Below are 115,343 nucleotides of genomic sequence, written 5' to 3' on the forward strand. Positions count from 1 at the left end.
GCCCCTGCAATGCAGGGGCCGGTAAGGTCGCACGCAAGCATATGCTTGCCGGGGTCGGGGGGAACTGTGTGCGACCTTGTTCTTGTGTCCTTGGCGCGCCTTTTCAATAACCTTTAATGCGCGGCATCAACGCTTGGCTCAGCCCGGGGCGACTTGGCAAGTGGCAGCAAAAGGAAGGCAATCAGGAAGGCAGTCGCCATCGCCAGATAGACGTCATTAAATGAAATGATCGACGCCTCGCGGGTGACGATATTAACGATGGATTTCATCGCCGCGGCATGCGGATCGGCAAGACCCATCTGGCTAAACCGGGCCGTAAGGGTTGCAAGATACTCCTTGAACGCCGTACTGGCCGGGTTGATGTGATCTGACAGGATCGAGAAGTGATAATCGATCCGCTTATCAAGCAGCGTATTGATCGCCCCCATACCAATCGCCCCGCCAAGGTTCCGCATCAGGTTATAAAGCCCGCTGGCGTTTTTGATCTTTTCGGGTGGCAAGGTGCCCAGTGCCAGGTTGGTCACCGGCAACATGCAAAACATCAATGCCGCCCCACGCACGACCTGCGGCCAGATCAGCTCGTTAAACGAAACCTCGCTGGTGTTAAAACCGTGCATGGCAAGGCCGGTGGCAAACAACGCAAGCCCAATGCCCAGCACCACACGCGGCGGATATTTCGCCGTCATTTTCCCGGCAATCGGGGCAGACAGGAACTGACTGATCCCGGTCACCGCCATGACCACGCCGATTTCAAGGCTGTCATAGCCGCGCACCCGACCCAGCATCAGCGGCATCAGATAAACACTGCCATAAAGCCCGACACCCAGCGTAAAGCTGAACACGCAGCCCATGGTGAAGTTGCGATCGGCAAAGGATTTCAGATCCACAATCGGCTTGTCATAGGTAAACATCCGCCAGAAGAAATAAATCCCGGCAAGGGCGCATGTGATGGTGCCATAAATGATCGCAGTTTCATCAAACCAGTCATCCTTGGGCCCTTCATCAAGGACATATTCAAGGCTGCCCAGAAACACCGCCATCGACAAAAGACCGCGCAGATCAAATCCCTTAAGCAGGCCGATATCCCCGCGATCCACCCGCAAGGTCATGGCAACAACGGCGGCAATCATCAGTCCGGGAATAACGTTGATCAGAAACAGCCAGTGCCAGGACAGTGACTGGGTCAGAAACCCGCCAAGGGTTGGGCCGATGGTTGGCGCCATGGTGGCAATCAACCCGGTCATCACCGAGGCGGCATTGCGTTTATCAGGCGGGAAAATGATATAGGTCGTGGCAAACACGGTCGGGATCATCGCCCCGCCCAAAAAGCCCTGCATGGCGCGAAACCAGATCATGCTTTCAATCGACCAGGCAAAGGCGGACGCCACCGACATCACGGTAAAGCCAATTGCAGAAATCACGAACAGCCAACGCGTTGACATCAGGCGCGAAAGGAACCCCGAAAGCGGGATCATCACAACCTCGGCAATCAGATAACTGGTCTGAACCCAGCCGATCTCATCGGGGCTTGCCGATAATCCCGCCTGAATGTTTTCAAGCGAACTTGCAACAATCTGAATATCAAGGATCGCCAGAAACATGCCGACAACCATCGCCACCCAGCCAACAAACTGGGCGGTTTCCATCGGGCGCGTTTCGGATTGCGGCGCTGTTGTCGGGCTGACGGCTGCCATCAGTTAAGCTCCGAAAGTTCCGCCGTCGGGACGATCCCTTGCGCAAGACCAACACCGGCGACTTCTTCTTCGCCACTGGCATTGCGGGTATCCACATTGACCACCACCGACAGCCCCGGTCGCAATGCCTTGGCCCATTTGCTGTCATCAAGTTCGATCCGAACCGGTACACGCTGGGTAATTTTGGTGAAGTTTCCGGTGGCATTTTCCGGGGGCAGCAGACTGAATTGCGCACCGGTTGCCGGGGCAAAACTTGCAATATGGCCAACAATCTCGGCATCCGGGAAGGCATCAACTTCAACCGCAACCTTCTGCCCCGGTGCCATGTGGCTGATCTGGGTTTCCTTGAAATTGGCCACGATATAGTTACCCGGCAAAGGCACCAGCACCAAAAGCTGTTCACCCGGCTGGACCAATGCACCGGTCTGAACCGACCGATTGCCAACCACGCCATCAAACGGCGCAAAAATCCTGGTATCATCAAGCGCCTGTTGCGCCAGATCACGTGCGGCTTCGGCCTGTTTCACAGCCCGCTCAGCCTCGATCTTCTGGGCGCGCAAAACACCAAGACGGCCTTTTTCGACGGCCAATGTGGCGTTGGCCGCCGCAACCTCAGCCTTTGCGGTTTGGCGATCGGCCTTGGCGTAATCAAATTTCTGGCGGCTGGCTGCACCCTTTTTGACCAGATCGTCATAACGCTTGAAATCATCGCTGGTGCGTTCCAGTTCGACCCGCGCGATATCAACATTAGCCGCGGCCTGATTGATTGCGGCTTCCTGAAGGGTAATCTGTTGTTCCATGGTGCCGACGGCCGAGCGGCGTGCTTCAAGGGCCGCTTCGGCCTTGGCCAGTTCAAGGCGGAAGTCCTCATCGCGGATGGTCAGAAGCAAATCACCTTTGCGCACCGGCTGGTTTTCGGCCACCCGCAAATCGCCAACATAGCCTGACACCTTGGGCGATACGGCAACTTCGTCAGCCTGAAGATACGCGTTGTCGGTACTTTCATGGTACTGACCTTCGGTCACCCAATAGAACCCGTAATATCCACCGCCACCGATAATCGCCGCTGCGATCAGGGGCAGAATGATCTTTTTCACACTCATTGCCTGATTTTTCCTTTTGGTATTGATCAGTACCATTTGTCTATTTATGGTACTACTCAGTACCAAACGTCAAGTCCGGAATCGGAATCCCCTGTGCAAGACACCAAGAAGATTGATCCCAGAACCGTAAAACGCCGCGCAGCCATCATCGCAACGGCGCGGGAATTGTTTTGCGAACATGGGCTTGCCGGTACGACGCTCGAAATGATCACGGCCGAGGCCGGGGGATCACGCCGAACGATCTATGAGCTGTTTGGGAATAAGGATGGCGTGTTTGAAGCCGTCATCCGAGATTGCACGGGGCGAATCACATCGGTCATGAGCGACCTTGAAATGTCGGACTTGCCGCTCCGCGCGGCCCTGATCCATTACGGCGAAACGCTGATGACGCTTCTGACCATGCCCGACACCATCCGGTATATGCGCCTGTTTCTGGCCGAGGTGCCCCGCTTCCCGAAACTGGGAAAGGTCTTTTATGAAAGCGGACTGATGACGGGGCGTCGATACATTGCGTCTTACTTCGAACGCCAGATGACGGATGGTAACTTCCCCAAAGGCAATCCGTGGCAAGCTGCCGTGTTCTTTTCCAGCCTGATCAAGGCGGATTACGATATCCGGCAAATGTCCTATATCGATTGGGAACCGCAGGAAAAAGACCTGCGCAGCCATGTGATTGCGGCAGTCGATATGTTTCTGCGTGGCCACGGGCTCGATCCGGAAAAAATGACTTCCTGAGTTACCCGTTCAGGCCCGCAATCCATGCTGCGACTAGCACTGAACATCCCCTTGCCCGTTTGGCCCACCCAGACAAAGCAGGTTACGCAAACAAGGTCAACAGCCGCCAGGCAATCGGTCCCAGCATTGTCAGCACGCCGACCCACATCATCGCAACGCCCCAGTTGCGATCACGGTTGGTAAAGCCGAAACCAAGCAGGCAAAAGCCGACAACGCAGATGATCAGGACAATGATGTTTTCACTTGCCAAGTTCATGACAGTTCCCCTTTGATGGCGCCCCGGAAATCGGAGTCTCCCCCATCCACCGGCAATACGGTCACAATATCGGCTAACGGATCAAACGGTCATTGATCCGGATCAGAAAAATCAACTCTGCGAGGCCGATAGACAGTTTTTTCGAACTTCTCGTCAAATTCGCCTAAACGATCAGGATTATTGATCTTTTTGGCAACAAAAATCGCCAATTCACCTGATCGAAATGCCCGGATTTCCGGGTTTTGCGGCCCTCATCACATTGTTGTATTCCAGCCCTCTTTGATTTTCTGGTGGCTTCCTGTATGTTGCGGGCTCCCGACGCGGCCAGGGCGCTCCCTCGCGCGCCGGAAGACAGAGATTTAACCATCTTGAATGGCAGCCGCGCTGCATGTCGGCCGCGGCCAGCAAGGGAGTATTCTATGAGCAAGATTAAAGTTAAGAATCCAGTCGTCGAACTTGACGGCGATGAGATGACCCGGATCATCTGGGACTTCATCAAAAACAAACTGATCCTGCCGTATCTCGACATTGACCTGAAATATTACGATCTTTCGGTTCAGAAACGTGACGAGACCGACGACCAGATCACCATTGATGCAGCAAATGCCATCAAGGAACACCGCGTTGGTGTTAAATGCGCGACCATCACCCCCGATGAGCAGCGCGTTGAAGAATTCGGCCTGAAAAAGATGTGGAAGTCGCCGAACGGCACCATCCGTAACATCATTGGCGGCACCGTTTTCCGTCAGCCGATCATCTGCTCGAACGTTCCGCGTCTGGTGCCGGGTTGGACCCAGCCGATCGTTATCGGCCGTCACGCATTTGGTGACCAGTACCGTGCGACCGACTTCAAGGTTCCGGGCGCAGGCAAGCTGACCATCAAGTTCCAGCCGGCAGACGGCGGCGAGCCCATCGAACACGAAGTCTTCGACTTCCCGTCTTCGGGCGTTGCGATGTCGATGTACAACCTTGACGATTCCATCAAGGGCTTCGCACGTGCTTGCATGAACTATGGTCTGTCGCTCGGTTGGCCGGTTTACCTGTCGACCAAGAACACCATCATGAAAGCCTATGACGGCCGCTTCAAGGACCTGTTCGAAGAAGTCTTCCAGGAAGAATTCAAAGACAAGTTCGAAGCAGCTGGCATCACCTACGAACACCGCCTGATCGACGACATGGTTGCATGTGCGATGAAATGGAATGGTGGTTTCGTTTGGGCTTGTAAGAACTATGACGGCGACGTTCAGTCCGACACCGTTGCACAGGGCTTTGGCTCGCTCGGCCTGATGACCTCTGTTCTGATGACCCCGGATGGGCAGACCGTCGAAGCAGAAGCAGCCCACGGCACCGTGACCCGTCACTACCGTCAGCACCAGCAGGGCAAAGAAACCTCGACCAACCCGATTGCGTCGATCTTTGCTTGGTCCCAGGGCCTTAAGTATCGTGGTGAATTCGACGATACCCCGGAAGTCGTCAAGTTTGCTGAAACCCTTGAGAAAGTCTGCGTCGATACCGTCGAAGCCGGCTTCATGACCAAGGATCTGGCACTGCTGATCGGCCCGAACCAGAAATGGCTGACCACCAACCAGTTCCTCGACAAACTGGACGAAGGTCTGAAAGCTGCAATGGCCTGATCCATCTGATCAAGCGGCAGTTTGCCAATCAGAAAACCCCTGTCGGGAAACCGGCAGGGGTTTTCTTTTATCAAAACTGAAATCCGGAAAAAAAGAACCCCGCCGGCGGGGGGCCAGGCGGGGCTGCAAGTTGCTACGGCCCAGGCTCAGGCCGCGGCGGTCAAAGCAGGATCAGCTGCTTTGAACTGGGATGTCTTAAGCAGCAGTGTCATCAGTATCGGCGGTGTCACCACTATCTGCTCCGTCACCGGTGTCACCACCCGTGTCACCTGTATCTCCGGCGTCACCTGTCTCACCCGTGGTGTCGCCCGTATCTCCGGCATCACCCGTTTCACCTGTGGTGTCGCCCGTATCTCCAGTGTCACCGGTGTCTCCGGTATCACCTGTGTCGCCAGTATCACCCGTATCCCCGGTGTCACCGCCGGTATCACCGGTATCCGGCTCGCCATCATCTGGCGTATCACTGTCATCACCTGCGCCAGGCCCGGTCAGCTCTTTCCAGCCCTTGGTAATAATGTCGCGTTCGACATCCGGATCGACATCCGGACCGGTCGGCGCGCCAAACACCCGCTGGATCCCCGGCGGCAAAGCCCCAGCAAGCCCAGGTGCATTTGCAATACCCGGCGGCATGCCTTTTTCACCAGTGACACCTTCTCTTGCAGAGGATGCACCACGTCCAACGCCCCCGGCCTGCATACCCAGACCCTTGGCGTTGGAACGCGCGGCTGCACCTTTGCCTTGTGCTTCGGCACCATTACCTTTGCCGCCGCCATTGCCACCACCGGCGTTACCACTGTTCCCCGGGCCGTCCGGGCCGCTGCGGCCATTTCCGCCGCCATTGCCGCCACCGTTACCGCCGCCAGGGCCATCATTTCCGTTACCGCCACCGCCACCGGGGCCGCCATTGCCACCACCGTTGCCGCCGCCGTTACCACCACCGTTGCCGCCGCCGTTGCCATTACCGCCGCCGTTGCCGCCGCCATTACCCTTGCCTTGCGCAAAGGCACTTTTGCCTGCGACGTCAAACTGGGAAAGGTCAAGCGAGAGGGGCGTTACCACCAACGCAAAGGCGCCAAACCCGAGAATGCCCGCTGTCGTAATCCTGCTGCGCAGACTTTTCTTCTTAATGGTCAACATTGTCAGCTCCACTTCCTTAGCAGTGAATTTCGCGTTCATTTGACAGGACAACGCACGGAGTTCGAATTTTCTTCCCGGCTGTCGAAATTATTTTTCACAATATTTTTTTCGGGGCCGAGGGAAGAAACACCAAGGCCCCGTCGTTATATGTTCAACAAGACTGAAAAATTGCGCCTGCGATCATGAATGGGACGTCTGGTTTGGACACTGCTTTAAGACAAGAGCTTGCAGATCTTCTGCCGCGCGCATTGCGGTTTGCGCGATCGCTGACGCGCGATGCTGTCGCGGCAGAGGATCTGGTGCAAACGGCATATGCAAAGGCGGTTGAACGGATCGAACAGTTCGAGCAAGGCACACGGCTTGATAGCTGGCTGTACCGGATCATCCAGACAAGCTGGATTGACGAAAAACGCCGCGATCAGCGCCAAGGAAATGTGGTTTCGTTTGAAGATGCACGTGACAGTGCCGTTCCGGGCATAAATCACGGCGGCACCGACAGGATGTTTTTGCAGGCAGCACTTGCGTCCCTTGCCGAGGAACAGCGGGCCGCCCTGACACTGGTCCTGATCGAAGGATACAGCTATCGCGAAGCCGGCGACATTCTGGGCATCCCAGATGGCACGGTCATGAGCCGCGTCGCCAGAGCCAGAAGAACACTCGCCGCTCTGCATGATGATGACGGCGAGACAAGAGACCAAGACAGCATTTACAGAGGTTCGTCATGAGCAAACAACTTGAAGATCGCGACTACGTTTTGCTGTCTGCCTATATTGATGGCGAACTGGCCCCGACGGAATGTCGCGAGCTGGAAGACAGAATTGCCAAATGCCCGGCCATGACCCGTCAGTTCAACATCATGGCGGGACAATCGGTCGTTTTGCGCAATCAGTCTGAGCGCCTTCTGGCCGATCGGGTTTATCCCCAGCTGTCCCAGGACATCGAAGATATCCTTGATCAGAAAAAGACACCGACAAAACACTTCGTTACCAAAAGCGACGTCGACGCACGCCCGCGCACCGTTGCAAATAACAATACGCCGATCTGGACTGGAATTGGGGCGGCGGCTGCTGTCCTGCTGGCATTTGTTGGCGGCAACTGGTTTAACGAAAACGTCCGTGATGCGGCTGTTGGCACCCTGGCATCAAACGATGCACAAATGTTTTCGTATTCGCCGGTCAACAATCCTTTGCTTGATGAACAAATCAGCATGACGCTGGAAGAAACGCTGAGCGGCGATATTCGCCAGGTCTCGCTGGGGGCAACGGAAAACAGTGGCGGCACCATCAAGATTGAACCGCTCAGAACCTTCCGACAGGGGACGCGTTTCTGCCGGGAATATCATGTCACGTTCCCGGCTGACCGCCTTGAAAGTGGCCCTGACGGGTTCTTTGGCCGGGCTTGCCGCACAGAGGATGGCCAGTGGGAAACAGTTTACCGGCTGATCCCGGGCGTCGATCTGCCGGGCCTTGGCAGCTCTGATGACACACTGCCCAAACAAAAGCTTTAAGTAAATCGACAGCGATGAGGGGCTCCTCGTCGCTGTCGGTGTTTTTTCAACCGCAACAACCAAGCGATAAGAACCAGGACGTTATCGACCTGACAAAATGAATAAGCAGGATCAGAACAATGAATTTGCCGAACTACCAGCGCCCGTTTTTGGCGCTTTCTTGCGTTTTAAGCCTTTCATTGCTCGGAGCGTGCCAAACGCTTGAAAGTTTCGAAGATTCTTTAAACAGCCTCAATGACGGTCTGGGCGAATATGCCGAAAAGACCGAGAATACCGGCCCGACCCTTCCGCCCGCATCCTTGCCTGAATTCGGCCTTGGCGATGCCTTTGTCTATGATGGCGGACGCGCCATTTATGTCGCCGACATCAAGGGGGATCGGATCGTCTGGAATGGTGGCGGTGACTATCTTTTCGAAATGACCCGCGATTTCACCGGCCCGATCCTTGATTGGTCCTACACCGATGAAGAGGATCAGAAACGATCGGGTTCTACGATGCTCAAGGCTGGCTCGGAAAATATCTGGCCGTTGGAATATGGCGACCACGTTCGTATTTCGACCCGGTCATCCAATACCGATCCCGTCACCGGTGAAGTAAACGAATATGACCAATGGCTGACCTGCACGGTACCCGCAACCGAAACGGTCGAGGTGCCCGCAGGCGCGTTTGACACCTACGTTATCGAGTGTTCACGCTATTACAAACAATGGTGGATGCAGACAACCAAATGGTGGTACGCGCCGGAAATCGGCTTTTATGTCAAACGTGACCGTTCATGGAATTCCGGCGAAGATCACAGTGAAGAACTAGTGACATATGGCCCTGCCCCGGCAAAAATTGCAAAATCCGCACAGGACCTTTTGGCAAAAACTGTTCAGCAATCGCTTGAAACCAATAATTCCGGCGATGCGAAAACAGCATCCATCGGTGCGCTTGATATCGCGGTGACCCCGCTCAAGACAGTTCAAACCGATAAAGGTATCTGGTGCAGGACCTATCGTCAGGAACTCACCGCACGCAACCGTACCAGCAGCCAAATCAAATCGGCCTGTCGCACGGATGATGGCTGGGTACTTGAGGATGAGATCACCGACCCTGCCACCTGATATATGATGCGGGCCTAACACGGATGACGTAATCACATTCAAAAACGCCCTGACCATTCATGTGGCTCAGGGCGTTTTGCCAGATCGTCTATATCGTATTTTATCAGGTCTCTGGCGTCAGGACGCGGCCTTGCGAACAAAATTGCCACGCTGGTAATCGTCAAAGGCCTGCATCAGTTCCTGTTTGCTGCTCATGACAAACGGGCCATAGCGCACGACCTGTTCGTGGATCGGACGTGCGGCAATCACCAACATGCGACCACCATCGGCACCGCCTTTAAGGGTCACACCATCACCGTCTTTCAAAATTGCCAGATGATGGGTCGGGACATCTTTGCCGCCAACAACCGCATCGCCGATAAAGACATACACCACCGCCGTGTGCCCTTCGGGCAGCGGGACGGTGATTTCCGCACCGGCATCAAGTTTGGCATCAACAAAGACCGGGTCGGTCGAAATTCCGTTGATCGGGCCGGTTGCGCCATGCATCGATCCGGCCAGAAGGCGCAGCTGCGCACCATCCACCGGGGAGATTTCCGGCAGTTCATCGGGCTCCATATTCTGGTAGCGCGGATCGATCATCTTGTCCTTTGCCGGCAGATTGATCCAAAGCTGGAACCCCTGCAAAAGACCGTTTTCCTGTTCAGGTGTTTCGGAATGCACGATGCCGCTACCCGCCGTCATCCACTGTCCACCGCCCGAACGCAAAATGCCCTCGTTGCCCATGCTGTCTTGATGGCGCATCGCCCCTTCGACCATATAGGTCACGGTTTCAAAGCCGCGATGGGGATGTTCCGGGAAGCCTGCGATATATTCGTCCGGGTTATCGGTCGAAAGTGAATCAAGCATCAGGAACGGGTCAAGCATATCAAGCTGCGGCGTCCCGATAGACCGTCGCAGCGACACGCCCGCACCATCGGATGTATCCATCGCGCGCAAGACACGTTCAACACCGCGTGCATTTTTCACAGACTCAGACATTTCAAAACTCCTCTGCCTGTCGGCATTCTTGCCAGACACCATTTCATACCCCACATGGTCGCACAAAACTGTCGCCAAACAAGACCCAATCAGGCACCTGATTGTTTATCAAATCGCAACAAAAAAGGCAGCGCAGGAACCCTGCACTGCCTTGATCAGATCAGACGACTTGAAAATCAGCCTGCAAGTTTGGCGGCAAGTTCTGCCACGTGCTTGCCCTGGAATTTGGCGATATCAAGTTCGTTCTGGGAGGGTGTACGCGAACCATCGGCACCCGCAAGCGTACCGGCACCGTAAGGCGAACCACCGGTGATTTCGTCCATATTGGTCAGGCCAGCACAGCTGTAAGGCACCCCGACAATCACCATACCCTGATGAAGCAAGGTGGTATGGGTCGAGGTGATGGTGGTTTCATGACCACCATGCTGGGTACCGGTCGAGGTGAAGACAGAACCGATCTTGCCGATCAATTTTCCTTCGGCCCAAAGACCACCGGTCTGGTCAAGGAAGGTGCGCATCTGGCCTGGCATGTTGCCAAAGCGGGTTGGCACACCAAAGATGATCGCGTCATATTCCGGAAGGTCGGAAACCTCGGCAACCGGGGCAGCCTGATCAAGCTTGGCACCTGCGCCCTTTGCGATGTCTTCGGGCATGGTTTCAGGAACACGTTTGACATCAACATGCGTCCCGGAAACACCGCGTGCGCCCTCGGCAACGGCGTTGGCCATGGTTTCGATATGACCATACATCGAATAATAAAGTACCAGTACTTTCGCCACGTCATCCTCCTTGGTTGAATTTCGTCGGCTTGCATAGTGACTTAAGAATGCACCCCTGATAACGGCCAGCTTGGAAACAGTCTGTTCGTTATCGGATGCGAACCCGATCAGGCATCGGGATTAAGCATCTGGATTCCGGGCCAGATACTGCACGACCTGATCAGGGAAATCGGTGAAAATGCCATCAATTCCGGCATCATCAAAAATGGCCTTCAGCGCGATCTGCATATCACCCGCCCATTCCGGCAACTGATCAGCACGCAGGGTATAGGGATGAACCTTCAATTGCGCGCGCTGGGCAGCAATCAGGGTTGGCGTCATGATTGCCGTGCCATTCTCGCTCAAACCTTCAATAACTTGCGGCAACCACGGCCCGATACCCTCCACGACACTGGCCATCTCGGTGATGCCGTCGTCAGATTTCAGATAATCGTAATCGGTTCCCTCTGGCGCGCCCCAGCGGTTTTCACCGATAAGCTGCACCAGCTTGCCCTGATAGTTAAGCTCTTGGCGAATACGCTTGGTTTCAGACCAGTCAAAGCATTGCACAAAGGCATTTGAGTCCGGGTTATTATACCCCCACTTCTCCATCACCGCGATCACGGTTTTGGCGATGTCCTGGCTTTCCGCACGATGAAACGCCGGGTCCTTGATTTCCGGATAGATGCCAACATTACGCCCGGTGGAGTGGTTCAGCCCGCGGATCAGTTTAATCTCTTCTTCAAGGGTCGGGATCTTGAAGATGGCAAACTCAGCCGGAAAGCGGTCGGCATAGACCTGTTTTCCGGTATCGGCCTTGAACCGTTCGGTGACATTAAGTGTTTTAAGTTCGGCAAGGGTGAAATCAATCGCGTAATACCGCCCGTCTTCACGTTTGCGATCCGGGAATTTTTCCGCAACATCGGTGGTGGTATCAATGTGGATATCGTGCAGGACGACCGGAACACCGTCCTTGGACAGAACGACATCCTGTTCGATGAAATCCGCCCCCATGCCATAGGCCAATGCCTTGGCTGGCAGGGTATGTTCGGGCAAATAGCCCGACGCCCCGCGATGGGCGATCACCACCATTTCCTGATCAAGTGCCTGCGCATCGGCCGAATTGATCGCACCTGTCACAGGCATCAGCGTTGCGGCGGCAAGTCCGCCAATCGCCAGTACTGTCGACTTGATCATTTTGCGTATCAGCATCCCGGGTTTCCTTATCCAGTGTCCTTTTGTGATCAAGGACTATAGGCGCGGATTGGCAGCACAAAAACGCGTCACCGCGTCTAGGGTGCAATCTTCATGAAACTGTTACAGCAAAGAACGCGGGCCTAGCGGTTAAGTTCCCCGGTCATGCGATCAAGACCGTCAAGAGTCAGCGGAAACATCCGCCCTTCCATCAGCTTGTGCATGATCTGGATCGATTGATGATGACGCCACCAGTTTTCCGGTTGTGGATTGATCCAGGCGGCATGTTCGAAATGATCGAGCAATCGCTGCATCCACACAACACCGGCCTCGGCATTCCAGTGTTCCACCGCCCCGCCGGCATAGGTGATTTCATAGGGGCTCATGGTCGCATCGCCAACAATCACTAGCTTGTAATCCGCGCCATAGGTATTGATCACATCCCAGGTCGATACCTGTTCGTTCCAGCGCCGCGCGTTATCTTTCCAAAGCCCTTCATAGGGGCAATTGTGGAAGTAGTAATATTCAAGATGCTTGAATTCGGTTTTGACCGCCGAAAACAGTTCTTCACAGACCTTGATGTGATCATCCATTGAGCCGCCAACATCAAACAGCATCAACACCTTGACCGCGTTATGGCGTTCCGGGCGCATTTGAACATCAAGCCAGCCTTGGCGGGCAGTTGATGTAATCGTGCCCGGCAGATCGAGCTCATCCGCCGCCCCGGTCCTTGCCCATTTACGCAAACGTCGCAGGGCGACCTTGATATTACGCGTGCCGATTTCGACACTGTCATCAAGGTTCTTGAATTCGCGCTTGTCCCAAACCTTGACCGCGCGGCGATGGCGGGATTTATCCTGCCCGATCCGCACTCCTTCGGGGTTATAGCCATAAGCGCCAAACGGCGATGTCCCGGCCGTACCGATCCATTTATTGCCACCCTGATGACGGCCCTTTTGTTCTTCCAGACGCTGTTTAAGCGTCTCCATCAGTTTTTCCCAACCGCCAAGGGCTTCGATCTCGGCTTTTTCTTCCTCGGTCAGGAATTTCTCGGCAAGCTTGCGCAGCCACTCTTCGGGAATTTCGGTCTTCTCGACCTCATCCATGCCGTCAGTCAGGTCGATCACGCCTTTGAAATGCTCGGAAAAGACGCGATCGAACTTATCAAGATGGCGTTCATCCTTCACCAGCGCGGACCGCGCCAGATAATAGAAATCCTCCACCGAATATCCGGCCAGTCCCTTTTCCACCGCCTCAAGCAATGTCAAATATTCGCGCAGACTGACCGGCACGCGCGCATCTTTCAGCTTATAGAAAAAGCCGGTGAACATCGGGATTAACGCCCTTCGCGCCGTGCCATGAAGGCAAGCCGCTCAAACAGATGCACGTCCTGCTCGTTCTTAAGCAACGCACCATGCATCGGGGGCACGGCGGTTTTGGCATCCTTGGCACGAAGCGCCTCGGGCGGCAAGTCTTCGGCCATCAAAAGCTTCAACCAATCCAGAAGTTCAGAGGTTGAGGGCTTTTTCTTCAGGCCCGACACATCACGCATGTCGTAAAACAGGTTCAATGCCTCAGCCACCAGACGTTTCTGGATGCCGGGGTAATGCACCTCGATGATTTCAGCCATGGTGTCTGCATCCGGGAAGCGGATGTAGTGGAAGAAACAACGCCGCAAGAACGCGTCCGGCAATTCCTTTTCATTGTTTGAGGTGATGATCACAATCGGGCGGTTGATGGCTTTGACCATCTGCTGGGTCTCGTAAACGAAGAACTCCATCCGGTCGAGTTCCTGAAGCAGGTCATTGGGGAACTCGATATCAGCCTTGTCGATTTCATCAATCAGAAGGACGGGCGCTTCGCCGTCGGCTTCAAACGCTTCCCACAGCTTGCCCTTGACGATGTAATTGCCGATGTCATGGACACGCTCATCGCCCAATTGACTATCACGCAGGCGCGACACCGCATCATATTCATAAAGGCCCTGTTGGGCGCGCGTGGTGGATTTGATCGACCAGGTGATCAGTTTCTTACCAAGCGACTTTGCGATTTCCTCGGCCAGCACCGTCTTGCCGGTGCCCGGTTCGCCTTTGACCAGAAGTGGTCGCTGCAACGTGATCGCGGCATTGACCGCCACCATCAGATCTTCGGTCGCGACGTAATTTTCCGTACCCTGAAACTTCATTTTTGCCCTGCAACACAAGTTGACGTTCGCGTTAACCTAGGGCGTCCAACTGATTTGAGCAAGGGAACAAACACCGCACAGCTTATGTGCCATTGCGCTTGAGTGCCTGCGCAGGACTTTCGCCATACCAGTCGCGATAGGACCGTGAAAAGTTGCTGACATGGTTAAAGCCAACCGCTGCTGCGACCTGCTTGACAGTGAAATCACGCGACGCCAGCAACTCCCGGGCCCGCTCCATCCGCCTGGAGCGGATAAAGTCCGCACAGCTTTTGCCCGTCTCGTGCTTGAACAGGCTGTTAAGGCGGCTTTCCGTCATCCCACCCGCATCTGCCAACTGGGCAACCGAGACCGCGGCCGCCAGATCGCCAGTGATTTTGGCCATCGTGTCTTCGATCACCGTCTTTTCAAGAACGCTTGGTTCCGGCGTCTTTTCGCCATCGTGATGCAGCAGGCAATAGGCATCAATCATCTCGGCAAGAAACAGGGTTGATAAACCTTGAAGCTTGAACTTGCGCCCAACGCCGGTCGCTTGGGCGGAGAACATCGCACTGACGATGCTTCTGATCTTGTTGTTAAGCCCAAGCGCCCCGACTTCAATCACGCTTTGATCATCGGACAGATAGGGATCAAGTGGTGCTGGCAGATCATCGCCAAACTTGGCACGCAGCGCATCAAGCCCGATGGTAACCCCGGCATGGCGGATCACCTGTCCACTAGGCAGAAAATAGCGCGTCCCGGGCCGGTCGACGCGCATCATCAATCCAATCTCGGGCGACATGGTGTGTTTGCTGCCATCCGGGCAATCAAAATCAAGGTCGCCGAGAATATTGACAGATCCGGCAAGCCAGCCCGGCGGCAAAGCGTTTTGAACATCAAATCTGGAATCCTCGCGGACATTCAATTCCGCACGGTGCAAACAGATGCCGTTACCGAAATCGATCCGTTCCAGACGCCCGGTCACACCGGGCAATTCAAACAGTTCACCATCGGCAAGCCTGAGCTCACCGATACCGCCTGCGCTGTCCCGATCCGAAAACATGTCAAACGCGTCATCCGCGCTCTGACCGGTCTCCTGCATACTCTGCCCGTTCCACTATTTTTGCCTGACTGTCGATGCGATCATCCGCCGACGCGATCAACAGCATTTTGCCTTTGATATCATGGAATCAACGGGTTGTCTGTGACAGCGCGCACCTCAAGTCGAACTTCGCATGGCTGTACAAGCGTCTTGTCAGACGAATGATCGGGTGATCCGGGCGTTGTTTTCTGAGCCAGACTGGTAAGCTTCAGGCAGCATCACAAGACATCAGCAATGCCAGCGGGGCATTCTGCCGTGCCACGCTGGCCTTCAGGCCATCGACATCCATCTCTTCGTCTTTGACAAACTCGATGAACATCATGTTGACGTTGTTAAAGACAAGCTCGCCTGTGGCATCGCAGTCTACATCCTTGCGCACGGCACCGCGATCCTGCAAGGCGCGAATCAGATCGCAGACCTGTTTGGACAGACGATGATCAAGCGCTGTATAGCGTTGGGAAAACGGTGTTTCGGGCTGCGCAATCGACAGTGACATCGCCGTGCGCCACATCTCCTTGGACAGATATGTCAGGGAGTGGTCGTAATATTTGCCGATCAGTTCGGACAAGGCCGTGGCGACATCTTCATGTTCGCGCGCGATAATGGCATCCCCCGCTGCCAGCACTTCCTCGACTTCCATCGAGACCGTGGCCATCAGCATATCGCCCTTGTTTTTGAAGTAGTTATAGAACGTCCCGACAGACACACCGGCCATTTCGGCGATGTCTTCAATGCGCGCACTGTCATATCCGACTTTGCGAAACAGCGTCGTCGCCGCCTCGAGAATACGGCGGTTTTTATCGGCTTTCTTTTGGGCGCGCAGTCCTGACATTGTCACTCCGGAAAACTGAACGGGTTCAAAATTAACATTGACTCAAAAAATGAACGCGTTCAATATTTTTTCAACGGCGCTAGATAAGCGCCGAAAAACCCAATTCAAGGGAGGCCTCAACTATGAAATCAGGGAGAGCCTATGTCTCGTCACGTATCCACGGGGAAGACCCGCAACAAGTTTCTGAGTAGCACTGCGACCTTTATTCTGGGCGCCGTTGCCATGGCGCAAACCGCACAAGCAACCGAAGAATTGAATGCTTTGGTCTGGTGCGACCATACCGATCCGGCCTTGATCGAGCCGTTTGAGAAAGAACACGACGTCAAAGTCAATCTCAAGGAATATGAAGGCACCGGTGCCGGTCTTTCGATCATTGAGCAATCCCGTCCGGGCGACTGGGATGTGTTTGTAATTGATGGTGTTGATGTCCATCGCGCGGTCGAAATGGGCGTTCTGGCCGAAATCCCCGCCGATGCCCTGCCGACATCCGATATCTTCCCCGAAGTCGTGATGGCCGAAAACAACGTGGTGGATGGCAAAACCTATGCTGTCACCGAGAAGTTCGGCTACAACACCATTTCGTTCGATAAGACCAAGGTCGATCCCAAGGACATGGAAGACATGTCGGTGATCTGGTCGGACAAATATGCCGGCCGCATCGCGGTTTATGACTATTACCTGCCGGTGATCGGCCTTGTTGGCCTGGGTCTTGGCATTGATACGGCTGATCTTGGTGCGGACGATATGCCCGCGATCAAGGAAAAGCTGTTTGCGATGAAAAAGGTCTCCAAACAGGTTGGCGAAGTTGTTTCTTCCCAGACTGCGCTCGCAACCGGGGAAGTCGATATCCTTGTTGGTGGCGGTGAATGGATCACGGCGGTGCTGTCCGAAGAAAAGCCGAACCTCGATTGGATCATCCCCAAACAGGGTGGTCTTCGCTGGGCCCAGTCGATCGGGGTGATGAAGGATTCTGAAAAGCCTGACCTTGCGCTTAAGTTCGTTCAATACATCATGAGCCCCGAAGGCCAGGCGCGTCTTGCGACCTCGTCTTGTTATTGGGGGATGCCGGCCAACGCCAAGGCGGGCGAAAACCTGACCGACGCCCAGAAAGCAGCCCTTCGTTGGGATGATCAGGACGGATACCTCAAGAACTCGCAGCTTTACCCGATCCCGGATGCCGATCTCGATGCCGAGATGCAGGATGCCTGGGTCGAGATGCTCCAGCAGTAAGCAATCCCTTGTCTACTGCCACCTATCGATGTCCCGCTTTTTGCGGGGCATCGGTGCCAAACTTGCGGTAAGCTGACCCCAACGGCGCCCACCATCCCAAGCGAGTTACAAGCAACCATCCCCCCATCCAAGCGGGCCGGTTTGCTAAAAGGATACCGTTATGGCCACTGCCAGCCTTGAAACACGCGAAAATCGCCGCGCATGGGGCTTTGTAACCCCGGCCCTTCTGTGGACCGTCGCGTTTTTCGTTATTCCCTTTATCGTCATGGCCGCGATCAGCTTGGCGACCCGCAAGGGGCGCGAGATCGTCATGGCGTGGAATTTCGACAATTACATCGAATTCTTTGAAAAGGCCCATTTGCTTAAGGGGCTTTTTGTCTCGCTTGAAATCACCTTCACGGTAACGATCATTTCCGTGATCCTTGCCTATCCGCTGGCCTGGATCATTGCCGAACGCGTGCCGCAAAAATGGCAGCGTATGGCGCTGATCATGGCGATCTTACCCTTCTGGACAAGCTATGTGGTGCGGTCCTATTCCTGGCTTCTGGTGCTGGCGCAAAACGGCGTGATCAATAACACCCTGGTCTATCTGGGGGTGATTTCCGAACCGCTCGAACTGGCCAGCACACGAACCGCCACCGTCATCGGGTTTGTGCATTTCTTTGTCATGCTGTTGACGCTGACGATCTATGCCAATCTGGTGCAGATGCCGCCCAACTATCGCAGAGCTGCCGCCGATCTTGGTGCAAACGGGTTTCAGGTATTCTGGCATGTCGTGTTACCGCTAACATTGCCGGGCATTATGGTCGGTGCGTTCCTGACCTTTGTGCTCTGCATTGGCGATTACATCACCCCGCAGATCCTGGGCGGCAATAACGAACTCGCCCTGCCGCAAGTCATCATGCTGCAACTGGGCCGCCGCGCCGATTTCCCGATGGCCGCCACGCTTTCGATCATTCTGATGGTTGTGGTGACACTGGCCTATATTGCCTGTGCGCGCTGGCTCAAGATGGAGAGAACGTAAAATGATCTCTTCACGCTTTTCCAAACTGCTGTCCTGGTCCTATCTGGCGGCACTTTATGGCTTCATATTTTTGCCTGTGGCCGTGCTCGTCCTGTTTTCATTTCAGGATGGTCGCCTGCCGGTTCCACCGTTTAACGGCGCGACCCTTAAATGGTATGGCGAGGTCTTTTCTGACAGTCGCCTGATGTCGGCTCTGACGAACTCCTTGATGGTTGCCATCGGCTCGGCGACGGTCGCCTGCGTGCTTGGCTTCTGTGCGGCCTATGGGCTGGCGCGATTTGTCCTGCCGGCATCGCGCCTGCAACGCGGCCTTCTGATTGCACCGATGACGGTCAGTTACCTGATCATTGCGTTGGGCTTGCTGACCACCTTTAACTGGCTGGGTGTTTCGCTGTCGCTTTGGACGGTCGGGATCGGGCATGTGGTGATCAATCTGCCGCTGTGCTTTGCGATCATTTATGCCTCGATGGGGGATCATCAGAAAAACATCGAACGGGCTGCCCGCGATCTGGGTGCTGCCGAATGGCAGGTGATGACGCAGGTCTCCGCCCCGATGTTGATGCCATCGATCCTTGCGGCCTTTTTCCTGTCGGTGACGTTTAGCTGGGATGAATTCATCATCGCATTCCTGCTGTCGCGCTTTGACGTCACCCTGCCGGTTGAAATCTGGAGCATGCTGCGTTCGGGCCTGAACCCGAAAACCAACGCGGTCGGAAGCGTTGTCTTCCTTGTATCGGTTGCGCTGCTGCTTATTCTTGAATTGATTGTCTTTAGAAGGACGGCAAAGAAATGACCGCCCCTGTCTCCATTCGCAACGCCACCAAGACCTTTGGCGATTTCACCGCCCTTGACGCTGTCAGCCTTGAAATCGCGGCTGGCGAATTCATTGTCCTTCTGGGCCCGTCGGGCTGCGGCAAGACCACCTTGTTATCGCTTCTGGGCGGCTTCCTGTCGCCAACCAGCGGTACGATTGAAATCGACGGCAAGGATATGGGCGACGTTGCCCCCGCCAAACGTCCGACCACCACGATGTTTCAAGACTACGCCCTGTTCCCGCATATGAGCTTGCGCGACAACGTCGCCTTTGGGCTTAAGATGCGCAAGGTCGGCAAGGCCGAACGCCATGCAAAGGCCGAAGAACTGCTTGATATGGTCGGGCTCAAGACATCGGCGAACAAGAAACCGCATGAACTTTCCGGTGGCCAGCGCCAGCGCGTTGCCCTTGCCCGGGCACTTGCGGTTGAACCCGATGTTCTGTTGCTTGACGAGCCGCTCGGCGCGCTTGACCTCAAGCTTCGTCGTCAGATGCAGGATGAGCTCAAAGCCATTCAGAAGCGGGTTGGCACCACCTTTGTCCACGTCACCCACGATCAGGAAGAAGCGATGGCGATTGCCGATCGGATCGTGGTGATGAATGCCGGCAAAATTGAGGATGTCGGAAGCCCGGAAAGCATTTACATGCAGCCCAAAACGCTGTTCTCGGCAAGCTTCATGGGCGAAGTCAATTTCATCCCCGGCACGCTCGAAAGCGCGACCGAAACAACACTGACCATCAAGACACCGCTTGGCTCTGTCGAACTTCCAGCGTTTGACCACGCGGGCTTTGCCCCCGATACCCAGGTGACACTTGCCATCCGCCCTGAACACTTCCGGGCCAGCACCGGCACCGGACCGCGCGTCACACTTGGCAAGGCCAAGGTCGAAGACGGATCGTTCTTTGGCACCCATCATCGCGCCCACCTAAGCCCGCTTGATTATCCCGGCATGACGGTCACCGCCCATATGCCGCAATCAGCGATCATTGAACCGGGTGCGTGGGTGGAACTGACCCTTGATCCGGCTTCAGTCGTGCTGTTGCCCGGCCATCCGCCCCACCCGATACAAGAGAGTACCGCTTCATGAGTATGGACCGCGCCAAACCCGAAGACTGGTACAGTCTGAAAACCGTTGGCGATGACGTGACCTATATCGGCGAACCGTTCATCGAGGAATTTTACCGCTGCAACATCTGGCATGTCCGCGGGCGCGATGGCGACATGCTGGTTGATAGTGGCATGGGGGTTGTATCTCTGACCGAATGGGTGCCGCTTGTCACCGAACGGTCCGTTCAGGCGGTTGCCAGTCACACCCATTTTGATCATATCGGCTGCCACCACGAATTTGAAAACCGGGTGTGCCATCGCTGCGAGGCCGACCTGCTGGCTGCCCCGACGCGCAAGAACACGCTGGCTGATCCCTATGTCACGGATGAGATTTTCACCAAACTGCCGCCGCCTCCCTATGCCTCGACCACCTATGCGGTCAAGGCAGCACCGGCCACCCGGATTGTCGAAGATGGCGATGTGATTGATCTCGGTGATCGCCATTTCGAGGTCATTCACACACCGGGTCATTCGCCGGGCGGCATTGCCCTTTGGGAAAAAGCGACCGGCATCCTGTTTTCCGGGGACATTGTTTATGATGGACCTTTGATCGAAGACACTTATCATGCAAATGCAACCGACTATGTCCGATCCATGGAACGGCTTTATGATTTGCCGGTCCGGGTCGTGCATGGCGGGCATTTTGCCAGCTATGGCGGCGAACGCCATCGCGACATCATAAAAAGCTGGCTGAGGAAACGAACCTGAAAACCACGCCCCGAACGTCACCCGTGCCGGGCATCAATGCCAGGCAATGACACAACAAAACGATCAGGAAGGCTTCCAATGGATAACGCAGGCAAATTTTACATCAACGGCAAGTGGGTTGATCCGATTTCATCGGAAAAGATGGATGTGATCAATCCGGCCACCGAAGAAGTCATCACCCAAATCACGCTGGCCAGCGAAGAAGATGTCGACCTTGCGGTCGCCGCCGCCAAACGCGCCTTTGAAAGCTATAGCCAGACCACGCTTGAACAGCGCCTTGGCTGGCTTGAAAACCTGCTTGCGATCTATAAGCGCCGCTATGGCGAAGTCGCCGATACCATCACCAAGGAACTCGGCGCGCCGACGACCATGTCGCATGAACAGCAGGCCGCAGCCGGCACTGCCCACCTCGAAGATTTCATCGTCGCGCTGAAAAAACTCAAGACCGAGGAGACCCTTTATAACGGTGAGCATCTCTTACGCGAGCCGATCGGGGTTTGCGGCCTGATCACGCCATGGAACTGGCCGATCAACCAGATCGTGCTCAAAGTGGTACCGGCGTTGGCCGTTGGCTGCACCTGCGTTCTCAAGCCGTCAGAATTCACCCCGCTTAATGCCATGTTGTATGCCGAAATGATCCATGAGGCAGGCTTCCCGGCCGGTGCCTTTAACATGGTTCAGGGCGCAGGCCCGGTTGCCGGTGCGACCCTGTCACGTCATCCTGACATCACCATGATGTCCTTTACCGGATCGACCCGGGCGGGTAAGGCAATCACCAAGGACGCCTCGGAAAACATCAAACGCGTGACCCTCGAACTCGGTGGCAAGTCGCCAAACATCGTGTTTGACGATGTCGATATCGAAGATCGCATCGCCTGGAGCGTGAATGCCGTCTTCAATAACTCCGGCCAGACTTGTGATGCGCCCACCCGCATGCTGGTCCAGCGCTCGATCTATGACGAGGCCGTCAAGGTTGCCAAGCGCGTTGGCGAAGAAGCATCAGTTGGCGATCCGACCAAGGAAGGCAGCCATATTGGTCCGCTTGTCAGTCACATCCAGTTTGACCGGGTTCAGACCCTTATTCAGGCTGGCATCGACGAAGGTGCGACCCTTCTCGTCGGCGGTGCGGGCAAGCCCGATGACACCAATGAGGGCTACTTTGTCAAACCCACCATCTTTGCCGATGTGAACAACACTATGCGCATCGCACGCGAGGAAATCTTTGGCCCGGTGGTCTCGATGATCCCGTTTGACACCGAAGAAGAAGCCATCGCGATCGCCAATGACACACCTTATGGCCTGGCGGCCTACGTCCAGACCCCGGACGCCGAAAAGGCCGACCGCGTTGCCCGCAAGCTGCGCGCCGGCATGGTGTTGCTCAACGGCTCTTCCCCGATGGCGGGCAGCCCGTTTGGCGGCTACAAACAATCGGGCAACGGTCGCGAAGGCGGCCTGTTCGGCCTTGAAGACTTCATGGAAATCAAGATGATCCATAAGCTGTAAGGCACTGGCATCATGATCACACAAAGGCCCCGACACATTCCGGGGCCTTTGCTTTTTGGGGCTCACAACGGCAACAGGTCTGGCGTCATGAATTCGTTATGACATAGGGCTGGTAATGATCGGTTTGGGCATTATAATCCCATCGTTAATCGATAAATTCAGCGGTCCGGTCAACGGATTGCGATTGGATTGGGAGACCTCCTATGAATGCAATGTCCTTTTCTGATATGGGGCTTGCCGCCTTGAAGCAGCGACAGTATGACGCCGCAATCAACATGCTGCGCCAGGCACTTGGCGAAGATATGGATAACCTGGATGCCCGTTTCGGGCTGGCACGTGCGCTTCATGAAAAAGGTTCGGTCATCGAAGCAATCGGTGAGTATCGCACGGTGCTGCAATCTGATGGGGGTCATGAAGACTGCCTGCATCACATTGCACGCGCATTGCTCGAAAACGGTGACGCACGTAGCGCACTCAACCACATTGATATCGTGCTGCGCGCCAAACCGACTGATCCGGAAATGCTGACCTTGCGCGGGCAGGCATTGATCGCACTCGAACGCTATGACGCCGCCCTTTCGGCCCTGCAAACTGCCGCCCACCACAGTCCGGGATCAGAAAGCATCCACCGTCTGATCGCCACATGCCATCGCGCCAACGAGGATTTTGAAAGCGAACGGCGTGCGGTTGAACAGCTGCTTCGGATCAATCCGTCCTCGCTTGCTGCATCAAACGATTTGGGTGTGATCAATCTGCGTGAAGGCCATCTGATCGCGGCCTTTGAGGCGTTTGAACAAATCCTGTCCCAGGATGCCAACCATCCGCAGGCAACGCTTAATCGCGCCATTGCCCTGACCGTTATGGGCGGGATGGATCATGACGCGATCTGGAACCGGGTGATGGAAGTCTGCGACGAGATCGATGACCTTGACGACATCCGGGCGGCCGCCGATCAACTGGCAAAGCTGCCCGACACCGCGCGCAAGGGCACGCCCAAGGCAGAAGCCCTGATCGGCAAAGCAGCCATCGAACAAGTCGATATCTGATAAGTCTGCCCTGCCTTTCTGCGCGCGTTTCCTCATTGCTTGCGCATTTAAAATCCCCTTTGCTGACAGCAAAACAGATCAGGCGGGAACTGCATGCGCTGATCGGCGTTTAATCATATGATGTCCATGCGTTTTCCCCCGATCCGGGTCACGCGACACTCTTTGACCCGAAAGGGGATTTTGCATCATGGTTCAACGCCTGATCCGCGTTTGGGAATTTCTGACCTATAGCCTGTGGGTATCGCCTTTGCTTTTTGCACTGGGCGGTGCGGCCTTTGCGGTTGGCATTATGGCAGCCCCCCAGGATATCCTGCGCGACATGTTTCCCAGCCTGTTGCCCGGGTTCAATGAAATCCAGGCGGTGCGCGGGTTGCTTGAAACCCTGTTGGCCACACTGGTCACCCTGACGACCTTTGCCCTGTCGATCACGATGGTGGTTCTCACCCTTGCCGCCGGGTCACTTGGACCGCGCATGATCCGCAACTTCATGGGCGATAACAAAACCCAGAACGCGCTGGGCACTTTTGTTGGCAGCATCCTGTTTTTGATCACCTCCCTTATGCTGATGGGCGAGAAACCGGATTCTGCCCCGGTGCCGCATCTGGCTGTGACGGTCGGTATTGCGCTGTTTGTCATCAGCGTTTTTGTCCTGATCCTGTTTGTCCACCACCTTGGCCGGTCGATCGTTGCCGACGAGGTCATTCAGCGTGTTGGCAAAAATCTTGAGGAAACCATTCAATCGGCCAGCAACACCCTGACCGATCCGATCAAGGCCGCCGAACGCGCCCAGACAACCCTGCCCGACCCGCAGGACATCCCCCGCGATCAGGCCATTTGCGTCGCGTCTTCGGGATATGTGCAGGGCGTGGATTATGAAAAAATTTGTGAAATCGCCAAACAGACCGATACACGTATTTCACTTGTGATCCGTGCAGGCCAACACGTGCTGATCGGTGATATTGTCGGACGTATCGTCCCTTTGAAGGATGACGTCTCCAAACAGGCACAAGACAATATCGAACAATGCCACGCTGATATTCTTGAGGCGATCATGATCGGATCGCACCGCACGGCCATGCTCGATGTCGAATTTGCCCTGCGCCAACTGGTCGAAGTTGCTCTGCGCGCCCTGTCACCGGGCATCAATGACCCGTTCACGGCCATTGCCGCGATCTATCGTCTGGGGGACGCCCTTCCACATGCCATGCAGTTTCGCTATCCGGTCGGGATCTGGCGCGATGATGACAATGAAGTTCGCCTCCATGCCCTGATGTCCGATTTTGGCGGCATGTTGGGGGCGGCCTATGACCAGATCCGCCAGTCTGCGACCGCAAAGCCGGATGTGTTGTTGCCGATGGCTGAAATCCTTGAAAGCCTGATGCGACTGGCAGAGACCGATCATCAACGCGAAGTGCTGCGCACCCACGCCCGCATGATCGCCAATGCCGCGGAGCGCGACATCCCCGAAGAAAACGACCGTAAAACCGTTGTTCGGGCGGCTACGCGGGTCTTGCATCATCAGAAACCGGTCAAAAATTCTGCGTTCGAAGAAGACGCATAACAAACAAACGCGGCACCAACCGATATCATCAGACAAAAGAAAAGGGCCACGTTCGGGGCCCTTTTAATTCATCATATCTTTCACTTGTCAGCTATCCAAGGCCATCTCTTCAGCCTCTTCCTCAAGAGCATCAACACTCACATCAGTTGAGCCGTCACGATTAGGCTTAATCTTAGGAGGAGACTTTCTCCAAGCGACGAGATTCTGTCCAACCTCTTGATAAAACTCCGGAACAATCTGTTCCAAGATAGCAATGAAATTAGTCTGTTGTGTAAACTTAGCGCCAACTCTTCGCGACAGCAGGATGTGGAACCCGAGAACTTGCATTCCCTCTTTACCTGTTTCGGCAATAGCTGGGTCTTCTCTGAGGTCTTCCAACGGGTAAAGGGTTGCCTCGCTGCTTCCCGGCCACATCAAACGCACATGAATATCTGGCGTACTAACTGTTTTTAACTGTCTCAGCAGCCAGTTAACTCTCGCCTTAGTTGACTTCTTGTCTTCTGGCGCTCTCAGGAACATCTCAACAGAGATAGTTCGTGTCATCAGGTTGGCATAAATCTCCACCGGAGATGCTGCATCAGGAACAATCAATGTTGCGCCAAGTCGCTTCGTTTCTCTGAGATTCGCGAACTCTTCCTTAAGCCTCAAGTTGGGATCATCAAGGTGCTTGCGAGGCAATTTTTCTCTAACCAAAGCCTCAGTTTTTCGGGTCAATATTAAGGACAGATCGCGGGTTTCTTGGTGCCAAGCTTCTAGAACTGCCAATGCAGCCTCTGACTTGGCGGGTATCGCCTCCGAAGCGGAGACCAACTTATTCAACTCTGTCCACTCTGGCGGCATGCGATCGAAGCCTTTGATCCCTGTGCTTTCATGGGTCAAAAACCGCTTAAGTTCATTTAACAGATAGAGCTGATCGGAATCTGCGATCTCATCATTGCTAATCAAAAGATCGGCAGTGGTTAGAATAAACATCCAAGACCAATGGTAGACTGGAATTTTCGAACGGCTTTTCCTAACCGACTGTAATGGATGGTTTTCAGGACGAGACGTGAATTGGTTTGAAATTGTTACGACACAATCGACGCCATGGAGTTTTGCCAAGTTCCGATAGCGGTCCACTTGTTCGTCATTGAGTTCATTGGAACCGACTTTCGTCTCGATAAGAGCACGCCATTCGCGCTTACCTGTACGCACGATTAACAAACCGTCCGGCCTGTCCTTTGAAGCAGCCTTGTCACCAGCAAAAACAATTTCGGTAAAGGCTTCAACAGACGACGTCTTACCGACGCGTAAATTGACAGACTTCAGGAGACTTTGCCCGAACTCGTGAATGCTGGTCAGGCAACTGAGGACGACGGCTGTTGTTCTTCCCTCTTTAGATGTGGTGGCTAAGACAGGAAAAAGACGAGCAGCTTCACCTTGCGACAAATAATCTGGCTTCATTTTTACTCCCCCAAAGATACAACTCAAGGTTATCTCTCGGAGGGCCAACCGTGCAACCCAAAGATATACTTTAGCAAGCTTAAGCACCGCAGGGTTACATAGAAAAAGGGCCCCAAACGGGGCCCTTTAATTCATCAGACTTTTTGGCTGATGATCGCTTAGCCAGCGATGTGTGCCTCGATCGCGGCCAGTGCGGCATCCGCCTGCGCCGGGTCGGAACCGCCGCCCTGTGCCATATCCGGACGGCCACCACCGCCCTTGCCACCGAGCTTTTCAACACCGATGCGCACAAGATCAACTGCGCTGTATTTATCCGTCAGGTCCGCGGTCAGGCCGACAACGATGGATGCCTTGCCACCGTCACCCGACACAAGGGCGACAATGCCTGAACCCATCTGATCGCGGAGCTCGTCGACCATGCCTTTGAGTTCCTTGGCCGGAATGCCGTCAAGCGACCGCAGTGCCATTTTGACACCGTTGACTTCCTTGAACGCATCACCACCGGATGCCGCACCAGAACCGGCCGTTGCCAGCTTTTTGCGCAGGTCGGATACTTCGCGTTCCAGACGACGACGTTCTTCCTGCAGCGCCTTGACGCGGGCCGGGACATCCTCAGGAACGGCTTTAAGGTCTGCAGCAACCGTGGTCAGAAGGTTTTCACGCGCCGACATGTATTTGGCGGCATCGGCACCGGTCAGGGCCTCGATACGGCGGACACCGCTTGAAACAGCTCCCTCGGACACGATCTTGAACATGCCGATATCACCGGTGCGCTTCACGTGCGTACCACCGCAAAGTTCAAGCGAATAGGCATGTTCATTAGCGACCGGCAGGCCCATCGAAACAACGCGGACTTCATCACCGTATTTTTCGCCAAACAGCGCCATCGCACCCAGTTCAATCGCCTCGTCCGGGGTCATCAGACGGGTGGTGACTTCGCTGTTTTCGCGGATCAGGCTGTTGACATCGGCTTCGATCACTGCGGCTTCCTCGGCCGTGACAGCCTTGGGATGCGAGATGTCGAAACGCAGACGATCAGCCGCGACCAGGGATCCCTTCTGGGTTACGTGATCACCAAGGTGCTTGCGCAAAACCGCATGCAAAAGGTGGGTGGCCGAGTGATTGGCACGCAAGCTTGAACGGCGGGTATGATCGACGCGGAATTCCGCAGCGTCGCCGACCTTGACGTCACCTTCGGTCACTTTGCCGAGATGCACATGCAAGCTTCCCAGCTTTTTCTGGGTGTCGGTAATTTCAATGATCGCACCATGTTCGGTTTTGATCACACCGGCATCGCCCTGCTGACCACCGGACTCACCAAAGAAAGTGGTCTGGTTGGCAAGAACGGCAACTTCGTCGCCCTTGGATGCCGATTTGACTTCGGCACCGTCCTTGATCAGTGCGGTAACAACACCCTCGGCGGTTTCGGTTTCATAACCCAGGAATTCGGTCGCGCCATCACGGTCGTTGATGTCAAACCAGACTTCCTCGGTCGCGGCTTCGCCCGAACCGGACCATGCCGCGCGTGCCTTGGCTTTCTGTTCTTCCATGGCGGTGGTGAAGCCAGCTTCATCGATGCCGATTTTGCGTTCTTTGAGCGCATCGGCCGTCAGATCAAGCGGGAAGCCATAGGTGTCATAAAGCTTGAACGCGACGTCACCCGAAAGGGTCGCGCCCGCATCCATGCCATCGGTCGCGTCATCAAGCATCTTGAGACCACGATCAAGCATGGTTTTAAAGCCCTGCTCTTCAAGCTTGAGGGTTTCTTCGATCAATGCCTGCGCACGGACCAGTTCCGGGAAGGCACCGCCCATCTTGCTTACGAGTGCCGGGACCAGCTTATACATCGTCGGATCCTGGGTTCCGACCATGTGCAGGTGGCGCATCGCACGGCGCATGATACGGCGCAGAACGTTGCCGCGACCGGCATTGGACGGCAGAACACCATCGGCAATCAGGAAGCTGGTCGAACGCAGATGGTCGGCAACCACGCGGTGCGACACATTATGCGAACCATCCGGATCGGTGTTGGTGGCATCGGCCGATGCTTCGACCAGCGCACGCATCAAATCGATGTCATAGTTGTCGTGCTTGCCCTGAAGCACAGCGGCAATACGTTCGAGACCCATGCCGGTATCAATCGACGGCTTGGGCAGGTCAACACGATCACCATTTGCCATCTGTTCGTACTGCATGAAGACGAGGTTCCAGATTTCAATGAAACGGTCGCCGTCTTCTTCCGCACTGCCCGGAGGGCCACCCCAGATGTGATCGCCATGGTCAAAGAAGATTTCCGAGCACGGACCACACGGACCGGTATCACCCATCGACCAGAAGTTATCCGAGGTCGGGATACGGATGATGCGGTCATCAGAAAGACCGGCGATCTTTTTCCAAAGGCCATGCGCCTCGTCATCGGTGTGATAGACCGTGACCAGAAGCTTGTCTTTTGGCAGGCCATATTCCTTGGTGATCAGGTTCCAGGCGAATTCAATCGCGTTTTCCTTGAAGTAATCGCCAAACGAAAAGTTGCCGAGCATTTCAAAGAAGGTGTGATGGCGTGCGGTATGACCGACATTTTCAAGGTCGTTATGCTTGCCCCCGGCGCGCACGCATTTCTGCGAGGTCGCGGCACGCGAATAATCGCGGTGTTCCTGGCCGGTAAAAACGTTCTTGAACTGAACCATCCCGGCGTTGGTGAACATCAGGGTAGGGTCATTGCGCGGCACCAGCGGGCTGGACGAAACGACTTCGTGGCCGTTCTTGCGGAAGAACTCCAGAAACGTGGTGCGGATATCGTTGACGGTCTGCATATCTCTCCAACCCGGAAAACGCGGAACAACTGCGCGCGCCATACTGGCGAACGGACTGCCCTATTTAGCGGCTCGGCCCTGCCCTGTCCAGTCAGGCGAAAGGAGTCCGGGGGATTTGCCGCAAGTTTTGCCCAATTCGGCGATTTCGGGCCGCTCAGTCGGGCCAAAGGCAGCCGAATTTCAGCCGGTTTTCAGCAATAATGTGAATCGATCCCGGTTCATTTCCTTAACAAACCCGGCGGCCTCAAAGCCAAGGCCCAGCAACAATTTGCGCGACGCCAAATTTTGCGGATGGGCAAAGGCGGTCAGACACGAAATCGATGTCCTGCCCCGCCCATAGTCAAGCGCCGCAGTCGCCAGTTCCCGACCAATCCCCTGCCCCCAGGCGTTCGGCGCCAGATAATAGCCAAGCTCCGGCCCCCAACCGGGATCAAACGGATCGGTATAAAGCCCGCCCCATCCAATGATGTCGCCAGACTTGCGCAGCCTTACGACCCATGGTGCAAATCCATCGCGGCGCCGGAACCATTCATGGACCAGTACGCGCTTGCGACACGCCGCAAAGCTTTCATCACACTGGGTGAACCGCATGGCGTCACGATCACCAAGGAACGCATAAAGGTCGGGGATATCGGCCAATCTGGCCGCCGAAAGGTCGAGGCGGTCTGTGTGAAGACAGTTTGTCTGAAGATGGGTCGTTCGTGGACTAGTCGTTTGCACTGTCCTGGATCGACTTGCCGAGTTTTTCCATATCGCGACCAAATCCTTCGGCGGTTTCGCAGGCACCAAGGGCAAGACCAAAGCCAATAACCATCAGGACGGCCAGAAGACGTTTTGTCATCGTTTCCATCTTTGCAGGATGCTCCATTCAAGTCCGGATAACAGGCATGTCGCCTGTCTTGTTGTTTATCGCGATATTCTGGCCTCGGGGCATCCGGCTTGCAACCGTTATCGCGCACAAGGGCCGTTTGCCGCACTTAACGCAGAAAAGGACGCCGAAATGGCGTCCTTTCTATAGGCATGTATGCTTCGTGCAGTTTTGCAACTGTCTGGTCATCAGACCGGCGGGCGACGGCCACGCAACGCGTTGACGACAAGCGATACGACAAACAGCACGAGGAAAACAAAGAACAAGATCTTTGCGATCCCGACGAATGTCCCTGCAAGTCCGCCAAAGCCGAGAACGGCGGCGATCAGCGCCAGAACCAAACAGAATATTGCCCAACCTAGCATGGGATTCTCCCACTATTGTTGCTTTAAGATAATGAATAACGATCCGTTACAGATCAGGAAGCGCCGTCCTGGATTGCTTCACCGGCATCTTCGACGTCTTCGCCAAAGCCTTCGGCAGTTTCACAGGCAGCAAGGCCAAGGCCCATACCCGAAATCATCAGAATCGCGAGAAACTTTTTCATCGTATTCGACATGTTCATTCTCCTGATTGATGGTGTCAAAGCTCACAGGAAATCAAACGGCGACAACCCATAATTGTTCCCGGCACTGTTCTTCCCGGTCAAATTTTCCGGCGCGAACAGCATTACAATCCATTGATTCTAAATGATATTTTCTCAATCGTGATCATTTTGGGGCACGTCAAGTGAAGGAGATCACGGCGGGCCTCCTTTACACAATTCCCTGTGAAACCAGACCGATCGATTGCGAACGAAAAAGGGCGGGGTACAGATGTATCCCGCCCTTTGAAATCATGTCACCTGATTGATCAGATCAATCGTCGTTGACCGGTTCGTCTTCGCTCATATTGGTCATGGCTTCGGCGATCAGACCGGCACTCTCGCGAATGCTGTTTTCGATCTCCTTGGTCATTTCCGGGTTCTCGCGCAGGAAGCTTTTGGCGTTCTCGCGGCCCTGACCGATACGGGTCGAGTTATAGGAGAACCAGGAACCGGATTTCTCGACGATGCCGGCCTTGACGCCAAGATCAAGGATTTCACCCATCTTGGAAATGCCTTCGCCATACATGATGTCGAATTCGACCTGCTTGAACGGCGGGGCCATCTTGTTTTTGACGACCTTGACACGCGTCTGGTTACCAACGACTTCGTCGCGGTCCTTGATCTGACCGATACGGCGAATATCAAGGCGGACAGAGGCATAGAATTTAAGCGCGTTACCACCGGTCGTGGTTTCCGGGCTGCCAAACATCACGCCAATCTTCATACGGATCTGGTTAATGAAGATGACCATGCAGTTCGAACGCGAAACGGAGCTTGTGAGTTTACGCAGTGCTTGGCTCATCAGGCGGGCCTGCAGACCAACGTGCGTATCGCCCATCTCACCTTCAAGTTCGGCGCGCGGCACAAGGGCAGCAACCGAATCGACGACCAGAACATCAATTGCGCCAGAACGCACCAGCGTGTCAGCGATTTCAAGGGCCTGTTCACCGGCATCGGGCTGCGAAATCAGGAGTTCGTCGGTATTCACACCCAGCTTGCGGGCATATCCCGGGTCAAGCGCGTGCTCGGCATCGACAAACGCACAGGTCCCGCCAAGCTTCTGGGCTTCGGCAACCGTGTGCAACGCCAGCGTGGTTTTACCCGAACTTTCCGGACCATAGATTTCGACGATACGGCCACGCGGCAGACCGCCAATGCCCAGTCCGATATCAAGACCGAGCGAACCGGTTGAAATGGCTGAGATATCAACGGCGCTTTCCCGCTGACCCAGCTTCATAATCGAACCTTTGCCAAATGCCCGTTCGATCTGCCCAAGGGCGGCTTCGAGTGCCTTCTGCTTATCCATAGTATCCTTATCCACCAAATGCAGCGCGGTCTGAATCATTGCTCGAACTCTCTTATTCCACAGGGCCGGGTTGGATGCAACGCAGGCGGTTCCCCGGACCTATAATGCGGAACGCCACCGCTAGACTGTTTTGCCTGTTGCCGCAGCCTGCCACTACGTTCTTATCGACAAAACAACTGAGAACATAATGCGAACATTCTCACAAAAATTCGGATGTTGCAAGTTTGTTCTCATTGCATCGAGCAGAACTTTCAGAGAACAGACACATCAACCGCCCGCCCGACAATAACGGGGCGTGGGGTCAGCGACGATTTGGCAACGCGATCAGGTGGTGATTTTAAGATGTTCGTGCTTATGGGCATGTCCGTGATGATCATCGCCATGATGATGGCTTTCGACATGCAGTTCGCCCGGCACGGTATAAAGCTGCCCGTGGCGCACGCCCGGCTGAGCCAGCACCTTGTCGGCAAAGGCACGGATTTCCGAAAGCCGCCCGCGCAATGTCACGCTTTCAAGGCAGGTATCATGATCAATATGGAAGTGAACCGTGGAAACCGTCAGATTGTGATGTTCGTGCTGGGTACTCATCAGGCGTGATGCCAGCATGCGTTCCTCGTGATCATAGACATAGTTCAGAACCGCAATCCCGACCCCGTCGGCATTGTCTTCAAGCTTGGTGTTCTGAAGCTTTTCACGGATCAGATCGCGAAATCCCTCTGACCGGTTGGTATAGCCGCGGTGATCAAGAAACGCGTCAAACGCCTCCATCAGATCGTCTTCAATCGATACGGTCACGCGGGTCATTTTGACTACCTCTCACAATCAACGGCTTGACGAGTATGATCTTTTTTGAAAAGTTCACACCCGCACATGGTTCTTCCATAAAAACAATTTCCCAAAGGAACGCAAATGTTTCAACCAAAGTTCGCAGCAAGCATGGTGATTGGTGCCGCAACGCTCCTGATCGGTCTGTCGGCAAACGCCCATGAATTCATCGCAAGCCAATCGCCTGAGATGGCGAAGCCGGGCGAGAATGCGACACTTATCCTTGATTCAACCCATCAGTTTGGCCTTCCGGAAGAAGCAGAAGGCGTCAATGATGTGCGCGCCACACTGATCACCGCTGACGGCACGAACGACATTGCGATTTCCCAAAATGACAACGCGCCCAATCTGATCGGTACGTTTGAAGTGCCCGATACCGCTGCCTGGATTTCCGGCCATCGTCTGGGTGTTGTCTGGTCCCAGACCCCCGATGGCTGGCAGGCTGGCGGCGCCGATGAACATCCCGATGCCATCGCATCGACCCGCTATGAAAAGTTTGCCAAGCTTCTGGTGGGTGGCCAAGGCTCAGCTGATTTTATTACCAAATCACTTGGTGATGCGCTTGAAATCGTGCCGCTCAGTGATCCGCGTGACACCAAGGTTGGCGAGGATGCCGAATTCCAGATCCTTTTGAACGGCCACCCGTTGACGACATCGGTTCTGGCAACCTATGCCGGATTTACTGAAACACCGTCATCCTGGGCCTATGCGACCGAAACGCTGAGCACCGAGGCTGGCAGTGGCATTGCCAAGGTCCGGATTTCGGCGCCCGGTTTGTGGATTGTGCGTGTCGCGGCTGACATGCCTGATGCCGAGGAAGGTGTCGGCAACCACAACATCCGTGCGACGCTATCATTCGCCGTTGATAAATGATCATGGCACGGACCGGTTTTGCATATTTATCGGTTCTGGTGGCCCTGCTGATTGCAGGGCCATTGGCCGTCCCTGCCCCCGCCCATGCCCATGGCGCTGGCTGGCAGGTCGAAGATAGCGCCAATACAAAGACCTATGGTTTCCGATATACCGACGGATCCCCGATGGCCTTTGCCGAGGTGGTTGTCACAACCAAGGACGGCAAGGTCTGGCAAAAGGCGCGCACGGACCGGATCGGTCAGTTTTCGCTTGGGCTTGGCAGCTCATCGCCACAAGATGCGCCAAGTGAACTCCACATCAAGGTGGCCGATGGCATGGGGCATGTTGTGCAATTGACCTATCAGCCAACCGATACCACCACCGCCACAGTCACCGCCCCCCCAGCGGGCGGACAGACAGCTGCTGCGTCGTCGGCAACGGCCATCCAAGGCACGCCCGCGCTGTTTGATTTGCCGATTTGGGCAAGCATCCTGTTTGGCTTCAGCATCCTCGCCAACCTGTTTGGCGGGCTTATGCTTTGGCAGCGTCGCCAGATGGCTCGGAAACAGTCGAACTGATCAGGGCATGAACAGCAAGGTCACCCCGCCAAAGGCAAGGCAGGTTCCGATTACGGCCTGAATGCCGACCGGCTTGCGCAGGATCAGGCCTTCATAAACGATCAGAATAACCGGCGGCAGCGCCATCAGGGTTGAGGCAATCCCGACATTGGCGTTTTGAACCGCCAGCATTGAAAGCCACACACCGATTGCGGGCCCGATAAGCGCGCCGAGCAACAGCCATTTGCCAACATCCGGCGCGATACAGGCCGTAACAGTCCGCCGCACCCGGCCAAGGATGATCGCCAATCCCCACATGGCGATCACGGCGACCAGTGTTCTGATCCAGGTGGCGGAAAGCGCGGAATAGCCATCAATCAGGGCATATTTCGCCGTGATCAGATTTGCGACCTGCCCGACCGCGCCGCCAAAACCAAACAGAATGCCGATGGCGTAATTGCGTCCCTCAAGCCCGATCGGGCGGCCCTTTTTGCCAAGAATGACAATCAAAACCCCGCCCACCCCACAGGCGATCCCGGTGATTTCAATCGGGCGCAGCGTTTCATCAAAAAGGACCCAGGCCAGAACCGCGCCCATGATCGGAACGGTCGACATCAATAACATCGAAAGCCGCGCACCGATCAGAACAAAAGCCTGAAACAGCATGGCATCGCCAATCACCAGGCCCAAAACCGATGAAAGCGACAACCAGCCAAGCTGTTCCCACGTCACGGCATTCGGCCATGGCTGGCCCTGAAGGATCCAATGCAAAATGGTCAGACAAAAGATCGAACAGGCCAGACGCCCGCGATTAACCGTCTGCGCCCCTGCCTTGCCGCCGATATTGGAAAAGATCATGCTGGAACTCGCCCAACAGAGCGCAGCAGTAAAGGCAGCAGCCTCGCCAAAAAGGGAAATCATGGGGCGCGTTTCCGAAAGGGTTTGTCTGTCTGGCTTTAACACCAGTTATGAGTGCAGGCCTTGGTAGCGCATACCCGCCTTCGTCATACAGCGGAGTTTTACGTCATTTGCAATGGCTTTTATTACCTTACAAAGACGCACGCGCCCTTAAGCACGCAAGTTTTCCGTCCGCAAAATTGCAAGCAGACAGATCAGATTATTGTCTTAAGAACACAACGCAGGCGGGACACGTTTGATCTTCATTGATCGTAGGCATTAAGTGTCTGAAAATCAGATTGAGTCAGCACACGGGTGATCTCTGGCAAATATTTTTCGTTCTTCTTCGAAAGCCAAAGATAGGCGTGCCCCTGCCTGACCACCGTTTTCGTCGCAGAAGCCAGTTGCGCTTCATACTGTTTCAGATTGTTGCTTTCGATCAGAAACGCATCAAGACGACGCCTTAGAAACATATCAACGACAATGTCATATGATGGCAAAAATATCCGGTTGATATGCCCGCCAGCAGCCTCCGAGGACCATTTGGTGCCACGACGAAGGCCCAATGTCACGGCACCAAGATCATCAACGGATTTGATCGCAGGGTCAGAGGTTACCAACACCCCCTCACCAGAGATAAGCGGGACCGGAACCATCACTGCCTTGGCGCCAACATAAGGCGCGAACTCCGGCAACCTTGGAAAATCACCATCAATCTCACCACTCAGAAGCAGCGCCTCTGAACGACTTGCAGGCATATATTGCACTGAAAGGCAGGGGTTATGACCGGCAAAGATGTGTTCGAGCTTTTCACCGACTTCTCTGCCGATGGCGTCTTCAAGACCAGCCAGTTGCAAACACGGTTGTGCTCTTACTGAAATTGGCTGCCATATGACTATCATAAGAGCAATCAATACACTGGCAGTACCGAACAACCGCATACAGCGGACTCCAAGCCTGATCTAGATACATTAGAAAAGATTATATAACTTCAACCTATCAGTTCCGCTCACGAGATTCACGATTTTGTTTCGGTTTCCATTTCCGGCTCAAGTGCAGCCCGAAAAAGGTATGTTCCCCGATCGAATTGCGGCAACAGGGCCTCGTATTCCTTGCGCAGCCAGCTATAGGTCGTAAGGGTTTCCAGTTCGATGGTGCGATAGCCTTCCGGCACCCCTTCGGTCTGATTAAGCGAGAAATCGTCAATCAACAGGCCATCCAGCCTCCCAAGACGGAGCATGCGCAACATCATCCCGGCACCCCCGGGTACGGTGACGATATCAGCAAGACCGACCAGTTCCTGTTTGCCGTGGTCGTCGCCCAGCCAGACGCCGATTTCCTTGTTTTTTAGATCATTGAGTGATTTCACGGTGTCGTCAGCCGTGATCAAAAGGCTTTTGGGACGTCCAACAACCACCGCCCCGGAAACAAGCGGCACACCAGCCGATTGTCGAATGGTTTCGCCGCTGGCAAAGACACCATCGATTTCGCCGCGTTTAAGCGAAACAGCGGTGCGTTTGTTTGGCAACCAGACCGGCTGCACACATAACCCGGCCTCTGCCATCGCGGCACGGTACCGCTCGGCAGAGCGAACATGATCGGCCATTTCCGGCAAGGCAATCTTGAGACAGACTTCTTCGTCTGCCTTTGCCGAGGGCAGCAATTCAAATGACAGGAAAAGTGCTGCCAGAAAAATGACAGCGAACATACACGATCGAACGATCGCATTGGGCTTGCGAAGCGCCATAGTATCACCCCCAAGGCAACATCTTCCCGGTGATAGCGGGACGTGTTGCGAGCCTACCTGATCTGCCCGCCGTCATTGTTTGCGGTCGGGTCATTTTCATTGTTCTTTGGTTTCGGCTTTTGCCGTTAGGGAAAACTATAAGTGCAATCCAAAAGCGCGTGCAAGCGCCTGTTTGCCGATCGTTTAAGGCAAACGTATAGGTCGCACTGCAGCATTATGCGCCAGAATTAAAGCCAAGCTGGCGGGGCGCCGGAGGAAATTTTACCGCGCAGTGCAGCACACAACCGCAAAGGCGGGAATGCCTTTGACCCAAAGTTTGATGCGGCTCAGGAGGGGTCCTTGCGCAAGGCCGCTATCTTTTCCCGGAAGCGGACGGTGCCATTGTCAAATTTCGCCATCTGTTCGGCATGTTCGGCCCGAAGGAAGCTATAGACGGCGAGATTGGCAACAGGGATTGCAACAAACCCTTCCGGCGCACCACCCTGGCTGCGCAATGAATAGTCATTGAGCAAAATGCCATCCAGACGCCCTTTCACAAGCATCTCCATCATCAACTCCGGTCCACCGGCGATGGGCACAACGTGGTCATAATGTTCAAGAAGCTTTTCTGACCAGCCTGTTCCCAACCAGACGCCGATCTGTTCAGACGTAAGCTCTGACAGGGTTTTGGGCCCATCCTTTTTAACAACAAACATACCATCGGGTTTCCCCAAAATGACACTGCCGCGGATCACAGGCGTTTCGGTCGTCTTCCCGTATGTTTCAAGCATGGCAAAGACGCCATCAATCTGTTTATGGCGCATTGCCATGAACGTTCGCGCATGGGGCATCAAAACAGGTTCGACACAAAGACCGGCATCATTCATTGCCGCCTGGTAAATGTCGTGTCCGGTATCGCCAATTGTGGCTTCGGGGATGGCAATGCGCAGGCATGGCTGCTTTGCCTTTGCGCCGGGCAGCATGGCAAAGGAAAGATAAAGCGCCGCCAAACAGAACAGTGTCAGGGCACAGTTTCGTAGGAACGTGTGCAATTGAAAGCTCGCCATTTTCAGTCTCCCACGGCACCAACTGTTTGTTGAGTAACCGAATCCCGGGAAGTTCAGCTTGCACCTGGTTGGCAAGTTCTGTCGTTCCAGATTTTTTAATCCGTTGATTGAAAAGATATATTCAAACCCGCTGATTGCCTAGCGGCGAGTTATCAGCCTTAGGGGGTTTCAATTCGGAGGATCCGCCTTATCGCAACAGGATACCGTAATACCAAGTTTTGCCAGAAAGGCGCGCGTGGCGCGGTCAAATTGCGGTTTGATATCGGCAAACTCAGCTTTCAGCCAGCTATGCACATCAAAATGATCAACCTCAACGGCCTTATATCCTTCGGGTACACCGCCTGCAAGACCAAGCGAATAGGCATCAGCCAGCATCGCATCAATGCGCCCTTCGGCCAGCATTTCCTTTAACATCGCTGTACCGCGCGGCACCCTGATCACGTTTGCGTATTGCTCAACAAGCTTGGTGCACCAGGTCGCGCCAAGCGGTACGCCAAGGACCTCTGTGGTGAGATCTGAAATACCATTGACGGGACCGTCGCGCACAACAAGATATCCAGCCAATCGACCAAGCAGCACATCACCGGAAATCAATGGCACGCTAACAAGTTCCGGCAGATCTTCACGCGATGCAAAAACCCCTTCAAGTTGCCCGGAATTCAGTGCTGCCACCGCACGTGTTTGCGGCATGGCTTCGGGATGAACGCACAGGCCAACGTCTGCCATCGCCTTGCGATAGAGCTCGATTTTTTGCTGATCCACGTAGATTTCCGGCATCGCAATACGAATACATTTCTCATCTGCACTGGCAGCGGGCAAAAGCCGGAAAGAAAGCAATAGGGCAATGAAACATATCACTGCAAAAACACAGTTTCGGGCAAACCTGTGGCTTGAATAGCGAGCCATACATACTCCCAAGAGGCGTTGGTCTATTTTCTTTTTTGTTCGCCGACGTTCCGCAATTTCGGAATGCTCTGGAACTTGTTTGTTCTGGCGTTTGCACCGCAACAGACCAAACGATACGTCTTATTGTATGATGTGACCAGCGCCGAATGCGCATATCCTTCATAACATCAATACATCTTGTCCCGAGTGCGACATGCTGCAACCCCCGATGTTTTGGAATTACAAGCATTCCTCGCTTGACCGATGAAAAAATGGCGCGCACCATCTGCGCGCGGCTGGCCCGGAAATCGGGAAAGCAGCGCCACCAAGCCACCAGAATTTTCAACCGTGCCGCCCTGCATCCCCCTTGGATGCACCAAGCCCCATATTCCGGACACCCTCGATGAAACCAGGGGATATCGCCCGCTACCTGTTCCTTGCCATCGTGTGGGGACTGTCATTCCTCGTTGTTGTTAAAATTGTCGAGGCCTTTGGCTGGGTCGGTGCCGTCACCTTCCGCGCCCTGATTGCCGCGGGATCGCTTTACCTTCTTGCCCGGTTGTTTCGCCGCAAACTTGATTTTTCTGCTGGTTGGCGCCCCTTTGCCATTGTCGGTGCCACCACGGTTGCCGGGCAACTGATCGGCCTTTCTTATGCCGCACCGCGGATCGGGACCGCGATGGCCGCCATTTTCGTCGCAGCCATTCCATTGTTTTCCATGATCATCAGTCAACTTTGGGGCCTTGAACGCACCACAAGACAGGGCTTTGCCGGCTTGGTACTTGGCATCAGCGGCATTGTCTTGCTGGTCGGGTTCCCCGCCGTCCCGGTCACGTTCGAATTTGCCCTTGGCTGTGTGGCATCAATCCTTGCCGCCCTGTGTGCGGCCTTTGGCAGCAACTATGCCAGCCGCCATCTGCGCAACAGTGGCAACTGGGAAACCACCATCGGGGCGTTTCTGTTTGGTGGATTGATGACCTTTCCGCTGATCTTTGCCGTGCCATTGGAACGCACACCCGTTGCCATGGACTATCTGTATCTGATCATTGCCGCAGTTTTGATGAGTGTGTGCACCTATATCGCCTATTTCCGACTGGTCGCCTCCATCGGGCCGACGCGGGCAATCAGCGTGGAGTTTCTGGTCACCGTGATTGCCGTCTTTATCGGGGCAACCGTTCTGGGTGAAAAACTTTCCGCCATGCAGTTCATTGGCGGGATCACAATCATCTTGGGCTGTGCGCTGGTTTTGAACCTTGTACCGGCATGGCTGCGTCCGCGTCCGAGCGTCCCTGAAATCCCGTAAGCCACGCGCACCACATCTGCCAAGGAACAAGCACGCCTGTGAGAAGTTAGACTAGATAGTCCTCTCTGATCACGGAAAGCAGCGCATGCCCTTTGACCTTGGCCAGCAGTCGCTCGGCATAATTGTTATGACCTTTGCGGTCTGCACACTGATTATCGGTTTTGCCGGGACCCGACTTGCAGGGATTGCCGTCAAACTGGCCGAGCGTACCGGCATGGGGCAAATCATCGCAGGCGCACTGTTCGTCGGCATGTCGACCAGCCTGCCGGGCAGTGTCCTGTCGGTGACGACCGCATGGCAGGGCCATACTGATCTTGCGATTGGCAATGCGCTTGGCGGGATCGCCGCCCAGACAACCTTTCTGGCAATTGCCGATCTGGTTTATCGTAAGGGCAATCTCGAACATGCCGCGGCCAGCGCAACCGGCCTTGCGCAAACCACCCTTCTTTTAAGCATGCTGTCCGTGCCGCTTCTGGCCTATGCCGGGCCGGAATGGATGATTTTTCACATTCACCCGGCATCGATCCTTTTGTTCATCATCTACGCGTTTGGTCTGAACCTGCTGTCTGAGATCCGTGATGAACCGATGTGGCATCCCAAGAAAACCGACCTGACCGAAGAAGACGCCAAACATGACGAAGCCGACACCCACCCGGAAAGCTCCGTTCGGCTATGGGTTGAATTTCTGGCCTTCGCGCTTCTGACCGCCATTGCCGGCCACGTCATCGGGCAGGCTGGCCTTGCAATCGTTGCGGTTACCGGGATCAGCGAGACCGCCGTCGGCACCTTCCTGACCGCGATTTCAACATCCTTCCCGGAATTTGTTTCGGCCATTGCCGCTGTGCGGATGGGGGCGGTTAATCTGGCGGTCGGCGACATCATCGGCGGCAATGCGTTTGATGTGCTGTTTTTGGCCGCATCCGACTTTGCCTATCGCGAAGGTTCCATCTACGCTGCCTTTACCGATCAGCACATCTTCACGATCGCGCTGGTTATCCTGATGAGCGGGGTGTTGCTGTTGGGGATGCTCAACCGCGAACGCCGTGGCATTGGCAATATCGGCTGGGAAAGCTTCGCGATGCTGGCACTTTATGGTGGATCAATATTCTATCTGGCGGGCTAGATTCTATGCGGCGGGCTAGCCTGTGGCGTAAACGCCTCAAAGCACTTCCTTAACCTTGGTCGCAAGGTCTTTGAGCGAAAATGGCTTGGGCAGAAAGTGCACACCGTTTTCTTCATCAAGCTCGTCGCGATAGGTATCCTCGGCATAGCCAGAGATGAAGATGACCTTCAGTTCTGGCTTTTTCTCGCGCAGCATGCGGATCAGGGTCGGGCCATCAATGCCCGGCATGACCACGTCCGAAATCACCAGATCAATGACCTTGTCGGTGTTGTTTAGCACCTCAAGCGCATTGTCACCGTTATTGGCCTCAAGCACGTCATAGCCCTTGCTGCGAAGGGCGCGGGCACCAAAGGTCCGCACAGCGTCCTCATCCTCGACCAGCAAGATCGCGCCGGTGCCGGTCAGATCGCGCGACGGGGTTTCTTCGACAACGGCTTGCGTTTCGGCAAGTTCGGCCTCGGACGCCTCATAGCGCGGCAAATAGATGGTAAAGGTCGTGCCTTTGCCCTCTTCGCTGTTGACCGCGATAAAGCCGCCGGTCTGTTTGACGATGCCATAGACGGTCGAAAGCCCAAGACCCGTCCCTTCGCCGCGTTGCTTGGTCGAGAAGAAGGGCTCGAAAATGCGGGTCAGATTGTCCTTGGGAATGCCGATGCCGTTATCGGTCACCTTGATACCGATATAATCGCCCGGCGGAATGACCTCGGTGCCGGTTGCAGTCGGCTCGTCAATAATTTCGGTGCTGGTCTGAACCGTAAGTGTCCCGCCCTCGCCCGCCATGGCATCGCGCGCATTGACGACAAGGTTAATGATCACCTGATCAAGCTGGCCCGGGTCGACCTTTACAAGACCTATGTCGCGACCGTGACTGACCTTAAGATCGATCTTCTCGCCGATCAGACGGCGCAGCAGGTTGGACATTTCGGCCAGCGCATCGGTGATATTGATGATTTTCGGCTGCAACGTCTGACGACGCGAGAACGCCAAAAGCTGCCGGACAAGATTGGCCGCACGGTTGGCATTCTGTTTGATCTGCATGATGTCGGCAAAGCTGGGATCACCCGGCCCGTGACGCGACAGCAACAGATCACAGAAGCCGATCATCGCGGTCAGAAGGTTATTGAAGTCATGCGCCACCCCGCCGGCAAGCTGACCGACAGCCTGCATTTTCTGGGACTGGGCAAATTGTTCCTCAAGGTTCTTCTGTTCGGTCGTATCAAGGAAGTTCAACAGCAACGCACCGGCTTCGCCCGAACGGCCCGCCACACGTTGCAGATAAATCTGGGCGGCAACCCCGCGTGATCCCGAAAGGCGGGCTTCAATCTGCCCCCCCTTGCCCATGCCCATCACGGCCTTGGACAGGTAACGCGCCACTTCGTCACGGTCTTCGGGCACGATCAGTTCCAGGATCGAACGACCAACAACCTTGTGATGCATCTGACCGGCCGTATCGATAAAGGCGCGGTTGGCATCCGTTACTGTGCCAGACATATCGGCAAGAACGATCGAAAGCGGGCTTTCATCAAAGAACCAGCGCACCCGACGTTCGGTTTCGGCCAGTGCATGTTCCCATTCGTGGGCCGGCATCGGATCAGGGAAGATCACGGCCTGACTGCGCACAGGCCCGGTGCCCGGCGCATTGATCGAGTGAGTCACGAAACAACGAATGGGTTCGCCCCCGGCAACCTTGAATTTGACCTCGCCATTAACGCCGTCACCAACGATCAGATCGGCAAGTTCAACCGACCCGTTGTTGAAATCTTCGGGCTCTCCACCCAGCCAGCTTGCCAGACGGCGGTTGAGGTAAAGAATGCGGCCTTCTTCATCGAGCCCGCACACCCCGACCGGCAGGCGTTCGATCATCTGATCGGCGTGCTCAAACCCACCCTGTGCCTCGGCAACTGGAAGGTTGGCGACCATTTCACTGGCCTGCGGCCCCGACAGGGCAAATCGTTTCTCGGTATCTTCAGCCGGTAACAGCAACGAAGATCCGCCATCGGCCATCACAGCGCTGTCGACACCATCAACAGTCCAAAGCATCTTGCCGGCACGCACATCGGCCGCAGTGACAGAAATGCGAAGACAGGCACCATTGGCGACGTTGTTCGTATCAGGCGTGCCGTCGGCTTCTTTGTCAGCCTCTTCGCCGTCTGTGGCTTCTTCGGGGGTTTCGTCATCCGCATCCGAAGGGGCGATATCGGCCTGATACTTTTCAGAACGCGACAGATCGACAAACATCTGCCCGCCCTCACCGCGCATTGCACGTGTGCGCAATTCGGCCAGTTCCTCACTGCCAATCCCAAGGAAGGACAGGCGCGCCTCAAGCGCGGACAGCATGTCCGATCCGGCTTCAATGCCGAGCTTGGATGAAAAGGCCGGGTTGGCGTAAAGCGTGCGGCCATAGGCATCAATCAGTGCAACACCAATATCGGATTTGGCAAAGCCCGAAATCAGCGGGCCAAGCCCATCATGCCCGCCATTTCGAAGCTTTGCTGACAGCGACAATGACGCAACCGCGACCACCGCAACACCGGTGACCATCGCACCGATGATCCACATTAGACGCGCGTCAAGCCCCGCCTTTGCCAATACGTCCATTAGGACGAAGACAAACGCAACGAATGCGACACTTACAGCAAGGATAAGCCCCCGAAACAGCACGCGACCGCCTTTAACGACAATAACTTAACAAAATAGTCTATACTTTTAGCTGCTTATCGCCCGACTGGCTACCGGCAAGTTTATCGTCGATTGGACTGCCCGGCAATCGCGACAAATAGAACGCAGTTCCCACAAGATATGCCAAAGGCAGGAACCAAATCCGGCCCTGCCTTTCGAAGAATGTTGCCCCCGGAACACGTCATTTTTGTGATCGCATGACACGCAATATTTATCCGAGTTTCTTGCCGCGCTGACGGAAGACGAAGGAGATGATCTCGGCAACGGCCTTGTAGTGTTCTGGCGGAATTTCCTGATCGATTTCGACGGTGGCAAACAGGGCACGCGCAACTGGCGGATTTTCCATGATCGTGATGTTGTGTTCCTCGGCAACTTCACGAATTTTAAGCGCGACATTGTCCTGCCCCTTGGCGATACATACCGGCGCCCCCATGGTATCGATGTCATATTGCAGGGCGACGGCAAAGTGCGTCGGGTTGGTGATCACCACGTCGGCCTTGGGCACGTTTGACATCATGCGCTGCTGGGCGCGTTCCATCCTGATCTGGCGGACCTTTGCCTTGATCTCGGGGCTACCCTCGGTCTGTTTGTATTCGTCCTTGATCTCCTGCTTGGACATTTTCATTTTCTGATTGAACTCGTACTTCTGATAGGCAAAGTCGAGCCCGGCAATCACAGCAGTAAGCGAAATAGTCGCAATCAGCAGGATCACGATCATGTCGTAGAGGCGCTCAAGCGTCAGGCCGAGTGATAGCTGCGGATAGAGTTCAACGTCCATCAGTTCAGGCACGATCACGAGGCCAAGCACAACGCCAACAAGGATGATCTTGCTGACGTTTTTGACAAACTCGACCATGCTTTTCATCGAAAACAGGTTCTTGAGCCCGGTCAGCGGGTTCAGTTTATCGGGCTTGGGTTCGATCCGTTCCATCGCAACGACGATACCGTTCTGAACGATGTGCCCGGCTGCGGCAAAAAACATCAACAGCACAAACGGAATGCCCAGCACCCAAAGCATGCCCAAAATTACGTCTTCAAACAGACCAGGAATGCCCGCCTGGGTGACATCAAATCGATGTGGATGTTCAAGGAAACCGACAGCAAGATCGCGCACGCTTGCGGCCATGCTCGGCCCGAGCATGGTCATGACAAGACCACCGCCGAACAGGATCATGAAGTTGCCGACTTCCTTGGAAACCGGTACCTGACCTTTCTTTCGCGCGTCCTCAAGCTTTTTACTTGTGGGGTCTTCTGTCTTTTGGCTGTCGTCTTCTTCTGCCATTGGCAAACCCATGCTTGGCAATGCGAGTGAAAATGCTGCCCGTCATTGCCTTACGGACTAAGAAACGCCTCAAGCCCGTTCTCGAAATATGCAAGATAAACCATCATCATGGATGGCAGGGCCAAGGTCAACAAAAGCAGTGCGATCGCGATCTGGACCGGCATCGCGACAAAGAACACCGGCAATTGCGGCATCAACTTGTTGAGCAGACCCAACGCAATCTGCAAACAGATTGCTACCACCAGAAACGGTGCCGACATCTGCATCGCAATCGCGAAACTGTCATTCAGCGCCCTTGCAAAAAACTCACTCATATCGCCCACCGGCAAAACACCGCCCGGCGGAAACAGGGTGTAGCTTTCAAACACCGCCTGGATCATCAGGTGATCCATCCCAGTGGCAAACAGCAACACCAACCCGACCTGCATCAGGAAATTACCCGTCACAGCACTTTGTGCCCCGGACAACGGATCGGCGGTAAAGGCGTTCGCCATCGATGACAGATAGGCAATAATCGACCCGGCAGTCTGGATTCCGGCCATCATCACCTGGGCAAACAGGGCAAAGAACAATCCCACCGTGACTTCATATCCGATACCAACCAAAAGAGACGGCGCATCAGCGGGCTGTGGCGGGAAAAGCGGCCCGGCCAACGGTGAAATGACAACCGCCACCCAAAAGGCAAACAACAGGCGCGCGCGTGCCGGGACTGAACGCGCCCCTATACCCGGCATAAAGGCAAAGGCCGCCCCCACCCTGGCGAAAGTCATCAGGACGACGTAAACATTCAGCGTAAGAAGTTCTTGAAGATCCATGTCGTCTTCGACTGCCTTACTCATCCACGCTGGCGGGCGGCGGGTTTATCGCTAATTCGGTAGCCCGATAAAGTGGTCAACCATTCGGCCCATAAATTCAACCATCTCGGTCATCATCCACGGAAGCAAAACCAGAAGCGCGATGAAGATCACCAGAATTTTGGGCACGAAGGTCAGTGTCATTTCCTGAATTTGCGTCAGGGCCTGAAACAGGGCGATGATCAGGCCAACCCCAAGCGCAATCAGCATCAACGGCGTGGTGACTTTCAGCAGTGTCCACACCGCGTCATAGGCCACGTCCATGATTTCAGCTTGATCCATCGGGTCTTCCTGTTTCGCCGTCTTGTCATGCGGGCCGCTTCGGGCCTTTATCCTTCATACAGGATTTATCACGGGTTTTGCCATGATTTCCTGACTTATCAAACGCTTCCTTGCGGATTTCCCCAAAAACACAAAAACCGCGCGAATGATCGCGCGGTTTTATCAAGGGCGTCTGAAAATGCCGATCAAACCGGCATGTTGAGAATGCTCTGATAGGCTTCAACGGCCTTGTCACGAACCGAGACAACGGTACGCAGGGTAACTTCGGCAGCAGATACCGCAGTCACCACTTCGTGCAGTTCGGCATCACCGGTAATGGCCTTTTGGGTCATCTGTTCGCTGACTTTCATGGTATCGCGGGCATCATATGCCGCCCCCTTGACCATGTCGGCAAAACTTTCCCCCGGGTTCACGGACTGGCCCGAACCGGTTACGCTCTCCGTAACGGTGTTGGTCTTGCCAGCGGCCGCATTGCGGTAGGCAGAAATAGCATCGTTGAAGCTTGCGACCATGGGTATCAATCCTTAAGCGTGTTCTTGTCCCGTTATATCGACTGCCTATTGCAGGATATCAAGGGTCTTGAGCAACATACTGCGCGATGACTGGATCACATTGAGGTTGGCCTCGTATGAACGCTGTGCTTCGCGCATATCCATCATTTCGACCAGCGTTTCAACGTTCGGGGTCTGAACATAGCCCTGATCGTTTGCTGCCGGATGGCTTGGTTCATATCTCATACCAAAATCAGAGCGATCCGGCATCACCTTATTGACCTTGACCATCTCGACACCGACTTCGCGGTCCATGACGTTTTTAAACGTCAGAAGCTTGCGGCGATAGGGTTCCTGCCCCGGTGCCGTTGCAAGGCTGTCTGCGTTGGCAACGTTTTCAGCCGCAACACGAAGACGGGTACCCTGTGCGCGCATACCGGCAGCCGAGATTTTAAAAGCCTTGTAAAGTTCCATGGTTCTTACTCTCTAACGACAGGTTAAATGCGGCCAAGGGCCGAAATGAACATTGATTTCTGTTTGGCATACAGACGGGTCATGGTCTGATAATCGACCTGGTTTTCGTTCATCTTGACCATCTGTTCTTCAAGGATCACGGCGTTTTTGCCCGGTGCGACTTCATAGTTCTTGCGCACTTCCTCGTCCTTGAAGTTCTGCGGTTTGTTAAGACCCTGACTATGGCCCGGCGTGGTCGCCTGCATCGCAAGGATGAACTGGCGGTCGCGGCCGATATTCTTCGGGTCGAATTCCTTAAGATCGTTGGCGCGGTAGTTTGGCGTATCGGAGTTGGCAATATTCTGCGCGATGACTTCCTGACGCTGTGTCAGCCAGTCCATCTTCTCTTTGAGGTTGGCGAACATGCCAAGTTTGCCGATATCCATTTCCTGCTCCTTGTCTGCGCGTCTTGCAGTATTGAGTGCGCGGGTAAAGCCGAAGTTAACATCACGCCCTGATCGGACCCGGATCGTTCGAAGGGCCGTTTTTGCCGCCCCGATAAATCCTGCCAACACAAATGCACGTAGCGTGCCAAACATAAAAACAGCGTTGAATTTGCCCGCATTTCGTTCTAATCACTGCGGGTACTAGACCCCGAGTATGAAACCGGGCATATTGAGCTCATCTGACGAATTATATTTGTCATCTATCTATCGAAACCGGGACATTGCATGCTCTATCTCACACGAAAAGTTGGCGACTCCGTTGTCATTGATGACAATATTGAAGTCACTGTCGTTGAGGTGCGCGGCAAGACCGTAAAGCTCGGCTTCACCTTCCCCGAAGATGTGCAGGTTCTGCGTCGCGAACTTTATGATCGCATTCAGGAAGAAAACCGCTCGGCCGCTGTCAGCGAAGATCTTATTCGCCATCTCGGCACTGTCGGATCATCCGACAAGACCACCTCCGAGAAAAAGAGCGATTCCAGCGACGATTAGGCCGTATGCCTCCGCCCTGCTTATCGCTTAAATCCCCACCCCACTGACATCCCGCTTACAGACCATCTCAGCTCGATGATTATCGACTGTGTCATCTGACTGTCGTTTGCCCAACTACTCATCGCAGCGCTCGGCGACAACGATTTGTTGACCATCTTGGGTCTATGGTCGACGCTATCGAGGTTGATCGCCGCAGACTGGCACGGCAAACCGTCCTGAGTTGAAGAACCGAATGAGCGGGAAAAAGCCCACCTATGACATTACCGACACCCCGGCAAGCAGGACGGAAAATCTTGCCGCACCGGGTGCGCATGACCAAAAGGCGGTCGCGCTGCGGTATCGGCATGGGAAGGATAATGCCCCGACATTAAGTGCCAAGGGCGAAGGCAACGTTGCGGAACAGATATTGCAAGTCGCCTTTGCCAACGGCATCAAGGTCCGCAAGGACAGTGACCTGACCGAAATTCTGATGGCTGTCGATGTTGAAAGCGAAATCCCGCTTGAAGCCTTTGCCGCCGTCGCCGAGATTTTGAACTATATATACCGGATCAATCGCATCTATGGCGGTTCGTCGCGCAGCCAGTCCGATCCCGAAGATCAGATCATGGCCACACCAAATAATGACGTAAACGGGGAAGGCCCATCATGAGCCCAGAACAGTACAAGCCCGATCAGTTCAAGAACGACCTGAAGCGCGTCCTGTCATTGATTCGCACGGGACAGCGATACCTTGAAGACGGCAAGGTGGTTGAACTGGCAGCGCTTGAAAGCCGCATTGCCGATCTGTGCGAGAAGGCCCGTACCATGGCCCCGGACCAGCGCCAGGAAGTTGCCCCGTTGCTTGCTGCCCTGAGCGAGGAACTGGCAGAGTTCGAAACGCGCATGCAGCAGGAATATAGCGACATCCAGCGCCAGCTGCGCGGCATCAGCAACACCGCACAGGCAACAAATGCCTATGCGCAGGCCGCCCGCACGAAATAGGCCCTGGCCACTAAGGTGCTGATTTAAAACCGGCCCTTGAAACAGACCTTTGGCGGCAGCGCATGTGATGCTGCCTTGCCTGACCTTGCACGGCACGGTAAACAGAAACATGAAGACAGGTGATCGTTTCAAGATCAACCTGCCAACTGAGCGTCACAGGTTGTCGACGGGGAAAACTGCCTGATGGAACTAAGCGCCTATTTCCGGTTTGTGGCCGCCCTGCTTTTTGTGCTGGGGATTATTGGCGTATTTGCCCTTCTGGCACGACGGTTTGTACCCGGTGCGCGCAACATCAACCGCCGTGGTGTGAAAAGACGCCTGTCCGTTGTTGAAGTCGTCCCGGTCGATACCAAACGCCGTCTGGTTCTGCTCAAACGCGATGATACCGAACATCTTGTCATGCTTGGCCCGAATGGCGACACTGTGATCGAACGTAATATCGGCACACAATTCAGCGAAATCCTTGGCAATCAAAGCCTTGCTGATGAAATCCCCGCATCTTCGGATAGCTCAATCACAGCCAACAGCCCAAAAGACACCGATCAGACTGACAGGAATGCGCCTGCATGAACCGTGGCATCCCATCACCATCAGCACGCACCCAGGATGTGAAACCGGCTAAAACTGGTTGGCGCGCGCCGCGCTGGTTAACGCTTTGCGCAATCTGGTCGCTGATCCCGCTGATCGCCATCATGGCCGGCGGCGACACCGTTCATGCGCAATCATTCAACTTTGATCTTGGCGATGGTCCCGGGGTGACATCATCGGGACGTCTGATCCAGTTGATCGGCCTGATCACGGTTCTGTCCATCGCGCCGGCCATCCTGATGATGGTGACGTCCTTTACCCGTATTATCGTGGTTCTCAGCCTGCTTCGTACCGCCCTTGGCATTCAGCAATCGCCACCGAACCAGGTTCTGATCAGTCTGGCGATGTTCCTGACCCTGTTTATCATGATGCCGACCTTGGAACGCGTTTGGGACGAGGGTCTGGAACCGATGATCAATGGCAACATTGATGAATTCGAAGGGTTCGAGCGGTCCGTCAAACCGGTTCATGATTTCATGATGACCCAGGTCCGCGAACGTGATCTTCAGCTGTTCGTTAATCTGGCCGGGATCGAGGAAATCACATCCCCTGACGACATCCCGCTGCGCTCGCTGATCCCTGCCTTCATGATCAGTGAATTGCGCCGTGCGTTCGAAATCGGCTTTTTGCTGTTTATTCCGTTTCTGATCATCGACATGGTTGTCGCCAGTATCCTGATGTCGATGGGTATGATGATGCTGCCGCCGGTCATCATTTCCCTGCCGTTCAAACTGATCTTCTTTGTGATGGTGGATGGCTGGTACCTGATTGCCGGATCACTGGTCGAGAGTTTCGGCGGATAGGCCGACGGGCCAAAAACGTCGCATCTCAGACAACAGAAAAACAGCTTACCTCAGCTTTCGAGGTAATCCCGCAGGCGATAATACCAGATCGCAATCGTCGCATAGGCACGATGCATGTCATGGGCAATCAACGGGCTGATGTCACTGAACCGCAGGGGCAACGGCGTATCGGGTGCCAACAGGTTATCGGCAATTGCCTTGCCCAGTGACGTCGACAACGCCACCCCGCGCCCGTTATAGCCAACCGCCATCGTCATATTGTCCACCGGGCGATGAATATGCGGCAAATGGTCATAAGTCATGGCAAGACGGCCCGACCAGCAAAACTCAATCGGAACCGACTTCGTCCACGGATAATAGGCATGAAGTTCCGAGATGATCCCCTTGAAGGCCGCGCGACTGACGGGATCGGCAAAGGATCCCCGCCCCCCGATCATCAGGCGTCCGCCCGGACCAATGCGGAAATAATTGCCAATCCGGCGGCTATCGGAAACGGGTGTTTTGGTCGGTAGCACTGTCGCAAGCTGTTCTTCACTCAGTGGCGCTGTTGCCACCTGAAAGCTGTTTACCGGGATCAGGCTTTTGCGCAATTTCGGAAACAGGTCGCCGGAATAGGCGTTTGTCGCAACCACCAGATGGTCGCTTGTGATGGATGCCGTGCCATCACCAATCTCGGCATGCCATTTCCCGGAAATGCTTTTAACGCGCTGAACCGGTGCCGGTGCAAATACCCGACACCCTGCCGCTTGGGCTGCCCGCGTCAGACCGCGAATGTATTTCAACGGATGCAACTGGCCTGCCCGGTTATCGAGCCATCCACCGACAAGGCGCTGGCTTCCTGTAAGGGCCTGAATTTCGGCGGTATCGAGCATTTTGACATCTGCCCCGCGCGTCTGCCATTCGCGCATGCGGGTTTCCAACCAGCCAAGGTGATCGCGCTTGACCGCCCCCTGTATCCAGCCACTTGGCGTGGCATCGCAGTCTATGTCGTGTTCCTTGATCAGGTTGAATGTCGTCTCGGCGGTTTTACCGGCAAACGCGGTTGAGGATTCGCCATAAAGCCGGTCTATCTTGTCCGGATCGTGTTTAAGCCCCGGGATCACCTGCCCGCCATTGCGCCCGGACGCGCCAAAACCCGGCCGGATGGTATCCACCACAGTCACCGACGCACCGCCCTTGGCAAGCTGAAGCGCGCAGGACATCCCGGTGAAGCCGCCACCGATAACCAAGACATCGCAAGCGTATTCGCCTTCGGGCTTTTGCGTTTCGGGCGCGTTATTCGCGGTCGCTTCCCAGACCGACGTCAGATCATCTTGCATTTGGACCTCGGTCACGAAGCATTGAGGCGGAACTCGGAAATCAATGGGGTTAACGAACTGATTTTAAAACCATAACTCAATTCCAGATGGCATCAATGGATTAGTTCTGATGTATCGCGCGCCGTTGGTAACAACACCATCCCTCCAACCCGATCGGCAAATAAAAAAGCCGCCTGCAGCGCAGGACGGCTTTTGGTCTTCCCTAGACTTGGGCTTTGGCGCCCAACGGATATCCGGTCCTAGCCTTGGCGGCGGCCGGATTTGAAAACATCCTGTTCAAGCGGCTTGAGGCCGAAGCTGCCGCGACGCGGGCCGGGATTTTCCGCCACGTATTTTTCGGCTACCTTGCGTTCATCCTCGCTCATGCGGGCGTGGATTGCCCCCATTTCGCGCTGCGCCTGACTGCCTTCGGTCGGTGCCGACATTTTCAGCCAGTAATAGGCCAGAATATTGTCCTGTTCGACGCCACTGCCAATCGCATAAAGGCGTCCAAGTGCTGCCTGACCATTTGCCGATCCCTTGCGGGCGGCACGTTCATACCAGGTCGCCGCACGCACCATATCAACCGGTACACCAAGGCCATGTTCGTACATCACACCGATCAGGTGATAACCGCCCGGATGGCCAAGCTCGGCCAGATCCATGGCAAGGTCCAGTGCATTGGCGTAATCGGGTTCACGGTGCGGCACACCGAAAATCTGGATCTGGGTCATCTGATATTTCGCAGATGCATCCCCCTGATTAACCGCATGGCTCAACATCTTCCAGCCGCGGTCAAACAGTTTCAAATCCGATGAATGGCAGAAATACATCGCAAGGTTGGCCTGGGCATAGGCATCGCCTTCGCTTGCGGCAAGTTCAAACCAGCTGATGCTTTCGGCGATATTGCGTTCCGCGCCAAGCCCGACACCGAGGGCATAGCCAAGGGCCGATGCGGCCTCGACACTGCCGGCACGGGCCGCGCGCATGTTAAACTCGAACGATTTCGACGGATCGCGACGAACCCCGCGGCCTTCAAGATAAAGGTATGCCAGAACGCTGGCAGCAGACGGGTCATTCAGTTCGCTTGCGCGTTCGAAATAGGACACAGCCTTTTCGTCGTCCTGCGGCACGCCCCAACCGTTCAGATAGCAAACACCAAGGTTGTAAAGCGCTGCGACAGAGCCGAACTCGATCGCCTCTTCAAACCAGTGCGCCGCCGTTTCGGCATTCTCCTGAACGCCAAGCCCCTTGGCATAGAGATAACCAAGGTTGTTTGCCGATACCGGGCCACCAGCGGCAGCTTCTTCGTTAAACCAGTAGGCCGCTTCGCGGTACCATTGCTGGCCTTCGCCAAGATCCTCGGCAACGCCGAGTCCCTTGCTGCGCATATAGCCATAGCAAACGGCCGCAAAAGCACGGCTCTGTCTGTGAATTTGGTCAAGGATGCGGCGGGTCGCGGACTCATCACGCGGCATGCCGTCGCCCAGATAATGCTTTTGGGCAAGCGAAAGCTGGGCGAAAATGTCTTTTTCGACATTCGCCTCATCGTAATAGACCATTTTAAGTGCACGATCCATCACAGCACTACACTCTTCACCGCTCAAAAAAATCCAACAGAATCATAGCGCTTACACCCACTTTGGGCGAAAAAGGCGCCACGATATAGTTATTGAACGTTAATTTATAGCACTAAGCTGCGACTTTTCCAACTGGTCTCGATAGGTTGCAAGGAAACCTTGGAACTCTTCTACTTCGTCGACGCGATCGGCAAGCGTCCGGTAATCGATCAGGCCCTGTGTCGGCGAAGACGTGATCAAGCTGAACGCCTCGGCATAGGGGCTTTGGGCCATGACTTCGCCATAGCGCCGCTTGAGCATGTTAAGGGTGCGTTCCTGCCCGGCCATCGCCAGATTGACCGCCCAATTAAGCATGTATCGGCCACGCTCATCCGAGATACCGTTTTCATCGAATGGTTCTTCACCGACCAGACGCTGGAACGTCTCGGCGGCGGACATGTAATCGCGGGTGTTGCGATAATGGTCGATCCGCAACAATTCGGCATTGCGCGAATAGTCGCCTTCAAGCGATGCAATCGCCTCGACACCGCGATCCGTATCAAGCAGGGCACGCGCCCGAAGGTGTCGACGCTGGGTGGCAAGTTCGTCGGAAACGCCGGGCACTTCGGTCTCGTCGATGATGCGGATGGTTTCCTCGGGCTTGCTATCAAGAAGATACACCAAGGCCAGTCGCGCCCCGACCCGGGCTTTTTCCACACCGGTCAGACGGAAGTCGACCTGATGTTCCAGGAGTTCTTCGGCGCGTTCAAACAGTTCGACATCGACCATGCGGTCAGCGAGACGGCGAATAAGTTCGTCGCCCTTGTCACCTGCCGGGGTCAGTTCGCGGAACTCGTCATAAAGCGCAACCGCCTTGATCGCCGAGATATTATTGATTTCCTCGCCGAGATACAGGTTTTCGAAAGTCTTGTGCATCATGTCGGTCGCCTCGGTCGCCACCGGCATATTCGGGAAGAAGATCGCGACCTGACGCAGGGTATTAAGCCCTTCGCGGAAATCCTTGTTCTCGATCTGCAGTTCACCGATCCGTTTGAGCAACGCCATCTCGAACGCATCACCGCGCCACGCAAAACGCAGCTTCTGAAGCTGTTCGATCGCATCTTCGACCGTCAGGCGTTCAAGCCGCATCAGAAGTTCGGTGCGGTCAAAGATCGCATGCGCACGCGCCTTGCGGTTTTCACCCTCTGCCACCTGATCCCAGGTCGCAACAGCCTGTTCAAGCTCGCCGGCTTCTTCTTCGAAAATCCCCTTGAGGTACTGGATATCCATGATCTTGCTTTCGGAAAGACCCGGGGTCACCAGCATCTTTTCGATCATGTCCATGCCCGCTTCGGGGTTGCCGACGATCAACGCTTGTTCGGTCGCAATCGGCACCAGACGTGACAGCAATTCAGGCGGGTAGTAATCAAGGATATGAACACTTTCAAGAAGATCGCGCGCACCTTCGTTCGGACGCCCGCGCGCCGCCAGGGTCACCGCCCGCCAAAGCTGCATCTCGGGGATCTTGCGCAGGCGTTCATCTTCCAGCAGGCGTTCAGCCTCTTCATATTCCCGGTTCAGGAACTTGACCGCGGCCTTAAGTGCACGGAACTGCAAGCGCTGGGCAATCAGCGGATCATCGTGTTCCATGGCGGAAATCACAGCATCGGCTTCGGGGCCCAATCCGTTTGCCAGGTAATACTGGGCCAGATCAAGGCGCGCCTTGTTGCGATGCTCGTCACCGGATTCTGCAATCTTCCGGCGCAGCCCACGGATGGTTTTATTGTATTGATCCAGACCACCGCGCCGCCAGTCATCCAACTCGAAAATAAGACCTTCGCGACCATCGCCTGTCTGGGCGCGCACCCCGGTTGCCGAGGCCAGCAAACGTGCACCTTCCGGTGAGATATTAAGACCATCTTCGGCGGTAACAATCACGGCCTGCCCATCATCACGCCCTGCGACCTGCACGCTGTCATTCATCGGAGCAACAACCACGCCCTGAACGGATGGCAGAACTTCAAATTCCGGATAGCGCAGCGCAACCTCGATACCATAGCCGTTCTGGGTTGTGGTGGTCACACGCAGGGTGTCGCCGACTTCGGGATCATCAATCGGGATAATCGGCCCGACATCCTCAAGTGGTACGATCAGGCGCGCACGGGTCTGTTCGTCCAATTCAATCGACGGACCCAACTTTTCAACCGGCTGCATGATGCCTTGCTGCATGGTAATGCGCCAATCGCCCGTTTCACTCCGGCCGGTGTAAAGGCCGATGCCCTCGGGGATTGTCATGCGGACAATCGTTGCGTACGGGCTTTCGATCTGTTCGACAACGCCGATGATCTGGGCGGCCTGTTGGCGCACATTATCAAGGTTGAGATTGGCACGGACATCAAACGCCAACCACAAGAACCCGGCGCGCGACCATACCGCCGCCCCGCCCGGCTGACCGAACGGGAAACCAAGCGTCAGTTCGGTCGCGGTCTGATCAACAGAGACAACAAGATCGCCAATACTTTGCCGTTCGATCGGTGCCTGCCCATTGGTTCGAACCGTGCTTCCTGCATTCTGCGCGGCCTGGGCAAGGGCTTCGGGTGAGTTGGGGTCAAGCGCGCCCTCTTCAGACGTTGGTTCGGCTGCATCGGGAACGTCCGGCGCCGCATCTTCGTTCTGCGCAGTCGCAGACGGGGTTGCGGGCGCAGGCGGCGCTGGGGTTGTCACCCCGGCCTGTGGCGTGTCTGTCGTGCGGGTTTGTGCGGTGGTGGTTGCCGGGGCGCGCTGCACGCCCATGATATCAACCACGACCTTGTTACCAGACCGGAAATGGCGCAATTGTCGCGCCGGGGTCGTTTCGACAACGACATCCAGCGGATTGGTGTCGCCCTGGCGCACACGCACACCTTCGGGCAGGCGTCTTGAAATATCGTTGGCATTGATCCGGGCCGGCGCATCAAACGCGATGGTCTGCGCGCCTTGCGCCCCTTCAAGAACGTAATCGGTGCGGTTTGGCCAGTCAAACACCAGACGATAGAAGGTCGGATGGCGTCCGACCCGCACGTCAAGCTCCGCCAGTTCTGCCGGGTTATCGGCAACTGTTTCAACCGGCGTTGTCGGCGCCGGGGTTATTTCAGGGGTTTGGGCATCCTGCGCGGGACGCGCCGGGGGTGTCGGTACTGCGGGTGCCGGTGCGTCGGGTTTATCAAGGATATCCAGGACGACGTTGCTGCCGACGTTAAACGCGCGCACTTCGTAATCGTCACTCAGCACAAAGGCGATAGTGCGACCATCGGGATCAAAGAATGCATCGGAAATATAGCGCGAAACCGGCGTTAGAACACCGCGCAACGAAGCCACCAATGGCTGATCGAACCGCACGACCAACTGGTCGCCGATGATCTCGGCGGTGTAATTGACCGGCTCGTTCCATTGCAGAACAATTCGGCCATACCCGTTATGAAGCCCGGAGCGGATGATAACAGGGTCCGCCACCTGGGCTATTGCAGGGCGCATTCCGCTATAAGGCAAAACCATTGCCGTGGTGGTCGCAATTGCAACCGCCAGCAGGATGCGCACGGCAAGTTTCGCCATACTTACGTGCCTCCGATCCCGCTTCCCCCGTGAGGCTCGATTACAATGTCGACCCGGCGCGCCATTGCAAATCGCGCCTCCTCATCCAAGAGTTTGGGAAGCTGGTCGTATCTTGATGCCGCAAATCCGTAAATATTTATGTAATCTGTGTAACCGGATTGCTTTAACTCGTTGGCAACAGCCCCGGCACGGGCCAGCGAAAGTTCCCAGTTCGATGCATATTGCCCACGCCCGCTAAGCGGTCGCGGATCGGTATGCCCCTGAACACCGATACGGTTACCGATATTGCGCAACACCCCGCCCAGCACAAACAGCGCCTGTTGCGCCTTGGGTGTCATATCCGAACTACCGGCAACAAACAGAATATCACCCGGCAGGGAAATCACCAGTTTGTCGGCTTCGCGCGACATGCGCGCATCCCCAAGGACCGGGTTGTCATCAATCGCGTCGTCAATCACGGCACTGAGATAATCAAGGTTCATTGCCGGTTTGCGATACACACGCGGAATGTTCATGTTCGCCATCGGCTCGTCCGTATCTTCGACCGGCGACGGTTTGATCGATTGCGACAAGGCATCAACAACCTCGTCCCAGCGATCGATCTTGACCTTGGACATGGCGAACAGCATGACAAAGAATGTCAGCAGCAGCGAAATCAGATCCGCCAGACTAAGCATCCAGGGCGGCGGGCCCTTGACCTCTGGCTTGCGTGGTGCGTCTTCGCTCATCCGCCACCTCCCGATGCTTGTGGTCCAAGCGGGATCGGCTGGGAAATGGATGGCTGCGCGCCACCATTTGCCGGCGGGATCATGAATTGTTGTGGCGCGACAGCACCCGTCTGACCGTTCGATCCACCGCCATTCGCGCCAGAGTCCGGCGTCGTGGAGGTCGGCGTTGCGGCGGGCGTTTCATTTCCGTTGCCGTTACGATTGATCGGTTCCGGCGCTTCCTTGGGACCGAAATTCCAGAAAAAGCGGAACGTCACGATGAACGGGTCGGCACCCGGATCAATCCCGACAAAGAAACGGTCTTCGGGTGCGCCGACATCGGTCAGCTCGCGGGCAAATGATCCGGCCTGGGCGATCTGAAGATTGTTTTCGATCTGGATCGTGCCTTTGTCTTCGATCTGGCTGCCCATGACCATTTCCATCTCGTAGGAGGCATAACCATCGTCATCAGCCAGCACTTCGGCAAGCTGGCGCATGAAATCGGCCTGTCTTTCGCGGACCAGAATGGAATTGGTATCAAACAGCTGATCGACATGCATGATGACTTCCATCAGCTTGCCCGGCTGAATGACTTCAACCCGGACCACTTTGATGGCGGTCTCAAATAGATGCCCCAGCTTGTCCTGGGTTTCCTGCGCTGATACCGTTGGCCCCTCGATGGAGGTCACGGTCTGCAGACTGGTTGTCGGCGGGAGAATGGCCGCAAATGCCGAGGAAAGGCTTTCCTGCACTTCGCGGGTCTTGACCTCTTCAAAGGTCGAAATGGTATTGAGCAGAATGAAAAAGGCTAGCAGAAGAAGATAGAGCGCCAGAAACAACGCCACTGCCCCGTTTGTAGGGGGGGAAGGTGGTGTCGGTCCATCGTCCTCTATCTCCGCCATGATAACGCCACTTAGTTAAACATCGCGTCGATGTCGGCCTGCGTTACGCCTTTTCCTTCAAGCTGCGGACCGTTCAGCAAAGCCTCTTCGCCTTCCGGTTCTTTTTTCTTCCGCGGGTTGGCGGCAGCATATTTGGCGATTTCATCACCAAATGCCGTCACAAGCCCTTCAACCCGTTCTTCGATGGATTTCAGGGCCTTGATCACCTTGGTGGTGCGCTGGCCGGTGATATCCTGGAAGTTACAGGCTTCGTAAACGCGCATCGTTGCACTGGTCACGATTTCGGCCTGTTCTGGCGGCAGGGTGCTTGCGAATTCTTCAAGCGTGTCCATGGCATCAAGGATTTCATGCGTTGCCCCGGCGGTCGCATCGACGATGGCATCAAGCTCGTCGGTTGCGTTGGGGATATACTCGGCCTTGATATCGTCCGGACGAAGCGAGGCGATTTCCGATTTCATCTTGCGAATGATGCCGGAAAGCTCATCGAGCTCGCCAAACAAACGTTTCTGATCATCGGTCGGTTTATCGCCCATAAAGCGCGACAACTGATCCATCAGATCGGACAATTGTTCGACCTTCAGGTCATCACCGTCAAGGCGAGCCTGAAGATCATTCAACAACTGACGTAGTTCGTCTTTGGTCGCCTTAGACATAGCGGTATCGCGGGACACCTGCCCCGCGCTCCTGATCAGAAATCACCAATGACAGTCTTCATCTTGCCTTTCAACGTCTCTGCGTTGAACGGCTTGACGATATAGTTGGAGACGCCTGCCTTTTTCGCCATGACCACGTTCTCGGTCTTGGCTTCAGCGGTGATCATGATGAAGGGCATATCCTTCAGTTTTGCGTCTGCGCGGACTTCCTTCAGAAGCTGAAGACCGGTCATCGGCTCCATGTTCCAGTCGGAAATCACAAGGCTGAACGGAGCCTCACGCAGTTTGCGAAGCGCCATGCTACCATCGGTCGCTTCTTCAATATTCGTAAAGTTGAGCTGCCGCAGAAGGTTACGGATGATACGCAACATGGTTTTGTAATCATCCACAATCAGGATCGGCATATTCGGATCGACGGCCATTCACAACTCCATCAGCTATCTGATCTCCCACCCTTGCCTACCATACTTCCGCATAGTAACAAGGCCCCTAATAATCGTGATGTACCTATTTAATATTGGTTAATCAAGATGTTTAACCCACGATTAAATTCGCCACCACGTTGTCTTCGCTCAAAAATTCTCCCCCAACGGCCACTCTTTCCCATTCGGGCCGTGCGGTCAATCCTTTGCAGCATTCCGCTATTGAAGCGGTAACATGTTGATATCCTGCTTGTAGGCCAGCTCGGACGTCAGCGCGCGCGCACGGTCCGGCGTCATTTCTGACAGAACCGCTGCGGTGTTGGCTTCGCGCATGCCCAGTGCGACCTGCAGAAGAATATCCATATCAAGATCGTTCCAGATGCGTGCCGCATCTTTCGGCTTCATTTTTTCATAAACGCTGATCAGCTTTTTGATGCGATCGTCTTCCTGCGCTTCCTTGGTTTCGACCAGACCTTCGATGGCCGATTTAAGGGATTTCATTTCCTCGATCTTGGCATCGATGCGCGCTTCGGCGGCGGCAATCAGGCTTTCGCGTTCGTCAAGGCGCTGCTCCTTGCGGTCCAGCTCGACGCGGCGGACCGACAGGTTCTGCAACAGGTCAATTTCTTCCTGGGTGAAAAGGGTCGGGTCACCGCCCAGCATCGGCGGCACGTCGGGGTTACCCGTGACACCGTCAATCGGCTCACCTTCCATAGTAAGCCCTTCCGGGTTATCCAGACCCGGATCGCCATTTTCCGGTGTCGCGGCCTGTTCGGCGGCAGGATCGGGTGCCGGTGCCTGCGCCTGGGCCATCTGCACCACGCTGACACCTTTATTCTCTGCCGTTTCCGGCTTGGCGGAGTCATACGAAAACAGGTTGACCACCCGCATCGAAAGCACCATCACGCCAACCAGAACGACCAACGGCAGAATACGCACACCTGACATTCACACACCCAAGCATGTCGGCACAAAGTGCCCATGCTCCTTCCCGATTGATTTCTGTCCGTTCCAGTGGAACGGGATCCTACCCATTAGATATATAGAAAACTCGTAATCTCAAGACCGACAACAACGCAAATTCGTTGTTTGAAACTTCTTATCGAACCGACCGCAAGGCCGCCAGCAATTCACGTTCTGCCTCGGACCGACCCGCATCTTCATCCTGATCATAGGGATCGGATACATCCGCCCGACTGCCATATGATCCCCCCGAACGCGCGGGCTCTTCACGGTCATAACCATCATCGACCGGGCCATTTCCTCCGCGCTCGATCTCGCCGACCATTCTGGCGGCAAGTTCTTCGGCACGGGTTTCAACACCGACACGATCACGGTCGTCAATTACATCATTGCGGTCTTTGGCCGCCTTCATCCGCCCAAGACCGGCATTACCAGCCCCGGCCGATTTTCCGCCATCACCGCCAGCAGCAATGCCGTCGGCCGCATTTCCAGCGGTACGGCGCACAGAATTAACGTCGCGCGCAGCCTTTTCCAGACGGTTGGCGATGCTTTCACCGCGATCGACCATAAAGCTCAGGTCTTCGTTCAGTGCGCTGGCCTTTTCAATGTCCTCGCGCAGCCTTTCGCCAGACTGCTCCGCCATTTCCTTAAGGGCGGTGATCGACGTTTCTGCACGCTCATTGGCGGCATTGAACGCGGTCAGGAAGTTCTGCATGTCTTCGCGGCTACGCCGAAAAGCTGCCAGCTTGCGGTTCAGAATAATCGCATAGACAATCGTTGCCCCCAACAGCACGATCATCACAAGATCCAGATAGAACGCGAAGTCCATCAGCTAGTCTTCCTCGTTTATGCGCGCACGATCACGAACCTGAATGGCAATCCTGTCACCCTTGCGCCCCATCAACCCCTTGAACAACGGCACATCCCCGCAGCGAACCTCGACAGGCGAGGTCGGACCAGTATTAAGAACCAGTCTGTTCCCAACTTCAAGGTTGAGGACATCGCCAAGGGCCATGATCTGTTCATCAAGAACAGCCAATAGATTAACATGGGTCTGCCACAGCTCATTTGCGAGGTGGTTTTCCCAAATGGAGTCACGACCGAACTTTTCCCCCATGAACATCTGAAGCAGAAGTTCACGCACCGGTTCCAGCGTCGCATAAGGGATCAGAAGTTCAAGTCGACCACCACGGTCTTCCATGTCAATGCGAAGCTTCGCCACGATGGCGGCGTTGGCATGACGGGCAATGGTGGCAAAACGCGGGTTGGTTTCAAGGCGTTCAAAGCGGAATGTCACCGGGCTTAGCGGGTCAAACGCAGCCGAAAGGTCGCCAAGAACCACGTGGATCATACGTTCCACAAGGTTACGTTCAATCGTTGTGTAGGGACGACCTTCAATACGCATGGCCGCCGTACCGCGACGACCACCCAAAAGAACGTCCACGATGGAATAAATCAGCGCTGAGTCGACTGTCAGCAGCCCGTAGTTATCCCATTCCTCTGCCTTGAAAACACCAAGCATGGCTGGCAACGGGATCGAGTTCAGGTAATCACCGAAACGCAGCGACAGGATATTATCAAGCGAGACTTCGACGTTATCGGATGTGAAGTTACGCAGGGATGTCGACATCATACGCACAAGGCGGTCGAACACGACTTCAAGCATCGGAAGTCGTTCATAGGCCACCATCGACGAGTTGATGATCGCCTGAATGCCCGACTGATCGCCTGCACCCGAACCGTCATCAAAGCCCAGAAGACTGTCAATTTCGTCCTGGTTCAGAACGCGCGCAGATGTACCGCCGCCCATGGCTTCGGCCATATCGTCGCCGCCGCCATCATCGTCGCCGTCATCATCGCCGAGCATGGATTCCCATTCGGCGGCCATATCCTCGCCGCCGTCGTCTCCACCCTCGTCATCGCCGCCTGCCATGGCTTCCCATTCAGCGGCGAGAGCATCATCATCTTCGTCTTCATCAGCCATCAGCGATTGCTTCCTGAACTTGGCACTCGGGCTGCTACAAGATTATTGTACCAGCATTTCCTTGAACAAAACGTCGTTTATTTTTGCAGGCTTGGCCGCGGCACTCACCCGGATCAAAAGTTCTTCGCGCAATCTGAACATCCCTTCGGAGCCGGAAAGATCCTCTGGACGCAGTTCGCGAAGATAGACCTGAAAGTTGTCAACAATGCGCGGCATCATTTGTTCGACCTGCGGCAGCATGCCCTGGTCGGCGACTTCCAGGCTGACACGAATTTTAAGGTAGCTCTGCTTTCCGCCACCGGTATTCAGATTGACCAGAATTTCCGGCAAGTCGACAAAGCCGACATTTTCCGGAACGCCCGGGTCATTTTCAATCGAATCTTCGGTGATGACTTCCTCGGTCTGCTCGCCACCGCCACCGGTCAGCATGTCTATCACCGGCTGAAGCATGCCGGTGAAATACGCCGCCGCAGCGCCACCCAGCAAAAGCAGCACAAGCAGAATGACCACGACCAGCATCTTCTTGCTTCGGCCACCGCCACCCTCGTCCATTTCGATTTCGTCGACGTCGTCACCCATCGCTTCGCGAATTCCTGCGTTTGAAGTTCTATCTTCCTGATCCAGCAAACACTGTGCCGGATTAAAAGCCATAACGCTATCACGTTAAAAATATGTTGCGTTTCGGTCTATTGGTGATTTGTCACAGCGGCAAATATTACCATCTCAGCGCCATATGTTCAGCCCGGGCACGCAAAGCAATAGCCTGTCGTGGCTATCCCGGAATAAATTGCCGGATCGGAGTATCCGGCTTGTGGCGCAATTGTGAGATGGTCCTTTACCACCCTGCAAACCGGACATGTTTTGCCGACCTCCCCGACCACCCGGCAATCCTTTGCCCATAACGGCAGTCGGCAACGGCACTTTCAGTCAAACTGTTGCAGAAAACGACCGGCAACAAATGCCGAACTTAAAATTTATTACTTTAAATCAATTACTTAATCAAACTGGCACGCAGATCGCATTCCTGATGGTCAAGTTACAGTCCTGAAAGGGAAATTCGACCATGGAAAACGTTTCATACATTGCACTGTCCCGTCAGAAGACGCTGCGCAGCATGATGAACAACCTGTCGCAGAACATGGCAAACATGAACACGACCGGTTACAAAGAGCAGCGCATGATGTTCACTGACTGGATCGCAAAGAACAAGGACGCGCCGTTCCGTGGCGAACGCGAAATCTCGCTGGTTCAGGACATCTCGCAATACAGAAATACCACTGTCGGCAACATTGAACATACAGATCGTCCGCTTGATGTGGCGCTTAGCCAGCCGGACATGTTCTTTGCCGTCGAAACGCCAACCGGTGTCCAATATACCCGTTCGGGCAACTTTTCCCTCGATCCGGGCGGCCAGTTGATCACCAATGACGGTTTTCCCGTGCTGAGTGATGCTGGCCAGCCACTGTTCTTTAACGAGGCAGATGGCCAGATCGAGATCAAGGGCGACGGATCCATTTCCACCGATATCGGCCAGATTGGCAAACTTCAGGTCGTTACTGTTGATAACGTGCAGGAAATGATCGTCACCGGGAACACCCTTTATCGTGCGCCGGAAGATGAAAACAACGCAGATGCCGTCGAGCTTGTCGAAAACCCCGGCATTGTTCAGGGCGCTCTGGAAAAATCCAACGTCAATCCAATCAGCGCCATGACGCAGATGATCGACGTTCTTCGCACGTATCAATCGGTCAGCCGTTCTCTTGAAAGCGAGAACGAGCGTATGCGCAACATGATCAACAAACTCGGGGATGTCCGCGCCTGAACCGGCAGTGGCACCCGATAGATAACATCGAATTATAGCGCAAAATCTGCGCAATCGAAGGAGAAGACAGATGCGGTCACTTGATATCGGCGCTTTGGGCATGCAGGCTCAGTCCACCAACGTGGATGTGACCTCGCACAACATCGCCAACATGACCACCACCGGCTACAAGCGCCAGCGTGCTGAATTCCAGGATTTGCTGTATCAGGATTTGCGCCGAGCAGGTTCGCCGTCCTCCGATACAGGCACGATCGTGCCAACCGGTGTTCAGGTTGGCCTTGGTGTGAAGACCGCCGCAATCGGCCGTTACATGGGTCAGGGTTCGCTGACCATGACCGAGAACGAGCTTGATATTGCCATTCAGGGCCGCGGGTATCTTCAGATCGACCTGCCCAGCGGGGAAACCGCTTATAGCCGCGATGGTACGCTTAAACTTGATGCCAACGGTGCGCTTGTGACCAAGGACGGCTTTGCGGTTCAGCCAGGCATTACGGTTCCGGCCAATGCGCGCTCGGTAACCATCAACTCCAACGGTGAAGTTTTTGCCGAGATCGATGGCCAGGTTGCCCCGCAGAACCTTGGTCAGCTTCAGCTTGCGACCTTTATCAACCCGCCGGGCCTTAATGCCCTTGGTGATAACCTGTTCCTTGAGACCGAAGCATCCGGTCAGGCCAATGTCGGCGCCCCGGGGGATGTCGGCTATGGCACGGTTCAGCAGGGATATCTTGAATCCTCGAACGTTAACGTGGTTCAGGAAATCACCAACCTGATCAAGGCGCAGCGCGCTTATGAAATGAACTCCAAATCGATCTCGACCACGGACGAGATGATGAGCGCCGTCAGCAACCTGCGATAATTTCCGGTTCTGAAGGCATTTCGTTTGCGCAAGTCGCGGTCACATGATCTGCGAACTTGCGCAAACTGTATTTACGCGATTTATACCGTTCCGTGGTACAGTAGGCGGATGAAGATAAAGAACATAATCCTCGCGCTCGCACTGTTGTCCGCAATTGCATCTCTGCCCCCATTGACAGAGAGCGCTTTGGCGCAATCATCGCAAGGCAACAACCTTCGCAACAATCAGCCGAGCAGTTCTTCTGTCTTTCTTAGACCCGATGCTCTGGTCGAAGGTCAGTATGTGACCTTGGGTGATCTGTTTTCCGGGCTTGATCCCCAACAGCAAGATATTGCCGTCGCCCATGCGCCACAGCCGGGCAAACAAACCGTTCTTGATTATCGCTGGCTATACGGGATTGCCCAGCGCCACAATGTCGAATGGCGTCCGCGCACAACAGCCGATCAGGTCCTGATCACCCGCGCCAGCCAAGTGATTACCATGGATGAAATTCGTGAAGCGGTCGAAATTTCCCTGGTTGACTATGGCATTCAGCGTCCCTTCACGGTCGACCTTTCGAGTGACAATTTCCAGATTCATCTGCCCGTTGACGCCCGCAACAGTGTTGACGTCAGTGCCATCGAGGTCAATTCACGCACTCAGCGCTTTGTTGCCAGCGTGACAACCGGCGCCCAGACTGCCCAACAGCGGACATATCGGATCAGCGGCAAATATTACCCGCTAACAAGCGTTCCGGTGTTGGTCGAGCCAGTATCTCGCGGTTCCGTCATCCGTGCCGATCAGGTTGAATACCGTGATTTCCGGTCCGAACGCGTTCCAAACGGGGCCATTCGCGACATCAATGATGTTATTGGCAAGGAAGTCATGCGGCCCAGCAATCCCAATGAACCCTTGATGTTCCGGGATCTGAGCAACCCCATTCTGGTCCGTCGCGGATCGCTTGTGATCATTCGTCTGGTCACTGCCAACATGTCCCTGACCGCACGCGGCAAGGCAATGGAAGACGGATCTCTTGGGGATGTCATTCGCGTGGTCAACCAATCGAGCAACAAGACCATTCAGGTCGAAGTTGTGGCCGAGAACGAAGTCCGCGCACTGCCCGCTCTGTCGCAGTAATCCGCGCCCCCAAAACGCCACACAACCCGGCAAGCTTTTCCTCTTATACCAGCTGATAATTGGCACGGTACTTGCGTTAAGAAATGCAGGAACCCAGGAGGAATTCATGCCTACTAAAATCACCCAGATGTCATGGCGGCGCATTGCGCTTGTCAGTTCGCTCATCGGGGCCACAGCATTGCTGTCAGGCTGCAACGCGATGAAACGGCTTTCCGAAGTTGGCGAACCGCCGAAACTGTCGTCCATAGATAACCCGACACAGTCAGAGGCCTATCGCCCGGTAAGTTTGCCGATGCCGGCCCCGCAGGTTGCTGAACGTAACCCGAACTCACTATGGCGTGCCGGCGCACGGTCCTTCTTCAAGGATCAACGCGCAAACCAGGTTGGCGACATCCTGACCGTGGTTGTTGAAATGGAAGACCGCGCGGCCCTTGCCAACACGACAGTTCGTTCGCGCACCAATTCCGAGGATCTCGCGGTTCCGAACCTGTTCGGGCTTGAGGCAGAAATGACCAAAGTTCTGCCCGAAACCATCGATCCGACCTCGATGCTTGATTTCGACAGCAACACGTCAAACCGGGGTGCCGGAACTCTTGATCGTAACGAAGCCATTGATTTGCGTGTTGCAGCCATCGTTATTCAGGTTCTGCCGAACGGCAACTATGTCATTCATGGCCGTCAGGAAATTCGTGTGAACAGTGAAATTCGCGAAGTTCAGATTGCCGGTGTTATTCGCGCCGCTGACATCAGCTCCGCAAACGAAGTCAATTACGACAAGATTGCCGAAGCCCGTATCTCATACGGTGGTCGCGGGACGATTTCCGATGTTCAGCAGCCACGCTATGGCAGTGAAGTTCTCGACATCATTCTGCCGTTCTAACATTTGAAAAGTCTTGTGGCTCAATCCCGTTTTCCGGGTTCCGGTTGACCACATGGCGAAGCGTTCAAAGGTCACCTTCGGGTGGCCTTTTTCGCATCAGAGCGACACAAAAACGAAAAGCCCGGCCAGAAGGCCGGGCTTTTGTGATTTTGGTTATCCCTAACCAGTAATCTCCCACCATGTCATGTCGTTGCATGACGGGGATCAGCCAAGCCAAATCCCAAGTATTTTTTCCACCCGGCGCGATCAATCGTCGCGACGTGTGCGCTCCATCCGTTCGTGGCGTTCCTGGGCTTCGATGCTCAGGGTCGCAATCGGACGAGCTTCAAGTCTTTTCAAGCTGATCGGCTCGTCGGTTTCTTCGCAGTAACCATAAGATCCGTCTTCAATTCGACGCAATGCAGCATCAATTTTTGAAATAAGCTTGCGCGCCCTGTCACGAGTACGAAGTTCAAGTGCCCGGTCAGTCTCTGCCGACGCGCGGTCGGTAAGATCCGGTTCCTGAAGCCCGCCATCTTGCAGGTTCGCTAATGTTTCTGAAGATTCATGCAGAAGTTCTGCCCGCCAGGTCAAAAGTTTCTGGCGGAAATATTCCCGCTGACGCGGGTTCATGAACTCTTCGTCCTCAGCAGGACGATAGTCAGGTGGTAAAGTGATAGTCATGTATGCCCTCTATACAGGACTCATCGATCGCGCGGCAATATAGAGGCCACGCGCCAACGGTGCAAGCCGATTGAACAAATAAATGCCAATCACCCCTCAAAGGCGCAGAATTCTGCGATATTTCTATGGAAAATACCTTTGATTAAACAATCAGATCAGGCCGGAAACTTCAAGTTTCGCCAACTCAACCCGAGCGCGAAGATCAATCTCGTCGAGAACAGAAGAGAGTTCGGGATCATCAATCATTTCGCGCTGCTGGTCGAGCAAACCGACCAGTTGCTGCAGGCGTGCGGGGGATAATTGGCCACTTAGCAAGCCGTCTCTCACAGCTTCCAGCTGCTCGAGCATGCTTTTTGCGCGCAACATCGCGGCCTTTTTAGGCGAATCCAGTGCATCCCCGCTTTGCTGGAGCGCAAGCAAGGCATCAAGGGCACTGACAGCCCCCGCACTTCGAACACCAGCGGCACCGCCAGCATCCCCGGAAGAGTCGAGCGAACGCATGGCGTCAGCAAAACCGCTTCCGCCAGATGTGCCGGACGATTTCTTGCGCGATGAAGTACTCGTACCGGCAGCCTTGGAACCGCTAACCTTCATGATCCGTGTCCGCTCAGTTGTTGTCGATCTGTTCAATGAACATATGCAGTGCATGGTCGGATGCATTCATCCAGCCCAAGCGGCCAGAGAATGAGCAAACACCAAACTTGCAGAAATGAGTCTCCCTCAATCGCGCCAGACGCGCAACGGGAAAAAAATGCCGGGTTGGCGCATCGACCGCGACGAGACAGAGGCAAAATCACCTTAAACGCGTCGTTTTCAGGGGATTTGGGCGTCACCACGGTCACCATCGGCAGAAAGCCTCAGTTGGCATGGTTTTCGCAAATAGCTTTGCAAACGCGGTTTACCCGATCAACCGCCTCATTTGCCGGATGCGCTGCATCCCATGTAAAAGCGGAATTAAGAGTATGATCACAGGTCTTGGCAAAATAGCACGCAATGCACTCGCAATGCTCACGCTGGGAATGCTTGCCCTGACGCAGCTTACCCCTGCACATGCACAATCACGCATCAAGGATATCGCCGATTTCGAAGGCGTGCGTGACAACATGCTGGTGGGTTATGGCCTTGTGGTTGGCTTGAATGGCACCGGCGATGATCTGGGCGATGCAGAATTTACCCGCCAAAGCATGGTCGCGATGCTTGAACGCCTCGGCATCAACGTCCGCGACCAGATCGAAGACCTTGAGTCTGATAACATCGCGGCCGTGATGGCCACTGCAACCCTGCCGCCGTTTTCGCGTCAGGGGTCGCGCATTGATGTTAATATCAGCGCGATTGGCACTGCCGAAAGCCTCCAGGGCGGCACGCTGCTTGTGACCCCGATGGTCGGTGCTGATGGCGAGGTATATGCTGTGGCCCAGGGTAATCTGGCGGTTGGCGGTTTTTCCGCAGGTGGCAATGCTGAAACCATCGTCAAAGGCGTTCCGACCTCGGCACGTATTGCCAATGGCGGCATCGTTGAACGCGAAATCGACTTTAACCTGAATTCCATGCAGGACATGTCAGTTGTCCTGCGTAACCCGGACTTCACCACTGCGCGCCGTGTTTCCGAAGCAATTAATGCCTATCTGGGCGAAGTTGCTGCACGCGCCAGCGACCCGGGCACCGTGCGGCTGAACATTCCGGAACGCTATAACCAGAATATTGTCGCCCTTCTGACCGATATCGAACAGCTTCGTGTTGAACCCGATCAGATCGCGCGTGTGGTGATTGACGAAAACACGGGCACCATCGTGATGGGCGAAAACGTCCGGATCAATCGTGTCGCGATTGCGCAGGGCAACCTGACGATCCGTGTCACCGAAACGCCGCAGGTTTCCCAGCCCTCGCCCTTCTCGCAGGCCGGCACAACCGAGGTTGTTGACCGCACCAATATCGAGGTCGATGAGGGCGAAGACAATCAGTTGGGCATCATGAATGGCGGTGTCAGCCTTCAGGAATTGGTCAATGGCCTCAACAGCCTTGGCGTTGGTCCGCGCGACATGATCACCATCCTTCAGGCCATCAAGACGTCTGGCGCGCTTCAGGCCGAAATCGAGGTGATGTGATGATGACCGACAGCACCGCCGCTCTGATGGCGCAGGCACAGGCCAGCGCACAATACGGCAAGCAAAACAATATCGCGGCCCGGATGGATACACTCACAGACGGGCACATCAAGACCGAAGCACAGGCACGCAAGGCTGGCGAGGAATTTGAATCGATGTTCCTTGGCCAGATGCTCAGCCACATGTTCGCCGGCCTTGAAACCAACGAAATGTTTGGCGGCGGGCATGGTGAAACGATGATGCGTTCCATGCTTGTTGATGAATACGCCAAAGAAATGTCCCGCGCAGGTGGCATCGGAATTGCAGATGCCGTTACACGCGAAATCCTTAAAGTCCAGGAGGGATGAAAATGACCACCCAAGAGCTGGTTACAGAACTTAAAAGCGTCACCTATGACCTTATGTCCCTGCTGGAACGTGAGTCCAGTGAACTGCGCAGCCTGACATCTGCTGAATATGAGCAATTCCTGTCGGAAAAATCTGCCCTGGCAATGCAGTACGAGCAACTGGTCGTGAAACTGCGTAGCCGCGGCGACGAACTCCGCGCCATGTCCGAAGAAGAACGTGAAGAGCTGCGCGAATTGCAGGCAGAGTTCCAGCAAGCTGCGCGGCGCAATATGAACACGCTACAGGCGGCCAAGGCAACCAACGAACGCGTGGTTCAGGCCATCGTCCGCGCGGTCAATGACAAATCCAAAGAAGAATGCACGACCTATACCCGCTCTGCCACCACCAGCAAGGCATCGCTCGGAGGTTATGGTCGCACGATCAATAAGTCCGGTGGCGCCTATAGCGTCAACGAAACGCTCTAAGGGTAAAGGCAAAAATCATGTCACTTACTCAGGCACTCAATACTGCGATCTCTGGCCTTAACACGGCACAAGCCCGCATTGCGATCACGTCTTCGAACATTTCGAACGTGAATACCGAGGGCTATTCCAGAAAGATCGCCGGTCAGGAGACCCTGTCGCTTGACGGTGTCGGTGCCGGCTCCCAGGTTGCTGACATTTATCGTAACGTCAACGAGGGCCTGGTACGTGAAATGCGCGGCGAACTGGGTAAAGCCGGTCGCGAAGAAGCCCGTTATGAGTTTTTCATGCGCGTTCAGACCCTGTTTGGCACCACCCAGTCTGATGCTGCGATCAGCCAGCGCATCAACGATCTGGCCGACGCGTTTGAACAGCTTGGCGTCACCCCTGACCAGAATTCCCCGCGCGTAGAAGCCATCGAAAGCGCAATTCAGGTCATGGAATCGTTTGAGCGGCTCTCAAGCCAGCTTCAGGATCTGCGCGATGACATCGACGACCAGATCACTGATGAGGTGAATAGTGCCAACACATTGCTGACGCAGATTTCTGAGCTCAATACCGGCATCATTCGCCTGAACAACCTTGATCAGCCAACCACAGAGCTTGAAGACCAGCGCGATCAGAAGCTTAATGAGCTGTCAAAGATCATAGATATCACGACCTTCAGCCGTAGTGATGGTTCGATCGTTGTATATTCAGCAAACGGCGCGAACACGCTTCTTGATCGCACCCCCAACAAGCTCTCCTTTACACAGACTGCCGGTTTCGAACCGGGTACGGGTGGCTCGGGTGTTTCGCTTGATGGCGAAGACATTACGGACACGCTGCGCACAGGCACCCTAAAGGGCCTGTTTGAAATGCGCGATTCCGAAATTCCGGCGTTGAATGACCAGATCAACGAACTGGCCACTCAACTGCGCGATGCCATCAATGAAGAACATAACAAAGGCACGTCGTTCCCGCCGCCTGCCAACCTTTCGGGCACACGCACGGTTGATGGCAGCGATCCGTTAACAGCGACCGGTGCATTTCGCGTTGCCGCACTCGATCAAAATGGTGACCTTGTTGCCACTGACAGCTGGGCTGATATTTCCCTGCCAACAACACCGGCAACGGTTCAGGGCATCGTTGATGCGATCAATGCCTCGGATGCTGGATCGTATCTGACGGCATCACTGGTGGACAATCGGCTGGTTATCGAAGGCCAGGATGGTAACCGCGTTGCAATTAACGAATTAGACAGTGAGATCACGCTGAGCGATGGTCGCCAGCAGGGCATGTCGCACTATTTTGGTTTGAACGACTTTGTCACGACCACCAAAAGATCCGATGTCATGACCTCTGCCGCGCAACAAAGTTCGACCAGTGCGCTGGGTGTGACGGCAAGTTCATTTACAATCAGTGCAGGGACGGGTGCGCTTGCCGGAGCGGGTATTACAGTCAACTACACTGCAACAGACTCGCTTGAAGATATCCGCGACAACATCCGTACAGCACTTCAGGGTGCAGGCTTCACCGCCGCTGCCGCGGAAGAAGCCGCCTTCATTGTCGAAGATGGTGACCGTTACCGTCTGGTCATTGAATATAATGCCAACCTGACGATCAATGATTCGGGTACGTTGTCGTCAAAGATCGGCTTCACTGAAGATCGTCCGTCCCTGTCCGGCAACATGGATGTCGCCGCGGCAATCAAGAATGATCCGTCGCGGATTGTGCGCGGACAGATGAATGCGGACACTTACAATACCTCGACGGCAATCATCGATCCGGACGCGGCCATTCCTAACTTGGGCCCGCTTGTACCGCCGCCGGTCAACTATACATTGACTGTCAGTGGCGATTTTACAGATGTTGATATCGATTATGATACCAACACTTCGCTACAAGACATCGCTGATGCCATCAACAACAGTGCGACGCTGACGGACAACAATATCACTGCTGAAGTCAAATTCGACAGCCAGTTGGGTGGTTATAAACTCCATGTCATAGATGCGGATGGCGATCCGTTCTATTTCAGCGACGATGGCCTACCCAACGCCGATGCACTCACGACCGTTCTGGGGCTTGGCATCACTTTCGGCGTTCATGAAGGCGACAACAGTGCCGCAAACTCGATCAGTAATGCATTTGAACGCACCGATATTGATTTCGGGGCAACCGATGGTCTGTCGGGTGAACGCACATCGCTAACCGATTATGCAGCAGGGATCGTGGCAACCGCAGCGACAAAGGCCAGCATTGCCGAAAGTTCCTATGATTTTCAGGACAATCTGGTGGTTGACCTCAGCACCCGCATTCAGAACGAAGCCGGCGTCAACCTTGATGAAGAGATGTCAGATCTGGTGATTTTTCAGCGTGCCTACACCGCCTCTGCCCAAGTGATTACCACGGTTGAGGAAATGTTTGATGCACTGCTCAATGCAGTTTAAACTGCATGCTTATGAAATGAGGCTGTCATGGTAACTCGTGTCGCGACATATACAAACCACACATTACTTTCGGACTTGGCACTCCGCAATGCTGCGCGTGTAACAGACCTTCAGAACCAAGCGTCCAGCGGGTACAAATCGCGCAACTACGCAGGTATCGCTGACAGCACACAGCGCCTGCTTAATCTTGAAGGCGAATATAGCCGCACGGAACAGTACCTGCGCAATACAACGCAAGGTAAATTGCGCCTGCAAAGCATGGAAACCGCCGTTGACAGCATGCTGACCATCGCGACCGAGATGAAGAGCTTGCTCATCCAGGCAAGCTCCGCTCAACAGGCTGATGACGTCAATATCCGTAACGAAGCAGACCAGGCGCTGCAACAGATTGCCAACTTGCTCAATACCAACCTTGACGGACGCTTCCTTTTTGCCGGCGGACGTTCCGAAGAACCGGCAGTGGATATCGAGAAAATCGGAGCGCCGGACAACTATATCAGCAAACTTAATACGTCAGTGACAAGCGGCGCACTTCTTTCCTCACTTGGCGTGACAACTAACGGCACGCTCCAGATCGTCAGCACAGATGTCAATGGCAACAGCTCGACCTCTACCGTCAACTACAACGCCGCCACCGACGATATCGACGACATCATGGATGCCATCAATAACGTTACCACCAACCGCGCCATTGCTTCGCTGCGGGGGTTAGGCGGTGAAGGCACAACGCTTTTGAATATTGAAAATGTCGGGAATGGCTCAATCACTATTACCGAAACGGGTGGCGGAGATTTTCTCTCAAAACTTGGTATGGAGAAAATGGGAAATCCGCGCCCGGATGCCGATTATTATATGGGCGATCACCAGATCATGGATCTGCGGGTCGACGACAAGTACGACGTATCCTATGGCATTCTGGGTGACAACCCGGCATTCCAGAAATTGATCCAGGGCCTTGGCATTGCTGCAAGCACTGAAAACCAGGATGCGCTGACTGTCGCACTCGGCTTTATCAACGATGCAATCAACGAACTTCCAAACGTTCAGGGGCAAATCGGTCTTGATATTGCCAATGTCGAACGGTTCGAAGAACGCCATCAGGATTTCAAGGTTTTTGCGGCCCAGGCCATCACCGACATCGAAACTGTTGACGTTCCCCTGACCCTTGCGGAAGTCAGTCAGTATACGACTGCCCTGCAGGCCAGTTTTATTTCCATCTCGCGCGCCGCAGATTTATCTTTGGCTAACTATTTGCGTTGATTGTGATATAAATCGTATTGCGTCTTTAACTGTTTTGTTCGCATGATGCCAAGGGTAGTATGCGACACAGAACCTTTCGACCGTCGGAGAATTGCGGGAATGGAAACCGAAAACGTCGCCGAGAATGAAACACCTGAATCCGTTGTCGTGGAAACACGCTTCGGCGACATCGAGTTCAGCTGGGACAAAGGCATCTACATGCCAGTCGGTCTCCTTGGCTTTCCTGAACACCATGTTTTCGGACTGGCTAACATCCCCAACACATCACTTGATCAGTTCAAGCTTTATCAAAGCCTGACGGATGCAAGCCTGTCCTTTATCGTCGCACCATATAACATGGAGAGCGGCGTTTACGCGGACAAAGACCTGATGACTGCGCAGAAAAGTCTCGCGATCGAAGCCGCAGATATGGCCATCCTGATGGTTGTCACCATCCGGAGCGCGCCAGGTGGTCAGGGCATTACGATGTCGACCAATCTGCGTGCGCCCATTCTTGTCGACACTGCGCGCCAGGTCGCCTGGCAGCATATTTTGCCCAATGAAAAATACTCTGTGCAGCATGACCTGTAATTTTTGCCTAGCATATTGGCACGCGCATTGCTTTGATGTCCCCCAAGGCAATGTCGCCGAAAGATTGAATGGCCTGAGCCATTCTATCTTATCCGTGTAGGAGGAATAAAATGGCTCTTAATATTATTTCCAACTATGCAGCGAACGTAGCCCATCGAAACCTGACTGCTTCGGACACGATGGCGACGCGCTCGCTTGCAAAACTTTCCTCGGGTACCCGTGTTGTTTCTGCACGTGATGATGCTGCATCCATGGCCATCGGTGCACGTCTGAACGCAACAACGGAATCCCTCAAGACCGCAACGGTTAACGTCAACCAGGCCAACTCGATGCTCCAGATCGCCGATGGCGGCATGGCAACCATCGATAACATCCTGGTGCGCATGAAGACGCTTGCCGTTCAGGCATCCTCGGGCAACCTGTCCGACACTGAACGTGGCTTCCTGAATGACGAATTCGTTCAGCTGCGCGAAGAAATCGACCGTATTGCGTCCTCGACCAACTTCAACGGCATTCAGCTGCTCGGCGATGGTGGTGACGTTGCGCTCAACTTCAATGATCTTGCTTCGGGCGGCGGTGGCGCTGCACTGGTCCCAGCTGCCGGTTTTGATCGCTTTGCCATTACCGACAATAACTATTGGGCAACGGATACCAACGATAGTGGCGTAACCGATAACAGCTTCCAGGTCAGCATCAATGAAGGCACTGCTGGTCAGGTTATTATGACGGTCAGTGCGACCATTGATGGCACGGTTAACCGCACGCAATCTATTGACGTCACCGACTATGCGTCCGGTGGCACCACCGCAATTGGCGCTGGTGAAAACGCAACGCTGAACTTCGATGAACTTGGCTTGACCTTTACGGTCAACACCAACTTCTCGGCAACTGTCAGCTATGTTGAAAGCGGCACTGCCGGCAGCCGGGACTTCGGTAGCGACGCCACCTTTAACAACGGTGCTGCGACCTTTGACTCTACTGACAACATTGTCACCATGTCAGCTGACAATGGGCAGCAATTGCAGCAGACAGTTGACTTCCAAGTTGGCGCGGGCAACACAGCAAACGACCGCTTGGCAATTGAGTTTACGGCCGTAGATTCTGAGACACTCGGCTCTGGCTCGAATGGTGCACAAGACTCGATTGCGGACCTGACTGACAATGCCATTGATACGGCGGCGAACGCCCAGAATGCAGTCGAAGTCGTCAGCCGCGCAATTGACGATCTGCAACGCGCGCGTGCCAATATCGGCACCTATCAGAACCGTCTGGACTTCGCAGCTCAGAACCTTGCATCCACGCAAGAAAACACTGAGTCTGCACGTTCCACCCTGCTTGACCTTGATGTTGCGGCCGAGATGACCAACTTCACCTCCAAGCAGATCCTGGTTCAGTCGGGTGTCGCCATGCTAGCACAGGCAAACCAGATGCCACAGAACCTTCTGCGTCTGCTGCAGGGCTAAGGCTAAGCACCATCGGAATAAGAAATCCAAAGAACACACAGAACGGCGGCAATGTTATATTGTCGCCGTTTTTTTTTTAGCAACTGCCCGCAGCTGTATGAACTGCAGATAAAAGTTGCCTCTATCAATACTAATGCATCATTGATGCATCAACTGCCCCCTCCATTGGTTATGATCTATGGAGTTACAGAGCTGCGGAAAAACACACACTTAAGTATAGATTTGTTTAACGAATTCTGAATTTTCACATTTTTTCCTAGACTCTTAAGCTGTTTAAGCGTTTAGATTGTGAAATGGGCTACTTAAAGTTGTTCAAGATGAATGACAGGCCCATGTGCATGTCGTCTAAGACGTTCATTCCACGTAGGAAGATGAAAAATGGCTCTTAATATCATTTCCAACTATGCAGCAAACGTCGCACACCGCAACTTGACTGCTTCCGACGAGATGGCGACGCGCTCGCTGTCTAAACTGTCTTCTGGTACCCGTGTTGTTTCTGCACGTGACGATGCCGCTTCCATGGCCATCGGTGCGCGTTTGAACGCAACCACCCAGGCTCTCAAAACCGCAACTGTCAACGTTGGCCAGGCCAACTCGATGCTCCAGATCGCCGATGGCGGTATGGCAACCATTGATGACGTTCTCGTTCGTATGAAGACCTTGGCTGTCCAGGCATCCTCTGGCAACCTGTCTGACACCGAACGCGGCTTCCTCAATGACGAGTTCACTGAACTGCGTGACGAGATCGACCGTATTGCTTCATCAACCAACTTCAACGGCATTCAGCTGCTTGGGGATGGTGGTGATGTTGCCGCCAACTTTGGCGACCTTGCTTCCGGCGGCGGCGGTGCGGCCCTGGTTCCGGCTGCCGGTTTCGATGGCTTTGCCATCACCGACAACAACTACTGGGCGACCGACACCAATGCTGGTGGTGTTACCGATAACAGCTTCCAAGTCAGCATCAACGAAGGCACTGCTGGTCAGGTTATCATGACGGTCAGTGCCACCATTGATGGTGCTGTCGACCGTGTCCAGTCAATTGACGTTACCGACTATGCATCAGGCGGCACCACCGCAATTGGTGCTGGTGAAAACGCAACGCTGAACTTCGATGAGCTTGGCTTGACCTTTACGGTCAACACCAACTTCTCGGCAACTGTAAGCTATGTCGAAGGTGGCACCAACGGTGACCAGGACTTTGGCAGCGACGCAACGTTTAACAACGGTGCCGCGACCTTTGACTCGACTGCCAACACTGTCACCATGGAAGCCGACAATGGTCAGCAGCTGGCAACCAGCATTGAGTTCCAGGTTGGCGGTGGTAACACTGCAAACGACCGTCTGTCGATCGATCTGACTTCGGTTGACTCGGCGGCACTCGGATCTGGTGGCACTGGTCAGGAATCGCTTGAAGGCCTTGGTGCGAACGCGATCTCGACCGCAGCTGGTGCACAGAATGCTGTTGAGGTTGTGACCCGTGCGATTGATGACTTGCAGCGCGCCCGTGCTGCGGTTGGTACCTCTCAGAACCGTCTGGACTTTGCTGGTCAGAACCTTGCTTCCACGCAGGAAAACACTGAATCAGCACGCTCCACCCTGCTTGACTTGGACGTTGCGGCCGAAATGACCGCCTTCACCTCCAAGCAGATCCTGGTTCAGTCGGGTGTCGCCATGCTGGCACAGGCAAACCAGATGCCGCAGAACCTCCTGCGTCTGCTGCAGTAATCTGCAAAGCAAAACACGTCTTTACAAAAGGGGCGGCCTTCGGGCCGCCCCTTTTTTGCTTGTCAGCGAATCCCAAGGCAAGCTCCACCTAAAAATTGAAGTTTCCTGTACACCACACACTACCTTTGCGATTTTTTTTTATTCCAGCACAACCAATTACTATCCTTAAGTGACTGATTCCGCAAAACAAGTATAGCTAAAAGAATCTTATGGACAGCACACCCATACTTACGTATATTTTTATCACTTAGTTAGGTTTCGCTGATCAAGAGGATCTCGAAATCTGCTTCCGGCAAGGCCCGGGAATTTTAGGGCGGCAATGCTGTCCAGAGCTATCCAAGTAGGAGAGAAAAATGGCTCTTAATATCATTTCCAACTATGCAGCAAACGTTGCACACCGCAACTTGACTGCTTCCGACGAGATGGCGACCCGTTCGCTGTCGAAACTGTCTTCTGGTACCCGTGTTGTTTCTGCACGTGACGATGCCGCTTCCATGGCCATCGGTGCGCGTTTGAACGCAACTACCCAGGCCCTCAAAACTGCAACCGTCAACGTTGGTCAGGCCAACTCGATGCTCCAGATCGCCGATGGCGGTATGGCAACGATTGATGACGTTCTCGTTCGTATGAAGACACTGGCTGTCCAGGCATCCTCTGGCAACCTGTCCGACACCGAACGTGGATTCCTCAATGACGAGTTCACTGAACTGCGTGACGAGATCGACCGTATTGCGTCCTCGACAAACTTCAACGGCATTCAGTTGCTGGGTGATGGCGGTGATGTTGCCGCCAACTTTGGCGACCTTGCTTCCGGTGGCGGCGGCGCTGCTCTGGTTCCGGCTGCCGGTTTCGATGGCTTTGCCATCACAGACAACAACTACTGGGCAACCGACACCGACACCGATCTTACCGATAACAGCTTCCAGGTCAGCATCAACGAAGGGACTGCTGGTCAGGTGATCATGACCGTCAGCTCAACCATTGACGGCGCTGTTGACCGCGTCCAGTCGATTGACGTCACCGACTATGCGTCGGGCGGCACCACCGCAATCGGTGCTGGTGAAAACGCAACGCTGAACTTCGATGAACTTGGCTTGACCTTCACGGTCAACACCAACTTCTCTGCAACAGTCAGTTATGTTGAAGCCGGCACTGCAGGCAGCCAGGACTTTGGCAGCGACGCAACGTTTAACAACGGTGCCGCGACCTTTGACTCGACTGCCAACACTGTCACCATGGAAGCCGACAATGGTCAGCAGCTGGCAACCAGCATTGAGTTCCAAGTTGGCGGTGGTAACACTGCAAACGACCGTCTGTCGATCAACCTGACTTCGGTTGACTCGGCTGCACTGGGCTCGGGTGGCACTGGCCAGACCTCTCTTGAGGGTCTTGGCGCGAACGCGATCTCGACCGCAGCTGGTGCACAGAATGCTGTTGAGGTTGTGACCCGTGCGATTGATGACTTGCAGCGCGCCCGTGCTGCGGTTGGTACCTCTCAGAACCGTCTGGACTTTGCTGGTCAGAACCTTGCTTCCACGCAGGAAAACACTGAATCAGCACGTTCCACCCTGCTTGATCTGGACGTTGCGGCCGAAATGACCGCCTTCACCTCCAAGCAGATCCTGGTTCAGTCGGGTGTCGCCATGCTGGCACAGGCAAACCAGATGCCGCAGAACCTCCTGCGTCTGCTGCAGTAATCTGCAAAGCAAAACACATCCTTACAAAAGGGGCGACCTTCGGGTCGCCCCTTTCTATATTTGTTTTGATTAGGTGCCGTACAGCCGTCACACGATCACCGCGATTCGGATTTTCTGAGCGTCGGTTCACTCTCCGAAGAACGGAACAAGAAAAGTCTCGCTGCCCAACCCATTGTTTTTCAAAAGATTCGGAATTTTCTTTCTGCTCAGATGATTTTTTTCTGGACTTCCAACCCAACAAAGTTCATTTAAACATTTCGTGGACCTTTTATAGGCTGTTCAAGAAGAACTCCTGAGGATCAAGCCACGCACATACAGACATGGTGTCTGATGTTCATTCCAAGTAGGAAGATGAAAAATGGCTCTCAATATTATTTCCAACTACGCCGCCAATGTAGCTCATCGTAACCTCACTGCGTCCGATGAGATGGCGACCCGTTCCCTTTCAAAACTGTCTTCTGGTACCCGCGTTGTTTCTGCACGTGACGATGCCGCTTCCATGGCCATCGGTGCGCGTTTGAACGCAACCACCCAGGCTCTCAAAACCGCAACCGTCAACGTTGGCCAAGCCAACGCAATGCTCCAGATCGCCGACGGCGGCATGGCAACGATTGATGACGTTCTCGTCCGTATGAAGACGCTGGCTGTCCAGGCATCCTCTGGCAACCTGTCCGACACCGAACGCGGCTTCCTCAATGACGAGTTCACTGAACTGCGTGACGAGATCGACCGTATTGCGTCCTCGACCAACTTCAACGGCATTCAGTTGCTGGGTGATGGTGGTGATGTTGCCGCCAACTTTGGCGACCTTGCTTCCGGTGGCGGCGGTGCTGCTCTGGTTCCGGCTGCCGGTTTCGATGGCTTTGCCATCACCGACAACAACTACTGGGCGACCGACACCAATGGTGGTGGTGTTACCGATAACAGCTTCCAGGTCAGCATCAACGAAGGGACTGCTGGTCAGGTGATCATGACCGTCAGTGCTACCATTGATGGTGCTGTCGACCGTGTCCAGTCGATTGACGTTACCGACTATGCATCAGGCGGCACCACCGCAATTGGTGCTGGTGAAAACGCAACGCTGAACTTCGATGAGCTCGGCTTGACCTTTACGGTCAACACCAACTTCTCGGCAACTGTAAGCTATGTTGAAGGTGGCACCAATGGTGACCAAGACTTCGGCAGTGACGCCACCTTTGACAACGGTGCCGCGACCTTTGACTCGACCGCCAACGTTGTCACCATGGAAGCCGACAACGGCCAGCAGCTGGCAACCAGCATCGAATTCCAGGTTGGCGGTGGCAACACTGCAAATGATCGCCTGTCGATCAACCTGACTTCGGTTGATGCAGCAGCACTCGGATCTGGTGGCACCGGTCAAGAATCACTTGAGGGTCTTGGTGCGAACGCGATCTCGACTGCAGCTGGCGCACAGAATGCGGTTGAGGTTGTGACCCGTGCGATTGATGACTTGCAGCGCGCCCGTGCTGCGGTTGGTACCTCTCAGAACCGTCTGGACTTTGCTGGTCAGAACCTTGCTTCCACGCAGGAAAACACTGAATCGGCACGTTCCACTCTGCTTGACCTGGACGTTGCGGCCGAAATGACCGCCTTCACCTCCAAGCAGATCCTGGTTCAGTCGGGTGTCGCCATGCTGGCACAGGCAAACCAGATGCCGCAGAACCTCCTGCGTCTGCTGCAGTAATCTGCAAAACAAAACACGTCTTTACAAAAGGGACGGCCATCAGGCCGCCCCTTTTTTTTGCACCGCAACAGCAGTAATTAAATTCCAAAGCGCGTATTTCAACTTAATAGCACCTCTTCAAAGATCGGTACAAAATCTATACATCAGGATAATTGCTCAAGCAGCATCAGATCAGTTGGCCTGGAGTCGGATTCGTTTACGAATCATTAACAAACCCGGCACAGCCAGCGCTTTGACCTTTACGCAACCATTTGTTTTTAATGGGAAAAGTGAGGAATCTTTTTTCACTGGACACAAATCTAACCTAAAAGTATATTTCACCCTATATGTATTACCGTTTTCATCCCTACGTCTGGGCTGAAAACTTTCTGGCAAGTGTGCCGGATAACGGACAACAAGATGTTGCCCAGAGCTGTCCATGTAGGAGATGCGTTATGGCTCTTAACATTATTTCGAACTATGCTGCGAACGTCGCGCACCGTAACCTTTCGGCTTCTGATCAAATGGCAACCCGGTCGCTGTCGAAGCTTTCGTCTGGTACGCGCGTCGTTTCTGCGCGTGATGACGCAGCTTCCATGGCAATCGGTGCGCGTTTGAACGCGACGACTGAGGCCCTTAAAACTGCTTCCGTGAACGTTGGTCAGGCCAACTCGATGCTGCAGATTGCCGACGGCGGCATGGCAACGATCGACAATATTCTGGTCCGCATGAAAACGCTCTCGGTTCAGGCATCCTCTGGCAACCTGTCCGACACTGAACGCGGCTTCCTCAATGATGAGTTCGTGCAGTTGCGCGAGGAAATTGACCGTATTGCGTCCTCAACCAACTTCAACGGCATTCAGCTTCTGGGTGATGGTGGTGATGTTGCCGCCAACTTTGGCGACCTTGCTTCCGGTGGCGGCGGTGCGGCTCTGGTTCCGGCTGCCGGTTTCGATGGCTTTGCCATCACCGACAACAACTATTGGGCGACCGACACCAATGCTGGTGGCGTGACCGACAACAGCTTCCAGGTCAGCATCAACGAAGGCACTGCTGGTCAGGTTATCATGACGGTCAGTGCCACCATTGATGGTGCTGTCGACCGCGTTCAGTCAATCGACGTTACCGACTATGCGTCCGGTGGCACCACCGCAATTGGCGCTGGTGAAAACGCAACGCTGAACTTCGATGAACTTGGCTTGTCCTTCTCGGTCAACACCAACTTCTCTGCAACTGTTAGCTATGTTGAGGCCGGCACCAATGGTGATCAGGACTTCGGTAGCGACGCTACCTTTAATAACGGCGCTGCGACCTTTGACTCGACTGCCAACATTGTCAACATTTCAGCGGACAACGGCCAGACATTGCAGAGTTCAATCGAATTCCAGGTTGGCGCCGGCAACACAGCGAATGACCGCCTGAACATTTCACTCAACGCAGTTGACTCTGATACACTTGGTGCAGGCGCACTGGGCACGCAGAACTCTCTTCTGTCACTGGGTGCCAATGCAATCAGCACCGCTGGCAACGCCCAAAGCGCGGTTGAAGTTGTCACCCGCGCGATTGATGATTTGCAACGCGCACGCGCTGCAGTTGGTACTTATCAGAACCGTTTGGACTTCGCAGGTCAGAACCTCGCATCTACTCAGGAAAACACTGAATCAGCACGTTCCACCCTGCTTGACCTCGATGTTGCCGCCGAAATGACCGCCTTCACCTCCAAGCAGATCCTGGTTCAGTCCGGTGTTGCCATGCTGGCACAAGCAAACCAGATGCCGCAAAACTTGCTGCGTCTGTTACAGTAACCTAACTCTCGTCCCCCGGCACTGATTGCCGGCAATCGTCTTTTTCAAGTTTCATCCTGCTGTTACAGGATGGCGGCTTTAAGGAGCTGAAAAATGGAAGTCGTAAAAAACTATAGTGCGTCGAGTGGCTCCGGGGGCATCCCCCATGCTGCTGCGAGCGTACCTGATGTCGCACCGGCCAAAGCCAGTGCGGTTTCTTCACCGGTGGCAAAACCGGAAAACAAACCTTCTGCAGTTCCGCAGAAAATGCAGGATGCCCTTGCAAGTATGGATCTGCCCGACCTTGCCGATGGCACGGCACGGGTTGAGCTGAACTTCAATCAGGATACCGGTCGCGTCGTGGCAAAAGTTACCGACCGCACCAGCGGTGAAGTCCTGCGCGAACTGCCGTCCAAGGAACTGCAGCAACTGTTCTCGCAAATGCGCGAGTATCTCGGCAGCTTTGTCGACGAAGAAATTTAACACAGCGAGTGGGCGCATATAGGCACGGTTCTTGCAGTTCGGTTTGACAAAACATACCGATAGCAGGCAAAATCAGCCGGGAGCACCCAAGGAGCTACACCAATGAGCAGTCTGAATTTAAATAATATCTATGTTGGCGATAACGGTCGCGTCCAGTTGTCTGGCGGCTCCTCCAACATCGATTTCGTCGACACTGTCGACAAGATGATTGCTGCCCGTCGTATTCCTGCTGACAATCTTGAAAAGCGGATTGAAGCAAACGACGAGAAAATCGCTGCGCTGAAAGAGCTGCAGACGCTTGTTGGTACCCTCAAGGACTCCATGGCGAACCTCTATGGTGCGACCAGCTTTGACAACTCGCGCAACATCTTTGAATCCAAACAGATTTTTGCTTCCACGAACAACACCACCGAAGCAGGATCTTTAATAGGTGTTGTCGCCTCAAACGCCGCCGAGACCGGAAGCTACAAGTTCGAAATCAACCAGGTCGCCAGCAAGCACAAGCTTTCAAGTAATACCCAGACTGTCGCGGCAAGCGCTGACGTCACCGGACTTACCGGCACTGGAACGTTTACGATAACTGGCGGCACTGGCAGCTCAAGCGTGACCGTCGCGGCCGGTGATACGCTTCAGGACATCCGCGACAAGATCAACAACGTCAAGGATACGACCGGCATTCAGGCATCGGTCGTCAAGGTGTCAGAAACCGAAAGTACACTGATCCTGACCTCGGTCGAGGAAGGCGAAGCCAATCGCATGTCGTTCAGTGACGACAGCGGCAGTGTTTTGCAAAGCCTCGGTGTTCTGACAGACGCGACGACAATCAATGCTGCTAACGTTATTGATGATGGTAACAATGCCAGCATTACACTTGACGGCATCACTGTTACGCGCGGATCCAACGAATTCTCTGATCTTATTGATGGCCTGAGCATCAGCCTCTATGACGCTGAACCGGGCACCGAGATCACCATTGAAATCGAACAGGACCTTAATCAGGCGAAAACGGCAATCCTCAATTTTGTCGAAGCCTATAATGCTGTTCAGACATTCATCAACGAAAAGACTTTCGTTGACCCGACCACGGGCGAGTCCTCGGAAGATGCGGTGTTGCTCGGCAATACGTCTGTCAAAGGTATTGAATCTGCCCTGCAACAGATTGCGGGCTCCTTTGCGAACGGTGTAACCGACAGACCCGACAAGGACGATTATTCGGTCCTGGCAGAAATTGGTCTGGATTTCGTTGCCTATGGTGCGAACGAAGACCCGATGCTCAGCAAAACCATCGATCTTGACGAGGCAGCCCTGAACGAAGCGTTGCTCAACGAACCGCAAGAAGTGATGGAACTGTTCCTGTTCCGCGGGAAGTCTGACAATTCTGACGTCACGATGACCGGCTTTGACGGCAAAACCAATGCTGCAACCTATGAGTTCAACATTGATGCATCCGGCGGTACGATCAACAGCGTCACCTACGATATCACCGTCAATGGCGTGACAACGACCGGCAAGAACGCCGTTGTATCGGGCAACAGCATCCGCACGGCTGATGGTTTGCGCCTGTTTTACGGTGGGGATGCAAACGCCAATGACACTGCAACTGTAACCACCAGCATCGGGATCGGTGCGCAATTCTACTTCGAACTGGATTCTATTCTGGACGAAGAAGACGGTAGTTTGACCCAGGCCATCTCCGATCTAGAAGTCCAGACCACTTCCTACGAAGAAAAAGTTGACCGTATTGACGAACGTCTTACCCGGCAGCGAGAAGTCCTTATGGATCAGTTCATTGCAATGGAATCGGCCCTTGCACGCATGAAGAACATTCAGAGTTCTCTCGACGAATTGATGGCCGCTGGAAAAGATAGTGGTTAACTTTTGTCTGCCATACATGCACACTGAACTCACGCTTAGCATACCAAGGAGTGTCGCATGAACGAACACGCCGCCCATACATACAAGCAACAACAGGTCAATACAGCCACACCGGCAAAGATGGTGTTCATGCTGTTTGAAAAGACCTTGTCGCGCTTGCAGGAGGCGCAACACGCGATTGAGCGGAATGACATTCAGGGCCGTTGCAATGCGAACTGCAGTGCACAGGAACTGATTGCCCATCTTTCGAACACTTTGGATATGGAACAGGGCGGCGAAATCGCCGCAAATCTGGAAAGACTCTATACCCACTGCATGCTCCGTCTGATGGATGTGGATCGGAAAAATGATCCCAACGCCGCAGCAGAAGTGATCAAGCTTCTGACACCACTTCGGGATTCATGGGCCGAGCTTTCTGAGAAAAGCGAAGGTGAACTGCGTCAGGCAGTTTTGACCGCGCAACAAGCACGCCCGGCGCTTACCAACGAAACGGCAACCGCAAGCGAAGAAACAGAACCACAGGCACCGGCGAAAACCGGCCTGTCAATTTCTGCCTGATCCCGAACACCAGGTATCTCACACCGAATTAAAGACCTCCGAAATTTTCGGAGGTCTTTTTTGTTTTTGGCCTGCTTTTGACCGGGCCCCTAAATCACAGGTTCATTTTTGCCCGGCATCGGCCAAACCCCGCGGAAGGCAAAATCTGCCCTTTCTGCCAACACACTGCTAACCTGCTGAAACTATGTAGAAAACGTTAACAATCAAAACTGGCCCACCACTTGCACATGTTCTGACACTGCTTCCATAAGGACCAAGGTCATGAACAGCTCTGCGATTACAAACAGCGTGATGCCAACTGTCTCTATTCCCGGCACAACCCCTAGCGAACGCAAGGGATCGGGCTTTGGTGATGTCATGGCATCAATCACAGACAACTGGTCTGAGCAAAGTCATCAGGTCAAATACGACGCGGCAAAATCTGCCCAGAAGAATTTCGATGATCGGCGCTCGGATAGGGCTGCCGAAAGATCCGCACGCGACGAACGCAGCATCAATGAGGCGCGTTCCGAAGATCGCCGCGAAGAAGACCCTGTCCGCGCATCACATGATGACTACGAAGATCATGATGATCATGCCAAAATCGATGATCCTAAATCCGATGAACCGCGCGACGTGGAAGCCAACTCGGAAGATGATCGCGCTGGCGAGGACATGGAAACTGCCGATGGCGGTGATCGTTCAAACGATAACGAAGCTGCACCTCAGGAAGGGGAAAACACTGCTTCCGCATCCGACGAAACCACATCAGCAGAATCAGATGATACCAAGTCAGACGGCGACAGCCCCCTAACGGCCGACGCTGGCGTGGTCGACCCCAACCAGCCGACACAAGCCGTTCCGCTTCCCGGATCCCCCGAAGCCATTGAATTGGCCAAGGCAGAAGCCGCTAAAATGAAGGCTGCTGGTGCTAATGGTGTAGCAAATGCCCAGAATGCAGCCCTGGCAAATGGTCAGGCTGCCGCCAACGGTAACGCCACTGCGGATAGCACGACAGACGGCTTGATGAATTCAACTGCCCTCTCGCAGCCTGCTGCGGCATCCTCTGCCAAGATGGCACTGAATAGTGCGGATGCAGGGGGCGGTGATGAAATGTCCTCGGACAAGTTCCTTTCGCGGGTTGTCGATTCAATGACCGGTGACGGCAAAGGTAAAACCGATGCCACCGGCACTACAAACGCAGCAACCACCGGCCAGACCAATAGTAGCACCCAGCAGGCTTCCGCAGCCAACCCGGCACAAACTGCCCAGGCAGCGCCGCAGGCAATGGCCGCCGCAGCAGCCGGACCGAACGCACAAAATAACCCGACCGCCGCGCAGAATGTGTCAACCAACAGTGCGGTTACCGCAACTGGCGGCACTGAGGCCACAGCAACAGCCAACGGCCAACCGGGAAGTATCAACAGTCTGCATCAGACCAACACGGGTGGTCAGACAGCGCACACCGCACGTCAGGCCCCGTCGCAACAGGTTCAGCAGCAAGTCGCCGTTTCGATCCGCAATGCAGCCAGCGAAGGCGTTGACAAGATTTCTGTTCAGCTTCGACCGGAACATCTTGGGCGCGTCGATGTCAAAATGGAAATCGGTCAGGATGGCCGAATTCAGGGGGTCATTCAGGCTGACACACGCGAAACACTCGACATGTTGCGTCAGGAATCACGCGCCTTGCAGCAAGCGCTGAAAGACGCCGGTCTGAATGCAGACAGTCAAAGCTTCACCTTCGAACACAGGAATGAAGGTGGCCAGAGTCAGGAAGGCAACGGCCAATCCCGTATGACCGCCGATCAGGGCAGCAGCCCGGATGAAGGCGACGTCATGAGTGGAACCGAACTCGCCGAACATGTCGCCATTGGCTACGGGATTAATCCCAACGGCCTTGTCGATATCCGGATATAGAAAAGGTAGAGGGCACATCCCATGACCGTTTCATCCCTGACAAACGTTGGCCTCTCTCAGTCCAACACCAATGCTGACTCAAGCCGCTCGGCAAGCCAGCTCGCACAGAACTTCGATACGTTTCTGACCCTGCTGACCACGCAGCTCAAGAATCAGGATCCGACCTCGCCAATGGAAAGTGACAAATTCACTGACCAGCTGAGCCAGTTCGCCCAGGTTGAGCAAGGTATTCAGAGTAACAAGAACCTCGAAGACCTGCTCGCAATGCAGGGACAGCAGCGTCAGCTCTCTGCACTGTCTTATGTCGGTGCGCAAATCGAGGCAGTTGGTGACACCAACTGGCGCGAAGAAGGTGAAGAGCTCACCTACAAATACAATGTCGCCCCTGAAGTTCCGCGCCTGAAATTGCAAATTCAGAACCAGGACGGCAAAACGATTTACACCGAGGAACTCGAAGATGTTTCCGGCCTCCAGAGCTTTACCTGGGATGGCAAGAACAACAACGGTGTCGAGCAAGACGCGGGTGCCTACACCCTCGTGGTTAGCCCGATGGCTGCCAATGGTGACAGCTTCCTTGACGAAAAAGGCAGACCCGCCTCTGTCGCGATTGGGATCGTCGGCACGGTCGATAGTGTCGATATTGATGATAGCGACATTTATCTCCGTCTTGGCGATGTCTCTGTACCGTTCTCGACGCTTACCAACGTCAAGTTGGGTGCGAACAGCACCGATACCGGCACTGACAATACCGATAATACTGATAATACCGGGGATAACTCCGGATCTGAACAGCAGGAAGAAGCCGCCTAGGGCATTCATCCGGATTTGATCAACACCCTGTGAAACAGGAGAAGAAAAATGAGCCTTTTTGGTGCAATGATTTCCGGTGTTTCCGGCCTGAATGCCCAGTCTCAGAACCTGGGCGTCATCTCGGACAACATCTCGAACCTAAACACGATCGGTTACAAAGGGACTGTCGGACGCTTTTCGACCCTTGTGACTGAATCTGCCACAGATACCCGCTACACGCCCGGTGGTGTCCGGTTCCATCCGACGGCACTGATCAGCAAGCAGGGTCTTTTACAGGCCACTTCGTCAACCACGGCAGCCGCAATTTCGGGCGATGGTTTTTTCATCGTTCGTGGTACGGCAAACCCGGGCACCAATGACGAGCTGTTCTTCACCCGCGCTGGCGACTTCAAGCCGGATGATGACGGCTATCTGCGCAACACCGCGGGCTACTACGTTCAGGGTTGGGCGACTGACCGTGAAGGTGGCCTTCTTGATGCAAACGGTAACGCCACAACTTCTAACAGTTCGGCGGTTACCGATCTTCAGGTTCTTGATATCAACTCAATCCTGACGGCGGCTGCATCGACCACCAACATCGAATTCGGAGCCAACCTGAACTCGGACGAAACGGCTGTTACCGGCGGCACGGCAACCTCCACCACCACGGGTCTCGACTATGATACGACCGATCTGACGACACTTGCCGGCATCAACAACGGCGACCAGTTCAGCATCACTCACAACGGCACAACGACCACCATCACCATCAATACGGGTGATACGCTCGAAGACCTGGCAACTGCCATCAGTGCGGTGACCGGTATCAATGCCAGCACCACCACAACTGGCACGAACGACACATTGACACTCACGGCTGCTTTTGCAGATCAGGGTGTGACCTTTGCCAACGTCACCGGCACGCCATTCAGTGCAACGGGCATTACGGTTCCTGGTGTCCCAGGCACCCTCGCACCGACCTATACCGCAGGTAACCTAGCCGATGGAACCGTTGCCGAAGATAACACCATGCCGGTTACCATCTACGACTCGCTGGGTTCCGCACATACCGTGAACCTTCAGGTTGTAAAACTTGGGCAGAACCGTTGGGGCTTTGAGCTTACCGGGAACACCACAACTGGTGAACTTGATGCCACCGATCATCCAAATGGCTTGATCCAGGCCGGCACAATCACATTCGACGGTTCTGGTAACCTTCAGAGCTTTACGGGTGTTCAGGCGACCATCGGTGCCACAACAGTCGGTGTGAACGGCAGCCTCGTCGACACCAACATCTCGGCTGAATGGACAAATGGTTCAGACACCAGCTCTTTCACCCTTGATTTCGGTACCATTGGTCTTGGTAACGGCATTACCCAGTTCGCCGCCGGTTCGGATGCGAATGGTAACCTTGTCGAATACACCACTCACTTCATCAACCAAAACGGTGCGCAGGCTGGTACCATGGTGAACTATGCCTTCACCGAGGACGGCTTCCTGCAGGTGGAATTCGCAAACGGTGTGAAACGCCCGGTCTATAAGCTGGCGATTGCAACGTTCGAAGCCCCTGATGAAATGGAAAACCACACTGGCAACGTTTATCGCCAGACACGTGAGTCGGGTGATTACCTGCTGCGTGAACCGGGCCTGAACGGTGCAGGTAACGTTGTGGCATCGGCACTGGAAGGGTCCAACGTCGATCTTGGTGAGGAATTCACCAATATGATCGTTACCCAGCGCGCCTACTCCGCGAACACCAAAACGATCACCACGACCGATGAAATGCTCGACGAGCTGATCCGTATCAAACGGTAATTGACATCTGTTTCAGGGCGTTAGCCCGCCCTGAAACATATTGCACCAATAGAGACTCGCCCGGCACAATTGCCGGGCTTCTTTTTGCCCGATTGACTCACTACATTAAGGGCAGAACAATTCGGTCATCAAATATCCAAGCGATTCAAATCACTGACAAATTTGAATCCGATGACTGGGCAAAAATTGCCGGTTGTTAACCTGTTCTTCAGCATGGAGAACTATTCGTTGTTAATGCTGGTCGTATTCCGCACGGATCGATCCGCATGGGGACAGTGGTACATTTTCGTTTCGGAGCAGTCGAACGTGGGCGGCTTGTTACAAACACTCAAAGGTCTGGGACCAACGCGGCTGATGGCTATCAGCGGTGTGGGCGTGCTGTTGCTTGTCTTCTTTGCATTCCTGATCATGCGTGTTTCAGCCCCGAATATGGAACTGCTCTATCGCGATCTGGATCCGGCAGACGCCAGCCAGATCGTCAATCGCCTCGAAGACCAGCAGGTTCAGTACCAGTTGCTGAACAACGGTACCGAAATTCTTGTGCCGGCCGATCAGGTCAACCGCATGCGTCTGACCATGGCCGAAAGCGGCCTGCCGACCGGCGGCTCTGTCGGGTACGAAGTATTTGACAATTCCGACGGCTTTGGCGCCACCAGTTTCGAACAGAACATCAACCATGTTCGTGCCCTTGAAGGCGAGCTGGCCCGCACGATCGCATCCATTCAGGCGATCCAGCAGGCACGTGTTCATCTGGTTCTGCCAAAACGTCAGATGTTCTCACGCGAGACCCAGGAAGCCAGTGCCTCTATTGCGGTCAAGATGGCCGGTGGCGAACTGAAACCTGAACAGGTTGTTGCCATCCAGCATCTTGTGGCTGCCGCGGTGCCCCAGCTTGATCCGGGCAAGGTATCGATCATTGATGAACGCGGCCGGTTGCTTGCGCGCGGTGATGGCGAACAGCAGTCGTCGACCTTCCTGACCCAGACCGCCGATGAAATGCGCATTCGCACCGAAAGCCGCCTGCGCAATACCATCGAAGATCTTCTGTCGCGCTCTCTTGGTTACGGCGAAGTCCGCGCCGAAGTTTCGGTCGAAATGGACTTCAACAAGATTACGACCGCCAATGAGCGGTTTAATCCGGATGAGCGCGTCATTCGTTCCAGCCAGACGATTGAAGAAAACGCGACCAATTCCGAGACCGAGGGCACCGATCCGGTAACACTGCAGAACAATCTGCCGGATGCCAATTTTGATGCCGCCAACGGTGCAGGAACCCAAAGTCAGGAAAGCCGCACCGAAGAAACGGTCAATTACGAGATTTCCAAAACAACCACCACGCAGATCAAGGAAATCGGCGAGATTTCGCGTGTGACGGTGGCTGTCCTTGTTGATGGCACCTACACCACTGATGAAAACGGTGAACGCCTGTATCAGGAACGCTCCCCGGAAGACCTTGAAAAGATCGCAGCCCTCGTGCGCAGTGCCATCGGCTATAACCCGCAACGCAGCGATCAGGTCGAAGTCATCAACATGCAGTTCGCTGATACTGCCGACCTGTTCCCGGATGAAGAGATCGAGACCTTCCTTGGCCTCGACAAGGCTGAAATCTTCCGCATCGCCGAGATGCTGGTGCTGGCGATTGTTGCCATCCTCGTCATCCTGCTGGTGGTGCGCCCGCTTCTGACCCGTGCGTTCGAAACTCTGCCGAGTGCGGCGGATATGGCACAGCGTCAGCTTCTTGCCGATGACATGACCGCCGATGGCACGCCGGCCCTTGAAGGTCCGGCACCCGTTCCGATGGCACCTGGCATGGATGACGGCGAAGAACTGATCAACCTGTCGCAGGTTGAAGGTCGCGTGAAAGCATCCTCGGTCAAGAAGATTGGCGAGATCGTGGAGAAACACCCGGAAGAAGCTCTCTCGATCATTCGCAACTGGCTGTATCAGGAGAGCTAATTCTCCTGACAGTTATCGGCTCACTGGCAGCCGCAGGGCTGCCTTCCTTTTGTTGCTCAAGGCGTTTTAGCAGTTCGATATGACGGCCATTGAAAAGTTCACATTCTCACTCAGCTTCGACGATGCCGACAACGTAATCCGTTCGGCAGGCAAAGAGGATGAGCATTACGAACTGAGCACGAAAAAGAAGAAAAAGAAAGAAGAGGAAGCCCCGCCGCCCCCGCCGCCGGTCTATACCGAGGAACAGGGCGCACAGATGGTCGCCGACGCCGAAAAGCGCGGCCACGATCAGGGTTTTGCCGAAGGTCACAAACAAGGCTTTGACGAAGCCCATCAGCAAATCATGGCCTCGCTTGAAAAGGCGGTTGGCGATGTGGAATCCGAAATCGCCGAAAAGCTCGCCCAGATTGACGAGCAGCAAAAGCGCGCCAATGCCAAAATCAACGAAGACGCCATTCACGTTGCCCTTGGTGTCATCCGCAAGCTGGCCCCGGCCTGGTCCAAACAGTACCAGATGACCGAAATCGAAGACATCGTGCGGCAATGTCTTGCCAACCTGTTTGAAGCACCGAAAGTCATGATCAAGGTCCATCCCGACCTTGAAACAGAAGTCGGTGACGCGGCCCAGCGCATTGCAGACTCCCGGGGCTTTTCCGGCAAGGTTGTTGTGGTTGGCGAACCCGACGTCGCAATGGGTGATTGTCAGGTATCCTGGGGCGATGGCACGGCTGTTCGCGACAGTGCGCGGATATGGTCGGAAATCAATGCCATCATCGACAATGCCCTGACCCTGCATGCCACCAACCATGATCTGCCCGAAAGCGATATGGGCGATCCCGAAATTCAGGAAAGCCGCCTCGCCCCCGAGGTGAAGGTCCCGGCACAGCCTTCTGCACCTGTTCAATCGACCGGACCAGCACCGGTTCAGGCCGAAACAGTAAATCAGGTCACACCCGAGATACCATCCGCCAAAGAACCCGCTGTGCCCGGCTCTGATACGCAAGAAGGCGATGGCACCGCGGCGCGGAATATGCAAACATTGCAAGAAGATACGAAGGCTGAATCGTCAACCACCGATGGCGCGATGCACGGACCTGAAACGGACACGACACCGCCGCCACAGCAGACACCGGAACCAGACATTACAGATCAGGCGGAAAACAAGCCTGAACCACAAAAAGACCAGACAACGGCGACAGCGCAAGGCCCTGCACAGCCTGGTAATTCCGGCCCGGAAACCGAACAGACGGCTGCGCAGGAAGACCCAACGACCACAGCCGATGAAACGGCTGCTGTGAAGCAACCGACCAAAGACGCAGGAGACGAAAATGGCTGATGATGACGATCTGGAACTCTCGGAGCTCGACGACGATAACATCGAACTCGAGGGCGAAGGGACCGAACTTCTTGCTGCGGCCGAAGCCGGCAGCGAGCAGATGAAGACTTCCAAGGATCTCGAAGCCGTGTACGATATTCCCGTTCAGGTTTCGGCAGTTCTTGGCAAAGCAACCATGCAAGTCAGCCAATTGCTGAAACTTGGTCGTGGTGCCGTGGTAGAGCTTGACCGTAAAGTTGGTGAAGCTATTGATATCTATGTGAACAACCGTCTCGTCGCACGCGGCGAGGTGGTGGTCGTGGAAGACCGGCTTGGTGTGACCATGACGGAAATCATCAAATCCGAGAAAAGCTAACGTAAGAGAGGATATCCGACTATGGCCGAAGGGGGGACTAAAACGTCGTTTGACATTGCGACAGTCGGGGGACTGGCCATTGGCTTTGCGTTGGTGATTGCTGCAATCATCTTTGGTGGATCGCCGGGTGCGTTTATCGATATCCCCTCTGTCCTGATTGTTATCGGCGGTACAGCAGCCATTACGGCTGTCAGCTTTGCGCTGGGCGAGTTTCTCGGCTCTGGCAAAGTATTGATGCGCACGATTTTCCACAAATCGCGCAATCCGGCGGATGCGGCACTTCAAATTCTTCAGCTTGCCGAAATCGCCCGCAAAGGCGGTGTTCTGTCCCTTCAGGGGCATCTTGATAGCCTGCAAAGCGAAGAATACCTTTGGAAAGGCTTGTCGCTTGTCGTTGACGGCACCCCGCCAGAGGAAGTCGAAGCCATCATGCGCAAGGACATGAACGCCACCATCGGCCGCCACCAGAAAGGTGCCAACATCATGAAAAAGGCCGGTGACGTGGCGCCGGCGATGGGTCTGATCGGGACGCTGATCGGTCTGGTGCAGATGCTCGGTAACCTTGATGATCCGTCATCGATTGGTCCGTCGATGGCTGTTGCACTTTTGACGACCTTCTATGGCGCGGTTCTGGCCAACATGGTGTTCATGCCGCTTGCCGGGAAGCTTGAACGCAACTCCAGCGACGAGGAACTTTTGAATTCGGTCTACATGGTTGGTGCTGTTTCCATCGGTCGACAGGAAAACCCCCGTCGTCTGGAAATGCTGATCAACTCGATCCTGCCGCCGTCAAAACGCGTCAGCTACTTCGATTGATCGTGAATGTGAATATGGAGGTTCTGGCGCATCAATGCTTTTTTGATGCGCCGGGTCCCCGAAACTGATCGGAAAGAGATGATACGATGCAGGTACTGATCGTTGGTGGACTGGGCGGACAGATAGGCGCAGCCAGCAAGATCGCAATGGCGCGCGGCGCTTCGGTCCAGTTGGCCGAAAGTGTCACGACTGCGCTTAACATCCTGCGGGCGGGCAACCGGATTGATCTGGTTATGGCTGATATCACCCTTGATGTCGCCGCCCTGATTGAAGGCATGGTTGCCGAGCGCATCACGACCCCGGTGGTCGCGTGTGGCATCGGTAATGACGTCAATGGTGCGGTCAATGCGATTAAGGCAGGTGCCCAGGAATTCATCCCCCTGCCCCCCGAAGCCGATCTGATTGCAGCAATTTTCGAAGCCGTCACCGAAGAAAGCCACGCGCTGATCCATCGCGATGCGCGCATGGCCGAGACGCTCCGACTGGCAAGTCAGGTGGCCAACAGTTCTGCATCCATCCTGATCACCGGCGAAAGCGGCACCGGTAAGGAAATCATTTCGCGCTATGTGCACCGCAAGTCCAACCGTTCGGACAAACCGTTCGTTGCGGTCAACTGTGCCGCCATCCCCGATAACCTTCTTGAATCCGAATTGTTTGGCCATGAAAAGGGTGCCTTCACCGGTGCCCAGGCACGACGTATCGGCAAGTTCGAAGAAGCCAATGGCGGCACCCTTTTGCTTGATGAAATCAGCGAAATGGATGTGCGCCTTCAGGCCAAACTTCTGCGTGCCATTCAGGAAAAGGAAATTGACCGGCTTGGCGGCAAAAGCCCGGTCAAGGTCGATGTCCGCATTCTTGCGACCTCAAACCGCAATCTTGAGGCCGAAGTCAATGCCGGCAACTTCCGCGAAGATTTGTATTTCCGACTGAACGTGGTCAATCTTGATATCCCGTCACTGCGCGAACGTCCCGATGACATCCCGGTTCTGGCCGAATTCTTTGTCAAAAAATACTCTGATGCCAATGACGTTCCGGTCCGACCGATCAGCCCGCTTGCGATCCAGCGCCTGCTGTCTCATCACTGGCGGGGCAATGTCCGCGAACTTGAAAATACCATGCATCGTGCGGTTCTGATCGCCGGTCCCGATGAAATCGGGCCAGAAGCCATCATGCTGTCTGGCGAAAGCAACGCACCTGCCCCGGCAGCCGCAGCCCCCGTATCGCAGGCCCCCGCACCATCTGCATCTGCACCGGCCCCGTCTACGACGGCACGCGCCAGTTCGGCCTATGCCAGTGCCAATGCCGCCTATGGCGCGGCATCATCGGCCTATCAACCCAGTGCACCAGCCCCTGCACCATCTGCCCCATCCGCACCGGCGCATGAGGCCCCAGCTCGGGATGATGACGCAGATAGCGGCGATGATGGCACGTCAGATGAAAGCACGGCTGGAAACGGTTCTGTGACCTCGGCACTTGTCGGGCGTACTGTTGCCGATGTCGAACGTGATCTTATCATTGATACGCTCAAGCATTGCTTTGGCAACCGCACCCATGCGGCCAACATTCTGGGCATTTCCATCCGGACCCTGCGCAACAAGTTGCGCCAGTATACCGACGAAGGACTTGCTGTACCGGCCCCGGGCGACGGTCACGACTGAACATGAAATTTCGGCGCGCTGTCCCCATCTTCAAGGCAGGTAAAAGCGCAACGAACATCGAGCAAGCAACAGGATAACAAGCAAAGACAATGGCCGAAGGTCAAGACATCACACCGACTGGTTCCGGCGGCTCTGACGGCCCCGGCGGCGGTGCGCCGGGCGGGTTAAATCTCGGCGCCATTCAGTCGCGTGTCGCTTCGGCCATGAAACGTGGCGATATCGCCATGGCGCTCGGCTTTATCATGATCCTTGTGGTCATGATGTTCCCGATGCCGCCCTGGCTGCTTGATTTCATGCTGGCCCTTTCGATCAGCTTCTCTGTGCTGATCCTGATGACATCGCTGTTCATCCAGAAGCCGCTTGAATTCAACTCTTTCCCGACGATCCTGCTGGTGGCAACGTCGCTCAGACTTGCGCTGAACATTGCGACAACCCGACTGATCCTTGGCTATGGGCACGAAGGTACCCACGCCGCCGGTGCCGTGATCGAGGCGTTTGGCAGCTTCCTGATTTCGGGCAATTTCGTCATCGGGATTATCGTCTTTGCCATCCTTGTCATCATCAACTTTGTCGTCATCACCAAGGGTTCGGGCCGTATTGCCGAGGTCGCCGCACGCTTTACCCTTGATGCCATGCCCGGCAAACAGATGGCGATTGACGCCGACCTGTCATCGGGCCTGATCAATGAAGAACAGGCAAAGGCCCGCCGTAAGGAACTTGAAGATGAAAGTTCCTTCTTTGGCTCGATGGATGGTGCATCGAAGTTTGTTCGTGGCGATGCGGTTGCCGGTATTTTGATTACGTTCATCAACGTAATCGGCGGCATCATCATCGGCACCGCCCAGATGGGCCTTTCCTTGGCCGAGGCAACCGAGACCTACACGATCCTGACCGTCGGCGACGGTCTGGTGTCCCAGATCCCGGCCCTGATCGTCTCGACCGCAGCTGGCCTTCTGGTCACCAAGGGTGGTCTTGATGGCGCAACCGAAAAGGCCGTGTTCGGGCAGGTCAGTAACTATCCGGCGGCCCTTGGCGTTGCTGCCGCCCTGATGGCGGGCATGTCGCTTTTGCCGGGCATTCCGATGATCTGGTTCCTCGGATTGGCGATCGGGCTTGGATATCTGGCCTATTACATGGGCAAGCGCCAGAAAGAAGCAGTCGTTCAGGAACAGATGAAAGAAACCCAGGCCGCGGCCGATGCCGCTGGCCCGCCACCAGAAGAACCCATCGCCAATGCGCTTCGCATGGACTATGTGCGTCTTGAACTTGGCTATGGCTTGTTGTCACTGATCAGTACCGAACGCGGCCAGAAACTGACCGATCAGATCAAGGCACTGCGTCGCCAGCTTGCCGGTGATATGGGCTTTGTCATGCCGTCGGTGCGCATTCAGGACAACATGCAACTGCCCGCCAACACCTATGTGCTGCGCGTCAAGGAGATCGAGGCAGGCCGGGGTGATCTGCGCCCGAACATGTTGCTGGTGATGGATCCGCGCGGCGAGGAAATTACCCTGTCGGGCGAAAAGACGATGGAGCCGACCTTCAACCTGCCTGCGATGTGGATCGAACAGGGCATGAAGGAAGAGGCGATGTTCCGTGGCTATACGGTGGTTGATCCGCAAACCGTGATCACGACGCACATCACCGAAGTGATCAAGGATCACATGCCCGAACTGCTGTCTTATGCCGAAACGCAAAAGCTGCTTGATGAACTTGATGAAGACCAGAAAAAACTGGTCGAAGATATCGTTCCCGGTCAGGTTTCGGTTGGCGGTGTTCAGCGCGTATTGCAAAACCTTTTGACCGAACGCGTTTCCATCCGCGATCTGCCGACCATCCTTGAAGGCATTGCAGAATCAACCGCCTTTACCCGCAATCCGACCTTCATGACCGAACATGTCCGGTCACGACTGGCCCGTCAGTTATCAGATGTGAATACCAATCAGGATGGCGTCATTCCGCTGGTCACCATGTCGCCGCAGTGGGAACAGATCTTTGCCGAAAGCCTGGTTGGTCAGGGCGAGGAAAAGCAGCTTTCCATTCCGCCAAGCCAGCTTCAGGAATTCATCAACAAGGTCAGAACCACGTTCGAGCGCCTTGGCATGATGGGCGAAAGCCCGGTTCTTCTGACCAGCCCGGGTATCCGGCCATATGTGCGATCCATCGTTGAGCGTTTCCGCCCAAGCACCGTAGTGATGTCGCAAAACGAAATCCACCCGAAGGCACAGCTGAAAACGCTGGGGCAGGTGTGATGCGTACGATAAACCAAACCGCCCTGCTTGCGGAAATGACAATCCAGGGGGAACTGAATGCGTCTTAAGACCTTCACCGCCCCAACGATGACCGAGGCGATGGGGCTCGTCAAAGAGCACATGGGCACTGACGCCATCATTGTCTCCACACAGGATATCCCCGGCAGTGGCGTGCGCCTGACCGCTGCCCTTGATCGTGATCCTGACTATGGCGATGACGACGGCCCGGCCCCCGCCCTTCAGGAACAGCTTGATGCGGTCGAGGCCGCCCTGACGCGGCATAATTTGCCGGAACGGCTTCGTATTCGCCTGTGTGATCTGATGGGGCGCGAAACGGCCGCTGCGTCCGAGCAACAATTGCTGGCCGGTGCGCTTGATGAAATCTTTGATTTCTCACCGCTACCCGAAAAGAATACGCCGCGCGCGCTGGCCTTCGTTGGCCCGCCCGGATCGGGCAAAACACTGGCGGTCGCCAAAACCGCGGCACGTGCGGTGATGAAGAAACGCAAAGTTGCTGTTCTTTCAACCGATTACAAACGTGCCGGCGGGATGGCCCAGCTTGAGGCCTTTACGAGAATTCTCAAGATTGATCTGCTTGCGGCGAAATCACCGGACGATCTCAAAGCGCGCTTTGGCGAAATCCGCGAAGCCGATGTCATCCTGATCGATACGGCAAGCTGCAACCCCTATCTTGAAACCGAAATTGGCACGCTTCGTGAATTCATGAAAGCGGTGCCGAGTGAACCGGTGCTGGTGAACCCTGCGGGGATTGATGCCTATGAGGCGGCTGACATTGCCAATGCCTTTGCCGATGGTGGCGCAACACGTGTCGTGATCTCGCGACTTGATGTTGCCGCCCGACTTGGCGGTGCGCTATATGGAGCCGATTCAGGAAATCTTTCCCTTTGTAATGTCAGTATGACAGCCCAGGTTGCGGACGGCCTGACCGCCCTTAGTCCCCTTGCCTTGGCAAAACTTCTGATACCGTCCCATCGCGCTGATACCGCGAAACCGAGCTTCTCCGAGGTCGTGAAATGACTACCAAGTCTGATGCATCACCCAAATCTGCCCCGCGGGCCAAAGGCCGCAATGTCCTTGCAGTTGCATCTGGCAAAGGCGGCGTTGGCAAGACCTGGTTTTCCATTACGCTCACCCATGCGATGGTTCTCGAAGGCCACAAGACCCTTTTGTTTGACGGTGACCTTGGCCTGGCCAACATCGATATTCAGCTTGGCCTGATGCCGAAATATGATCTGGGCGGCGTGATTGCCGGGCGGATCAGCCTGAAAGATGCGGTCACTCACTTCCCGGATGGCGATTTTGATATCATTGCCGGGCGCAGCGGATCGGGCAGTCTTGCCAACCTTCCAGCCACCCGGCTTCAGGCGCTGTCGGACGAATTGCTCCAGACCGGCAAGGAATATGATAAGGTATTGATTGATCTTGGTGCCGGTGTTGATCAGGGCGTGCGTCAGATGACCGGCCTTGCCAATACGGTGATTGTGATTACCAACGGCGATCCGACCTCTTTGACCGACGCCTATGCCTTTATCAAGATCACCCATATGGCCCGCCCGAAAACCGATATCCGGGTGGTGGTCAATATGGCCAAGGACAAGAAAGAAGGTCAGGCGATCTATAACAAGCTTCTCAAGGCGTGCGAGGGCTTTTTGAAGATTTCGCCGCCGTTGCTTGGCGTGATTCGTGCGGATTCAAAGGTATCGGAATGCATCCGCAACCAGACGCCGCTTCTGACCCGTCATCCGAACTGCGATGCCGCCCAGGATATAGAGGCAATCGCCCAAACCCTTCTTGAGGAGTAGGTTGTCATGACGCTCCCGCCACAAGCAATATCGCCCGGCCCTGCCGTCGGTGGACATGCTTCGGCGGGTGGTACTGCCGGACAGGCCAATCAGGGTTCCGTCCCGGCACAAATCAATGCAACCGTTACAACCGCCACCCCGCAACAGGTCGCTGCCGCACTGGCCAAGCTCCCGGTGGAAACGTTGTTGCAGGCCTCGGTTCAATCACAATCAGGCAACCAACTGACCCTTGCCACTGCCCTTGGTTCGGTCACGGTCAGGATCCCCACCCCGCTTCCGAGTAATCTCGGCGATCTACTTTGGGCCCGCATTCCGACAACCAATCCCGGCAGCGGGCAATCTGCAACGGGCGGCACCCCTGCCGATGGCATGCGTCTGCAACTTTTGCCGCAAACCCTGTCACCGGGGGGATCCGGGGTGACAGGTGCCCTTGCCAGCGGAAATATCGCTGGCAGCAGCCTGACACCCGGCCAGACATTTGGCGCAGTGACGACATCCATCCTGACCATGCCCAATGGCACCCAATTGCCCGCCGGAAGCCAGACACAGGTTATCTTCCTTGGTCAGGGCACGGTAACCGCACAGCAGGCCGCCAATGCCATGGCGTCCGCGGCACAAGCCGGATCTGCTGGTTCGGCGGGTATGGCAGGTGGCGTTGGCACGGGCGGCATGGCTGCCGGAATGGGACCAACCATTGCGGCACAAACAGCCGCCGGGCAGGCCCCTGCTGGCACCTTGATGCTGACCGGGACAGTCTTGCCACCTGATAGTGCCGAGGCCCGCCTGCTGCCGCAGGGTTTCACCGCCCTTCGCACCTCTGCCGGGATTGTTGGCATCAAATTGCCGGTTCCCGCGCCCACGGGCGCAACCCTGTCATTTAACGTTGATCCATCGGGCGGTGCCAAGGTATCGACATCCGTCCCGATGACCGAAGCACAATTGATTGCCCGCGGTCAGGCCGCCGCCCTCACCCATGACTGGGACAGTTTGCACAGGGCGGTTAGTGCCCTTCAGCAACATGATCCCGGTGCAGCACTCAGCATGCTGAACAACATTCCCCAGGCTGGCCCCAAACTGACCACCACCATGATGTTCTTCTTTGCTGCCATGACAGGTCAGGGCGGCAGTTTGCGTGGCTGGCTTGGCGATCGCGCCGCGACCAGCCTGGCCACACTGTCCGATACAGACGGTGGCGGGCTTAAACGGCTTGAAGGTGATTTTGCCCAGTTGCGTGCGATGGCAACCGAAGAACGTCCGGATGGCTGGCGCGTGATGGCGATGCCGTTCAATATGGGCGACAAGATCGAACAGCTTCAACTGGGTTGGCGGCATGGCGATCGTGAAAATGATCCCGACAAACCCGATGATCAGGGCACGCGTTTCCTGCTGGATCTGTCTTTCAGTGTGGTCGGTCACACCCAGCTGGACGGCCTTGTGAAGGGCGAGGACAGCAAGTTTGATCTGATTGTCCGCACCGAAAACCCGTTGCAATCCCATAACCGCGATGACATTCGCGGCATCTTCCGCGAAGCCCTTCAAATTGCCGGTTACACCGGCCATATCCTGTTTCAGGATGGGTCGCGTTTTGTCGAAATTGCCCCCGTGCCCGATGGCAAGGACCCGCATTCCCACCACGGGATCGAAGCATAAGCATCGTCATTCTGAAATGAATGCTTTTCCTGCCTTGGGCGCAGACGTATCCTAGAATTCATCCCTTATGACAACGGTTGGAAGCCATGCTTGAGATTTATCAGCGCCGTAATCTGATCCAGACAGAGCCGAACCCGGGCACAAGGATTGATTATGTCGTTACCCTGCAAAGCAATCTGACCGGTGCCAAGGATGTCTTTCCGGCACGCATGACGCTGCGTTATGTGCCCGACCGCCTGATCCTTAAAACCAATAATCTGGCGGAATATTACGCAGAAATCGCCAGTATCGAGTTCGAGAATTTCGAAGCCGCCGCCGTTTTGTTGATGGATGATTTCAACAACGAACTGGTTCCGCGCTGGATCAGCCTGCGTCTGGACAAACAGACGGCCGATAACGATCAGGTCTTCCACCACGAAACCGCCCTTGAAGACCGTCAACCCAAATGGGGCAACCCGCGCCTTCTGGATCGGCTGGAACGTTACTGAGCAATCAGCGGAACGGGTTCCCGTGCACCCATTGGGTCAGGGAATATCGCAGACCCGCCGTGGTCGGTGCCACGCGGTGCAAAACAAAGCTCGGAAAGAAGATCGCTGATCCCCGCGCCATCGGTGCATCAATAAAATGCCCGGCCGGGTTAAGCTGCAATTGTCCGCCTTCATACTGGTCCGGTTCGGAAAGCTGGATCACCATCGTCAGTTTGCGACGGCGCGCAACGTCTGATGCACCGACATCACTGTGCCAGTCATAATGGCCGCGCAAATCCCCGGCATAGCAGGCAATCTGGGCATCCTCGGCGAACTCGGTCAGGGAAAAGTCAAAGACGTTGCGATTGACCTCGGCAACCAGATCGACAATCCGCCGACAGACAACCGGTTCCTGTTCTTCGTTAAACCAGGTGATTTTGGATCGGCGAATATGGGTCGCGGCCTGCCCCTGTACGAGGCCACCTTCATCCATCTCGTGGGCAAAGCCATTGATCAGACGGTCACAGGTCGCCGGATCAAGCGCATCCGGGACAATTGCAAACATTTCTTCAGGGAACATTTACGACACTCTCCAGGCCGCACGGGCCTTTTGATTTAACGTCTGGGGCCCAAGATCATTCTTTGCGACAAGATGCTCTTAAGACCAATCATCGCGCGATACCAGAAAATTCAAAACATGTCACCGATCCATGTTCGTGTATCTAGCCACGCAGTTCAATCACCCTACCACCGGCGGCTGCACCGTCTTCGGGGTCATGGGTTACCATCAGGGTCGGCAGGCTGTTCTTGCGGCACAGGTCAAACACAAACGACCTGATCTGGGATCGAAGACCGCTATCGAGTTTTGAAAATGGCTCATCAAGCAACAAGGCACAAGGTTCTGACAACAGAACCCGCATCAGAGCCACCCGCGCGCGCTGCCCGCCCGACAGTGTTGCCGGATCACGATCATAAAACCCATCCATCTCTGCACTGCCAAGTGCCGCCTCAACCCGCGCACGCCGGGCCGCACGCCCCTTGATATGCGCGGGCACCGCAAAGGCCAGATTTCCACCCACCGAAAGATGGGGAAACAGCAAGTCATCCTGAAACAGAATGCCGACATGACGGTCTTGTGGTGCCAGCCCATCAAGCACCCTGCCATCAAGAACCACCTGACCGGTCACCTCAAACGCATCGGGCAAGGTGCCACAGATATGCCCAAGCAAACTCGATTTTCCCGAACCGCTGGGCCCCATCAGGGTCACGATCTCGCCCGGCGCAATGGTCAGATCGACTGCAACCAGTTCACACCCGTCAAGGTTCACCCGCACATCACGCAATTCCAGACCGTTTTTGGCTGCTTCAGGCATGTATCATCCTTATCATCCTTTGTTCTGCGCACCCATGCCGCGCCGGTGACGGAATAAAACCGCCGGGATCAGCAAAGCCAGGGCAAACCCGGCAAACGGTAAAACCATCTGAAACAGGCCATAAATCCCGATCATCCGACGATCCCCGCCCGAGGCCAATGCAACCGCCTCGGTGGTGACGGTGGCAAAGCGCCCTGCCCCGATCAGAAGTGTCGGCAAATACTGCCCGACCGTGACGGCAAGCCCGACGGCGGCGGCGGTTAAAACCGCACGGGTCAGCAGCGGCAAGCGCACCTGCCAGAACGCCCGCGTGGGCGACGCGCCAAGACAAAGGGCCGTTTGTCCATAACGCGGATCAAGGGCACGAAACGGTTCCGACAGGGATAAAAACACATAGGGTGCAACAAACACCAGATGCCCAAGAACAACCGAGACCAAGGTGCGTTCCAGCCCAAGCAGGCTAAAGAACACCTGCAAACCAAACATGAAGCTGATTTGCGGCACCAGAAGCGGCAAATAAATCAAAAACATCGCCCGCCGCCCAGCAACCTTACCGGTGCGTACCTCGTTCTCAAGACACGCCAGAACCAGTGTTACGGCAATCACAACCGCTGGGATACCGATCAGAAGGGTGGTGGTCAGGCTATTACCAATTGCATCAAGTTCCCGCGCCCAGAGACGCAGCGAGAAACCACGCGGCAAAAGATCGGGAAACGCCCAGAACCCGGCGACACTCCAGACCAGCAAAACAACAAGCCCAAGAACCACCGTCCCGGCCGCGACCAGCGCCATCATCGCCGACACCCCCCGCACAGCGCCATCTTCCTTGAACCGGTTGCCATCAACAGCCCAGCGGGCACCAACCAAGGCAACAAGCCGCTCGCCCGCAATCCAGATTGCCACGGCCGCGATCACGATCAGCAATTGCAGCACGGCCGCACTTGATGCCATGAACCGCAAGGCAAGATCGGGATCGGACAACCATCCCAGAATACGCACCGCAAGCGGGGCCGGTGTTGTCGGGGCCAGAATGATCGCCACATCAACAACCGACGTCGAATAGGCCAGAACCGCCAGAACCGGCAAACGGATCTGCGGATAGATGCGTGGCAATGTTGCCTTGAACCATCCCGCAATCCTGCCATAGCCAAGACTTGCCGTGACCTGTGCGGCGCGATCTGTGTCTGCTTGTGGCAGGGCCGAAAGCGTCATCAGAAACAGAAACGGGATTTCCTTGGCAACCAGTCCGGCAATCAGGGCGATGCCCCACGGGTCATGGATAATCGCAACATCCGGGGGCCGATCCCAACCGGTAAATTGGGCCACCACCCGAACAAACCAGCCCGATGGCGCAATCAAAAATGCCAAACCAAACGCCGCCGTCGCATGCGGTACCGACAGGATCGGCGAGAGGATCCGTTGCAGGGCGTGAAAAGTGCGCGTGCCCTGCCATGCGGCACAAAACAGCATGACAATCGCAACCGAGACAAAGGTTGCGATCAATCCATTAACCAATGAAAGCCGGATCGAGGCGCCTAACCCCGGTTGCGCCATCAAAGCCTGCCATGGATCAAGGCTGGGCGTTGTGCCCCCAAGGGCGGGCAATATCCCGAACGCAGGCAAGATCGTCCCGATCAGTCCGGCAGAAACCGGGCCAATCATCAGAACAATCGTCAGGATCGGGATAAATCGCAGCATGCGCGATTATTGCACAACGCCGTAACGCTTCTGCCATTCTGTTTCGACAAGCGACATCCAGCTTGGATGCGGTTCGGGCAAGACGGTGCCGCGCTCAGCGGGCGCAAGCGATGCGATGCCAAGATCAAGATTGGCAAACGCTTCCTGCATGTCTTTGGGAAGTTTATCCATCGCCAGAACCGTGTCCGCGCCCCAATATTGCGGATCCTGTTTGCGCAATTGCGCTTCGGGTGACATCAGGAAGTCTGCCAGTACAACTGCGCCTGCCTTGGCCGATGCGTTATAGGGGATGGCGACAAAGTTGGTATTGCCAAGGGTGCCGTTCTCAAACACGTAGGAGCGCACGGTATCAGGAAGTTCGAACGCCTCGATCGCCGATGACACTTCGCCAGAACTGAATGAAAAGGCGATATCGACCTCGTTATCGGCCAAAAGGGTGCGCATCGATGCCCCGTTCTGCGGATAGGCCTGACCATCGCGCCACAAAAGCGGCTGCAAGTCTTCAAGATAACCCCAAAGCGGTGCCAGGGTCGCCTCGGCATCGGTTTCATCAGCGGGCTGTTGCAAAACTTTCGGATCTTCGACCAGTTCGGTCAGAATCTGTTTAAGGAAGGTCGAGCCCATATAGTTTGGCGGCTGCGGATAGGTAAAGCGCCCCGGATGTTTCACCAGCCATTCCAGCAATTGCTGGGCGGATTTCGGAACGGTATCAAGCTTGGCTGTGTCGTAATAGAAACTGACCTGCGCCATGCCCCACGGCGCTTCAAGCCCGTCGGTCGGCACGGTGAAATCATTGATCACGGTTGGTTTGCCTTCGACATCGACATAGGCAAAGTTTGGCGTCTGTTCTGCCCATGGCCCGAACAAAAGATCATTGCGCTTCATCGCCGCAAAGTTTTCGCCGTTAATCCAGATCATGTCGACCGCACCGCCATCATCGACACCGGCGGTCTTTTCCGACAGAACACGGGTAACGGCATCGGCGGTGTCGGTCAGCTTGACTTGGACCACCTCGACGCCATAGCGTTCGCGCACCTGTTCACCGGCCCAGGCGATGTAATCATTAATGCGTGGCTCCCCGCCCCATGCATGCCAGTAAACGGTCTGGCCACGGGCCTGATCCAGAACCGATTGCCAGTTTCCGACATCCGGTGCCGGGTCTGCAAAGGCAGGCGTCGACAACGTCGTCGTCGCAAGCCCCATTGCCAGCGCCAAAGCAGAAACGAAAGTGCGCATTTTTGATCGCATCTCGGACAATCCTTTTACCTGATGACCCAAAGCCCTTCCCGCATGCCGGGTGTGACTGTTTGATTGGTTTTGTACCCCTCAGTTTTTCAACAGACGGCACATAAAATCAATTCACGCTTGCGTTAGGGGTCTATCAAACACACTTTGTCTGCAACACGTTGTTCGCTTTTTGCGCCCCTGTTTAGGAAGTTTTCGATGTTTGAATGGATGAGTGATCCCAACATGTGGATGGGCCTTGCCACCCTGACCGCGCTCGAAATTGTGCTGGGCATCGACAACATCGTTTTCCTGTCGGTGATTGTCTCGAAACTTCCGCAAAACCAACAGGCATCGGCACGCCGCATCGGTCTTTTGGCGGCAATGGGCATGCGGCTGGGGCTTTTGGCGGGTATCGCCTGGGTCATGCAACTGACCTCGCCGCTTTTCGCAGCTTTTGGGCAGGAAATCAGCGGCCGCGATATGATCCTTATTTTTGGTGGTCTGTTCCTGATTGCCAAAGCGTCCAAGGAAATTCATCACACAATTGACGAGCCCGAAGAACACGGCCCGGGCAAAATCATGTCGAGCTTTGCCATGACCATCGTGCAGATCATGTTGCTCGATATGATTTTCTCGCTCGATAGCGTCATCACTGCGGTTGGTCTGGTCGATCATATTTCGATCATGGTGATCGCGGTCATCGCATCGGTACTGGTGATGCTGATGGCGGCCAAGACCATTGGCGACTTTGTCGAACAAAATCCCTCTGTCAAAATGTTAGCGCTATCATTCCTTATTCTGGTAGGATTTGTGCTGCTGCTTGACGGGGTCGAAATACATGTACCGAAAGGCTACATCTATTTTGCAATGGCCTTTAGCCTGTCGGTCGAGACGCTCAATCTTCTGAACCATAAACGTAAACTCAAACGTCGTGCGCAAGAGAATGGCTGATGAAAAAAGTTGATCCGCCGCTATGTCTGGCAAACGCCTTCATGGAACGCGAACTTGAAAACGTCGACGTATTTGAGTTTCCCGAAGGCACACGCACAGCCGCCGACGCTGCAAACGCCATTGGCTGCGATATCAGCGATATCGGAAAATCACTGGTCTTTATGACCGAGGCATCCCGCCCCGTGCTGATAATCATGAATGGTGCCGATCAGGTCGATCTCGACAAGGTCGCCGCCCTGCTGCGTTTATCCGTCCGCAAGGCCGATGCAACCGAGGTCCGCGAACATACGGGCTACGCCATTGGCGGCGTTCCACCCTTTGGTCACGCCAAACCTGTGGAAACGCTGATTGATAAAAAGATTCTGGCAAAGAAAACCGTCTGGCTTGCCGCCGGGACGCCCAAAACAGTGTTTGAGCTTAAAACCAGCGACCTCAAGCGCGTAACGGGTATTGAAACCGGCGTTAATATCGCCGTTTAACTATCCCGAAAATCACATAAGCCCGTCATCGCGTGTCGCCGAACGCATGCCGATTTCGTCAAGTTCGTCTTGTTCTTTCTTGTCTTCTTCGGCGCGTTCGGCCTCAAGCCGATTACGTTCGGCAATTTCGGCCGTTTTAAATTCCTTGAAGGCATCGGCGACTTCATCGCGAAATACGTCGATCTTTTCTTCCTGTTCGGCAATCATTTTTTCGATTGCCTCACGCTCCGCGATCACTGCGGTGGCAAATCCGCCATAGGCAAAGCCGGCAAGTTCCGGATTTTCGGCCGCGATCTTTTGTTCGGCCAGCACCGCTTGTTCGAGGGCCTCTTTTTCCGCCTCAAGATTTCCCAGCACACCAAGCATCTCGCCCAATTGACGCTGCTTTTCATCAAGCGCCCATTTGCGCATGCGCACCAGTGTTTTGAAATCCTTGGCCATGGGTTACCCCCTAGGGTCCGCGATCATTGCGATCCATTCCCCGATGCGTCGTTCCCGCCTTCGCTCAGCGCACGCTTGGCCGCGTTCAGGTCCTGCCCGTCACGTTGTGACCGGCTGTTAACCTTGGGCCCGCGATTGATCTTGGGCCCGATTGACGGCGGTGGTGCCGGGCGGGGGGCTGGCATTTCCGGCCCTCCTGCGGGCTGTTGCGGCTTGGCACTTCCCGCTTGCCGCGCCTGTCCCCCCGGTTGTCCTTGGGCATGGGCAGGCTGTTCGGGTTGCTCGGCCAGCATGTCGAGGCGCCGGGCCAATTCCAGATATCCCTCATTGAGGCGCGTGCATTCCGTCTTGCGCTGTTTAAGGAATTCCTCGATCAGCGGGAAGTAATGAATGGCCTCGTCGACCTTGGGATCAGTTCCCTTGCGATAGGCGCCAAGGCGGATCAGTTCCGCCATATCATCGTAGGTTGCCAGAAGCTGACGCGCACGGGCAACGATCTGGTTTTCTTCCTCGTTATTACAGCCCGGCATGGTACGCGACACACTGCGCAGGATATTGATCGCCGGATAACGGCCTTGCTCGGCAATCGCACGGTCCAGTACCACGTGCCCATCCAGAATACCGCGCACCGCATCCGAAATCGGTTCGTTGTGGTCATCGCCATCAACCAGAACCGTAAACAGCCCGGTGATCGATCCCTGCCCCGGACCGCCGGGACCCGCACGTTCCAAAAGACGCGGCAATTCGGCAAAGACGGTTGGCGTATAGCCCTTTGACGCCGGCGGTTCACCCACCGAAAGGCTGATTTCACGCTGCGCCATGGCAAAGCGGGTCACGGAATCCATCATGCACAGCACATCGCGCCCGACATCGCGGAAATATTCCGAAAGCGCCATGGTCATATAGGCCGCCTGGCGGCGCATCAGTGGTGGTTCATCCGATGTCGCCACGACGACAACCGAACGACGCAGGCCTTCTTCGCCCAGATCATCTTCGATGAATTCGCGCGCTTCGCGGCCACGTTCGCCAATCAGCCCCACCACCGACACATCCGATGTCGTATGGCGCGTCATCATCGACAGCAAACTTGATTTACCAACACCCGACCCGGCAAAGATGCCCATACGTTGCCCGCGACAACAGGTCAAAAACGTGTTCATCGCCCGAACGCCAAGGTCGATCTTGCCTGCCACACGTTGGCGCGAATGGGCGGATGGTGGCATGTTACGGATTGGATAAGGACGGTTGCCCTCAGACAGCGGGCCTTTGCCATCCACCGGCTCGCCAAACGCATTGACCACACGGCCCAGCCAGCTTTCATCGGGATAGACTTGCGGTTGGGTATCGCCAAGTTCGACTTCGCAGCCGATCCCGATCCCGTCCAGAATACCAAACGGCATCAAAAGGGCGCGTTCATTGCGAAAACCGACAACCTCGCAAATCACGGTTTTGCCATCGCGGCGTTTGACCTTGCAGCGGTCGCCAACCGACAACGCACCTTCAACCCCGCCAATCTCGACCAGAAGGCCCAGAACTGCTGTCACCCGGCCAACCACGCGATAGTCGGGAATACGGCGGAGTTCTGCGACGATATTGCGGCCAATCTGAAACACGGGCGGTTCTTTTCAGCGAAAATGGTACAAACAACTCTTGTAACACGGAAATTTGCCCCGCCGAACGGTTACAGGGGTGGCAAATCGTACCGCGTCGTACCAAATATATAGTCATAATCGGTATTAAAAAGCCGTGTAGACGATTAAATCGATTTTTTTTCGTTGCATAAGGCTTTTGGAATTAACACCGCAAACCGTTGGGAAAACTTGCGTTCCGTCCCCGAGTCGCTTCTTTGAACGAAAAAAAGTTAACAAGTTGCGACTCGCCTGCTTGCCACGAGTCGCAAAGCAACGTATCGTTAACCGAATGGGGAAAATTTCCCAAAGGCCGGCAATCGTTGGGGCGCTTGTCGATCTACCGGATCAACACGGACTTATTGCGGAACACGGTAACGGAGCAGAGACATGCGGGTGCTGCTTGTTGAGGATGACAACACCTATGCTGACAGCATCGAATTGATGCTTAAGTCTGAGGGCATGGTGATTGACACTACCGACCTTGGGGAAGATGGTCTCGAGATCGGCAAGCTTTACGATTATGACATTATTCTTCTGGACCTTATGCTGCCAGATATTGACGGCTACGAGGTCCTGAGACGTTTGCGCGACGCACGCGTCGAAACACCGGTCCTGATCCTGTCGGGTCTGACCGAAACCGAAGACAAGGTCAAAGGCCTTGGCTTTGGCGCAGATGATTATCTGACCAAGCCTTTCGAGAAAACCGAACTTCTGGCACGTGTGCAGGCAATTGTTCGCCGTTCACGCGGCCATGCCCAGTCGATGATTTCGACCGGTAAGCTCAACGTCAACCTGGATGCACGCACCGTCGATGTCGATGGCAAACCGCTGCATCTGACCGGCAAGGAATATGGCATTCTGGAACTGCTGTCGCTGCGCAAGGGCACGACACTGACCAAGGAAATGTTCCTCAACCACCTTTATGGCGGCATGGACGAGCCGGAACTCAAGATCATTGACGTCTTTGTCTGCAAACTGCGCAAGAAAATCCAGTCTGCGACCAAGGGCGACAATTATATCCATACGGTTTGGGGCCGGGGCTATGTCCTGCGCGATCCCGACACCAACAGCGCTGCGGCCTGATTTTCGGGAACTTGGTATCAGGCATGCCTGATACCGCCCCAACAGTTGCCGCTATACGAAAAACGCCCCGGAGATGAACCGGGGCGTTTTTCGTTTCCGATCACGGCAAATAGATAAGCGGATCAACAAGGCCGCTGATCTGCAACCGATCAATCAGTTCGAAAATCGGGATCACCATTAGAAAGACCAGCCCGTCGCGCAATGTGCGCCACAAAAGATGCGGACGAACTTCAAGGATCTCGGCATCTCGCCAGGCACCAAACCGGGGGCCAAAGCGCGGCACGCGCGCCTTGTAATCTTCAAACGATGCGCCAAAAAGTGTCTCGAGCGCCCTTTCTTCGCGCAGGATCACCGGCAAGAACACACCAAACGCCGCCCCCCCGAACAACAGGGCAATCAAAAGGCTTCCGGTTTGCGCGCCAATGCCAATCGCGCCGATGAAGCTGAACATATAAAGCGGATTGCGGCTGATGGAATAGGGGCCGGTATCGGTCAGATCGCGCGCCTTGCGCCCGCCGATATAGAGCGTGCACCAGGCCCGCCCGAAAATGGCAATCAGGTTCAGGACGATCCCGCCGGTCTCGACCGTTTCATGGGTAAACATCTCCACCTGCGCCAGCGACTGCATGAGTGGAAGCGCACACAGCACCAACAGCGCAATGCCTGCAATGGCAAGCTTGCGACGGCGCTGGACACGGCGAAGGTCCTGACGCGGTGTGGCGATCGTGTTTGATGGATTTGAGGTCATTGGCCTTCCCGACTTTCAGTTCAACAGAACAGTCGGCAAGAAACCAACTGTCAGCTACTTCTTGTCGTCCGGTTTGCCAAAGCGGGACCGATCAAAGGTCGTGGACGGGCGCGTGGTTCCGCTGGAACCGCTTGTATTGCTGCTGCCTGTCCCTGGCCGTTGTGTCGCACCGCCTGTGCCTGCACCGGTTCCGGTGCCAAGCGGGCGGCGATAGGTCGAACCAGTGGTATCGGTTGTTCCCGGACGTGTGGTTGAACCTGTACCAGTCGAACCTGACGGTCTGCTGAATGCGCTGCCTGTTGTGCCTGATCCCGTGCTGCCGGTTCCGGTTGTTCCCGGGCGGGTGGTTGACGGGGTGGTGCCAAGTGGCCGCTGGGTCGACGTGGTGCCAAAACCTGAACCTGCGGGGCGGGTTGTTGCCGTCCCTGCTGTTCCGGTTGCTCCGGTCGTCCCGACTGCCGGGCGGGCCGTTGTACCGGTCGTGCCCGCGGCACCGGTTTGCATATGTTTGGGCTTCTGGAAGGCCAAGCCCCCGGGTGCAGCAGCACCGGCCGCACTTGCAGCCCCCGCCTGAGCCTTTTCAAGCGCGGTCAGATCGACTTCCGGCGCACCCGGACGGTTCAGCTGATAAATGCCACGTTGACGCGCAAGCGGTTTGAACTTGTCGGAAATGCCAAGAACCGTCTCTGCCCCGCCAAGGAACAGGAAACCATCATCTGGCATCAGGGCGGAAACACGCGAAAGAACGTCACTTTTGGTCGGCTGATCGAAATAGATCAGCACGTTACGGCAATAGACGACATCAAACTGCCCAAGCGGACGGAAATCTTCCAGAAGGTTGAATTCCTTGTACTGAACCTTGGACCGGATATCGGCCGAGATTTGCCACTGGTCTTCCTTCTTCTGGAAGTATTTGACCAGAAGGCCGATCGGAAGGCCCCTTTGGACTTCGAACTGCGAATACAGGCCTGCACGCGCCTTGGTCAGGATCTCGCGCGAGATATCCGTCCCGACAATATCGATCCGCCAGCCAGCGAGCTGCGACTTGAATTCATCAAGGATCATTGCCAGCGAATAGGGTTCCTGCCCGGATGAGGCGGCGGCACACCAGATGCGCAGATGTTTTTTCGACGCACGTGTCTTGATCATGTGCGGCAGGACAACATGGCGGAACTGGTCAAACGGTTTGGTATCGCGGAAGAAGAAACTTTCATTGGTCGTCATCGCATCAACGACTTCTTCGACCAGATTGCGGTCGCCACCGCGCAGCGTACCGATCAGCTCTGTCAGGTCCTTGAGACCCCGTTTGCGTGCAATCGGCATCAACCGGCTTTCGAGCAGATAAGTCTTGTCCTGGCTCAGAACGAGCCCGGACTTTGACTTGATCAATCTGCTTACAAACTCGAAGTCATCCGGCTTCATCATTGTGGGTTAACGACCCCCCGCGAATTTTTTGATATAGGCCGCAATCCCACCTACCGGCAAAACCGCAGAACAGATACCGGCATGCGCCGCAGCGCCCGGCATCCCCCATACAACGCTACTCTGCTCGTCCTGTGCCACGACCATGCCCCCCGCATTGACCACGTCACGTCCACCAAGCATACCATCCTGCCCCATTCCGGTAAGTATTGCAGTCAGAATGTTTCCTCCGTAACTCGCGACCAGACTGCGCAACATCGGATCGACCGACGGACGACAGAAATTCTCGGGCGGGTTCTGATTTAACTTCAGATGCCGACTGGCACCACGCCCCTCTACAGTCATGTGGTAATCACCGGGGGCAAGATAAACCTGTCCACCAACAATTGGCATATTGTTTTGTGCTTCCTGACATTTAAGCCCGGTCAGACGGGTGATGTGCTCGGCCAGAATGGTGGTAAAGGTGGCGGGCATATGCTGGGTAATGAAGATCGGCTGACGCACGCCATTCAGGCCGCGCAACACCTCAAACAAGGCCTGCGGCCCACCGGTGGAGCTGCCAATCGCAATGGCTTCGACAGTGATGCGTTTTTCCGGCAACAGCGTGACACCGCCGCGTGCGGACTGGCGTTTTGCCGGGGCGGGTGCACTTGCCGAACGAACCTGCTGGGCGCGCGCACTTTTTTGCGGCGCGGGTGCGGTTGGCCGTTTGGCCGGCGGTGCCGTTCTTGCGCTGGGTGCTGCTGTAGCGGGACGTTCCG

Annotated in this window: 108 protein-coding genes and 1 pseudogene (1 of these 109 running past the window's edge); 56 read left to right on the top strand and 53 right to left on the bottom strand. The window is 55.0% G+C overall.

What is annotated here, in order from left to right; translation table 11 throughout:
* Nucleotides 1-113: 113 nt before the first annotated feature.
* Entirely contained in the window at nt 114-1,694 is a 1,581-nt protein-coding gene (locus tag AC5Q5A_RS06815; RefSeq protein WP_493894770.1) for a DHA2 family efflux MFS transporter permease subunit, read from the bottom strand.
* The gene (locus AC5Q5A_RS06820; protein WP_493894771.1) at nt 1,694-2,797 is read right to left on the bottom strand and encodes an HlyD family secretion protein; all 1,104 of its coding nucleotides are present in this window, start codon (nt 2,795-2,797) and stop codon (nt 1,694-1,696) included. The genes AC5Q5A_RS06815 and AC5Q5A_RS06820 overlap by 1 nt, the downstream gene beginning before the upstream one ends.
* A 93-nt stretch (nt 2,798-2,890) precedes the next feature.
* Between AC5Q5A_RS06820 and AC5Q5A_RS06825 the strand changes: the two genes are divergently transcribed.
* Nucleotides 2,891-3,532 (top strand): TetR/AcrR family transcriptional regulator, encoded by a 642-nt coding sequence (locus AC5Q5A_RS06825; RefSeq protein ID WP_493894772.1) that lies wholly within the window; start codon nt 2,891-2,893, stop codon nt 3,530-3,532.
* An 82-nt stretch (nt 3,533-3,614) separates the two neighbouring features.
* On the opposite strand, the gene AC5Q5A_RS06830 is transcribed toward AC5Q5A_RS06825, so the two are convergent.
* Nucleotides 3,615-3,788 carry a hypothetical protein gene (locus tag AC5Q5A_RS06830; protein ID WP_167351223.1) on the bottom strand — a complete coding sequence of 58 codons (174 nt, stop codon included), beginning with the start codon at nt 3,786-3,788 and terminating at the stop codon, nt 3,615-3,617.
* 419 nt (nt 3,789-4,207) lie between these two features.
* On the opposite strand from AC5Q5A_RS06830, the gene AC5Q5A_RS06835 reads away from it, so the two are divergent.
* Nucleotides 4,208-5,422, top strand: a complete 1,215-nt coding sequence (locus AC5Q5A_RS06835; RefSeq protein ID WP_063087614.1) for an NADP-dependent isocitrate dehydrogenase — start codon at nt 4,208-4,210, stop codon at nt 5,420-5,422.
* 195 nt (nt 5,423-5,617) lie between these two features.
* Here AC5Q5A_RS06835 and AC5Q5A_RS06840 read toward each other — a convergent pair whose 3' ends face one another.
* The gene (locus tag AC5Q5A_RS06840) at nt 5,618-6,559 is read right to left on the bottom strand and encodes a hypothetical protein (protein ID WP_493894773.1); all 942 of its coding nucleotides are present in this window, start codon (nt 6,557-6,559) and stop codon (nt 5,618-5,620) included.
* Nucleotides 6,560-6,759: 200 nt separating this feature from the next.
* Here AC5Q5A_RS06840 and AC5Q5A_RS06845 point away from each other — a divergent pair, with 200 nt between their 5' ends.
* The 3 genes from AC5Q5A_RS06845 to AC5Q5A_RS06855 all read left to right on the top strand — a co-directional run bounded on the left by AC5Q5A_RS06845 (nt 6,760) and on the right by AC5Q5A_RS06855 (nt 9,172).
* The gene (locus AC5Q5A_RS06845; RefSeq protein WP_231959692.1) at nt 6,760-7,284 is read left to right on the top strand and encodes a sigma-70 family RNA polymerase sigma factor; all 525 of its coding nucleotides are present in this window, start codon (nt 6,760-6,762) and stop codon (nt 7,282-7,284) included.
* Entirely contained in the window at nt 7,281-8,066 is a 786-nt protein-coding gene (locus AC5Q5A_RS06850) for an anti-sigma factor family protein (RefSeq protein WP_493894774.1), read from the top strand. The genes AC5Q5A_RS06845 and AC5Q5A_RS06850 overlap by 4 nt, the downstream gene beginning before the upstream one ends.
* 119 nt (nt 8,067-8,185) lie before the next feature.
* Nucleotides 8,186-9,172, top strand: coding sequence for a hypothetical protein (locus AC5Q5A_RS06855; RefSeq protein WP_493894775.1), 987 nt, complete (start codon nt 8,186-8,188; stop codon nt 9,170-9,172).
* A 117-nt stretch (nt 9,173-9,289) separates the two neighbouring features.
* Here the strand turns inward: AC5Q5A_RS06855 and AC5Q5A_RS06860 are convergent, their stop codons facing one another.
* The 7 genes from AC5Q5A_RS06860 to AC5Q5A_RS06890 form a co-directional block, all read right to left on the bottom strand.
* The gene (locus tag AC5Q5A_RS06860) at nt 9,290-10,153 is read right to left on the bottom strand and encodes a pirin family protein (RefSeq protein WP_493894776.1); all 864 of its coding nucleotides are present in this window, start codon (nt 10,151-10,153) and stop codon (nt 9,290-9,292) included.
* A 176-nt stretch (nt 10,154-10,329) separates the two neighbouring features.
* Nucleotides 10,330-10,932 (bottom strand): NAD(P)H:quinone oxidoreductase, encoded by a 603-nt coding sequence (gene wrbA / locus AC5Q5A_RS06865; RefSeq protein WP_493894777.1) that lies wholly within the window; start codon nt 10,930-10,932, stop codon nt 10,330-10,332.
* 120 nt (nt 10,933-11,052) lie between these two features.
* The gene (gene glpQ, locus AC5Q5A_RS06870; protein ID WP_493894778.1) at nt 11,053-12,123 is read right to left on the bottom strand and encodes a glycerophosphodiester phosphodiesterase; all 1,071 of its coding nucleotides are present in this window, start codon (nt 12,121-12,123) and stop codon (nt 11,053-11,055) included.
* Nucleotides 12,124-12,248: 125 nt separating this feature from the next.
* Entirely contained in the window at nt 12,249-13,436 is a 1,188-nt protein-coding gene (locus AC5Q5A_RS06875; protein ID WP_493894779.1) for a vWA domain-containing protein, read from the bottom strand.
* A 5-nt stretch (nt 13,437-13,441) separates the two neighbouring features.
* Nucleotides 13,442-14,290: an AAA family ATPase gene (locus AC5Q5A_RS06880; protein ID WP_493894780.1), complete on the bottom strand. Its 849-nt coding sequence runs from the start codon at nt 14,288-14,290 to the stop codon at nt 13,442-13,444.
* Nucleotides 14,291-14,372: 82 nt separating this feature from the next.
* On the bottom strand, nt 14,373-15,368 hold the full coding sequence (locus AC5Q5A_RS06885) for a helix-turn-helix transcriptional regulator (RefSeq protein ID WP_493894781.1): 996 nt from the start codon (nt 15,366-15,368) through the stop codon (nt 14,373-14,375).
* 208 nt (nt 15,369-15,576) lie between these two features.
* Complete coding sequence (locus AC5Q5A_RS06890) at nt 15,577-16,200, bottom strand: TetR/AcrR family transcriptional regulator (protein ID WP_493894782.1); 624 nt, start codon at nt 16,198-16,200, stop codon at nt 15,577-15,579.
* Between the two features lie 141 nt (nt 16,201-16,341).
* Here AC5Q5A_RS06890 and AC5Q5A_RS06895 point away from each other — a divergent pair, with 141 nt between their 5' ends.
* The 8 genes from AC5Q5A_RS06895 to AC5Q5A_RS06930 all read left to right on the top strand — a co-directional run bounded on the left by AC5Q5A_RS06895 (nt 16,342) and on the right by AC5Q5A_RS06930 (nt 25,194).
* The gene (locus tag AC5Q5A_RS06895) at nt 16,342-17,430 is read left to right on the top strand and encodes an ABC transporter substrate-binding protein (RefSeq protein ID WP_493894783.1); all 1,089 of its coding nucleotides are present in this window, start codon (nt 16,342-16,344) and stop codon (nt 17,428-17,430) included.
* Nucleotides 17,431-17,590: 160 nt separating this feature from the next.
* Nucleotides 17,591-18,454, top strand: a complete 864-nt coding sequence (locus AC5Q5A_RS06900) for an ABC transporter permease (RefSeq protein ID WP_064782321.1) — start codon at nt 17,591-17,593, stop codon at nt 18,452-18,454.
* Between the two features lies 1 nt (nt 18,455).
* Nucleotides 18,456-19,247, top strand: a complete 792-nt coding sequence (locus AC5Q5A_RS06905; protein ID WP_062955517.1) for an ABC transporter permease — start codon at nt 18,456-18,458, stop codon at nt 19,245-19,247.
* Nucleotides 19,244-20,356, top strand: a complete 1,113-nt coding sequence (locus tag AC5Q5A_RS06910; RefSeq protein WP_493894784.1) for an ABC transporter ATP-binding protein — start codon at nt 19,244-19,246, stop codon at nt 20,354-20,356. Before AC5Q5A_RS06905 ends, AC5Q5A_RS06910 begins: the two co-directional genes overlap by 4 nt.
* Entirely contained in the window at nt 20,353-21,084 is a 732-nt protein-coding gene (locus AC5Q5A_RS06915; RefSeq protein ID WP_493894785.1) for an MBL fold metallo-hydrolase, read from the top strand. Before AC5Q5A_RS06910 ends, AC5Q5A_RS06915 begins: the two co-directional genes overlap by 4 nt.
* A gap of 78 nt (nt 21,085-21,162) precedes the next feature.
* Nucleotides 21,163-22,587, top strand: a complete 1,425-nt coding sequence (locus tag AC5Q5A_RS06920) for an aldehyde dehydrogenase family protein (RefSeq protein ID WP_493894786.1) — start codon at nt 21,163-21,165, stop codon at nt 22,585-22,587.
* A 203-nt stretch (nt 22,588-22,790) separates the two neighbouring features.
* Nucleotides 22,791-23,633 carry a tetratricopeptide repeat protein gene (locus AC5Q5A_RS06925; protein WP_493894787.1) on the top strand — a complete coding sequence of 281 codons (843 nt, stop codon included), beginning with the start codon at nt 22,791-22,793 and terminating at the stop codon, nt 23,631-23,633.
* Between the two features lie 187 nt (nt 23,634-23,820).
* Nucleotides 23,821-25,194, top strand: a complete 1,374-nt coding sequence (locus tag AC5Q5A_RS06930; RefSeq protein ID WP_493894788.1) for a DUF2254 domain-containing protein — start codon at nt 23,821-23,823, stop codon at nt 25,192-25,194.
* A gap of 87 nt (nt 25,195-25,281) precedes the next feature.
* Here AC5Q5A_RS06930 and AC5Q5A_RS06935 read toward each other — a convergent pair whose 3' ends face one another.
* The 8 genes from AC5Q5A_RS06935 to nikR form a co-directional block, all read right to left on the bottom strand.
* Nucleotides 25,282-26,637 (bottom strand): hypothetical protein, encoded by a 1,356-nt coding sequence (locus AC5Q5A_RS06935; protein WP_063087567.1) that lies wholly within the window; start codon nt 26,635-26,637, stop codon nt 25,282-25,284.
* A gap of 158 nt (nt 26,638-26,795) precedes the next feature.
* Complete coding sequence (alaS, locus tag AC5Q5A_RS06940) at nt 26,796-29,450, bottom strand: alanine--tRNA ligase (protein ID WP_493894789.1); 2,655 nt, start codon at nt 29,448-29,450, stop codon at nt 26,796-26,798.
* A 180-nt stretch (nt 29,451-29,630) separates the two neighbouring features.
* Complete coding sequence (locus tag AC5Q5A_RS06945) at nt 29,631-30,170, bottom strand: GNAT family N-acetyltransferase (RefSeq protein ID WP_493894790.1); 540 nt, start codon at nt 30,168-30,170, stop codon at nt 29,631-29,633.
* Nucleotides 30,157-30,300 carry an entericidin A/B family lipoprotein gene (locus tag AC5Q5A_RS06950; protein WP_008890358.1) on the bottom strand — a complete coding sequence of 48 codons (144 nt, stop codon included), beginning with the start codon at nt 30,298-30,300 and terminating at the stop codon, nt 30,157-30,159. The genes AC5Q5A_RS06945 and AC5Q5A_RS06950 overlap by 14 nt, the downstream gene beginning before the upstream one ends.
* Before the next feature lie 206 nt (nt 30,301-30,506).
* On the bottom strand, nt 30,507-30,683 hold the full coding sequence (locus AC5Q5A_RS06955; RefSeq protein ID WP_008890359.1) for a DUF1328 domain-containing protein: 177 nt from the start codon (nt 30,681-30,683) through the stop codon (nt 30,507-30,509).
* 53 nt (nt 30,684-30,736) lie between these two features.
* Nucleotides 30,737-30,877, bottom strand: a complete 141-nt coding sequence (locus AC5Q5A_RS06960; protein WP_008890360.1) for an entericidin A/B family lipoprotein — start codon at nt 30,875-30,877, stop codon at nt 30,737-30,739.
* A gap of 298 nt (nt 30,878-31,175) precedes the next feature.
* Nucleotides 31,176-32,249, bottom strand: a complete 1,074-nt coding sequence (gene recA, locus AC5Q5A_RS06965) for a recombinase RecA (protein ID WP_040823385.1) — start codon at nt 32,247-32,249, stop codon at nt 31,176-31,178.
* A gap of 285 nt (nt 32,250-32,534) precedes the next feature.
* Nucleotides 32,535-33,014 (bottom strand): nickel-responsive transcriptional regulator NikR, encoded by a 480-nt coding sequence (gene nikR, locus AC5Q5A_RS06970; RefSeq protein ID WP_008890365.1) that lies wholly within the window; start codon nt 33,012-33,014, stop codon nt 32,535-32,537.
* Nucleotides 33,015-33,119: 105 nt separating this feature from the next.
* Between nikR and AC5Q5A_RS06975 the strand changes: the two genes are divergently transcribed.
* Together AC5Q5A_RS06975 and AC5Q5A_RS06980 are read left to right on the top strand one after the other, a co-directional pair.
* Nucleotides 33,120-33,908 (top strand): DUF4198 domain-containing protein, encoded by a 789-nt coding sequence (locus tag AC5Q5A_RS06975; protein WP_493894791.1) that lies wholly within the window; start codon nt 33,120-33,122, stop codon nt 33,906-33,908.
* A 2-nt stretch (nt 33,909-33,910) separates the two neighbouring features.
* On the top strand, nt 33,911-34,465 hold the full coding sequence (locus AC5Q5A_RS06980; protein ID WP_493894792.1) for a hypothetical protein: 555 nt from the start codon (nt 33,911-33,913) through the stop codon (nt 34,463-34,465).
* Here AC5Q5A_RS06980 and AC5Q5A_RS06985 read toward each other — a convergent pair whose 3' ends face one another.
* The 5 genes from AC5Q5A_RS06985 to AC5Q5A_RS07005 all read right to left on the bottom strand — a co-directional run bounded on the left by AC5Q5A_RS06985 (nt 34,466) and on the right by AC5Q5A_RS07005 (nt 38,896).
* Nucleotides 34,466-35,365 carry a DMT family transporter gene (locus AC5Q5A_RS06985; protein WP_197146893.1) on the bottom strand — a complete coding sequence of 300 codons (900 nt, stop codon included), beginning with the start codon at nt 35,363-35,365 and terminating at the stop codon, nt 34,466-34,468. It lies immediately after the preceding gene.
* 239 nt (nt 35,366-35,604) lie between these two features.
* Nucleotides 35,605-36,282: a hypothetical protein gene (locus tag AC5Q5A_RS06990; RefSeq protein WP_493894793.1), complete on the bottom strand. Its 678-nt coding sequence runs from the start codon at nt 36,280-36,282 to the stop codon at nt 35,605-35,607.
* Between the two features lie 77 nt (nt 36,283-36,359).
* A complete protein-coding gene (locus AC5Q5A_RS06995) occupies nt 36,360-37,049 on the bottom strand; it encodes an ABC transporter substrate-binding protein (RefSeq protein ID WP_493894794.1) in 690 nt (229 codons plus the stop codon).
* Nucleotides 37,050-37,414: 365 nt separating this feature from the next.
* A complete protein-coding gene (locus AC5Q5A_RS07000) occupies nt 37,415-38,134 on the bottom strand; it encodes a substrate-binding periplasmic protein (RefSeq protein WP_493894795.1) in 720 nt (239 codons plus the stop codon).
* A 168-nt stretch (nt 38,135-38,302) separates the two neighbouring features.
* Nucleotides 38,303-38,896 carry a hypothetical protein gene (locus AC5Q5A_RS07005; protein ID WP_493894796.1) on the bottom strand — a complete coding sequence of 198 codons (594 nt, stop codon included), beginning with the start codon at nt 38,894-38,896 and terminating at the stop codon, nt 38,303-38,305.
* Nucleotides 38,897-39,422: 526 nt separating this feature from the next.
* On the opposite strand from AC5Q5A_RS07005, the gene AC5Q5A_RS07010 reads away from it, so the two are divergent.
* Together AC5Q5A_RS07010 and AC5Q5A_RS07015 are read left to right on the top strand one after the other, a co-directional pair.
* On the top strand, nt 39,423-40,322 hold the full coding sequence (locus tag AC5Q5A_RS07010; protein ID WP_493894797.1) for a DMT family transporter: 900 nt from the start codon (nt 39,423-39,425) through the stop codon (nt 40,320-40,322).
* Nucleotides 40,323-40,407: 85 nt separating this feature from the next.
* On the top strand, nt 40,408-41,445 hold the full coding sequence (locus AC5Q5A_RS07015; RefSeq protein WP_064782341.1) for a sodium:calcium antiporter: 1,038 nt from the start codon (nt 40,408-40,410) through the stop codon (nt 41,443-41,445).
* A gap of 36 nt (nt 41,446-41,481) precedes the next feature.
* Here the strand turns inward: AC5Q5A_RS07015 and AC5Q5A_RS07020 are convergent, their stop codons facing one another.
* The 7 genes from AC5Q5A_RS07020 to AC5Q5A_RS07050 all read right to left on the bottom strand — a co-directional run bounded on the left by AC5Q5A_RS07020 (nt 41,482) and on the right by AC5Q5A_RS07050 (nt 48,058).
* Nucleotides 41,482-44,106, bottom strand: a complete 2,625-nt coding sequence (locus tag AC5Q5A_RS07020) for a hybrid sensor histidine kinase/response regulator (RefSeq protein ID WP_493894798.1) — start codon at nt 44,104-44,106, stop codon at nt 41,482-41,484.
* 229 nt (nt 44,107-44,335) lie between these two features.
* Nucleotides 44,336-45,406 carry a flagellar biosynthesis protein FlhB gene (gene flhB, locus AC5Q5A_RS07025; RefSeq protein WP_063087532.1) on the bottom strand — a complete coding sequence of 357 codons (1,071 nt, stop codon included), beginning with the start codon at nt 45,404-45,406 and terminating at the stop codon, nt 44,336-44,338.
* A gap of 50 nt (nt 45,407-45,456) precedes the next feature.
* Nucleotides 45,457-46,221: a flagellar biosynthetic protein FliR gene (gene fliR / locus AC5Q5A_RS07030; protein ID WP_008890378.1), complete on the bottom strand. Its 765-nt coding sequence runs from the start codon at nt 46,219-46,221 to the stop codon at nt 45,457-45,459.
* A 51-nt stretch (nt 46,222-46,272) separates the two neighbouring features.
* On the bottom strand, nt 46,273-46,542 hold the full coding sequence (gene fliQ / locus AC5Q5A_RS07035) for a flagellar biosynthesis protein FliQ (RefSeq protein WP_063087530.1): 270 nt from the start codon (nt 46,540-46,542) through the stop codon (nt 46,273-46,275).
* A 185-nt stretch (nt 46,543-46,727) separates the two neighbouring features.
* Nucleotides 46,728-47,054: a flagellar hook-basal body complex protein FliE gene (gene fliE / locus AC5Q5A_RS07040; protein WP_338187885.1), complete on the bottom strand. Its 327-nt coding sequence runs from the start codon at nt 47,052-47,054 to the stop codon at nt 46,728-46,730.
* A gap of 45 nt (nt 47,055-47,099) precedes the next feature.
* Entirely contained in the window at nt 47,100-47,507 is a 408-nt protein-coding gene (gene flgC / locus AC5Q5A_RS07045) for a flagellar basal body rod protein FlgC (protein WP_063087529.1), read from the bottom strand.
* A 23-nt stretch (nt 47,508-47,530) separates the two neighbouring features.
* The gene (locus tag AC5Q5A_RS07050) at nt 47,531-48,058 is read right to left on the bottom strand and encodes a flagellar basal body protein (protein ID WP_232308331.1); all 528 of its coding nucleotides are present in this window, start codon (nt 48,056-48,058) and stop codon (nt 47,531-47,533) included.
* 159 nt (nt 48,059-48,217) lie between these two features.
* Between AC5Q5A_RS07050 and csrA the strand changes: the two genes are divergently transcribed.
* The 5 genes from csrA to fliP all read left to right on the top strand — a co-directional run bounded on the left by csrA (nt 48,218) and on the right by fliP (nt 50,856).
* The gene (gene csrA / locus AC5Q5A_RS07055) at nt 48,218-48,484 is read left to right on the top strand and encodes a carbon storage regulator CsrA (protein WP_120226358.1); all 267 of its coding nucleotides are present in this window, start codon (nt 48,218-48,220) and stop codon (nt 48,482-48,484) included.
* A 232-nt stretch (nt 48,485-48,716) separates the two neighbouring features.
* Entirely contained in the window at nt 48,717-49,133 is a 417-nt protein-coding gene (locus AC5Q5A_RS07060; protein WP_493894799.1) for an EscU/YscU/HrcU family type III secretion system export apparatus switch protein, read from the top strand.
* Nucleotides 49,130-49,465: a hypothetical protein gene (locus tag AC5Q5A_RS07065; RefSeq protein WP_493894800.1), complete on the top strand. Its 336-nt coding sequence runs from the start codon at nt 49,130-49,132 to the stop codon at nt 49,463-49,465. The genes AC5Q5A_RS07060 and AC5Q5A_RS07065 overlap by 4 nt, the downstream gene beginning before the upstream one ends.
* A 183-nt stretch (nt 49,466-49,648) precedes the next feature.
* Entirely contained in the window at nt 49,649-50,035 is a 387-nt protein-coding gene (locus tag AC5Q5A_RS07070; RefSeq protein WP_493894801.1) for a FliO/MopB family protein, read from the top strand.
* Nucleotides 50,032-50,856: a flagellar type III secretion system pore protein FliP gene (gene fliP / locus AC5Q5A_RS07075; protein ID WP_417837117.1), complete on the top strand. Its 825-nt coding sequence runs from the start codon at nt 50,032-50,034 to the stop codon at nt 50,854-50,856. The genes AC5Q5A_RS07070 and fliP overlap by 4 nt, the downstream gene beginning before the upstream one ends.
* Before the next feature lie 50 nt (nt 50,857-50,906).
* Here the strand turns inward: fliP and AC5Q5A_RS07080 are convergent, their stop codons facing one another.
* The 11 genes from AC5Q5A_RS07080 to AC5Q5A_RS07130 all read right to left on the bottom strand — a co-directional run bounded on the left by AC5Q5A_RS07080 (nt 50,907) and on the right by AC5Q5A_RS07130 (nt 63,514).
* Complete coding sequence (locus AC5Q5A_RS07080) at nt 50,907-52,175, bottom strand: NAD(P)/FAD-dependent oxidoreductase (protein WP_493894802.1); 1,269 nt, start codon at nt 52,173-52,175, stop codon at nt 50,907-50,909.
* Between the two features lie 239 nt (nt 52,176-52,414).
* The gene (locus tag AC5Q5A_RS07085) at nt 52,415-53,734 is read right to left on the bottom strand and encodes a tetratricopeptide repeat protein (RefSeq protein ID WP_008890389.1); all 1,320 of its coding nucleotides are present in this window, start codon (nt 53,732-53,734) and stop codon (nt 52,415-52,417) included.
* 99 nt (nt 53,735-53,833) lie between these two features.
* Entirely contained in the window at nt 53,834-57,304 is a 3,471-nt protein-coding gene (locus AC5Q5A_RS07090) for a tetratricopeptide repeat protein (protein ID WP_493894803.1), read from the bottom strand.
* Between the two features lie 2 nt (nt 57,305-57,306).
* Nucleotides 57,307-58,032, bottom strand: a complete 726-nt coding sequence (locus tag AC5Q5A_RS07095; protein WP_008890391.1) for an OmpA/MotB family protein — start codon at nt 58,030-58,032, stop codon at nt 57,307-57,309.
* Nucleotides 58,029-58,913: a flagellar motor protein MotB gene (locus AC5Q5A_RS07100; protein WP_287445832.1), complete on the bottom strand. Its 885-nt coding sequence runs from the start codon at nt 58,911-58,913 to the stop codon at nt 58,029-58,031. Before AC5Q5A_RS07100 ends, AC5Q5A_RS07095 begins: the two co-directional genes overlap by 4 nt.
* 11 nt (nt 58,914-58,924) lie before the next feature.
* Nucleotides 58,925-59,566: a protein phosphatase CheZ gene (locus AC5Q5A_RS07105; protein ID WP_063087517.1), complete on the bottom strand. Its 642-nt coding sequence runs from the start codon at nt 59,564-59,566 to the stop codon at nt 58,925-58,927.
* A 35-nt stretch (nt 59,567-59,601) separates the two neighbouring features.
* Nucleotides 59,602-59,988: a response regulator gene (locus tag AC5Q5A_RS07110; protein WP_008890394.1), complete on the bottom strand. Its 387-nt coding sequence runs from the start codon at nt 59,986-59,988 to the stop codon at nt 59,602-59,604.
* A 219-nt stretch (nt 59,989-60,207) separates the two neighbouring features.
* Nucleotides 60,208-60,936 carry a MotE family protein gene (locus tag AC5Q5A_RS07115; RefSeq protein WP_063087515.1) on the bottom strand — a complete coding sequence of 243 codons (729 nt, stop codon included), beginning with the start codon at nt 60,934-60,936 and terminating at the stop codon, nt 60,208-60,210.
* Between the two features lie 151 nt (nt 60,937-61,087).
* Nucleotides 61,088-61,780 carry a DUF6468 domain-containing protein gene (locus AC5Q5A_RS07120; protein WP_008890396.1) on the bottom strand — a complete coding sequence of 231 codons (693 nt, stop codon included), beginning with the start codon at nt 61,778-61,780 and terminating at the stop codon, nt 61,088-61,090.
* 3 nt (nt 61,781-61,783) lie between these two features.
* A complete protein-coding gene (gene fliM / locus AC5Q5A_RS07125) occupies nt 61,784-62,935 on the bottom strand; it encodes a flagellar motor switch protein FliM (RefSeq protein WP_063087511.1) in 1,152 nt (383 codons plus the stop codon).
* Between the two features lie 42 nt (nt 62,936-62,977).
* A complete protein-coding gene (locus AC5Q5A_RS07130) occupies nt 62,978-63,514 on the bottom strand; it encodes a flagellar basal body-associated FliL family protein (protein WP_008890398.1) in 537 nt (178 codons plus the stop codon).
* A gap of 484 nt (nt 63,515-63,998) precedes the next feature.
* On the opposite strand from AC5Q5A_RS07130, the gene AC5Q5A_RS07135 reads away from it, so the two are divergent.
* The 4 genes from AC5Q5A_RS07135 (at nt 63,999) to flgH (ending at nt 67,609) form a co-directional block, all read left to right on the top strand.
* Entirely contained in the window at nt 63,999-64,757 is a 759-nt protein-coding gene (locus AC5Q5A_RS07135; RefSeq protein WP_008890399.1) for a flagellar hook-basal body complex protein, read from the top strand.
* Nucleotides 64,758-64,827: 70 nt separating this feature from the next.
* Nucleotides 64,828-65,613: a flagellar basal-body rod protein FlgG gene (gene flgG, locus AC5Q5A_RS07140; RefSeq protein ID WP_008890400.1), complete on the top strand. Its 786-nt coding sequence runs from the start codon at nt 64,828-64,830 to the stop codon at nt 65,611-65,613.
* A gap of 186 nt (nt 65,614-65,799) precedes the next feature.
* The gene (flgA, locus tag AC5Q5A_RS07145; protein WP_493894804.1) at nt 65,800-66,729 is read left to right on the top strand and encodes a flagellar basal body P-ring formation chaperone FlgA; all 930 of its coding nucleotides are present in this window, start codon (nt 65,800-65,802) and stop codon (nt 66,727-66,729) included.
* 106 nt (nt 66,730-66,835) lie between these two features.
* Complete coding sequence (gene flgH, locus AC5Q5A_RS07150) at nt 66,836-67,609, top strand: flagellar basal body L-ring protein FlgH (RefSeq protein WP_493894805.1); 774 nt, start codon at nt 66,836-66,838, stop codon at nt 67,607-67,609.
* A 246-nt stretch (nt 67,610-67,855) separates the two neighbouring features.
* Here the strand turns inward: flgH and dksA are convergent, their stop codons facing one another.
* Both dksA and AC5Q5A_RS07160 read right to left on the bottom strand, forming a co-directional pair.
* Nucleotides 67,856-68,272: an RNA polymerase-binding protein DksA gene (gene dksA / locus AC5Q5A_RS07155; RefSeq protein ID WP_008890403.1), complete on the bottom strand. Its 417-nt coding sequence runs from the start codon at nt 68,270-68,272 to the stop codon at nt 67,856-67,858.
* Between the two features lie 150 nt (nt 68,273-68,422).
* The gene (locus tag AC5Q5A_RS07160) at nt 68,423-68,866 is read right to left on the bottom strand and encodes a flagellar assembly protein FliX (RefSeq protein ID WP_064788596.1); all 444 of its coding nucleotides are present in this window, start codon (nt 68,864-68,866) and stop codon (nt 68,423-68,425) included.
* 368 nt (nt 68,867-69,234) lie between these two features.
* Here AC5Q5A_RS07160 and AC5Q5A_RS07165 point away from each other — a divergent pair, with 368 nt between their 5' ends.
* From AC5Q5A_RS07165 to AC5Q5A_RS07295, 27 genes are all read left to right on the top strand, one after another.
* The gene (locus AC5Q5A_RS07165) at nt 69,235-70,377 is read left to right on the top strand and encodes a flagellar basal body P-ring protein FlgI (protein ID WP_493894806.1); all 1,143 of its coding nucleotides are present in this window, start codon (nt 69,235-69,237) and stop codon (nt 70,375-70,377) included.
* Between the two features lie 2 nt (nt 70,378-70,379).
* Complete coding sequence (locus AC5Q5A_RS07170) at nt 70,380-70,724, top strand: rod-binding protein (RefSeq protein ID WP_490412701.1); 345 nt, start codon at nt 70,380-70,382, stop codon at nt 70,722-70,724.
* Between the two features lie 2 nt (nt 70,725-70,726).
* Complete coding sequence (locus AC5Q5A_RS07175; protein WP_157194018.1) at nt 70,727-71,188, top strand: hypothetical protein; 462 nt, start codon at nt 70,727-70,729, stop codon at nt 71,186-71,188.
* 17 nt (nt 71,189-71,205) lie between these two features.
* Complete coding sequence (gene flgK / locus AC5Q5A_RS07180; RefSeq protein ID WP_493894807.1) at nt 71,206-73,617, top strand: flagellar hook-associated protein FlgK; 2,412 nt, start codon at nt 71,206-71,208, stop codon at nt 73,615-73,617.
* A gap of 27 nt (nt 73,618-73,644) precedes the next feature.
* Complete coding sequence (locus AC5Q5A_RS07185; RefSeq protein WP_210520261.1) at nt 73,645-74,877, top strand: flagellin N-terminal helical domain-containing protein; 1,233 nt, start codon at nt 73,645-73,647, stop codon at nt 74,875-74,877.
* A gap of 99 nt (nt 74,878-74,976) precedes the next feature.
* Nucleotides 74,977-75,447 (top strand): flagellar assembly protein FliW, encoded by a 471-nt coding sequence (gene fliW, locus AC5Q5A_RS07190; protein WP_417837107.1) that lies wholly within the window; start codon nt 74,977-74,979, stop codon nt 75,445-75,447.
* A 110-nt stretch (nt 75,448-75,557) separates the two neighbouring features.
* On the top strand, nt 75,558-76,910 hold the full coding sequence (locus tag AC5Q5A_RS07195; RefSeq protein WP_493894808.1) for a flagellin N-terminal helical domain-containing protein: 1,353 nt from the start codon (nt 75,558-75,560) through the stop codon (nt 76,908-76,910).
* Nucleotides 76,911-77,288: 378 nt separating this feature from the next.
* Entirely contained in the window at nt 77,289-78,635 is a 1,347-nt protein-coding gene (locus AC5Q5A_RS07200; RefSeq protein ID WP_493894809.1) for a flagellin N-terminal helical domain-containing protein, read from the top strand.
* Nucleotides 78,636-78,988: 353 nt separating this feature from the next.
* Nucleotides 78,989-80,332 carry a flagellin N-terminal helical domain-containing protein gene (locus tag AC5Q5A_RS07205; RefSeq protein WP_493894810.1) on the top strand — a complete coding sequence of 448 codons (1,344 nt, stop codon included), beginning with the start codon at nt 78,989-78,991 and terminating at the stop codon, nt 80,330-80,332.
* A gap of 358 nt (nt 80,333-80,690) precedes the next feature.
* A complete protein-coding gene (locus tag AC5Q5A_RS07210) occupies nt 80,691-82,037 on the top strand; it encodes a flagellin N-terminal helical domain-containing protein (RefSeq protein WP_493894811.1) in 1,347 nt (448 codons plus the stop codon).
* A 434-nt stretch (nt 82,038-82,471) separates the two neighbouring features.
* Nucleotides 82,472-83,821: a flagellin N-terminal helical domain-containing protein gene (locus AC5Q5A_RS07215; protein ID WP_493894812.1), complete on the top strand. Its 1,350-nt coding sequence runs from the start codon at nt 82,472-82,474 to the stop codon at nt 83,819-83,821.
* A 93-nt stretch (nt 83,822-83,914) separates the two neighbouring features.
* Nucleotides 83,915-84,283 carry a flagellar protein FlaG gene (locus AC5Q5A_RS07220; RefSeq protein ID WP_493894813.1) on the top strand — a complete coding sequence of 123 codons (369 nt, stop codon included), beginning with the start codon at nt 83,915-83,917 and terminating at the stop codon, nt 84,281-84,283.
* A 102-nt stretch (nt 84,284-84,385) separates the two neighbouring features.
* A complete protein-coding gene (gene fliD, locus AC5Q5A_RS07225) occupies nt 84,386-86,158 on the top strand; it encodes a flagellar filament capping protein FliD (RefSeq protein WP_493894814.1) in 1,773 nt (590 codons plus the stop codon).
* Between the two features lie 57 nt (nt 86,159-86,215).
* Nucleotides 86,216-86,716 carry a flagellar export chaperone FliS gene (gene fliS, locus AC5Q5A_RS07230; protein WP_008891644.1) on the top strand — a complete coding sequence of 167 codons (501 nt, stop codon included), beginning with the start codon at nt 86,216-86,218 and terminating at the stop codon, nt 86,714-86,716.
* A 261-nt stretch (nt 86,717-86,977) separates the two neighbouring features.
* Nucleotides 86,978-88,612 carry a flagellar hook-length control protein FliK gene (locus AC5Q5A_RS07235; protein ID WP_493894815.1) on the top strand — a complete coding sequence of 545 codons (1,635 nt, stop codon included), beginning with the start codon at nt 86,978-86,980 and terminating at the stop codon, nt 88,610-88,612.
* Between the two features lie 21 nt (nt 88,613-88,633).
* Nucleotides 88,634-89,422, top strand: a complete 789-nt coding sequence (locus AC5Q5A_RS07240) for a flagellar hook assembly protein FlgD (protein WP_493894816.1) — start codon at nt 88,634-88,636, stop codon at nt 89,420-89,422.
* 48 nt (nt 89,423-89,470) lie between these two features.
* Nucleotides 89,471-91,216, top strand: a complete 1,746-nt coding sequence (locus AC5Q5A_RS07245) for a flagellar hook protein FlgE (RefSeq protein ID WP_493894817.1) — start codon at nt 89,471-89,473, stop codon at nt 91,214-91,216.
* Nucleotides 91,217-91,570: 354 nt separating this feature from the next.
* Nucleotides 91,571-93,172: a flagellar basal-body MS-ring/collar protein FliF gene (gene fliF, locus AC5Q5A_RS07250; protein WP_493894818.1), complete on the top strand. Its 1,602-nt coding sequence runs from the start codon at nt 91,571-91,573 to the stop codon at nt 93,170-93,172.
* 79 nt (nt 93,173-93,251) lie between these two features.
* Nucleotides 93,252-94,508, top strand: a complete 1,257-nt coding sequence (locus tag AC5Q5A_RS07255) for a FliH/SctL family protein (protein ID WP_493894819.1) — start codon at nt 93,252-93,254, stop codon at nt 94,506-94,508.
* Entirely contained in the window at nt 94,501-94,863 is a 363-nt protein-coding gene (gene fliN / locus AC5Q5A_RS07260) for a flagellar motor switch protein FliN (RefSeq protein WP_008891638.1), read from the top strand. The genes AC5Q5A_RS07255 and fliN overlap by 8 nt, the downstream gene beginning before the upstream one ends.
* A gap of 21 nt (nt 94,864-94,884) precedes the next feature.
* Nucleotides 94,885-95,679: a motility protein A gene (locus AC5Q5A_RS07265; RefSeq protein ID WP_008891637.1), complete on the top strand. Its 795-nt coding sequence runs from the start codon at nt 94,885-94,887 to the stop codon at nt 95,677-95,679.
* Nucleotides 95,680-95,765: 86 nt separating this feature from the next.
* A complete protein-coding gene (locus AC5Q5A_RS07270) occupies nt 95,766-97,337 on the top strand; it encodes a sigma-54-dependent transcriptional regulator (protein ID WP_493894820.1) in 1,572 nt (523 codons plus the stop codon).
* 89 nt (nt 97,338-97,426) lie between these two features.
* A complete protein-coding gene (gene flhA, locus AC5Q5A_RS07275; RefSeq protein WP_157097810.1) occupies nt 97,427-99,589 on the top strand; it encodes a flagellar biosynthesis protein FlhA in 2,163 nt (720 codons plus the stop codon).
* 57 nt (nt 99,590-99,646) lie between these two features.
* Nucleotides 99,647-100,627, top strand: a complete 981-nt coding sequence (locus AC5Q5A_RS07280; protein WP_063087470.1) for a flagellar biosynthesis protein FlhF — start codon at nt 99,647-99,649, stop codon at nt 100,625-100,627.
* Complete coding sequence (locus AC5Q5A_RS07285; RefSeq protein WP_008891633.1) at nt 100,624-101,412, top strand: MinD/ParA family protein; 789 nt, start codon at nt 100,624-100,626, stop codon at nt 101,410-101,412. Before AC5Q5A_RS07280 ends, AC5Q5A_RS07285 begins: the two co-directional genes overlap by 4 nt.
* A 6-nt stretch (nt 101,413-101,418) precedes the next feature.
* Nucleotides 101,419-103,062, top strand: coding sequence for a hypothetical protein (locus AC5Q5A_RS07290; RefSeq protein ID WP_493894821.1), 1,644 nt, complete (start codon nt 101,419-101,421; stop codon nt 103,060-103,062).
* Between the two features lie 86 nt (nt 103,063-103,148).
* Complete coding sequence (locus tag AC5Q5A_RS07295) at nt 103,149-103,550, top strand: hypothetical protein (protein WP_493894822.1); 402 nt, start codon at nt 103,149-103,151, stop codon at nt 103,548-103,550.
* Nucleotides 103,551-103,554: 4 nt separating this feature from the next.
* Here AC5Q5A_RS07295 and AC5Q5A_RS07300 read toward each other — a convergent pair whose 3' ends face one another.
* The 4 genes from AC5Q5A_RS07300 to AC5Q5A_RS07315 form a co-directional block, all read right to left on the bottom strand.
* Nucleotides 103,555-104,109: a prolyl hydroxylase family protein gene (locus AC5Q5A_RS07300; protein WP_008891630.1), complete on the bottom strand. Its 555-nt coding sequence runs from the start codon at nt 104,107-104,109 to the stop codon at nt 103,555-103,557.
* A 142-nt stretch (nt 104,110-104,251) separates the two neighbouring features.
* Nucleotides 104,252-104,902, bottom strand: a complete 651-nt coding sequence (locus tag AC5Q5A_RS07305; RefSeq protein WP_493894823.1) for an ATP-binding cassette domain-containing protein — start codon at nt 104,900-104,902, stop codon at nt 104,252-104,254.
* Between the two features lie 12 nt (nt 104,903-104,914).
* Nucleotides 104,915-106,600 (bottom strand): ABC transporter permease, encoded by a 1,686-nt coding sequence (locus AC5Q5A_RS07310; RefSeq protein ID WP_493894824.1) that lies wholly within the window; start codon nt 106,598-106,600, stop codon nt 104,915-104,917.
* 6 nt (nt 106,601-106,606) lie between these two features.
* Nucleotides 106,607-107,836: an ABC transporter substrate-binding protein gene (locus tag AC5Q5A_RS07315; protein ID WP_493894825.1), complete on the bottom strand. Its 1,230-nt coding sequence runs from the start codon at nt 107,834-107,836 to the stop codon at nt 106,607-106,609.
* Between the two features lie 207 nt (nt 107,837-108,043).
* Here AC5Q5A_RS07315 and AC5Q5A_RS07320 point away from each other — a divergent pair, with 207 nt between their 5' ends.
* Both AC5Q5A_RS07320 and AC5Q5A_RS07325 read left to right on the top strand, forming a co-directional pair.
* A complete protein-coding gene (locus AC5Q5A_RS07320) occupies nt 108,044-108,778 on the top strand; it encodes a TerC family protein (RefSeq protein ID WP_063087458.1) in 735 nt (244 codons plus the stop codon).
* On the top strand, nt 108,778-109,257 hold the full coding sequence (locus AC5Q5A_RS07325; RefSeq protein WP_493894826.1) for a YbaK/EbsC family protein: 480 nt from the start codon (nt 108,778-108,780) through the stop codon (nt 109,255-109,257). Before AC5Q5A_RS07320 ends, AC5Q5A_RS07325 begins: the two co-directional genes overlap by 1 nt.
* 12 nt (nt 109,258-109,269) lie before the next feature.
* On the opposite strand, the gene AC5Q5A_RS07330 is transcribed toward AC5Q5A_RS07325, so the two are convergent.
* Entirely contained in the window at nt 109,270-109,698 is a 429-nt protein-coding gene (locus tag AC5Q5A_RS07330; RefSeq protein ID WP_197146856.1) for a flagellar FliJ family protein, read from the bottom strand.
* Between the two features lie 23 nt (nt 109,699-109,721).
* Nucleotides 109,722-111,311 (bottom strand): flagellar protein export ATPase FliI, encoded by a 1,590-nt coding sequence (fliI, locus tag AC5Q5A_RS07335; RefSeq protein WP_493894827.1) that lies wholly within the window; start codon nt 111,309-111,311, stop codon nt 109,722-109,724.
* Nucleotides 111,312-111,716: 405 nt separating this feature from the next.
* Here fliI and ctrA point away from each other — a divergent pair, with 405 nt between their 5' ends.
* Nucleotides 111,717-112,412 carry a response regulator transcription factor CtrA gene (ctrA, locus tag AC5Q5A_RS07340; RefSeq protein WP_008891622.1) on the top strand — a complete coding sequence of 232 codons (696 nt, stop codon included), beginning with the start codon at nt 111,717-111,719 and terminating at the stop codon, nt 112,410-112,412.
* Between the two features lie 100 nt (nt 112,413-112,512).
* Here ctrA and AC5Q5A_RS07345 read toward each other — a convergent pair whose 3' ends face one another.
* The 3 genes and pseudogenes from AC5Q5A_RS07345 to AC5Q5A_RS07355 all read right to left on the bottom strand — a co-directional run.
* Nucleotides 112,513-113,160, bottom strand: coding sequence for a methyltransferase family protein (locus AC5Q5A_RS07345; RefSeq protein WP_493894828.1), 648 nt, complete (start codon nt 113,158-113,160; stop codon nt 112,513-112,515).
* A 609-nt stretch (nt 113,161-113,769) separates the two neighbouring features.
* A pseudogene (locus AC5Q5A_RS07350) lies at nt 113,770-114,582 on the bottom strand (CheR family methyltransferase); the annotation flags it as partial.
* A gap of 9 nt (nt 114,583-114,591) precedes the next feature.
* A protein-coding gene (locus AC5Q5A_RS07355; RefSeq protein ID WP_493894829.1) for a chemotaxis protein CheB crosses the window boundary here: on the bottom strand, nt 114,592-115,343 show its final stretch. It continues 910 nt past the right edge of the window; 752 of the gene's 1,662 nt are visible here — the last part of the coding sequence; its start codon lies off the right edge, out of view — the gene reads right to left on this strand; its stop codon occupies nt 114,592-114,594.

It is taken from the genome of Thalassospira sp. CA1 (assembly GCF_059052855.1).

Coding starts and splice junctions, on each gene's coding strand:
- flgG (WP_008890400.1), top strand. CDS start 64,828: ATGCGGTCACTTGATATCGGCGCTTTGGGCATGCAGGCTCAGTCCACC.
- AC5Q5A_RS07195 (WP_493894808.1), top strand. CDS start 75,558: ATGGCTCTTAATATTATTTCCAACTATGCAGCGAACGTAGCCCATCGA.
- csrA (WP_120226358.1), top strand. CDS start 48,218: ATGCTCTATCTCACACGAAAAGTTGGCGACTCCGTTGTCATTGATGAC.
- AC5Q5A_RS07235 (WP_493894815.1), top strand. CDS start 86,978: ATGAACAGCTCTGCGATTACAAACAGCGTGATGCCAACTGTCTCTATT.
- AC5Q5A_RS07090 (WP_493894803.1), bottom strand. CDS start 57,304: ATGGCGAAACTTGCCGTGCGCATCCTGCTGGCGGTTGCAATTGCGACC.
- glpQ (WP_493894778.1), bottom strand. CDS start 12,123: ATGCTGATACGCAAAATGATCAAGTCGACAGTACTGGCGATTGGCGGA.
- AC5Q5A_RS06960 (WP_008890360.1), bottom strand. CDS start 30,877: ATGTCGAATACGATGAAAAAGTTTCTCGCGATTCTGATGATTTCGGGT.
- AC5Q5A_RS07175 (WP_157194018.1), top strand. CDS start 70,727: ATGACCACCCAAGAGCTGGTTACAGAACTTAAAAGCGTCACCTATGAC.
- AC5Q5A_RS07095 (WP_008890391.1), bottom strand. CDS start 58,032: ATGAGCGAAGACGCACCACGCAAGCCAGAGGTCAAGGGCCCGCCGCCC.
- flgC (WP_063087529.1), bottom strand. CDS start 47,507: ATGGAACTTTACAAGGCTTTTAAAATCTCGGCTGCCGGTATGCGCGCA.
- AC5Q5A_RS06815 (WP_493894770.1), bottom strand. CDS start 1,694: ATGGCAGCCGTCAGCCCGACAACAGCGCCGCAATCCGAAACGCGCCCG.
- flhA (WP_157097810.1), top strand. CDS start 97,427: ATGGCCGAAGGTCAAGACATCACACCGACTGGTTCCGGCGGCTCTGAC.
- flgK (WP_493894807.1), top strand. CDS start 71,206: ATGTCACTTACTCAGGCACTCAATACTGCGATCTCTGGCCTTAACACG.
- fliQ (WP_063087530.1), bottom strand. CDS start 46,542: ATGGATCAAGCTGAAATCATGGACGTGGCCTATGACGCGGTGTGGACA.
- AC5Q5A_RS06910 (WP_493894784.1), top strand. CDS start 19,244: ATGACCGCCCCTGTCTCCATTCGCAACGCCACCAAGACCTTTGGCGAT.
- dksA (WP_008890403.1), bottom strand. CDS start 68,272: ATGACTATCACTTTACCACCTGACTATCGTCCTGCTGAGGACGAAGAG.
- AC5Q5A_RS07215 (WP_493894812.1), top strand. CDS start 82,472: ATGGCTCTTAACATTATTTCGAACTATGCTGCGAACGTCGCGCACCGT.
- AC5Q5A_RS07120 (WP_008890396.1), bottom strand. CDS start 61,780: ATGGACTTCGCGTTCTATCTGGATCTTGTGATGATCGTGCTGTTGGGG.
- flhB (WP_063087532.1), bottom strand. CDS start 45,406: ATGGCAGAAGAAGACGACAGCCAAAAGACAGAAGACCCCACAAGTAAA.
- AC5Q5A_RS06885 (WP_493894781.1), bottom strand. CDS start 15,368: ATGCAGGAGACCGGTCAGAGCGCGGATGACGCGTTTGACATGTTTTCG.
- AC5Q5A_RS06850 (WP_493894774.1), top strand. CDS start 7,281: ATGAGCAAACAACTTGAAGATCGCGACTACGTTTTGCTGTCTGCCTAT.
- recA (WP_040823385.1), bottom strand. CDS start 32,249: ATGATTCAGACCGCGCTGCATTTGGTGGATAAGGATACTATGGATAAG.
- AC5Q5A_RS06820 (WP_493894771.1), bottom strand. CDS start 2,797: ATGAGTGTGAAAAAGATCATTCTGCCCCTGATCGCAGCGGCGATTATC.
- AC5Q5A_RS07060 (WP_493894799.1), top strand. CDS start 48,717: ATGAGCGGGAAAAAGCCCACCTATGACATTACCGACACCCCGGCAAGC.
- fliN (WP_008891638.1), top strand. CDS start 94,501: ATGGCTGATGATGACGATCTGGAACTCTCGGAGCTCGACGACGATAAC.
- AC5Q5A_RS07110 (WP_008890394.1), bottom strand. CDS start 59,988: ATGGCCGTCGATCCGAATATGCCGATCCTGATTGTGGATGATTACAAA.
- AC5Q5A_RS07130 (WP_008890398.1), bottom strand. CDS start 63,514: ATGGGTGACGACGTCGACGAAATCGAAATGGACGAGGGTGGCGGTGGC.
- AC5Q5A_RS06985 (WP_197146893.1), bottom strand. CDS start 35,365: ATGATTTCCCTTTTTGGCGAGGCTGCTGCCTTTACTGCTGCGCTCTGT.
- AC5Q5A_RS06840 (WP_493894773.1), bottom strand. CDS start 6,559: ATGTTGACCATTAAGAAGAAAAGTCTGCGCAGCAGGATTACGACAGCG.
- AC5Q5A_RS07255 (WP_493894819.1), top strand. CDS start 93,252: ATGACGGCCATTGAAAAGTTCACATTCTCACTCAGCTTCGACGATGCC.
- AC5Q5A_RS07325 (WP_493894826.1), top strand. CDS start 108,778: ATGAAAAAAGTTGATCCGCCGCTATGTCTGGCAAACGCCTTCATGGAA.
- AC5Q5A_RS07310 (WP_493894824.1), bottom strand. CDS start 106,600: ATGCTGCGATTTATCCCGATCCTGACGATTGTTCTGATGATTGGCCCG.
- AC5Q5A_RS07205 (WP_493894810.1), top strand. CDS start 78,989: ATGGCTCTTAATATCATTTCCAACTATGCAGCAAACGTTGCACACCGC.
- AC5Q5A_RS07305 (WP_493894823.1), bottom strand. CDS start 104,902: ATGCCTGAAGCAGCCAAAAACGGTCTGGAATTGCGTGATGTGCGGGTG.
- AC5Q5A_RS07185 (WP_210520261.1), top strand. CDS start 73,645: ATGGTAACTCGTGTCGCGACATATACAAACCACACATTACTTTCGGAC.
- AC5Q5A_RS06895 (WP_493894783.1), top strand. CDS start 16,342: ATGTCTCGTCACGTATCCACGGGGAAGACCCGCAACAAGTTTCTGAGT.
- AC5Q5A_RS07015 (WP_064782341.1), top strand. CDS start 40,408: ATGCCCTTTGACCTTGGCCAGCAGTCGCTCGGCATAATTGTTATGACC.
- nikR (WP_008890365.1), bottom strand. CDS start 33,014: ATGACCCGCGTGACCGTATCGATTGAAGACGATCTGATGGAGGCGTTT.
- fliM (WP_063087511.1), bottom strand. CDS start 62,935: ATGGCTGATGAAGACGAAGATGATGATGCTCTCGCCGCTGAATGGGAA.
- AC5Q5A_RS06860 (WP_493894776.1), bottom strand. CDS start 10,153: ATGTCTGAGTCTGTGAAAAATGCACGCGGTGTTGAACGTGTCTTGCGC.
- AC5Q5A_RS07265 (WP_008891637.1), top strand. CDS start 94,885: ATGGCCGAAGGGGGGACTAAAACGTCGTTTGACATTGCGACAGTCGGG.
- AC5Q5A_RS07165 (WP_493894806.1), top strand. CDS start 69,235: ATGATCACAGGTCTTGGCAAAATAGCACGCAATGCACTCGCAATGCTC.
- AC5Q5A_RS06935 (WP_063087567.1), bottom strand. CDS start 26,637: ATGAAGCCAGATTATTTGTCGCAAGGTGAAGCTGCTCGTCTTTTTCCT.
- fliS (WP_008891644.1), top strand. CDS start 86,216: ATGAACGAACACGCCGCCCATACATACAAGCAACAACAGGTCAATACA.
- AC5Q5A_RS06855 (WP_493894775.1), top strand. CDS start 8,186: ATGAATTTGCCGAACTACCAGCGCCCGTTTTTGGCGCTTTCTTGCGTT.
- AC5Q5A_RS07315 (WP_493894825.1), bottom strand. CDS start 107,836: ATGCGCACTTTCGTTTCTGCTTTGGCGCTGGCAATGGGGCTTGCGACG.
- AC5Q5A_RS07115 (WP_063087515.1), bottom strand. CDS start 60,936: ATGTCAGGTGTGCGTATTCTGCCGTTGGTCGTTCTGGTTGGCGTGATG.
- AC5Q5A_RS06830 (WP_167351223.1), bottom strand. CDS start 3,788: ATGAACTTGGCAAGTGAAAACATCATTGTCCTGATCATCTGCGTTGTC.
- AC5Q5A_RS07080 (WP_493894802.1), bottom strand. CDS start 52,175: ATGCAAGATGATCTGACGTCGGTCTGGGAAGCGACCGCGAATAACGCG.
- flgH (WP_493894805.1), top strand. CDS start 66,836: ATGCCTACTAAAATCACCCAGATGTCATGGCGGCGCATTGCGCTTGTC.
- AC5Q5A_RS07330 (WP_197146856.1), bottom strand. CDS start 109,698: ATGGCCAAGGATTTCAAAACACTGGTGCGCATGCGCAAATGGGCGCTT.
- fliF (WP_493894818.1), top strand. CDS start 91,571: ATGGCTATCAGCGGTGTGGGCGTGCTGTTGCTTGTCTTCTTTGCATTC.
- AC5Q5A_RS07295 (WP_493894822.1), top strand. CDS start 103,149: ATGCTTGAGATTTATCAGCGCCGTAATCTGATCCAGACAGAGCCGAAC.
- AC5Q5A_RS07245 (WP_493894817.1), top strand. CDS start 89,471: ATGAGCCTTTTTGGTGCAATGATTTCCGGTGTTTCCGGCCTGAATGCC.
- fliR (WP_008890378.1), bottom strand. CDS start 46,221: ATGGATCTTCAAGAACTTCTTACGCTGAATGTTTACGTCGTCCTGATG.
- AC5Q5A_RS06835 (WP_063087614.1), top strand. CDS start 4,208: ATGAGCAAGATTAAAGTTAAGAATCCAGTCGTCGAACTTGACGGCGAT.
- AC5Q5A_RS07270 (WP_493894820.1), top strand. CDS start 95,766: ATGCAGGTACTGATCGTTGGTGGACTGGGCGGACAGATAGGCGCAGCC.
- AC5Q5A_RS07105 (WP_063087517.1), bottom strand. CDS start 59,566: ATGTCTAAGGCGACCAAAGACGAACTACGTCAGTTGTTGAATGATCTT.
- AC5Q5A_RS07000 (WP_493894795.1), bottom strand. CDS start 38,134: ATGGCGAGCTTTCAATTGCACACGTTCCTACGAAACTGTGCCCTGACA.
- AC5Q5A_RS07160 (WP_064788596.1), bottom strand. CDS start 68,866: ATGAAGGTTAGCGGTTCCAAGGCTGCCGGTACGAGTACTTCATCGCGC.
- AC5Q5A_RS06905 (WP_062955517.1), top strand. CDS start 18,456: ATGATCTCTTCACGCTTTTCCAAACTGCTGTCCTGGTCCTATCTGGCG.
- fliW (WP_417837107.1), top strand. CDS start 74,977: ATGGAAACCGAAAACGTCGCCGAGAATGAAACACCTGAATCCGTTGTC.
- fliE (WP_338187885.1), bottom strand. CDS start 47,054: ATGGTCGCAAGCTTCAACGATGCTATTTCTGCCTACCGCAATGCGGCC.
- fliD (WP_493894814.1), top strand. CDS start 84,386: ATGAGCAGTCTGAATTTAAATAATATCTATGTTGGCGATAACGGTCGC.
- AC5Q5A_RS06890 (WP_493894782.1), bottom strand. CDS start 16,200: ATGTCAGGACTGCGCGCCCAAAAGAAAGCCGATAAAAACCGCCGTATT.
- AC5Q5A_RS07290 (WP_493894821.1), top strand. CDS start 101,419: ATGACGCTCCCGCCACAAGCAATATCGCCCGGCCCTGCCGTCGGTGGA.
- AC5Q5A_RS07280 (WP_063087470.1), top strand. CDS start 99,647: ATGCGTCTTAAGACCTTCACCGCCCCAACGATGACCGAGGCGATGGGG.
- AC5Q5A_RS07135 (WP_008890399.1), top strand. CDS start 63,999: ATGGAAAACGTTTCATACATTGCACTGTCCCGTCAGAAGACGCTGCGC.
- AC5Q5A_RS07220 (WP_493894813.1), top strand. CDS start 83,915: ATGGAAGTCGTAAAAAACTATAGTGCGTCGAGTGGCTCCGGGGGCATC.
- AC5Q5A_RS07170 (WP_490412701.1), top strand. CDS start 70,380: ATGACCGACAGCACCGCCGCTCTGATGGCGCAGGCACAGGCCAGCGCA.
- AC5Q5A_RS06900 (WP_064782321.1), top strand. CDS start 17,591: ATGGCCACTGCCAGCCTTGAAACACGCGAAAATCGCCGCGCATGGGGC.
- alaS (WP_493894789.1), bottom strand. CDS start 29,450: ATGCAGACCGTCAACGATATCCGCACCACGTTTCTGGAGTTCTTCCGC.
- AC5Q5A_RS06880 (WP_493894780.1), bottom strand. CDS start 14,290: ATGAAGTTTCAGGGTACGGAAAATTACGTCGCGACCGAAGATCTGATG.
- AC5Q5A_RS06950 (WP_008890358.1), bottom strand. CDS start 30,300: ATGGAAACGATGACAAAACGTCTTCTGGCCGTCCTGATGGTTATTGGC.
- fliP (WP_417837117.1), top strand. CDS start 50,032: ATGAACCGTGGCATCCCATCACCATCAGCACGCACCCAGGATGTGAAA.
- AC5Q5A_RS07010 (WP_493894797.1), top strand. CDS start 39,423: ATGAAACCAGGGGATATCGCCCGCTACCTGTTCCTTGCCATCGTGTGG.
- ctrA (WP_008891622.1), top strand. CDS start 111,717: ATGCGGGTGCTGCTTGTTGAGGATGACAACACCTATGCTGACAGCATC.
- AC5Q5A_RS07300 (WP_008891630.1), bottom strand. CDS start 104,109: ATGTTCCCTGAAGAAATGTTTGCAATTGTCCCGGATGCGCTTGATCCG.
- AC5Q5A_RS06975 (WP_493894791.1), top strand. CDS start 33,120: ATGTTTCAACCAAAGTTCGCAGCAAGCATGGTGATTGGTGCCGCAACG.
- AC5Q5A_RS06875 (WP_493894779.1), bottom strand. CDS start 13,436: ATGTTCACCGGCTTTTTCTATAAGCTGAAAGATGCGCGCGTGCCGGTC.
- AC5Q5A_RS07285 (WP_008891633.1), top strand. CDS start 100,624: ATGACTACCAAGTCTGATGCATCACCCAAATCTGCCCCGCGGGCCAAA.
- AC5Q5A_RS06990 (WP_493894793.1), bottom strand. CDS start 36,282: ATGCGGTTGTTCGGTACTGCCAGTGTATTGATTGCTCTTATGATAGTC.
- AC5Q5A_RS07200 (WP_493894809.1), top strand. CDS start 77,289: ATGGCTCTTAATATCATTTCCAACTATGCAGCAAACGTCGCACACCGC.
- AC5Q5A_RS07210 (WP_493894811.1), top strand. CDS start 80,691: ATGGCTCTCAATATTATTTCCAACTACGCCGCCAATGTAGCTCATCGT.
- AC5Q5A_RS06995 (WP_493894794.1), bottom strand. CDS start 37,049: ATGTTCGCTGTCATTTTTCTGGCAGCACTTTTCCTGTCATTTGAATTG.
- AC5Q5A_RS06930 (WP_493894788.1), top strand. CDS start 23,821: ATGGTTCAACGCCTGATCCGCGTTTGGGAATTTCTGACCTATAGCCTG.
- AC5Q5A_RS07100 (WP_287445832.1), bottom strand. CDS start 58,913: ATGGCGGAGATAGAGGACGATGGACCGACACCACCTTCCCCCCCTACA.
- AC5Q5A_RS07070 (WP_493894801.1), top strand. CDS start 49,649: ATGGAACTAAGCGCCTATTTCCGGTTTGTGGCCGCCCTGCTTTTTGTG.
- AC5Q5A_RS06955 (WP_008890359.1), bottom strand. CDS start 30,683: ATGCTAGGTTGGGCAATATTCTGTTTGGTTCTGGCGCTGATCGCCGCC.
- AC5Q5A_RS06925 (WP_493894787.1), top strand. CDS start 22,791: ATGAATGCAATGTCCTTTTCTGATATGGGGCTTGCCGCCTTGAAGCAG.
- AC5Q5A_RS07320 (WP_063087458.1), top strand. CDS start 108,044: ATGTTTGAATGGATGAGTGATCCCAACATGTGGATGGGCCTTGCCACC.
- AC5Q5A_RS06915 (WP_493894785.1), top strand. CDS start 20,353: ATGAGTATGGACCGCGCCAAACCCGAAGACTGGTACAGTCTGAAAACC.
- AC5Q5A_RS07065 (WP_493894800.1), top strand. CDS start 49,130: ATGAGCCCAGAACAGTACAAGCCCGATCAGTTCAAGAACGACCTGAAG.
- AC5Q5A_RS06980 (WP_493894792.1), top strand. CDS start 33,911: ATGGCACGGACCGGTTTTGCATATTTATCGGTTCTGGTGGCCCTGCTG.
- AC5Q5A_RS07345 (WP_493894828.1), bottom strand. CDS start 113,160: ATGACCTCAAATCCATCAAACACGATCGCCACACCGCGTCAGGACCTT.
- AC5Q5A_RS07085 (WP_008890389.1), bottom strand. CDS start 53,734: ATGGATCGTGCACTTAAAATGGTCTATTACGATGAGGCGAATGTCGAA.
- AC5Q5A_RS07240 (WP_493894816.1), top strand. CDS start 88,634: ATGACCGTTTCATCCCTGACAAACGTTGGCCTCTCTCAGTCCAACACC.
- AC5Q5A_RS06920 (WP_493894786.1), top strand. CDS start 21,163: ATGGATAACGCAGGCAAATTTTACATCAACGGCAAGTGGGTTGATCCG.